Raw genomic sequence first — 114,751 nt, forward strand, 5'->3', positions numbered from 1 at the left:
AGCTATCTGGACGCTGACGGATAGCTAACAGGTAAGAAACTCAGCCTCTCCATCCGAAGCCGCTTGCCCAGCAACTATGACGGCGCCAATGAGGGACAACCTGCTCAGATGGACCGGATGTGTTTCTCAGCACGGCCCGGCTGTCCACTTCACGGTTGTAAGCCAACGCACCCGGGGCCTTAACCTCGGTAGCGCACCTCAGCGGATAACGCCTCGATCCGAGCGACGCTCACGACATAGTACTGGTCACCGACACGCAAGAAGAAGCTCTGTCCAGCGTAGCTGTTGACGGGCACATCGCTCAGCGCCTCATCGATATTCGCCAGTAACTCCTCGGGCAGCAGACCAGAACGGACAGTCTGTTAGCCATCGTCCATCCAAGCGAGGTCTTTTGCGAGCGGCCCACCCCAGATGACGACGAATTGGAAAGGTTCGCCGATATCTGCCGAGAGGCCGATGTTCTCGTAAAGCCACCGAAGGTCATGGCTTCTGAGAGCGTGAGCAGCCTCGTCCCACTTGGCATAATCGAGCATCATGGCCTGGATGTATTCGGTCTGATCAACCAGGGAGTGCTGAACCTGACGCGTCGAAACGATCAAGCCGTCTCGACCCAAGGTATGCACCGTCCAATAAGCGCAGATGCCCACGGCCACGATGAAAAGCAGGATCGTTCCACTCATCACAGTCGCGATGCGGCTTGGCAGTCCGATCCTTCTTGTCACTCTTGTCCCAACCTTGGACACCTATCACGCGTCAACGACCAGCATGACAGGCGTAGAACAACATTATCGGCCCATGTGCTTAGAAAGGCAGCTATTAGCCGACGTTCTGAGCGCGAGGAGCAACAAATCCAGCGCTGATGGCACTTGCGCTACTGTTGCCTCGTGGTGCCTGTTCATGCGCCATCTGGCCGCGATCAGGCTCGAGGTCTCCGCATGTTGCATTAGGCCGCTGGTCGTCCCAACACCGAGAGCGTTCTGGGTGCGTCCTCTGCGTCAGTGACTGGACATACCCGTGGTGCAGGACCACTGGCCGCCTTCCGGATAAACGCTGTCATCTCAGCGGCATCCATGCGCCCGCAAAGGTGCTTCCCCTGACGTGCAGTGACATGTTCCGACTGGGCGAGTTCGGCGAGAGCCGCGGTGTCGATGTCCTGCATCAGGACGTCCTTGCCCATGGCTCGGCACAACTCAAGCATGGCTGCGACGACAGCCTTGCCCTCCTTAGATGCTTCGGCCCTGACTAAAACCTCGCGGCCGAGCGCCACGAACCCGATGTTTATCCCCTCCAAGGCCAGTAGCGGCCGGCTTCCCGTGCCGAAACCCCCGATCCCGACAGCGATGCCCATGTCCTGGAGTCCGTGGATAGCGCGGGCGATGACGGGGTCGTCGATCAAGACCTCTGCGCCCAGCCTGATGACGAGAGCGGCCGAGTCGAGGCCGCTGGATACCAAGGCGTGCTGGAGGACGGAACAGGCGTCTCCGCGCCGCAGGAAGCCCTCACCCGCGTTCACGTGGATGGCGCCGAAAGGAAGGTGCAGTCTTTGCCACTCGGCGGCTTGCGCTAGGGCCGTAAATATTACGAAGTCAGTCAGGGCCGGAGTCTGCCCGACGGCGGCGACCTCGGCCAGGAGCTGATCCGTCGGTACAGAGCCACGGGCCGGATGGTGCCAGTGCGGCAGACCCTCGACTCCGATCAGGCCCAGCGACGTGTCGAACACAGCGTCGTACCGGACGTCGAACTGCCCGCCTTCGAAGGCTTCTCGGACGTCACGCTCCAGGCGGCGTGTCCGGTCGGCCTCGGCGCGCATTTGCTCGGAGAAGACGGACACGCGGCCTCGACCGGATCTCTTGGCGGTGTACATCGCCGAGTCGGCCGCAGACAAAAGTGTGGCGACGTCGCTCCCGGCAGCCGGGAAGACGGCATATCCGATACTGGCGCGAGGGTGGAGAAGCTGGCCCCGGTATTCGAACGGCTTACGAAGTTCATCTAGGAGTCTACTGGCAAGCGCTGCCACCTCCTTCTCGACCTGCGACCCTCTCACAAGCACGATGAACTCGTCTCCACCGAGCCGACCCGCAACACCGGTCGGGCCGACGAGTCCGCGGATCCGGTTGGCCACTGCCACCAGCACGGCATCTCCCGCCGCATGCCCGAACCTGTCGTTGATCGGCTTGAACTCATCGAGGTCGAGGAGAACAAGACCAAGTTGCCTGCTCTCAGAGGAAGCCTCGTGGACGGCTATGTCGAGGATGCGATCGATCTGGCCGCGGTTCAGTAAACCCGTAAGCGCGTCGTGCGACGCGAGGTACTCGAGCTCTGACAGGGCAACGTCCGCCCGCGCGGCCTCGCGGTCGGCTCGGCTCATCAGAGGGCGAAACACCACAAAGGCCTCGGCCAGCAGTATGACAAGGGTGGCGACCCCGAGAAGATCGTGCAACCGGGAGGTGCGCTTCTGCTCCGCCTGGCGATCGCCTCTGAGATGCTCGATCAAGGTATCTATTGAGGCCATCGCGGGAGAGTGGCCAGCGTGGCTGGTCGAACGATGGCTTGGCAAGGGTGATGTAGCGAGTGCCCGTGCCTCGGTCCCGTGCGGCTCCACGTGCCCGCCCTGGTCCATTGCTGAAATCGCAGGGCCCGTCATCGTGTCACCACGGGATTCCTTGCTCTCCAGCATATGCGGTATGCCGCCCGGCCCGACAGCTCCCCGCCGATCAGCAGCAGTCGCAGTCTGTACAAGCGCAAGAACGCTGGCCTGGAGACCCGTATCGGGATCCTGAATAAGCGCCCAGTCCTCTTGGTCAGCGCCGACTCGGACCATAGTCGTGATCAGACGATCGAGCCCGGAGTTCAAAGCCTCCGCCTCGCGGGCCGCCCGGCTCGCCGCTTCAGGGTTCCCCTGAGCTATGGCATCTAAGGCCAGCATCGTCTTGTGGATGGCGGATCGAAGGTCAGCCGCTTCAGTGATCAGGACCTCGCCCTGCTTCATGCCACCGATCAGGTGGCGCATGGTGACAAAGCTACCTGCCGTCAGGCCCGCAAGGACGAGAAGAGCGCAGATGTACCGGGCCAGTACGCGCCGGTTCTGCATAGACCGATAGAGCCTGGCCGTTGTCTGTCCCATGCAAATCCCCGACGCTTTGGGGCAGCCTGAGATAGGAAGCTGGAACAACCGTTAACGCGTCCGGGCCAGTTCCAGCGCATTTAACCTTGTGACCGGCGGAGCATTGCCCAAAGTGCTGCTGGCCAAGTCGTAGAGTCGGCGTAGGGCGGAACCCCAGCCAAGGAGTGAAGGGCTGATGCAAGAGGTTCCAGCTTTCTATATCGGAGTCCTCTTGGTCTAGCAACTTCGGACGTGCAATGTCGGCTGCAGAAGAGCTGCGGGACTGATCTAGTCATCTTGTTCCGCCGCGTTCTCGCCGTGCCTTTATTCGTGTTTACCCCAGGGGTCGTGCTTCAGTCCGTGGCTGAATAGGCTGTCTAGGCGGCACCTACGGAGTTCGCCGCGAAGTGGAGCAGATCGCTCCTCTCGCATGACCTAAGTTATATCGCTCGCCGGTCACCTCCGTCCCAGCCTCAGGCCGAGGGGGCAAGCCGGATCAAACTCGATGCGAGCTCGTCTTTCCGGAACGGCTTCGTCAGCCGAGGAATACCTGGTTCGATCCCCTCGATCTCGGCATAGCCGGACACCAGGAGCACCACGACGCCCGGCTTTGCTTTTCGGATCGTGCGGGCCAAGTCGGTGCCGCTCATTCCAGGCATCAGGTGGTCGGTCACGAGAAGATCAAAGCGCTCGCCCTTGGTCACCAAGCTCATGGCTTCTTCAGCGGACGCAGCCTCGATCACGGTGTAACCAAGGTCGCTCAGCATATCCGCCGTGCTCATGCGGACGAACTCCTCGTCATCGACAAGCAGCGCCGTTCCGCGCGTAGCCACCTCTGCCGGCGCCGGCGCCGACTCGACGGGCTCGGGCCTGGCGGCACTCTCGGGGAGCCACAGTTCGACGTTGGTGCCGAGACCCGGCCTGCTCTGGATGGTGAGTGCACCACCGAGCTGGGAGGCGAGACCGTGCACCATCGAGAGGCCCAGGCCGGTGCCTTTGCCCACGCCCTTGGTCGAGAAGAAAGGCTCGACGGCCCGCGCCAGCGTCGCCTCGTCCATCCCCGAGCCGGTGTCCGCCACCGAGAGACGAATGTAAGTTCTTGGCGGCAGCTTCGAGCGGTGGCCAGGGCCAACGGTCTCCGCGCTTGCAGAGATCCGGAGCGTACCTTTATCCGGCATCGCGTCGCGCGCGTTCACGCTCAGGTTCAGGAGCGCCATTTCGAGCTGGTTCGGATCTGCCATCGCCGGCGGCAGGTTGTCCGCTGCTTGGACCAGCACCTTGATCTGCGGCCCGGTTGTGCTCGAGACGAGGTCGCCCATCCCATGCACCAGCTTTGCGATGTCGACCGGCACTGGCTGGAGCGGCTGGCGGCGGGCGAAAGCAAGCAACCGCTGGACGAGAGTTTTGGCGCGCTCGGCCGACTGCGCCGCGCCGGCGATGAGACGCTGCTCGCGCTCGCCACCGATCCCCTTGCGTTGAAGCCTGTCGAGCGTGGCGACGATGGGGGTGAGCAGGTTGTTGAAGTCGTGCGCAACGCCGCCCGTGAGCTGACCCATCGCTTCCATCTTTTGTGACTGGCGCAACGCTTCCTCCGTCTCAGCAAGCCGGCACTGCTCGGCCACACGGTCGGTCACGTCGTAGACGAACTGGTAGGCCCCGATCTGCTCGCCGTTGGCCCCACGTAGGATGTTGTACTTCATTTCGTAGGAGCGTCGGTTAAGGCCGGGATCACCGAACTCACCGACTTGCGTGAACTGCTCGCCGGCGAGCGCCCGCGCCCAGACGGCCTCGATCGCCGTGCGGTGCTCGGGTCTGTCGGCGAGCAGATCGAGCATGGAGTCGCCCACCTTAGGCCGAACGCCGTAGATGTGCTCGAACTCATCGGCAGCCGCCCGGTTGATTGCGAGCCACCGGAAATCAGAGTCGGCGACTTGGACGAAGGCATCGGTGCCCTCCACGAGGTCGGCGAGGAGCTTCTTTTCGGCGAGCGCTTCAGCGACCCGACGCTCAAGCGTTTCGTTCAACTCGCGAAGCTCATCCTCGGCGCGAGCGCGCTCGATCGCCACTTTGACGCGCTCGCCGACTTGGCGGAACAAGCCCTCTTCGGAGGGGGTCCACGTCCGGGGCGTGGCGCTCTGAAGCGCCAGGAGGTTGACCCACTTCTCTTCCTCGAACAGCACGACGTCGAGGTAGGCGCCAACTTGCCTCGCCTGGAGTCCCGATCGAGCCTCTTCGCTGAAACGTGGATCCGTCCGGACATCATCGACCTTGACGATCGGGCATTCATGGTAGGGGCGCAGCAGGTCCGGTCCGAACGCCCTCAGATCGTGCTCGCCCACGATGGAGGCCACACCGTTCGTGTAGTCGCGCTGGACCTTCATCAGGGTGCCGAACAACTCCGCATAGAAGACGCGGCTTAGGCCGAACCGTTCGCCGAGTTGCTCTGCGGCCGCCGAAGCGATCTCCGCCGGCGTCCTCAGTGAGCGCAGCGCGTCCGCTAGAGAGAGCAGGAAAGCCTGCCGCGCTTCGCTCTCGCGCAGCTCGGCCTGCGCCGTCGTGCGTTCGATGGCGTCCGCCGCCTGGCGGGCGAGCACGTCGAAGAGCTTGAAGTCGCGCTCTGACGGGGTATGCGGACGCTTCCAGTGGGTGGACAGCATACCAAGCGGCTTGCCCGACCGCGACAGAAGCGGCGTCGTCTGAACGGCGCGCATACCCGTCCAGCGATAGGATTGGAGGTCGCCGCTGTCGGCAGCCAGGCCGCTGTTCTCGACATCGGGCACGATCACTCGTTGGCCCGTCGTGAGCGCGATGCCGCAGGTGCTCTCGGAGCTTGCGTCCACGGTCTGCCAATACTCCACTGAGCGGGGGTTGTAGCCTAGGTGGGCCAGCAGCTGCAGATCGCCGGTCGCGTCCATCATCTGAAGGCTGGCGCACTCCGAGCCCATCAGGCCGGCAGCGGCCGTCAGGATCGCGTCGTAGAGCGCCTGGGGAGCCTCGTCGACGACCAGCCGCGTGCTGATCTCCTGCAGACGGCTGAGCGCCTCGACTTCGGCCGAGAGCGCCGCCGCACTCTCCCGCAAAGCCTTCTCCGCCGCGCTCTGCTCGATGGCGGCCGAAGCTATGCGCGCCAGCTGCACGATGACAGCCTCATCGTTCTCGTCGAACTCTGAGCCGTCTTCCTTGTCCGACAGCTGAATTAGGCCAAGGTTACGTCCGTCGCGGCCGACGAGCGGCACGGCCAGCCAGCCGCGCATCGGCGGGTGATCCTTTGCGTGCGCGCCAAAGCCTTGCCAGCAGGGGTGAGCCTCAATTTCAGCCTGCGTCATCCGCATCGGACGGTTCGTCTCGCAGACCAGCGCATAGATGCCTGAGCCGTCAGCTGGCGTGCGGTAGTCACTCCAGTCGGCATACTCGTCGCTGAGATCCACGTAAGGAATGACCTGCGCCCAGTCCTCACCTGCGGTCAGGCTTACGACCGCCTGATGCGTGCCGACGAGCCTCCGCGCCGCGCGAGTGATCTCGTCGAGCGTCGCTTCAAGCGTCGGCGCGCGTGCCACTGCATAGGCCGTCTCCGCTAGTCCCTGAAGCTGCTCGGACCGGGTACGAAGTTGAGCCTCGGCCTCATGCTCGGCTGTGCGGTCGCGGAAGATCTTGAGGTAACCGCCACCGGGCTGATCGAGCCGCATCGTCAGGCCCGAGCCCCAGAAACGGCTGCCGTCCTGTCTCAGATGCCAACGCTCATTGACAGAGCGGCCGTCGCTCCTTGCCCGGTTCATCTCATGGTCGGGCGCGCCGGCCTCGCGGTCCTCGGGCGTGAAGATAATCTCGCCCGATCGCCCGATAGCATCCTCCTCTTGGAAGCCGGTGATGCGAGCGGCGCCCCTGTTCCAGCTTGCAATTATCCCATGCTCGTCAACCCTGACGATCGCGAAGTCCTCGGCACCCTCGACAATCTGCCGATAGCGCGCGTCGCTCTCTCCCAGCGCGGTCTCGGTGATCGCGCGCTGCATCGCTTCCCAGGTCCGCTCCGCTACCGTCTCGATCAGTTGCAGTTCCGCGGGTGTCCAGACATGCGGCTCCGCCCTGTGGACGTTCAGGTTGGCGACCAGAGCGCCGTCCTTCAGCAGTGGCACGCTGACCAAGGCAGCTACACCGATCTTGTCCAGGAAGCCCACACTCGCTTGCGTCACGGGGTGGGTGCGGACGTCGTTGACGCACAACGTTCGGCCCTGCCGCAGATGATCGACAATCGCCCCGCCGACATCAGCCAGACCCACCGACAGCGGCAGATGATCGACCCCAGGAGCGGTCCAGTCCGGCCGGACCGTGGCTCGTCCTTCGGCCTCGTGGATGTCGGCGTACAGCACGCGCGCGGCACCGAGCCGCTCACCGAGGAGGCGGGTCGTCGCGGCGACGATTGCCTCAGGGTCCCCCAAATCTCGCGTCCGGTCACTCAGCTCAAGCTGGAAGGTGCGATGCTGCTCTTCCTCCCTGCGGGCCGTAATGTCGGACGTGACCGCGAGCGCGGAACGCGGTCGCCCAGACTCGTCGAGAAGGCGAGTGACCGAACTATTTGCCCAAACAATCGTTCCATCGGGTCGCACGTAACGCTTGTCCAGGCTGAAGCTCGCGCCAGTCTCGGCCATGCGGTTGAACAGCGGCAGGTTGTTGGCCAGATCGTCGGGGTGCGTGACGTCGGCCATGCGGAGCGTCAGCAGCTCGTCGCGTGTCCGCCCCAGCATCTCGCATAGCCGGTCGTTGACGACCAGAAAGCGCCCGTCGAGGCCAAGTTCCGATATGCCGACCGTCGCCTGCGCGAACATGGCCGACAGCCGATCGCTCTCGTGCCGCGCCGCGGCATTCGACCGTCGCAGCTCGAGCTGCGTCATCGTCTGGGCCGCGAGCACCCGAAGTGCGCGCTCCTGCCGTGGGCTTATGCCCTCCGGCCGCACCTTCGTGTCGAGGACGCAGACGGTGCCCAGCGGCAGGCCGTCCGGCGTCTCCAGCAGCGCCCCGGCGTAGAAGCGCAGTCCGTCCGCCACGTCGACGAGCGGGTTGTTCTCGAAGCGGGCGTCCTTCGTCAGGTCGGGAACCACGAACACGCCCGGCTGAAGGATGGCATGTCGGCAGATCGAGACGTCTAGGGGCAAGCTGTCCTTGCCGATGCCCTTCTCCGCCTTGAACCACTGACGGTCGGCCGCGATGAAGTTCACCACCGCGATCGGGGCATCGAGAAGGTCGGCTGCGAGTTCGGCTACGTCGTCGAAGGCGCCCTCGCGACCAGTGTCAAGGATCGCATAGCGGTCGAGCGCGGCGAGGCGCTCGGCCTCCTCCCAAGCCGGCCCGGCGCACGTCGACACGCGGCATACGTCGATCTCGGCGGCATCGGTGCAATCGGTCATGCTGCCCTCACGACACGGGCGAGCGTACCCTTGCCGTACACGGCACCACAGCGTGTCCGGACCTGCATGCCGACTACCGACAGGTGACCATCATTGTTGAGCGAAATCAGTTCGGATCGCCGACCGACGGAGATCGGCCCCGCTGCGGTGCGGAGGGGGGCAGACGCCGCCGAACGGGCCTGGGGCAGATAGCCCGGCATCGCCGCCCAGGCACGCACGCGGACAGGCCCGACCACGTCACCATAGGCGAGAGAAGCGTAAATAAAAGCAGGTAATTGAACATCGACCACAGTTGGTCCTTTCCGAGAGCGGCTCCCAGCAAAGGAGAGGAGATTAACGCATAATGTAGTGTACCGAGGATACGTCGTCATGACCCAACCTGTCGGGGCAATCCGTCAGCACGCTCAAGAGGAAGAGTGTGGCGGCTGCCGAGACCGGTCGAGGGTCGAGAGGAAGGCTCCCGGCCGACCCGTCGCAGGAGGCCTGCGATAAGCGATGTGGAAGTTCTAGTCGCCGATCCCGACCGCCGGGGCAGAGCGGGAAGGGTGACTGTTCTACTTCGCTCAGATGAGACAGTTCTTCTGTGGTTGCCGCTCGTCGTGCAAGTCGCCTCCAGCCCCTTGGTCGTGTGATCGAGTGCGGTCTTCTGTCAGGCCTTGCTGCGCGGCGCTCCAGAAGCCGGTGGCCGGGACGGTGATCTGCGGGTCGGGTCCACATCTACTTTCCGGGCTGCGAGCCCATGAACTGTCGCTGGTTCTCCCGATCCGGATCGGCTCGATCATGCGCCCATTCGGGTCGTCGACTTCTCACACCTCCTTACCGGCGCTGGCCGCCTGTTCTCGGCGGCACCTCAGGCCGCCAAGGCCAGCACCGGATCCCGGTAGTCCTCCCCCTTCGTCAGCATGGCCCAGATCCGACGCGCCATCTTGTTGGCCATCGCGATCGCCACCAGCATTCGCGGCTTGCGCGCCAGCATTCGATCGAGCCAGGAGCCCGGCGCGGGCGGTCGCCGGCGTGCCCAACTTACGCGCGCCATGGCGCCGATGATCAGCAGCCGTCGGATATCGACTTGGCCGGCCTTCGACACCCGGCCGAGCCGCTCCTTGCCGCCCGACGAAAACTGCCGCGGCACAAGCCCCAGCCAGGCCGCGAAGTCGCGCCCGCAGCGGAACGTCGTCATGGCCGGCGCGAAGGCCTCAACGGCCAAGGCCGTCATCGGGCCGACGCCCGGCATGGTCTGGAGCCGCCGCGCGGTGTCGCTCTCCTCTGCCAGCGCCGCTCTCGTCTTTGTCTTGGCCTCGATCCGGGCCGACTTCTCGGCGACCTGCGCGAGCAGGTCGCGGCACTCGTCCCGCACGAGATCGGGCAGGGCGACATCCGGATCGTCTATGATGGACTCGATGCGCCTGAGCTGCGCGACCCCGGCCGGGACGGCCTGGCCATACTCATAGAGCACCGCGCGCAGCGCGTTCACCAGCTCCGTCCGTTGATGCACTAGGCGTTCGCGGGCCCGGAACAGGACGGCCCGGGCTTGCTGGTCCTGCGTCTTCGGTTTGACAAAGCGCATCTCGGGGCGCTGCGCGGCCACGACAATCGCTTCGGCATCGGCGGCGTCGTTCTTCTGACGCTTGACGAAGGGGCGCACGTACTGCGGCGCGATCAGCTTCACCTCATGACCCTGTGCTGCCAGTTCTCGCGCCCAATGGTGAGCACTGCCGCAGGCCTCCAGCACGACAACAGCCGGCGGCTGGCCACCCATGAACCGCAGGAACTGCCCGCGAGACAGTCGCCTGCGAAACAGGACTTCGCCGGTCATTGTGGCGCCGTGGACCTGGAACACGCTCTTGGCAAGGTCAACGCCGATCATCACATCCTTCATCTTCCGCATCCTCCGCCTAGTGGTCCAACCACATCGGCATCGTCGCACGTCGCGATGCCGTCAGGAGAGGGCGGCAACCACCCCATCTACTTTGCGTGTGGGTTCTAACCGAACTGCGACAGGTGCGGGTTGAAGCTAACTCGACGGCTCCTGGCTGGCGAAGAGCTTCTGGCGGAACACCTCGGCTGGCGTTCGCCAGCCCAGGCACTTGCGGGGCGTGCCGTTCAGACGGCCACAGATTGACCTCATCGAACCATCTGCGAGCGTCAGGAGCACGGGGTCGGCCGGCAGGTACCGGCGGACCCTCCGGTTCATGTTCTCGACGCTGCCTTTCTGCCAGGGCGCCTGCGGATCGCAGAACCAGGCCTTCGCGCCCATCCTGGCCTTGAGGCCGTGGCCCCGAGACAAACTCCAGGCCACGGTCAAAGGTTGGGCTCTGCCGAGCCACTTGGGGCAGGGGCGAGAGCAGATCGATGAGCTTCCCCATGAGCGGCTTGGAGCGCCGGTCCTTGTTGCGGAACAGAAGCGTAAAGCGGCTCTTGCGCTCGACAACGGTGGCCACGTTCGCGGGCCTGTGCTGCTTGCGGAGGATCATCAGGTCTGCTTCCCAGTGCCCGAACTCCTGGCGGGCGTTGACCGCCTCGGGGCGGTGATCGATGCGCGAGGTCTCTGGAAACACGGGGCTTCTTGGCTTGCGAGCCCGCTGCGGCTTGCGCATCCGTCGGCGCTCCGGGAAGTAGCACGCGAGTTCCTAGCTTTGGGTCTCGGCCGAGGGGACGAACCGCGTGATCGTCTCGTGACAAAGCCGATGGTGTGGCCGCTTACAGGTTCGACCTTGAGGCGTCCGGCGATCTGCTCGGGCGACCAGCCGTCCTTGAGCCGCTCGACAACCGCGGCCTGGAGCCCAGGACGCCGCAGGAGCTTGCAGGTGGACCTACGTTGACCATCGGCCAGCTGCTGGGCGGTCACCGGCCAAGTGCCGTCGGCCTGCGGCACCTCAGCGTCGTGCCACCAGTTGCGCCTGAGCTCGCGGTAGATGGTCGAGCGATGGCGCCCAAGCACACGGGCAATCTCATCGACAGCAATCTTCTGCTCTCGCAGCCGCGCCAGTTGCCAGCGCTCCTCCAGGCTCAAGTGAACGAACGGGCAGGGCATCGCATCCTCCAAGTAACCCCTTGGATCTACGCATCTGTCGCAGTTCGGAATAGAATGTACCCTGCATACAGGTGCGAGTCGCATAACAGTGATTATTATGTTGAATTACCGTTATGGCTCAGCGACCTAGTCAGCTCCAATTACACGCCTCGTTAATTGCTGCGGTTGCAATCGTGAGTAGATCTACTTCATCGCAAGCTAAACGTTTGACAGGTGGTCTGCTGAAAGCTGACCCAAGCGGTCCGTGCTCCTGCGGAACGACACCTTCGTTCCCAGATCCGTAACACGCTCAGGATTAGCCTGCCCCTGCATCACCGCAAGCGCTTCTTCAACCGCGCGGAAGCCGATTTCGTACCGAGGCGTGCGGAGACTTGTCAGGCTAGGATGGGCGCCCAAGATCATGTCACTGTCGTTAAAGCCGGCAACGCCCAGGTCCTCAGGAACACGTAGTCCCTGGGCAATGGCCTCAAACAGGACCCCCAGTGCCAGAGGGTCGTTGTTGCAGAAGACCGCATCGACCTTGGGCTTCGCTGTCAGAAGTTCCCGGAGCCCCGCGCGGGCATGAAGGGGAGTGATGACCTCACCCCGCTCCCGGGGCAACTGTCTGTCCAAATCCTCGCTCGTTCGAGTCACCAGCAGAGAAGGGTCGTAAAGGTCCGCCTCCTCAAGGGCCTGCTTCCAGCCTTGCAGGCGACCGGCGGACCGGGTGTTCATCCAGCCGACCAGGAAGAGGTAACCGATACGCCGATATCCCTGATCGATGAGGTGTCGGGTCATGATGTAGCCCGCTTCCACATGCGAGAAGCCGACGACCCGGTCGATGGGATCCGCCGTCAGGTCCATCATCTGGACCACCGTACAACCTGCATCGGCCAGCATGCTTCGTGCCAGAGGGCTTTGATCGACGCCCGAGACGATCATCGCGGCCGGCTTATGCCTCAGGAACTCGCCAATGAGGCGTTCCTCCTCCGCCGAGTCGTAATGGGTGTTGCCCAAGTGAACGCGCAGGGATGTGGGCTGCACGGCGTCGTACACTCCTCGGAGTACGTCGCTGAATATGTGCTGGGCGAGAGATGGCACAATAACACCCACCACATGAGTACGGGTCGAGGCCAAGGCGCGGGCATTTAGATTTGGTAGATAACCTAGCCGCTCCACGGCGGCCATGACCCGTTCGCGGAGATCGGCAGACACGACGCCGGGGGTGTTGATAGCTCGTGATGCGGTTATCGGACTGCAATGTGCCATGCGTGCGACGTCCGTCAGGGTAGGTCTTTTGTCTGCTCTCGTGCTGGCCAAGTCCTGACACCCTGTTCGCTGTGCCATGTTGGTAGCACGGACATTTACGGTTGACCAAGTCTATCTGACAGCGCTACCAAAACTGAATGACAGCGCTACCAAGAACGAATCAGGCCCTTCAAGACGGCCGATTGTGACGCGCCAAGCCGGCCCGGAGGAGGGGCGGCATCCAAGGGAGGAAAATCGATGACGCTTACTCGTCGGGCCTTCGTCAGAAGGTCAGGAGCAGCTCTTGCCGGGCTCGGACTATCTTCAACATTCGCTGCGAGAGCCATCGCTCAAAGCTCGGATACCCTGCGGATCGCTCTCTCGGCACGCGGCTTCCGGACACTGGACCCGGCCCGCTCCATTCAGGGGGCCGACGAGTGGGCGATCATCCACATGTTCGACACGTTGGTGGATATGCCGCTCGGCCGTTTCCCCAGCAGCGTGGACGAGGTCCAGCCGGGCTTGGCCCAAAGCTGGACGGCCAGCGAGGACAGCCGCACCTGGACGTTCAAGCTGAGGCCGGACGTCCAATTCCACAAGGGGTATGGGCTGCTGACGTCCGAGGACGTCAAGTTCACCTTCGACCGCCTGCTCAATCCCGAGGAGCTGGGCGTACGGTCGGCCCTTTACGAGAACTTGGAGAGCGTCACGGCCGATGCGCCTGACACGGTGACCTTGCAGCTCAAGCTGCCGGACCCGCTCTTCATTATGGGCACGCTGCTGCACCATTCAGCCTCGATCGTTTCGAAAAAGGCCTACGAGGAGAAGGGCTCTGAATCCTTCGAGCGGGACCCGATCGGCACCGGCCCCTATCAGATCGAAAGCGTCGCCGAGGACCCGAGCCAAGGCGTCCTCCTGACGGCGAACCCGGACTACTGGGGCGAGGCGCCGCTCATTCCCAATCTCCAGACGATGTACATCGCCGACACGACCGCGCGCACCCTGGCGCTCATGTCCGGCGACATTCACATGATGGAAGGCGTTCGCGCGCCCGGATGGGTCCCCTCGATCGAGGCGCAATCGCCAGGGCTGCACTTCGACGTCGCCTCGCCGGGTTCCTTCTTCACCATCTCGTTCAATCTCGCGACTCCGCCCTTCGACGACGTGCGGGTCCGTCAAGCCATCGCCTACCTGATCGACCGCGGCCAGATTGCCGAGGCCATGGCGCCGTTCGGTCAGCGGACCTGGGGCATCAACCCGCCCTCCTTCCCTGGAAGCTTCACGGCCGAGTCGATCCCCGAGGAGATCCGCTACGAGCGGAACGTCGAGAGGGCCAAGGAGCTGCTGGCCGAGGCAGGCCACCCGGACGGCTTCTCGTTCAAGGCCTACACTTCGCAGCGCGAGGACTATTCCTCGATCATGCTCATGATCCAGCAGCTCCTGCGCGAAGGCGGCGTGGAGATGGAGCTCGAGCTCAGGGACCACACGGCCTTCCACGCCGACCAGGCGACCGGCACGAACACCCTCTATCAGCGCTCGGCGGCCTATCCCCCGGTGCCGACGCAAGCCATTTCCGAGCAGCTCGCAGCCACATCCGAGGTCAAGCCCGACGGCTCCGGCGGCCCCAACTTCTCCCGCTACGGGGTCGTCATCCCCGGCATTGACGAGATGCTGGCTGCGACCATGGCGGAGCCGGACCTCGAGAAGCGGCTCGAGTTGGTCCGGGAGATGGAGGTCAAGATCCTGACCGACCTGCCGCTCCTGCCCATCGTCACGAACGGCTACATGATGGTCAGGGCCGCCGACCTCGATCTCGGCTACGAGGTCAAGTCCGGCTACGCCCACTGGCGGCTGACGAAGGCCAGCTTCGCCGGCTGACGCCCGGCTGCTTTCGGCGCGGGCGCGCCGAGACCCCTGTACTTCCCGCGCCCGCGCTCCCCTTGGAACCGTGATCAGGACCGCTCGCTCATGCCGCATCAACCGGATCTCCGGATCGAAGACCCCGCCGGACTGGTCGCCGCTGGCGCTCCAGCCTGGGCTTGCGAGAGCCTTCGCCGGGCCTTGCAGGACCGGGGGTCGAGCGCAGGCCTCCTGATCAGGCTGGTCGCCGATAGCGCCAGCGCCCCCGTCGATTGCCCAGACGCGGCCGAGGCCTTCGCGATCTGGCGGAGCGAGGAGGCGGTTTCGATATGGGGACGTGACGCGCGCGGGCTGGTCTATGCTCTGACCGAGCTCGCGGACCGCACGCGGCATGCCGAGGGAGACGACCCCTTCGCCGGTCCGTTCCCGCTCGTCGAGCGGCCCTCCGCCCGGATCCGGTCGATTGCCCGCCTCTTCTGCTCCGAATCCGAGGACCTGGACTGGTTCCACGACCGGGACGGCTGGCGCGACTACCTGACGATGCTGGCCACGAACCGGTTCAACCGTTTCAGCCTGACGCTGGGGATGGGGTACAACTACCCCTATCACAACGCCTGGATCCGGGACGTCTACTTCTACTTCCCCTATCCGTTCCTCCTGGCCGTCGATGGCCACGACGTCCGCGTGCCTGAGCTTCCCGACGAGGAGCGCGACCGCAACCTGAAGACCCTGAAGTTCATCGGGCAGGAGGCAGCACGGCGCGGGCTCGACTTCCAGCTGGCGCTCTGGACGCAGCGCTACGACTTCGACGACGTCCCGAACGCGAACTACACCGTCGAAGGCGTCACCCAGGACAATCTCGCGCCTTACTGCCGGGCCGCCATCACCCGGCTCTTGGCCGAGGTGCCCGAGATCACCGGCCTCACCTTTCGGGTCCACGTGGAGGGTGGCATCGCCGAGGGCGAGTACGGCTTCTGGGAGGAGGCCTTCGCGGGCGTCGCTGACGCCGGGCGGCCCATCGAGATCGACATGCACGGCAAGGGCTTGGATCATGCCACGTTGGAACTGGCCCGCCGCTCCGGCATGCCGTTCACGGCCTCGCCCAAGTACATGGCCGAGCACATGGGGCTGGCCTATCACCAGTCCTCAATCCGCGAGAAGGAATACCCGCCCGAACAGGCCCGCAGCGAACGGGAGCAGCTCTCCGAGGGATCGCGCAAGTTCCTGCGCTACAGCTACGGCGACCTCCTCCGGAAGGACAAGGACTACTCGGTCTTGTACCGCATCTGGGCGGGGACCCAGCGCATCCTCCTGTGGGGTGATCCCGCGCTCGCGGCCGGCTACGGACGCCTCTCGATGTTCGCCGGCAGCGACGGGGTCGAGTGGTGCGAGCCGCTCAGCTTCAAAGGCCGCATGGGCACCGGCGTGCCGGGCCAGCGCTTCAACTACCAGCGCGAGGGGCTGGCGCCCCGACGCGACTGGGAGAAGTACCTCTACCAGTATCGGGTCTGGGGCCGTGGCCTCTATGCCCCGGACGGGCCGGCCGACGGCTGGCAGCGGCATCTGCGCCGGCATTGCGGCGACGCCGCCGAGGCCTGCGAGAAGGGCCTCGCCAGCGCGAGCCGGGTCCTTCCCTTGGTGTCGCTGACCCATGGCCCCTCGGCCTCTAACAACCACTACTGGCCCGAGGTCTACTCCAACCTCGCCCTGATCGACGGGACAGGGCGGCTGAATTACACCTTCGACATGCCGGCGCCTGTCCGCTTCGGCAACGCCCCCACCTTCGACTCCGAGCTCTTTGCGACGGCCCGCGAGTGGGTCGAGAAACTGCTCGCCGGACGGACGGAGCATCGCTACACGCCTCTCGACGTGGCCGACTGGCTCATCGACTTGGCCCGAACCTGCGACCAGGCCCTCGTCTCCGCCAAGGAGGCCCGGGACTACCTTCGCCCCGAGGCGCAGCGCATCCTGATCGACGTGGAGATCTGCGCCGGGCTGGCCCGCTTCTTCGCCGAACGCTACCGCGCGGCGGTCTGGGCGGAACTCTTCATCGCGACCAAGGCTTCAACGCTCTTCGACCGGGTGCTCGACCATGCTCGGCGCTCCACCATGGCCTGGGACCGGATCGCCGACCTGTCGCGCGACATCTATCACGACGACCTCACCTATGGCCCCCAAGGATGGCTGCGCGGCTCCTGGCAGTCCCGTCAGGCCGAGATGCGCAACGAGCTCCTCGACCTCGAGTCGCTTCGCGGCGGGGGCCTGACGGAAAGCCTGGCCCTCTCGCCCGAGGCCGAACGGGCCGCCGCCGCGATCGAGGCGCGCCGCCCCGTGACGGCAGCCGGCGGCCTCGAGGTGCCGGAGACCTTCCTGAGAGGAGAGGACCTCACGGTCCGCTACTCCGGCCCGGCAGATGCGGCGCCCGTGCTCCGCTATCGTGTCGTGGACCAGTCCAAGCGATGGCGGGCCGACGCCATGCGGGCCGACGGCAACGGCTACATCGCGGTCATCCCGGGCGATTACCTCGATACGCCGTTCCATGTCCAGCTCTTCGCCAGCGCCACGGCCTTGGGCGCCCCGGTCCTGATGCCCGGGCTCGGGGGCGACCTGGCGAACCAGCCCTACCACGTAGTGATGCAGGCCTGACGGGGCCGGGTGCCACGCAACGGGAGACGCAGCCATGACCCGCTACATCGTCGTCAGGCTCTTGGACGCGATACCGACCGTCCTGCTCGTTCTGACCCTAGTGTTCGTCGCGATGCGGATCCTGCCCGGGGACCCCGCGGTCGCGGCCCTGGGTGACTTCGCCACGCCGGAGCAGCGCGAGGCCTTCCGCGAGCAGATGGGCCTCAACGCGCCGCTCTGGCAGCAGTACCTGACTTTTGTCGCCAGTTCGCTCACGCTCGACTTCGGAGAGTCGATGATGAACGGCCGCGACGTGCTCGGGCTCATTTCCTACAACCTGCCCTATACGATCGAGCTCACGATCGCCTCGGTCCTTCTGGGGGTCTTGATCGGCGTTCCGTTCGGGGTCTGGGCAGCGACGAACGCGAACAGTGCGCCGGACTCCGCGATGAGAGGCTTCTCACTCATCGGCTACGCGGTGCCCGACTTCTACCTGGGCGCGCTGCTTCTGATCGTCTTCTCGCTGAACCTCGGTTGGTTCCCGATCAACGGGGGAGGGGAGGGGATCCTCGACCGCATGCACCACGTCTTCCTGCCGGCCCTGACCCTGGCCTTCATCAAGGCCGCCTTCCTCGGTCGCCTCACACGGACCGCGCTGCTCGAGGTACTGGGGCGGGACTACATCCGCACCGCCCGCGCCAAGGGTGCGCGAGAGCCCCGGGTGATCTACCGGCACGGGCTCCGGAACGCGCTGCTGCCGCTGACGACGGGCCTGGGCCTCACCACGCTTACCGCCTTATCGGGATCGGTGGCGATCGAGCTCGTCTTCAACCGGCCCGGCTTAGGCAAGCTCCTGATCTCCGCCATTGCCGAGCGCGACTATGCGGTGATCCAGGGGGGCATCGTCGTCTTCGCCCTCTTCGTGGTCGCCATCAACCTCACCATGGACCTCGTCTACGTCCTGGTCGATCCCCGGATCCGCGTGTCATGAGCGCTTCTATCAACCCAGCCCTTCAGCCCCTAGCGTCCCAACCCTCGGTGTTTGCGACGCTCCGCCGCGTCATCTTCGACCGGCCCGCGACGATCTTCGCCTTGGTCGTCGTGATCCTGTTCGTCCTCGTGGCTGCACTGGCGCCTCTGATCGCTCCGTACGATCCGTTGGCCCAGAGCATCCTCGACGTCAATAAGCCGCCTTCGGCAGCCCATCCTGTCGGAACGGACCAGTTCGGGCGCGACGTCCTCTCGCGCCTCGTCTACGGCTCACGCAACTCGCTCATTCTCGGGTTCGTATCCCCAGTCCTCGCTGCGATCCTTGGGACTTTCTTGGGAGTTGTGGCCGGCTACTTCGGAGGCTTTGTCGACCGGATCGTCAGCCGGATCATCGACCTCCTCCTGGCCTTCCCCGAGCTGCTGCTGGCGATCCTGATCGCGGCGGTCTTAGGGGGCGGCTTCTGGAACGTTGTTGCGGTCCTGACTGTGGCTTTCACGCCCGGCTTCGCGCGCGTGGCCCGCGCTTCGACCCTCGCGGTCAAGCAGGAGCCCTACATCGAAGCAGCGGTGGCTGTCGGGCTTCGGACCCCCATGATCATTCTGCGTCACGTGGTGCCCAACATCGCCGCGCCGATCGTCGTCCTGACCACCCTCTGGATCGCCTCCGCCATCCGCCTCGAAGCTTCCTTGAGCTTCCTCGGGATCGGCACCCAGCCGCCCAACCCGTCTTGGGGCAACATCATTCGCGATGGCCTGAACAACCTGTTCGGCTCGCCCTGGCCGATCATCGGCGCGGGCGCCCTTATCACGCTGGTGGTGCTGGCCTTCAATCTCCTTGGGGACGCGGTCCGCGATGCCTTGGACCCGGAGGCGTCGCGATGACCCAGGACCTCCTCAGGCTGAGCGACGTCACGGTCGAGTTCGGGCCGCCGAAGAGGCCGGTACGCGTCGTCGAAGGCGTGAGCTTCTCCGTCGGCAAGGGGGAAAGCGTGGGCCTCGTGGGGGAGAGCGGGTCCGGCAAGTCCGTCACCTCGCTCGCGATCATGCGGCTGATCGGCGGGCGCGTGGCGAAGGGACGCATCGAGTTCGAAGGACGTAACCTCTTGGACCTTCCCGCATCCGCCATGCCGGCCATCCGCGGCCGCGACATTGCGATGATCTTCCAGGAGCCCATGTCCTCGCTGAACCCGCTGATGACCGTCGGCGATCAGGTCGCCGAGGCGCTGCTCCTTCATGGCTGGCACGACCGCACCGCCCGGCGGAAGCGCACCGTCGAGATGCTGGACCTAGTCGGGATCCCCAATGCCGAGGGTCGGCTCGGGGCCTATCCGCACCAGTTCTCGGGCGGAATGCGGCAGCGCGTGATGATCGCCATGGCCGTCGCCTGCGAGCCCAAGCTGCTGATCGCCGACGAGCCCACGACCGCCCTCGACGTCACTATCCAGGCGCAGGTCCTTGACCTGATGAAGAAGGTCCGCCGTGAGCTCGGCATGGCGATCCTTCTCATCTCGCACGATCTCGGCGTCATCGCTGACGTCTGCGAGCGGGTGGTCGTCATGTACGCCGGCCGCGTCGTCGAGGAAGCGGACATCCGCACCATCCTGACCCGGCCCCAGCATCCGTACACCCAAGGCCTCCTCCGCAGCGTGCCGCGCCGCAGCCACGAGGCGGAGCGTCTCTACCAGATCCCGGGCTCAGTGCCCCCCGCCGGTTCCATCCGCCAGGGCTGTCCGTTCCGCGACCGCTGCGAGCTTGCGGTACCCCGCTGCGCCGAGGAGATGCCTCCCATGTTCCGCTTCGGTCCTTCCCAATCCGCAGCGTGCTGGGTCACTGCCGCCGCCAAGGGCGCAAGCCAGGCCGGAGCCGCGGCATGACGCCACTGATCCGGGCCGAGAACCTCGGCAAGACCTTCGGCGCCAGCGGCGGCTGGTTCGGCGGCGCCTCCGACCAAGTGCGGGCCGTTGACGGGGTCACCTTCGACGTCGAGGCCGGCGAGACCTTGGCGCTCGTGGGCGAATCCGGCTGCGGCAAAAGCACGCTTGGACGCCTGCTCCTGCGGCTGATCGATCCCACGGACGGGACGGTCCGGTTCGAAGGGCAGGACGTGACCCGGCTGTCCTCCGCCGAGATGCGGCTGATGCGTCAACGTATGCAGATTATCTTCCAGGACCCATTCGGCTCGCTCTCCCCCCGGCGCACCATCGGGCAGATCATCGGAGAGCCGCTCGAGATCTTTGGTCTGGCCCGGGGACGGCAGGCCCGCCGCGACCGGGTGGCCCAGCTGCTCGATCAGGTGGGTCTGCCGCCGGCCTACATGGACCGGCTGCCCCGGCAGTTCTCGGGGGGGCAGCGCCAGCGGGTCGGCATCGCCCGTGCCATCGCCGTGAACCCGGCCTTCATCGTCGCGGACGAGCCCGTTTCGGCGCTCGACGTGTCGATCCAGGCGCAGATCATTAACCTCATGCAGGATCTCCAGCGCGACGCGGGCTTCTCCTACCTGTTCATCGCCCATGATCTGGCCGTCGTGCGCCACATCGCCGACCGCGTGGCGGTGATGTACCTGGGGCGGATCGTCGAGGTTGGCCCCAAGCGCCTGATCTACGACGCGCCCCAGCACCCCTACACCCAGGCTCTGCTGTCGGCGGCGCCCGAGCCCGAGGTAGACACCATCTCGCGACGCATCATCCTGAGGGGCGACGTCCCGAGCCCGTCGAACATCCCGCCCGGATGCTCCTTCCACACTCGGTGCCCCATCGCGCAGGAGATCTGCCGCCAGGACCGACCGCCCCTCGCCCAGGTCGCTCCCGGCCAGCTAGCCGCCTGTCACTTCGCGCGACCGAACCCGATCCCTGTTGCCGACGCGGCCTGAACGCCGCCGACGCCTGCCCGACCCCTACGACGAGGACTTCCCATGGACCACGCTCCCTGGTACCGCACGACGCTGCGCTGGGCTCAGACCAACCTGACCGAAATCGACCCGACCCGCTACGACGCCGCGTTCTGGCGGGAGCACTGGCACCGCACGCGCATCCAGGGCGTCATCGTCAATGCAGGCGGCATCATCGCCTACTACCCGAGCGAGATCCCGTTCCATCATCAGGCCGAGACCCTCGACGGGCGTGACCTCTATGGCGAGATCGTGGCCGCCGCGCGAGAGGAGAACTTGGCCGTCATCGCGCGAATGGACTCCAATCGCGTCGTCCGGGAGCTCTACGAAGCGCATCCCGACTGGATCTGCGTCGACGCTGAGGGGCAGCCCTACAGGCAGGCCGACAAGTTCGTGACCTGCATCAACTCGCCCTACTACTCCGACCACCTGCCCCAAGTGATGCGGGAGATTATCGCCCGCTCCAGCCCGGACGGGTTCGCCGACAACTCCTGGGCCGGGCTGCCCCGGACCAAGATCTGCCACTGCCTCAACTGCCGCCAGCGCTTCGCGGCCGAGGGCCATGACCTGCCCGAGCGGGAGGACTGGGACGACGAGGCCTATCGCGCCTGGGTGGCCTGGAACTACCGTCGTCGGACCGAGCTCTGGGACTTCAACAACGCCGTCACGATGGAGGCGGGTGGGCCGGACTGCCGCTGGATGGGGATGCTCTCGGGCGAGGTCCTCAACAACTGCAACCGCTTCATCGATCTGCGGGACATTTTGTCCCGTTCTGAGATCGTGATGCTGGACCACCAGCGGCGGACGCCCGAGGACGGCTTCGAGCAGAACACTGAGGCCGGCAAGCGGCTTCACGAGCTCCTCGGATGGGACAAGCTCATCCCTGAGAGCACGCCGCAGTACCAGCTCGGCTCCCCAGCGTTCCGGCTGTCCTCGATGCCGCCGGCCGAGGTACAGCTCTGGACCCAAGCCGCCTTTGCCGGCGGCATCCAGCCTTGGTGGCACCACATTGGTGCCGCGCACGAGGACCGCCGGCAGTACCGGACGGCTGAGCCCATCTTCCGCTGGCACGAGGCGAACCAGGACATCCTCGTCGGCCGGACGCCCCTGGCCCGGATCGGCGTCGTCTGGAGCCAGGCCAACCATGACCTCCATGGGCGAGATCGTCCGGAGCAGCGGACGCTCGATCCTTATCGGGGCATGGTACGGGCCCTGTCGCGCGCCGGCCTCGACTGGCTGCCGGTCGAGGTTAAGGACATCGCTCAGGCCAAGGGCCGGTTCGACGTCCTCGTTCTCCCCAATGTCGTGGTAATCGACCAGAAGACGGAAACCGCGCTCCGGGCCTATGTCGAGGCCGGAGGTTCGCTGGTCGCCACCGGCGAGACGGGCCGGAGGGACGGTCACGGCCAGTGGCGCGAGGTGCCCGCCCTGTCCGACCTCTTCGGCCTCGTTCCCGACGGCGAGGTCCTGGGCGCCGACACCACGCCGGACCCCAGCATCGAGATCCCGCTGCGCCACTCCTACCTACGCCTCTCCCCGGAGCGCCGCCATGACGTCTACGGCCCGCAGGACGAGGAAGCTCCGGCCGAGGTCTTGCCGCGCCACCCCGTTCTCGGGGGTCTGGACGACACCGACACGCTGCCCTTCGGCGGCCTCCTCCCCTCCATGCGCGCCGAGCCGGGCACAACGGTCCTCGCCACCTTCATCCCCGAGTTCCCGATCTATCCGCCCGAGACCTCGTGGATGAGGACTCGGCGCACCGAAGTTCCAGCCATCGCCGTCCGCAAGGGTCCGAACGGCTCGCGCCTTGCCTTTGTCCTCGCCGATCTGGACCGCTGCTACGCTCGCGAAGGCGCGTTCGAGCACGCCCAAATCCTGTCCAACGCCGTCCGCTGGGCGCTGCGCGCCCGCCCGCCGGTCGAGGTCAGCGCGCCCGGCGGCCTGGTCGCGGCCACGGCCTATGCCCAGGAGGGCCGCTGGATCGTGCACCTGACGAGCCGTGTCGTCACGGCCCCGGTCCCGGGCCGGCAGGAGCACGTGATCCCCATCGGACCCGTCGAGCTCAAGCTCCATGCCGACAGCCTGACCGGCTCCGACGTGGAGCTCCGTGTCTCTCAGACCCGACCGTCCATCGAGCCCGAGGGCTCAAGCCTTACTATCGCGATCGAACGGGTCGTCGGTCACGAGGTGGTCGTCATCAGCGCCCAGTAACAATTTCAGACCGGACCTTCGAAGTCCGGTCCCTCGACGGCAGGAGGAGGACTGAACGATGATGACAGTGACCCGGCTCGACGTGGCGGATGCTCGGCTCCTGATTGAGGGCGCCGCTGCACATGCCGCAGGGATCGGCGTACCCATGTGCATCGCCGTCACCGACGAGAGCGGCAATCTTGTCGCCTTCGAGCGTATGGACGGCGGCAAGGTGACCTCAATCACCATCGCCATCGACAAGGCCTTCACCGCCGCTGCCGCGCGCAAGGCCACCCACGAGTATGGCGAGGCGAGCCAGCCGGGCGCCTCCGCCTATGGCATTGCCAGCGCCATCGGCGGCCGACTGATGGTCGTGGCCGGAGGGTTGCCCGTAACGGTGGACGGGGCTTTGGTCGGCGGCATTGGAGTTTCCTCGGGCACTCCGGCGCAGGATCGCGAGGTGGCCCAAGCCGGAATCGACTTTCTCCTAGAATGTCGCTGACAGCACCTACGCTACTTGCTTAAGCAATACATGCGTGAACGGCAACTAACCTTCCTTGAGCCGCTCATGATCGCGGCACAGAGCTGGGGATGGCGCAGGAGCTTGCAGAGGGACCGACGTCGGCCGTCAGCTAGTTGCTGGACCATCACCGGCCATTAGCCCTCGGCCTGCGGCACCTCGACGTGGTATCACCAGTTGCGCTTCAGCTTGCGGTGGATGGTCAAGCGGTGTGGGTCGAGCCTATCGGCGATCACGGCCGGGCTGATCTTAGGCTTGCCGCCACTGCTCCACCTTGCGGCGTTCCTCATCATTCGTATGCGGATAGGGGCGCATTGATGGGCGTGTTCTCAAGGCTCAATAAATGGAAATAGTCAAAAGTCGCGCTTCAGGGTAGCTTTCGCCCAGTCCTCAAACAAGTTCGCATAATCCAAACTATGCCGTTGGCTCCGGATCAGCCCTTGGCCAAACTTCCAGAGCGGATGTCACACGGGAGTTGGGGCAGGCAGTTCGGCTCTTTCGGGAACCAGCGGAAGGCTCGGCCCTCATGCGATGATCCGCTCGAAGCTCGCCTCGTAGGCGCGCTCGAGTAGAAGTCCCGTAGTTCGTTCGGCTGTCTGCGCCAGGTCTTCCGCGTCGCTCCGCGTCAGCTCATGGGGCGCCGTGTCGAGAAGACACAAGGACCCGATCCTGGCGCCTCGCGCAAAGACCAGTGGGGCGCCCGCATAGAAGCGCAGGAACGGCCAGCCCGTCACGAGAGGGCTGCGCGCGAAGCGCGGATCCCGCGTCGCGTCCGGCACGACAAGGACCGCGTCCCTGCGAATGGTATGGTCGCAGAACGCCACCGAGCGGGGGGTCTGCCGCTCTCCGCCGCCGGACGAGGCCAGAACGACCTGCCGGTGTTCGCTGACCAGCGTCACCAAGGCTGTCCGCACGCCGAAGCGGTCCCGGGTCTGTCGGCACAACTCCTCAAGATCCCGCATCGGAGCTGCCGCAAGAAGACCCGATTTGCGCAGGACGTCGACGCGCAGCAGTTCGGACAGGTCTGAGTCGATCCTGGCTGTCCCCCCGGGCAGGTTCGGCCTGCCTTAAGCCGGGGGAAGTTGGGGCCGTCCTGATCTGGATCAATCCGGCGGACCTCGCGTCAAGGCTCATTGGCGCGATCCTCTGCCGGCTCTCCTGCGCGGTCTGGCAAGATTGACTGGCATTGAGACCCGGCTACTACATCGGGGACGTCCTGCTCGCCAACCGTCTTGAACATGATGCGACGGTGCCGGCCGCTTCGACCAGTTCTAAGCGGCGATGTTCGAATATCTCCTTCAGCCCGTCACGCTCCAGAACGCGCTCTTGCGCCCGTGCTGCTTCTTCAGCCGTGCCAAGTAGGCCTCGTGCGTCTCGACATCCCCCCAGTCCAGGACTGAGGACGCGAGGCTTTCGCACTCGAGCAGATGACGGGCGGCATGGCGGTAGCGGCTGGCCCGGCTGTGGATCAGAGTGAAGTCAATCATTGCCCGCAGCGCCAGCGTGGCCGCGAGCGGGTGCTTGGCCGCAAGCGCGTCCGCGGCCGGGGTCAGGACCTCGTAATGGTCGCCGTCGAGCTCTTGAACGCGCCGGAGTACGAGCGCCGCTGCCCGGCTGATGGCCGACCAGGACACCAAGAACCCGAGCGCATGGGGCAGGCTCTTGTACCGCTCAACGTGAACCAAGGCCCGGTCCTCGGCTTCCATGTCCTCAAAGTCGGGCAAGCGCTTCAGGTAAGCCCTCAAGTGCTCCGCCGAGAGCGCCCGCTCGAAGGCGGACCACCGGGCGGCCTGTGCTTCCTCGGCTCGTCCAAGCGCCTCCAGCACCTCGATGCGCGCGTCCGTCCAGTCGAGATCGGGGGCGTCCCGTCCGCCGCTCCTGGGTTCAGCCGCCTCAATCGTACGCCAAGCCTCCGCCTCCCGGCCGGCCGCCAGCAGGCGCCGCGCGATCTCAGCCGCGATCGTCGGCACCATGCGCGCCAGTGAGTCGTATTGGCCGATGAAGGCGTCCACGTCGCCCTGAGCATCGGCGATGTCCATGAGGGCCAGGCGCGCGCTGCTCCGACGCGGATGCTCGGTCATCTCGCCCGCATGGACAGGGCCAGAGAGCCCGTAGCCCACGACCTGCCGCTTGGCTCCAGAGGGGCGCTCGACCGGCTGTCCCGTCAGGGCGAGCATGCGGCTCTTCAGGTGCTCCAGGCCTTCGGGTCCGAGAGCCGGGGCCAGAACCCCGATCAGATCGTCGTACTGGCCGTAGCCGTTGTCCGTGAGGGCCTGGAACACCTCATCCGCGAGCCTTGTCGGATCGGGCTGCGCGGCCATCGCGATCGCGCCGAGGTCCGCGACAGCTTTCTCGAAGACGGCGCCTACCGTCCCGCTGCTGTCGTCGCAGCGCTCGAAAGTGGAACTCGCCAGCCCCAGGAAGCGCCACATCAGCTCGAGCGCCTCGGCGGAGTCGTTCTTCGCCACTTGCTCCACGATGGCACGGCGCTGCGTGTCGAGGTCCTTCACCAGCGCCTTGCGCTTCTGCCAGTCCACATACGAGCGCGCCTTGGCGATCGTGGTGAGCCGCTTGCGGATCTCGCGGACGACATCCCCGGTGCCTCCCGTGCCGGCAAGCTCCAGCCGCAGGCGCCGCTTAGCCGCGGCATCGCCCGTGCTCAGCTCGATCAGCAGTTCCGCCAGATGGGTTGCCCCAAGGGCTTCCAGGTTCCTGGCGTTCAGCGTTGTCTTGGACGCCATCAAGTCATCCCCTCACCTGCATCTCGACGTCGGGTCGTGTCCCGTCGCCTTGCAGCCACTCCCGAAGCTTTGACCACCTCTGCCGGCCAGAGGCGTTCCGGACAGCCATGCCCACCGCCTTCCTTTGCCCCACCAGCACCACGAGCCGCTTGCCCCGTGTCACGCCGGTGTAGAGGAGGTTCCTCTGCAGCATCGTGTAGTGCTGCGTTAGAACCGGGATGACCACGGCCGGGTACTCGGACCCCTGGCTCTTGTGGATGGTGACCGCGTAGGCGGGCTGCAGTGCATCGAGCTCGCCGAAGGGGTAGGTCACGGATCGGCCGTCGAAGCGCACCACAAGCTCGCCTTCCTCGGTGTCCACCCGTTCCACGAGGCCGAGGTCGCCGTTGTAGACCTCGCGCTCGTGGTCGTTCTCCACCTGCATGACCTTGTCGCCTGGCGCGAAGACGGAGCCGAAGCGCTCGACCCTGGGCTCGGCCCGGCCATTCAGCGCCGCCTGCAGAGCCACGTTGAGCGCCCGTGCGCCCACGCCCCCGCGGTTCATGGGGCAGAGCACCTGGATGTCGCGGACCGGGTCAAGCCCGAAGCTCCGAGGTATACGCGAGGTGACCAGCGCCAGCACCCGCTCGACGGCGGCTTCCGGCTCCTCGGCGGGGACGAAGTAGAAGTCCGAGCCCGGTTCGGGGCGGCCGAGGTCCGGCATCTCGCCTTGGTTGATGCGGTGGGCGCTGGCGATGATGCAGCTCTGGGCGGCTTGGCGGAACACCTCGGTCAGGCGCACCACCGGCACCGCGCCCGAGCCGATGAGGTCTGCAAGCACCTGACCGGGGCCTACCGAGGGCAGCTGGTCGATGTCGCCCACGACAAGGAGGCCGGCTCCGTCCGGGACCGCCTTCAGCAGAGACTGCATGAGCGGCACATCAATCATGGAACTCTCGTCCACGACAAGGAGGTCGCAGTCGAGTGGACTCTCCTCGCCTCGCTTGAAGCCGCCGGTCTTGGGATCGAACTCCAGCAGACGGTGAATGGTGCGGGCCTCCAGGCCCGTGGCCTCGCTCATGCGCTTGGCTGCGCGTCCCGTGGGGGCGCAAAGAAGGAGCTTCACGCCCTTGGCGCCGAGGATGCGCAGGATGGAGTTCACCAGCGTGGTTTTGCCCACCCCGGGCCCACCAGTGATGACCAGCACCTTGGAGCGGAGCGCCAGCCGAACGGCCTCGGCCTGGGAGGACGCGAGGCTCAGGCCCGTGCGTTCCTCGATCCAGGGCAGGGCCTTGTCCGCATCGATCGAGGGCCAAGGCAGGGGGCCTGAGGCGAGGGTCCGGACCCGCTCGGCGATGCTACGCTCGGCGTGGAAGAGCCCCGCGAGGAACAGGCAGGGCGTCTCGGCTACGGATGTGGCGATCACATTGCTCTCGCTCACCTCGAGGTCGATCGCTGAGGTGATCAGCTCCCGCGGCACCTCCAGGAGCTTCTCGGCCAGGACGGACAACTCCTGCACCGGCAGCCCGCAATGCCCCTGGCCCATGGCTTCGGTCAGCGCAAAAGAGATGCCCGCCCGCACCCGGATCAGGGCGTCGCGCGCGATGCCGAGCTTGGCCGCAATCACGTCGGCGGTCCTGAAGCCGATGCCCCGGATATCGCGGGCGAGCCGGTAGGGGTTCTCGCTCATAACCTGCACGGCGTCGGTGCCGTAGGCCTTGAAGATGCGCACCGCCCGCGCGGTGCCCACGCCATGACTGTGCATGAACACCATGATCTCGCGAATGACCTTCTGGTCCGCCCAGGCCGAGATGATCCGCGCCATGCGCTTGGGGCCGATGCCGCCCACTTCGCGCAGGCGCTGGGGCGCGGCCTCAATGATGTCGAAGACCTCCGTGCCGAAAAGCTGGACCAGCCGACGCGCGTAGACCGGGCCGATGCCGCGGATCATCCCCGAGCCCAGGTAGCGCTCGATGCCCTCCTCGGAGGTCGGCTCGGAGGTCTTCAGGAACCGCGCCCGGAACTGCAGGCCATGCATGCTGTCGTTGGTCCACTCGCCCGAAGCGGTGGCCCACTCGCCCGCCGAGACCATCGCGGCGTGCCCCACCACCGTCACAAAGTCCCGGTGCCCACGCGCCTTCACCCGCAGCACGCAGAAGCCGCTCTCGACGGAGTGGAAGGTCACGCGCTCGACAAGGCCGGACAGGACCTCGGTGGGGCGATCGGCGGGAGATGCAGTACTATGCAAAAGCGTTCCATCACCTCTCGCTTGATCTGCCAGGACCCTGCACCAGTCGGAGATGTAGCTCCTCAGCCTTTACGTTGCAGCACTCGCCAAGGGAGACGCGTGGTCCCGCAGTTGCTTGGGGCAGGGGCGAGAGCAGATCGATGAGCTTCCCCATGAGCGGCTTGGAGCGCCGGTCCTTGTTGCGGAACAGAAGCGTAAAGCGGCTCTTGCGCTCGACAACGGTGGCCACGTTCGCGGGCCTGTGCTGCTTGCGGAGGATCATCAGGTCTGCTTCCCAGTGCCCGAACTCCTGGCGGGCGTTGACCGCCTCGGGGCGGTGATCGATGCGCGAGGTCTCTGGAAACACGGGGCTTCTTGGCTTTCCGGCAAATCGGGGCCGGCGCTTGCGACGCCGTTCCGGCAGGTGGTGGGCCAGTTCCTGGCTTTGGCCCGCAGTGGAGTATACGAAGCGGTAATCGTCTCGTGGCAGAGCCGATGGACGCTGTCCGGCTCAAGCTTCAGCCGACCGGCGATCTGCTCGGGCGACCAGCCATTCTTGAGGTGGTCGATCACCGCCGCACGCAGGTCCGGGTGACGCGCCAGCTTCCCCGAGGACCAGCATCGTCCATTGGCCAGTTGCTGGGCCGTCACTGGCCAGGTGCCCTCGGCCTGCGGCACCTCGGCATCAGGCCACTAATTGCGCCTGAGCTCACGATAGATGGTCGAGCGGTGCCGGCCGAGCCGACGGGCGATCTCCGTGACAGGAAGCTTGCTCTCGTGCAGGCGCGCCAACTGGCGGCACTCTTGCGGACTCAGGTGAACGAACGAGCAGGGCATTGCATCCTTCAGGTAACCCCTCGGATCCACGCACCTGTCGCAACTCGAGATAAAGTGTGCCCCGTCTACACCCAGAAGTCGCATAACAAACATTGTGTTAGTAAACCGGCTTCTTTGCTCGCCTCGATCCCTCGGCATAATTATGGAGCTGCTTGTCTTACCCGATAAGGGCTCGTCCTGCCCAGCAATCCAAGGCTATGCGGACAGGCTCATCTCCTGCCCTAAAGTCTCGTCCCTCAATGGCAGCTGCGAAAGGTAGCGCTTCAGGGCGTCAGCCATGCGACCCCGCCTCACGTCCAGAACACCCCAGACTCCGGTTTCGCGGCGTGCCTCAAGGAGCACCTCGGTGGGGACGTGCAAGCCCAGATAGACGCAATCGGCAGGGTTCTCCCAAGTCGAGTCGACCACGCATCCGCTCTGCGGGTCCACGCACCAGGCATGGTCGAACGGAAGCGCGCCGAAGCTGGGGACCCAAGCCCAGCCTTCCCAGTACTCGAGATGGCGCGACCGCGTCAGCTGCGCGGCGTTGCGAAAGCACCTCCTAGGCATGCCGCGTTTGTACGTCGCGGGCAGGGCCGCGCCCATGAAGCGCGAGCCGTGTTCCCTCAGCATGCCCGCCATGGGAAGTTTGCCAAAGGGACCGGCAAGGGTCTCCTCGATCAGGGCCTCGGGATGATCTGCCGGCATGTTGTGCTCCTTGTGCTGTCTGGAGCGGAAGTGAGGCCGACAGGCAGGCGCCGGAAGCAAGCCGCGCCAAAAAGCTCAAAGAGTTGAGACCCGCTTCAGGAGCCTTCGTTGAGGTCCTTGGGGCGCCATGAGGTGGTCCGGTCCAAGTCAGCGCTGAGGTCTATGCGAGTTGACAAGTCTCCTGGGCTGAAGAGATGCACTTGTCTGATCTCCCCCTCGACCGGTGCGCATTCGCCCGCGCATTGGTTCGTAACGCTCGGCGTAGACGCTCCGCGCCGGTCCAGTGCGACAACACCGGACGGCGATCTGCCGCAAGCCGTCCTTGAAGGTACTTCCTCCCCGCTCCGAGCACCGACCCTGGCAGGACTAGCGCTCCGGGGCACCTTCGTTCATCAGCGCGGAAGGGGGGCGACCCTCCTGCCGAGAGCCGGGTCACCCGAGCCCTGCCGCGGCACGGCACAGGGGTGTTTCGTTTCGCGCCGCATCGGCCGATGTCGCAGCCATCCTCTGCTTGTCCCATCTCCGGACCGACGTTCTACCGTTCTGCCTGAGTCATGTCTGTGGGGCCGCTAGGTCGGTGCCGTATGAACCTTGTGGGCTGTCTGTCTTTCGCCGGGGGCCATCGTGCTGACTGGGGACTTTGCAAGCTGCGAACAGCTCGGCGAGTCGGTCGTGTTCTGCCTCGGACGGAGGCCCCGATGACCGGACTTCAAGACATCACCGAAGCACAGATTGTGGGGCAGTTTGTGGGGCAAATTCTACCCGCCTAGACAGCCCAGCGAGCGAAATCCTGAGATAATTTGAACATCTACCCACGAAAGGGGGTTGACAGTGGTGCCCAGGAGAGGACTCGAACCTCCACGTCCTTTCGGACACTGGTACCTGAAACCAGCGCGTCTACCAATTCCACCACCTGGGCACGGGGTGTGGCCGGGGTCTTACGAGGAGGCGCGGGGGGTGTCAACAGGGGCGGATACGCTTGCTCCCGGGTTTTGTCGGGGATAGATGCAATGCGACGCGGACAAAGGGGCGGCCCATGGCGAAGCTGGTCACGATCTTCGGGGGGGCGGGTTTCCTCGGCCGCTATGTGGCGCGCCGCTTGGCCAAGGAAGGCTGGCGCGTCCGCGTCGCCGTCCGCCGTCCCGACGAGGCGGGTTTTGTCCGGACCTACGGTCATACCGGACAAGTGGTTCCCTGGGCCTGCAACATCCGCGATGACGACTCGGTCCGCGCCGCTCTCCGGGGCGCAGAGGCTGCCGTCAATTGCGTGGGCACCTTCGACCGCAAGGGCCGAAACTCGTTCCAGTCGATCCATGTCGATGGTGCCGCCCGCATCGCGCGTATCTGCCTTGAGGAGGGCGTGCGCCGGATGGTCCACGTCTCGGCCCTGGGCGCTTCGACCGACGGGGCCAGCGAATACGCCCGCTCCAAGGCCGAGGGCGAGGCCGCGGTGCTCCGGTCCATGCCGCACGCGGTGATCCTGCGGCCGTCGATCCTGTTCGGCCAGGAGGACTCGTTCTTCAACCGCTTCGCCACGATGGCCTCACGCGGGCCGGTGCTGCCGCTGATCGGCGCTGGCACGCGCTTCCAGCCGGTCTGGGTGGATGACGTGGCCGCCGCCGCCGCCTTGGGTGCGACAGGCCGGGCCGCTCCGGGCCTTTACGAATTGGGCGGGCCCGAGGTCATGACCTTCCGCGAGCTGATGGACCGGATGCTCCACGTCGTCCGACGTCGGCGCCTCGTGGTGGGTCTCCCCTTCTGGCTGGGCGGCCTCATGGGGTCGGTCTTCGACGCCGGCCGGACGCTGAGCGGCGGCCTCATGCCGTCCCCCGTCACCCGCGACCAAGTTGAATCGCTGCGGACCGACAACGTCGTGTCGCTTGGTGCCCGCGGCTTCGAGGACCTGGGGATCAAGCCAACCGACATGGACGGAGTACTGCCCGACTATCTCTGGCGCTTCCGTCCCTCTGGGCAGTACTCGACCATCAAGGAATCCGCGCGCAACCTTCGCAGTTGACGCGCGCCAACTCACGGATCCGCCATGACCCTGCCGGAGGCTGTCACGGCCACCGCCCTCGGGCTTCTTGAGGGGGCGACCGAGTTCATCCCCGTCTCCTCGACGGGGCACCTGCTGCTTGCCAGCCATTTCCTGGGCTTCCACAGCAGCGGCCGAACTTTTGAGGTGGTGATCCAACTCGGCGCGGTGCTGGCCATCCTGACCGTGTATCTGGGCAAGCTGGCTTGGGTCTTTGGCGCGGCGCATCGGGACCCTGCGGCGCGGCGGTTCATCGGGGCCGTGCTTCTGGCCTTTCTTCCGGCGGCGCTGCTGGGCGTGGTGCTGCACGACGTGATCAAGGGCGTCTTCTTCGAGACCCCCCGCCTGATCGCAATCATGCTGATCCTGGGTGGGGTCGTGCTCCTCCTTGTGGACCGGCTCCCACTCCCGGCGCAGCATGATGCGGCGGACCGTCTTCCCCTTGGCACCGCCTTGGGGATCGGCCTGTTCCAGTGCCTTGCCCTGGTGCCTGGCGTTTCGCGATCGGGCTCCACGATCGTCGGCGCTCTCCTGCTGGGAGTGAGCCGGCGGGCGGCCGCCGAGTTTTCGTTTTTTCTGTCGCTGCCGACGATGGGCGGGGCAGTGGCCTACGACCTTTACAAGAGCCGCGACTTGTTGAGCTTTGACGATCTAGGCTTGATAGCCATAGGATTTGCGGCGGCGTTCCTGAGCGGGGTTCTCGTGGTCCGTTGGCTTCTGGAGTTCGTGAGCCGACGGGGGTTCGCACTATTCGGATGGTGGAGGATCATCGTCGGGAGTCTGGCCTTGGCGCTTCTGAGTTCGGGCTTCTGAGTGTTGAGGAACAAACCGGACCTAAAATCGCACATAGTTTTGAGCCCGGGCCTTTCTTAACGTAGAAATACTCTGCTTTAGGTCAGGATTACTGACTTGCCTCGCGGGGCAACCTGCCGTATGGCATTCCGACCCAGCGTCAGGAGGTTGCGCCGTGGCTGTCGAGAAGATGCTCAAGTTCGTGTCCGTCGGTCGCGACATGCCCCAAAAGCGGGATGCCGAAGCGCGTCGCCACGACTTCCTGGAAATCTACGGCGACTTCGCTAAGCCCAAGGCGGCTGAGCAAGCGTCGCGCTGCTCCCAGTGCGGCGTGCCTTACTGCCAGTCCCATTGCCCGGTGCATCACAACATCCCCGACTGGCTGCGCCTGACGGCCGAGGGCCGTCTGCAGGAAGCCTACGAGATCGCGCAGGCCGCCAACAACTTCCCCGAATTTACCGGCCGCATCTGCCCGCAGGACCGCTTGTGCGAGGGCAACTGCGTCATCGAGCAGTCCGGCCATGGCACGGTCACCATCGGATCGGTCGAGCGCTACATCACCGACAACGCTTGGGAGGAAGGCTGGGTCAAGCCGATCCGCCCGTCGCAGGAGCGGACGGAAAGTGTGGGCATCATCGGCGCGGGTCCGGCTGGCCTCGCCTGTGCTGACACGCTCCGGCGCGCGGGCGTGCAGGTCACGGTCTACGATCGCTACGACCGGGCGGGCGGGCTTCTGACCTACGGCATTCCCGGCTTCAAGCTCGAAAAGGACGTGGTCATGCGCCGCGTCGATCACCTGAGCGACGGCGGGGTGGAGTTCGTCCTGAACTGCGCCGTGGGCGAGACCCTTTCCTTTGATGCGATCAGGGGCCGCCATGACGCGGTTCTCATCGCCACGGGCGTGTACCGCTCCCGCGAGATCGAGGCCGAGGGGTCGGAGGCGCGCGGCATCGTCCGGGCCATCGACTACCTCACCGCCTCCAACAAGAAGCAGTTCGGCGACGAAGTGGCCGAGTTCGACTCGGGCGAGCTCGACGCGGCGGGCAAGCGGGTCGTCGTCATTGGCGGCGGCGACACTGCCATGGACTGTGTCCGCACCGCGATCCGTCAGGGCGCAGCCAGCGTGAAGTGCCTCTACCGCCGCGACCGGGCCAACATGCCCGGCTCTCAGCGCGAAGTTGCCAACGCCGAGGAGGAGGGAGTCGAGTTCGTCTGGCTCTCCGCCCCCGAAGGGTTCGTCGGCGACACCGTAGAGGGCGTTCAGGTCCAGCGCATGCGCCTGGGCGCTCCCGACTCGACAGGGCGCCGCTCGCCCGAGCCCATGGGCGAGGTCGTACTTGAAGGGGCCGACCTCGTGGTCAAGGCCCTAGGCTTCGAGCCGGAGGCGCTTCCCACTCTCTGGAACACGCCGGGCCTCGATGTTACGCGCTGGGGCACGATCCGGGCCGAGTTCGGAAGCGGCAAGACCTCGCTCGATGGCGTCTTCGCGGCGGGTGACATAGTGCGGGGCGCAAGCCTTGTGGTCTGGGCGATCCGCGACGGGCGTGAAGCCGCCGCCGCGATCCTCCAGTACCTGAGCCAGACCGTGTCGGCCTCCAGCGCCGTCGCGGCCGAGTGATCGGCGGATCTGGCCTGCCCGATACGACGGAAGCGGTCGAGCCTTTTCGACCAGCCACCCCACCCCGAGGATCCCTGATGCGCCGTCTCGCCCTCCTTCCCCTGCTCGCCGCCGCGCCGGTCATGGCGCAGGACGCCGCCCCGGACACCCGCACTTTTCAGCCGCCGGCTGGCTGCACCGCCTATCTGACCGTGCAGATGGCGTCCTGCACCGTGTCCCATCACTTCACCTGCGAGAGCGACCCCGAGGGGTGGCAGCGCCGCGTGGACATGGATGAGGGAGGGGTCACCTATTTCGGGGCCATCGACGCGCAGACGCAGTGGCTGGAATCCTACCATGTCATGTCGGACCACAGCGAACGGCTTTCCCCGGACCCGGCCGATCCGGCCGACTTCGATACGCTGACCTCGACGGGCCTCGACACCTTCGACTTCAGGACCGACTCGCCCGAGATCGGCGGCGCGCGCTATGTCGGGCAGGACCGCCTGACCGGCGATACCGTGACCATCGACGGCGTCACCCTCGAGCGGACCGAGTACGAGATGACGTCCTATGACGCGCAAGGCAACGAGGTGTGGCGCTCGGCTGGCAACGAGTTCATCAGCCGCGACTGGCGGATGTTCCTGTCGGGAACCGGCTCGACCGTGGTCGGCGAGGAGGTGGCTGAAAGCGACGATTCCCCGGTGGAGTTCATCTTCCCCGACGAGCGCGGATTCCTGTCCGTCAGCCCCAAGCACGGCTGCGGGGCGGTGATGTCGCGCTTCGATACGCCGCTGATGTCCGAGCCAGAGGACCGGGGCTGATGGAGGGGCACTGCCTCTGCGGCGCTGTCACCGTCACGGTTAAGGGCGAGCACGACCCCCGAATTGGGGCCTGCCATTGCCGGATGTGCCAGCGCTGGTCGGGCGGGCTCTTCCTGTGCTTCAATGCCGATGGCGTGGAGGTCGATGGGCCCGTCGCGCGCTTCCGCTCGTCCTCATTCAGCGAGCGGGCCTTCTGCGCGACCTGCGGCTCGCATCTGTGGTTCCACGACCTCGATAAGCCCGAGGGCACGCTGGAGTTGATGCCTGGCCTTTTCGACGAAACGCGGGACTGGCCGCTTCGCTCCGAGATCTACACCGATCGCAAGCTCGCCGCGGTCGAACTGGCCGGCGAGCACCCCCGCAAGACGCGGGCCGAATACGAACAGCAAAACCCCTTCGTGGAAGGAGACGAGCCATGACCATCTATGACGAAACCTGGGTCAAGGCCGAAGAAGCCAAGCGCGCCTGGATGGCCGAGAACTCCCTCTACAAGACCGATGACGAGCATGCCTCCTGCGGGGTGGGCCTTGTCGTGGCCATCGACGGCAAGCCGTCGCGAGGCGTCGTCGAAAAGGGCATCCAGGCTCTCCAGGCCGTGTGGCACCGGGGCGCAGTGGATGCCGATGGCAAGACCGGCGATGGCGCGGGCATCCATGTCCAGATCCCCGTCCGCTTCTTCTACGACCAGGTTCGCCGCACCGGCCACGAGCCCGCGATGGACAAGCTCATTGCCGTGGGCCAGGTCTTCCTGCCCCGCACCGACTTCGGCGCGCAGGAGCGCTGCCGGACCATCGTAGAGACCGAGGTCCTCCGCATGGGCCACTACATCTACGGCTGGCGCCACGTCCCCGTGGACATCTCCGTCCTTGGTGAAAAGGCCAACGCCACCCGCCCCGAGATCGAGCAGATCCTGATCCGTTGCGACAAGGACCTGAGCGAGGAAGACTTCGAGCGCGAACTCTACATCATCCGCCGCCGCATCGAGAAGGCGGCCGTGGCCGCCCAGATCGCCGGGCTCTATATCGCGTCGCTGTCCTGCCGCTCGATCATCTACAAGGGCATGATGCTGGCCGAGCAGGTCGCGGTCTTCTACCCGGACCTGTTGGACGAACGTTTCGAGAGCGCCTTCGCCATCTTCCACCAGCGCTACAGCACCAACACCTTCCCGCAATGGTCGCTGGCGCAGCCGTTCCGCATGCTGGCCCACAACGGTGAGATCAACACTCTCAAGGGCAACGTGAACTGGATGCGGAGCCACGAGATCCGCATGTCCTCGGACGCCTTCGGCGAGATGGCCGAGGACATCAAGCCGATCATCCCCTCGGGCACCTCCGACTCGGGCGCGCTCGACTCGGTCTTCGAGGTGCTGGTCCGTGCCGGGCGCTCCGCGCCCATGGCCAAGACCATCTTGGTGCCCGAGGCCTGGTCCAAGATGACCGGCGAGATGCCCAAGGCGTGGCAGGACATGTACGCCTACTGCAACGCAATCATGGAGCCCTGGGACGGCCCCGCCGCGCTGGCCATGACCGACGGCCGCTGGGTCTGCGGCGGCCTCGACCGCAACGGGTTGCGCCCGCTCCGTTATGTCGTCACCGCCGATGGCCTGCTGGTCGCGGGCTCCGAGGCGGGCATGGTCCCCGTGGAGGAGCGTAACGTCGTCGAGAAGGGCGCGCTTGGCCCCGGCCAGATGATCGCCGTCGACATGCAGGAAGGGCGCCTTTACCACGACACGCAGATCAAGGACCGGCTGGCCGGGTCGCAGCCCTTCGGCCAGTGGGTCGAAAAGGTGGTGGACCTGAACGCCATGCTCCGCGACGTCCCCGAACGGGCCATGTTCGAGGGCGAGGAGCTGCGCCGCCGCCAGATCGCCGCCGGCTACTCCGTGGAGGAGCTGGAGCAGGTCCTCGCGCCCATGGCCGAGGACGGTAAGGAGCTGGTCGCCTCCATGGGCGACGACACCCCCGCCGCGGTCCTGTCGGCCCAGTACCGGCCGCTGTCGCACTACTTCCGCCAGAACTTCTCCCAGGTGACGAACCCGCCCATCGACTCCCTGCGGGAGGGTCGGGTCATGTCGCTCAAGACCCGGTTCGGCAACCTCAAGAACGTTCTGGACGAGGACTCGTCGCAGACGGAGATCCTGGTCCTCGAGTCCCCCTTCATCGCGAACGCCGAGTTCGACGTGATGGTGAAGCAGTTCGACGGCCATGTGGCCTTCATCGACTGCACCTTCCAGGCCGGGCCCGATGCCTTGCGCCAAGGGCTGGAGCGCATCCGGAGCGAGGCCGAGGACGCCGTCCGCTCGGGCGCCGCGCACATCGTGCTGACCGACGAGCATCAGGACGAGGGCAAGATCCCCATGCCTATGATCCTCGCCACCAGCGCGGTTCATTCCTGGCTGACCCGCAAGGGCCTGCGGACCTTCACCTCCGTCAACGTCCGGTCGGCCGAATGCATCGACCCGCACTACTTCGCGGTGCTTATCTCCTCGGGCGCGACGACGGTGAACGCCTATCTCGCGCAGGACTCCATCGCCGACCGGATCAACCGGGGGCTGCTCGACGGCACGCTCCTCGATGCGATGCGCCGCTACCGCGCGGCGATCGACGCGGGCCTTCTCAAGATCATGTCCAAGATGGGCATCTCGGTCATCTCATCCTATCGCGGCGGCCTCAACTTCGAGGCGGTGGGCCTGTCCCGTGCGATGTGCAACGAGTACTTCCCCGGCATGCATTCCCGCATCTCGGGCATCGGCGTGATCGGCATCCAGAAGAAGCTCGAGGAGGTCCATGCCAAGGGCTGGCGCGGCCCGACCGGCATCCTGCCCATCGGCGGCTTCTACAAGGCCCGCCGCACCGGGGAGAAGCATGCCTGGGAAGCCACGACCATGCACATGCTGCAAAGCGCGTGCGACCGGGCGTCCTACGAGCTGTGGCAGCAATATGCCAAGGTCATGCAGTCCAACCCGCCGATCCATCTGCGGGACCTTCTGGCCATCAAGCCGCTAGGCCAGCCGATCCCCATCGAGCAGGTCGAGTCCATTACCGCCATCCGCAAGCGCTTCGTAACGCCCGGCATGTCGCTCGGTGCCCTGAGCCCCGAGGCGCATAAGACCCTCAACGTCGCCATGAACCGGATCGGCGCCAAGTCCGACTCCGGCGAGGGTGGCGAGGACCCGGCCCACTTCCTGCCCGAGGCCAACGGCGACAACCCGTCCGCCAAGATCAAGCAGGTGGCCTCGGGCCGCTTCGGCGTCACCGCAGAATATCTGAACGCGTGTGAAGAACTGGAGATCAAGGTCGCCCAAGGCGCCAAGCCCGGCGAGGGCGGCCAGCTTCCCGGCATGAAGGTCACGGCCCTCATCGCCCGGCTGCGCCACTCGACCCCCGGCGTGACGCTGATCTCGCCACCGCCGCACCACGACATCTACTCGATTGAGGACCTCGCCCAGCTCATCTACGACCTCAAGCAGATCAACCCCCGGGCCAAGGTCTGCGTGAAGCTGGTGTCGTCCTCGGGCGTCGGCACCATCGCAGCGGGCGTGGCCAAGGCCAAGGCCGATGTCATCCTGATCTCGGGCCACAACGGCGGTACCGGGGCCTCCCCCGCGACCTCCATCAAATACGCGGGCCTGCCGTGGGAGATGGGCCTCACCGAGGCGCACCAGGTCCTGTCGATGAACAACCTCCGCTCGCGGGTCACGCTCCGCACGGACGGGGGCCTGCGGACGGGGCGCGACATCGTCATGGCCGCGATGCTCGGCGCCGAGGAATACGGCATCGGCACCGCCGCCCTGATCGCGATGGGCTGCATCATGGTCCGCCAGTGCCAGTCCAACACCTGCCCCGTCGGCGTCTGCACCCAGAACGAGGCCCTGCGCGCCAAGTTCACCGGCACGGCGGACAAGGTGGTGAACCTCATCACCTTCTATGCCACCGAGGTGCGCGAGATCCTGGCCTCCATCGGCGCTCGCTCGCTCGATGAAGTCATCGGACGGGCGGACCTGCTCACGCAGGTCTCGCGCGGCTCCACCCACCTCGACGATCTCGACCTGAACCCGCTCCTCATCACTGTCGATGGGGCACGGACGACGGTCTACGACCGCAACAAGCCCCGGAATGTCGTCCCGGACACGCTGGATGCGGAGATCGTCAAGGACGCCGCCCGCTTCCTCGAGGATGGGGAGAAGATGCAGCTCGCCTACGCCGTGCGGAACACCGACCGCACCATCGGCACGCGCGTGAGCAGCCACATCGTCAAGCGATTCGGGATGCGCAACACGCTCCAGCCTGATCATCTGACGATCAAGCTCACGGGCTCGGCCGGCCAATCCCTCGGCGCCTTCGCCGCGCCCGGCCTCAAGATCGAGGTGCAGGGCGAGGCCAACGACTACGTGGGCAAGGGCCTGTCGGGCGGCACGGTCGTGGTCAAGCCCGCGATGGCTTCGTCCCTCGTGGCCGCCGAGAACACGATCATCGGCAACACGGTGCTGTACGGGGCGACGGGCGGATACCTGTTCGCATCCGGACGGGCGGGCGAACGCTTCGCCGTCCGCAACTCCGGGGCCAGCGTGGTGGTCGAAGGCTGCGGCTCGAACGGATGCGAATACATGACCGGCGGCGTGGCAGTCATCCTGGGGCGGATCGGGGCCAACTTCGGCGCGGGCATGACGGGGGGCATGGCCTATGTCTGGGACCCGCAGGGGAAGGCCCGTGGACTCATGAACATGGAGTCGCTGGTCATCGGCCCGGTCGCGGTCTCTTTCTGGGAGGAGCAGCTTCGCAGCCTGGTGGAGCGGCATGTGGCCGAGACCGGCAGCCGCCGCGGGACCGAGATCCTGTCCGACTGGGCCAGCGCGCTCGGGCAGTTCGTGCAGGTCTGCCCCAAGGAGATGCTGCCGCATCTCAAGCATCCGCTGGCGATCGAGGAGCGGGCCATTCCGGCTGAATGATCGGCCCAGGCCTGAAACGTGAAAAGGCCGCGCCCCGATCGGGCGCGGCCTTTGTCGTTCCCAGCGCCCGTGCTCCTTTCGTGGCCTTGCATTTCCGGCTTCGCCATCCTCACCCCGATCGGTCCGCGTCGTACCGCCTCCCCCGGTTCTACTAGGAAGGCATGGACACGAAGCCAATGGAACCAACGGGCGGGGCGCGGGTCCGGGACTCCTCCGTTCATACGGATCAGGAACCCCGGACCGTGCCGTCGGTCCTGCGTGGCGTTCACCACTACGGGGTCCCGAGATGCGGCCAGATCGGAACCACGCCGTCCTTCCCCGGTTTCCTGCCCGAACCCTCGAGACCGGAGACTCTCTATGTCCGACCTGATCGTGATCGCCTTTTCCGACGACGCCAGCGCGTTCCGCGCCCGTGCCGAGTTCGTGCAACTCCAGCGGGACTACCTCGTGGAGATGGAGGATGTGGTCGTCGTCACGCGCTCGGCCGAAGGTCAGGTCCAACTGCATCAGGCAGTCAACATGACGGCAGCGGGAGCCATGGGCGGCACGCTCTGGGGCACGATGATCGGCCTCCTATTCCTCAACCCGCTCCTCGGCGCGGCCGCCGGAGCGGCAGCGGGGGCGCTCTCGGGGTCCCTGACCGATCTCGGGATCGAGGACGACTTCCTGCGCGAGGTCGGCGGCTCCCTGGACAGCGGCGGTGCGGCTCTGGCGGTGCTCCTGCGCAAGTTCACGGCCGATCGGGTCATCGACCGGCTGGGTTCGATGGGCGGGCGCGTGCTACAGACGTCGCTGCCGCAGGATCTGGAGGAGCGGCTCCGGGCCCGCCTTGCCCTGGGGGCGGGCATGATCGCGCCCGTGCCGACCACCCCGGCCGCCGAAGACATCTCGGCCGCTCCGGCGCCCGGGTTGGGCGGGGCTCCGGGTCATGTGTCCTCGGCTGTGATTCCCACGGCTTCTGGCGGAGCCGTGAGCGAGGAGCCGTGAGCGCCTCTTGACCGCCCCCGTCCGGGCGGCGAGGGATGGCCCATGGCAAAGGCGGACAGAGCAAATGCGGAGCCGAAGACCCCGGTCGGGAGTCCCTTGGTGGACGCGGATCATGACATCCTCCGCTCCGAGCCGCGACGTCGCAAGCCCAAGCCAACCGCACTGGCGTCCGAGAAGGCCCCCTCGCCAGGGCTGCGCCGCCGCATGATGATGCTGCTGGTCCGGGGCGTCCTGGTCGCGGTCGCACTCGTGCTGGGCTTGATTGCCCTTTTTGGCGCGGTGAATCCGCCGACCACCCCCTACATGCTAAGCGAGGGCCGCCGCTTGGGCGGCGTGGATCAGGCCTGGGTGCCCCTGGACGAAATCGCGCCGATCATGGCCCGTGCCGCCGTGGCGGCAGAGGATGCCGAGTTCTGCGCCCACTGGGGTCTGGACCTGCATGCCATTCGACTCGCCGCGGCCGAGGGTGGCGGGCGCGGCGCGTCGACCATCAGCCAGCAGGTCGCCAAGAACGTCTTCCTTTGGCAGGGGCGGAGCTGGGCGCGCAAGGCGCTCGAAGCCGGGGTAACTCCAGTCATGGAGGCGCTCTGGTCCAAGCGGCGCATTCTTGAGGTGTACCTGAACGTGGCCGAGTTCGGGGAAGGCGTCTTCGGCGTGGAGGCCGCCGCACAGCGCCATTTCGGCGTCGGCGCGTCCGAGCTGTCCGAGGTGCAGGCCGCGCGGCTGGCCGCGATCCTGCCCGACCCCAAGCATCGCGATCCTGCCAACCCCAGCGACGATCTGCGGGCTCGGGCCCGGAGCATCCTGGACGGCGCGGCCACCATTGAGGCCGACGGGCGTGCCGCCTGCTTTGAGCCGCCGAGCCGCTGACGCGGGTCCACGCGTGCCCTTGAACGCGGGGGGCGCTTGCGGCATGGGACGGGACGCTTCTCCCGCAGATCGGACCGGCCGCGCATGAACCGTCTCTACCATTATCCGCTGTCCCCCTTCTCTCGAAAAGTTCGCCTTGCCCTGGGTGAGAAGCGCATCGAGGTGGAGCTGGTGGAAGAGCGATACTGGGAACAGGGGATCGATTTCCTGCGCCGCAACCCGGCGGGCCAGGTGCCGGTCCTGCGCCTGAATGGTCGGATGCTGTCGGACAGTCAGGCCATCTGCGAATACCTGGAGGACGTGATTCCCGCGCCGCCGCTCCTTCCCCGCGAGGCCGAGGGCCGCTACGAGGTACGTCGGATTTGCGCTTGGTTCGACGGCAAGTTCCATGCGGAGGTCACGGCCAAGCTGATGGGCGAGCGGGTGTTCAAGAAGCTGCGCGGCGGCGGCGTGCCGGACTCGGCCGCCGTCAAGGCCGGTGCGCGGGACATCAAGTACCATCTGGGCTACATGACGCACCTTCTGGAGACGCGGCGCTGGCTCGCGGGGAACGACATGACGCTCGCGGACTTTGCTGCGGCGGCGCAGCTGTCCTGCCTCGACTACGTGTCGGACGTGCCCTGGGACAAGTACGAGTCCGTCAAGGACTGGTACGCCAAGATCAAGTCGCGCCCGGCCTTCCGGTCATTGCTGGCTGATCAGGTGCCGGGGTTCCGCCCGGCCTCGCATTATGCGGACCTCGACTTCTGAGCGCCCCGATGGCGCGGCGCTGAAGGCGCGCCTGGCCGAAGAGGCCCGCGCCGCGGGCTTTGCGGCGATGGGGGTTTGCCGCCCCGACGCGATCCCCGAAGCCATGGGCCGCCTGCGGACGTTCCTCGACGAAGGCCGCCATGGACAGCTCGATTGGATGGCCGACCGGGCGCATTGGCGCGGCGACCCGTCCGCTCTCTGGCCCGAGGCTCGTTCGGTGGTCATGCTGGTTGACAGCTACGCGCCCGAGCATGATCCCTTGGAGGTGCTGGCTCATCCCGACCGGGGCGGTGTCAGCGTCTATGCCCAGGGCAAGGACTACCATGACACCGTCAAGCCGCGCCTGAAGCGCGTCCTGCGCTGGATGCTCGAACAGGCACCGGGTGAGCAGGGCAAGGTCTTCGTGGACACCGCTCCGGTGATGGAAAAGCCGCTCGCCCAGGCGGCGGGGCTGGGCTGGCAGGGCAAGCACACGAACCTCCTGGGCCGGGACTTCGGCAACTGGGTGTTCCTCGGCGCGATCTTCACCACGCTGGACCTGCCCCCCGACGCGCCCGAGGTTTCGCATTGCGGCTCCTGCCGCCGCTGCCTCGACGCCTGCCCGACGGCAGCGTTTCCGGCGCCCTACCAACTCGACGCCCGGCGCTGCATCTCCTACCTGACCATCGAGCACAAAGGCCCGGTGCCAGAGGAGTTCCGCGCCGCCCTGGGCAATCGTATCTATGGCTGCGACGATTGCCTCGCAGTATGCCCCTGGAACAAGTTCGCCGTCGCCGCGTCCGAGTTGCGTTATCTGCGCGACGAGGAGGCCCCGCGCCTCGCCGATCTCGCGGCCTTGGACGATCCGGCCTTTCGCGCCCGTTTCGCGGGAAGCCCGGTGAAGCGGATCGGGCTGGCGCGATTCCTGCGCAACGTCCTTTACGCCATCGGCAACTCCGGCGATCCCGCGCTCATACCCTCTGCACGGGCGCACCTCGGTGCCGAGGACCCGGCGGTTGCCGAGGCCGCCGCCTGGGCCTGCTCCCGGTTGGCTCGCGCGGATGTGGAGGGACGCGCCGCTACTGTGCGCTAGCTCCGCCCGGACACTTGAGCGGAGGATTTCAATGCGTCTTGCCCCACTTCTGGCCCTACTGCCCATCCCGGCCTTGGCTGCCGTGGAGCAGGGCCCCCCGAACGCCCCCTACGAGCCCGCCTTCGAGAACCAGACCCGCGCCCCGGAGCTGCCCGACACCCCGGTCCAGGCAACCCCCTTCGCGGGGCCGCTGGAAAGCCCCTGGGGCATCGCCTCGCTGCCGGATGGCAACTTCCTCGTCACCGAGCGGCCCGGGCGGATGCGCCTCGTCGGCTCCGACGGCACGATCTCCGAGCCTATCGCTGGCGTGCCGGAGGTGAACCCTGGCGGGCAAGGCGGCCTTCTCGATGTGGCGGTCACGCCCGACTTCGACCAGACTCGCACCGTGTTCTGGACCTATGCGAAGCCAATGGGCGACGGCCTCGTGGCCACCGCCGCGGCGCGGGGCACATTGTCGGCAGACGGCGCCCAATTCACCGATGTGCGCGACATCTTCGTGCAGAACCCGCCTTCGGACAGCACTAAGCACTACGGTTCGCGCGTGGTCCCCGCCGGGAACGGCCTCCTTTACATCACGACGGGCGAGCACTCGGACGCCCCCGAGCGCGAGCGCGCGCAGGACCCGAACGCCACCTGGGGCAAGGTCGTCCGCATCACCGAGAACGGCGAGGCGCTGTCGGACAACCCCTATGCGAGCGGTGGCGGCCGTCCCGAGGTTTGGACCCTCGGCCACCGCAATATCCAGGGTGCGACCCTCGACGACCAGGGGCGACTCTGGGTTACCGAGATGGGTCCCTTGGGCGGGGATGAGCTCAACCTCATCGAACCGGGGAGCAACTACGGCTGGCCGGTGGTGAGCTACGGCCTCAACTATGACGGAAGCCCCGTGGGATCGGGCCAGCCCCGGGCCGAGGGCTATGCCGAGCCCGTCTATTACTGGGACCCGGTCATCGCGGCGGACAACATCCTGTTCTACGACGGCAGTCTGTTCCCGGACTGGCAGGGCGACGCCATCATCACCTCGCTCAACCCTGGCGGCCTGGTACGGGTCCGCCTGGAGGGCGATCGTGTCACGGGCGAGGAGCGCATGCTGGGCGACCTGGGCCGCGTGCGCGACGTCGAAGAACTGGGTGACGGTTCCCTCCTGATCCTCACGGACGGGCCGGACGGCCAGATCATGCGAGTCACGCCCCGTTGATCCTGGGACCCCGGGGCAGGGGCACGGCGTTCCTGCCCTGGGATAAGAAAGGTCAGCGATGAAGAAGGGTGACACGGTCAGGTGGCACTGGGGGTCCGGCACAGCCACCGGCACTATCAGCGAGACATTCACCGACAAGATCACGCGCCGGATCAAGGGCGCGGAGATCACCCGTAACGGATCTGCCGAGGACCCGGCCCTCCTGATCACGCAAGGGGACGGAGACTCCGTGCTCAAGCTGGCCTCGGAGGTGGAACGCGCGTGAAGGACACCGGCGTCATCGAAGCCATCGAGCAGGGCCTTCTGGACGGCCCGGCCGAGCCTCTGCAAATCGCGGTTCCGGAAGGTCTGGTCTATGTCACGGACTCAATGCCCGGCATCCGGCGCCAAAAGCGCGGCAAGGGGTTCACCTATATCGGTCCCGACGGAACGACGATCGAGCGTGGCGCCGAGCGGGAGCGTCTAGAGAAGCTGGGCGTTCCTCCCGCCTATGAGCGGGTCTGGATGTGTGCCCTGCCCAACGGTCACCTGCAAGCCACGGGCTTCGACAGCCGGGAACGCAAGCAGTACCGCTATCACCCGGACTGGTCCTCGCACCGGGCCGGGAACAAGTTCGACCGCCTTGTGGACTTCGGCCATGCCCTGCCGACGATCCGCGCCCGCGTGCTCCGCGACCTGCAGGCGCCTCCGGGCGACGCGCGCTTCGCGCTCGCGGCTGCGGTCACGCTGATCGACCGGCTGTCGCTGCGGGTGGGCAATGAGGAGTACGCGCGGGAGAATGGCAGCTTTGGGGCTCTCACGCTTCGCAACAAGCATGTCCGGCTGAAGGACGGGCAGATCGCACTGGATTTCAAGGCCAAGAGTGGGCAGCGCGTCAGGCGCAGGCTCAAGGACCGGCGGCTGCTTCAGGTGCTCGAGAAGGCGTCGGACCTGCCAGGGGCGGAGCTGCTGACCTGGGTCGACGAGGACGGACAGCCCCACACCCTCAGTTCAACCCAGCTCAACGCCTATCTCGACGAGGCGGACGGCGATGAGACCCTCGCCTTTACCGCCAAGACGTTCCGGACCTGGGCCGGCACCCTTGCCGCCTTCGAGAGGCTGGAGCAGGGGGACGCCCCCAAGATAAAGGCGTTGGCCGAGGCCGCGTCGGACCGGCTTCACAACACCCCCACGGTGGCCAAGCAGGCCTACATCCATCCGGCGGTGCTGGATTTGGCCGGGCAGACGCCGGACCTCCCTGAAGGCGTTGCTGTCCGAGGGCTATCGACGGCCGAGTCCCGCCTGCTGGCATTCCTGGAGAAAGCTTCGGACAACTAGGTGTCTGGTGAGAAGCTAGTTCGGGGTTTCGGACCCCGCAGAACCCGTCAGGCTCCTCGACAGTCGCAACCCAATCGCTCTGGAGACCACAGCCCACTGGCTAACCTCTTCGCCCACACGCGATCGTGATCAGTATGGATGGAACCGGATCCGCATTGTGGCGAGATGTTGTCCTGGTTTAATGCGGAACTGTGCCGGGGAGTCGATAAAGGTCCTGACCCGGGGGATCTGGTGGGAACAGTGATGGTTGGTTCTGTAACGGGTAAAAGCACCTATCTCATCGTTCTGTCGCAAGGTTTCGTGGCCTTGGACATCGCGATGACGATCGAGGAGTTCGATCCCGCCGCCCCCGTGGTCGCCGCCGTATCCACCGACGATGCAGTTCCGGCCTTGGATGGCATCGACAGGGTGGCCGTGGCCTTCGTGGACGAACGCCCCCAGGCCTATGCGGGGTCTCTCTTCGCGCAGAAGGTTGCCGAACGGGGTGGGCGGGTCGTGCTCCTCGGCAGCGCCGCCGAGGAAGAAGGCGCAGCCCTGGGCTTCGCTGTGCTGGAACGGCCGTTCTCGACGGACCATGTGACCAGCCACCTCTCCGCACAGGCCGTCTGACGCTCTACACTGCCATTCAGGACACGAGGGTCAGGCAGCCAGCGTCTCGGTCGAGGCAAAGAACATGGCCTGACTGACCGCGGAGCGGACCTGCTCCTCGGAGTAGGGCTTCGTGATCAGGAAGGCAGGTTCGGGACGGGCGCCGGTCAGGAGACGTTCCGGGAACGCCGTGATGAAGATGACGGGCAGGTTCTCGAACTCGCGCAGGATGTCGTTCACCGCGTCGATTCCCGAGGAATTGTCGGCCAGCTGAATGTCGGCAAGCACGAGATCCGGCTTCGTCTCAAGCGCCAGCCGGACGGCCTCTGTCCGGGTCCGGGCCACACCGGTCACCCGATGACCCATCTCGCGGACGATGGCGGAAATATCCATGGCGATGATCGCCTCGTCCTCGATGATCATGACGCGGCCCGCGACCGACTCCTCCATCTCACGAATGGCCGTGTCGATCAGGTCGCTCGCCGTCTCCAAGGGCACGCCCATGATGGCGCCGATCTCGGTCGGTGAGAAACCTTCGATGGCATGCAGCAGCAGCGCCTCTCGCGTGAGCGGGGTGAGGCGCGCCATGTGCCCCTGCGCGCGGGCTTCGATCCGGCTGCCGGCCGGGTCCAGGGGCGCGCCCGCCTGAGTCCATACCTTGTGGAAGGCTTGGAAAAGGGCAATCTTGGGTTCGACGCCTTCGGTGGACAGGGGATCGCCGATCAGCACTTCAAGAGTTTGGGCCGCCAGACTGTCGCCAGCCTCTTGGGTCCCGGTCAGGGCTCGCGCGTAGCGGCGCAGGTGAGGAAGGCTCGACCCCACTGCGGACGCGAAGTGTGACGACATAAACCATCCCCTCAGACGTATCCCGGGAACCAAACGCAGGGATCGTGCGTTTGGTTCCGAACGGTTGTAGGGACGCGCCGAGGGGACAGACTTGGGCATGTACGTGGAAATGACTGAAACCAAGGGGAAGAGCAGGCTTCATCAGCAGATCGATGAAAACCTGAAGCGTGTCTACGAGGAGGCCCTGAGCGAGGAGATCCCCGACCGTTTCAAGGACCTGATAGCCCGGCTCCGGTCCAAGGAGGGCGGCCAATGACGGAGCCCCTGGTTCCGGGGAGCCCGGATAACCTGGCCCAGCACTCCGACTCCGAGCCCAGCGACACCCTAACCGACGACTCCGGCGTTGTCGTGGGCCGCCCTGAAGGCGCGCTTCCCATCAATGTCAGGGATCCACGCGACGAGTTGCCTGAGCATCTGGGCGCACTGCGCGCCTTTGCGATCTCATTGACGCGCAACGTGGCTGCGGCCGACGACCTCGTGCAGGATACCATCGTCAAGGCCTGGACCAACCTCGACAAGTTCCAGCCGGGGTCCAATCTGCGCGCCTGGCTTTTCACTATCCTGCGCAACACCTTCTACTCGGACAAGCGCAAGACCCGGCGCGAGGTGGCAGACCCGGAAGGCGTCTACGCCGCCGCGCTTTGCGAAAAGCCGAGCCATGACGGGCGCTTGGCGCTGGCCGACTTCCGTCGTGCCTTTGACCAGCTTTCGCCCGAGCATCGCGAGGTGCTGATCCTCGTCGGCGCATCCGGCTTTGCCTATGAGGAAGCGTCGGTAATGATGGGCGTCGCCGTTGGAACGGTGAAAAGCCGCGCCAACCGGGCGCGGGCGCGCTTGGCCGAGATGCTGGGGCTCGAGGAGGGCGAGGAGCTTCTGTCCGGCGTGGACGGCGCGACCTTGGCAGTTCTGGGCAGGTCGGGAGTCCGCGCGGCATGAGGCAGGCGCCCATAGGGTCCTGATCCAAGGCATGTCCACCAAACCTCCTTCGCACGTGACCGGGGCGATCGGCTCGCCGCCTGGAAAGCCCGAGCTCGACCCGGCCGCGGCGCAGGCTCGCCCGCCCCTCACCCAGCGGCTCGGGTTCCGGCAGTCGCTTCTTCTCGCGGTCGCACTGCTGCCGCTCGGCGTCATCTCCCTGGTTCAGGGCAACGCCTGGCTGGATGCCGCCCGGAAACAACGGGCGGCCGTCCTGGCCGGAGAAACCCTGCGGGTAAGCGCTCCGGTTGCCGGGTTCATCCGTGAAGCGCAGGGCGCCGCCGCCGCGTTGGCCCGTACCGTACGTCCCCTTCTTGACGACGAACTGGCTTGCGATGCGGCCATGTCGCATTTGGCGGCCGTCAGCCCGCAGTACTCTGTCGTTTCCTATATCCCGGTGAGCGGGCAGATGACCTGCGCGTCGGGAGGGGCGGCCTACGACTACTCGGATAACGCCTTCTTCCAATCCATCATCACCGACCTGCGTCCCAAGGTCGTGGTGAACTCGCATGGCCCTGTGTCCGGCACGTCCATTGTTCTGGTGGCCCACCCTGTCATCGGCGACGAGGGCGGGTACTCGGGATACATCACCCTTGCGCTGCCGCACTCGGCCCTGGGCGCTGTGGAGCCCATGGCAAGCAGCGGCCTCGAAGCCATCGATACGCCCGCCTTCGTGACCTTCAACCGGGATGGCACCCTGCTCACCGCCTCCACGGGCCTTGATCGCGCAGCCGAGATCCTGCCACAGGATGTAACCCTGACCGAGCAGGTCACTGCCGGGCAATCCAGCTTCACCGCTCGCACCGCCTCGGGACAGGAACGCTTCTATTCCACGGTGCCCGTCATCGAGGGGGAGCTCTTTGCGCTGGGTTCGGTTCCTGTCCGCGAAACGGCCGGCTTCGGGTCGTTGTCCGGCCTGAGCCCCTTCCTGACCGCCGCGCTCATGTGGGCGGCCAGTTTGATGGTGGCCTGGGTCGCGGCCGAGCTTCTGGTCTCCCGCTACATCCGGCGACTCGGACAGGCGATCGGCTCCTTCGCCTCAGGGAGCCGCGAGGTCGACGATCTTGACATGGAGCGGGCTCCTGCAGAGATCCGTGAGGTGGGGCGGGCCTTCCTGCGCATGACGGACACCATCCTTCACGACGAGGCCGAACTCGAGAACACGGTTCACCAGCGGGAGGTGCTGCTTCGGGAGGTGCACCACCGCGTCAAGAACAACCTGCAACTGATCGCCTCGATCATGAACATGCAAAGCCGTCGCGCACGATCGCCCGAGACCAAGGCCTTGATGAAGGGCCTTCAGGAACGGGTCATGAGCCTCGCTACCGTGCACAAGGAGCTTTACCAGACGACCGGGCTGGCCGATGTCCGCGCGGACGAGCTTCTGGGCGACATCACGCAGCAGATCGTCAGCATGGCGTCCGCCCCCGGTCGAACCTTCCGGATCGAAACGGACTTTGCGGCCATCCCGCTCACCCCGGACCAAGCGGTCCCGCTGTCGTTGCTGCTGACTGAGGGCCTCACCAACGCCATCAAGTACGCCGCGCCCGATCCCGGCGAGTCGCAGCCCCGAATCCGCCTTCGCTTCGCTGCGCTGGACGGCAGCAGGGCCGAGCTGTCGATCATCAACGGCACGCGACCCGAAGCCGAGCCGACCCCAGAGCCCGAGGGCACCGGCCTGGGCCGGCAGCTCGTGGCGGCCTTTGCCAGCCAACTGGGCGGCGAGGTGCGCACCAAGGTCGAAGATGGCTTCTTCAGCCTGAGCATGGAGTTCGCCCTGCGCCCTCTCGAAGGCGGTGAGCAGCGCAACGTCGTCTAGGCCGCCGACTGGGCCGGTCGAACCGTCCTGCCGCGCTCCCGACAAAGCGGATCAGTGGATGGCGAAGCAGGGCTGATCCGGCCAAATCGAGCCCGTCGCTCCCATCATCGAGAGAGCCGGGCGGGCTACCCTGGCTGGAGATCGAGCCTCGTGATCCAGTCTGGAACCGGGGCCGAGCGGATCGGGATGAACCGGAAACCTGCAACCAGCCAGTACCCGAGCAGCACGTGTCCTGCCCCCTCCCCCAAGCAGAAGGCCCGGGCATGCACCCGGGCCTTGTGTCGTTCTCGCCTAGGGGCTTGGGATCAGCCGATCACGGGATCGCCCGGACCAGCCAGCCCGCCTGACGTCGAGGTTTGGCTGCCGGAGGTGTTGCGGAACTCTTCCGAAGCCCGGTCCGTCACCCGGCTCGCGGCTTGGCTCGCCTTCTGGGTCACGGTGTCGGTAACGGCTTCCACGGTCTCCTGAGCGACCGCCTTGACCTCCTGACCCATCGACCCGGCGATCTGCATCGCGCGCGACCGCTCGTCGCGCAGAAGGCGCGATGCCTCGCTCATCAGCCGATCCCGCTCGCTGCCAAAGGCGCGATTCTCAGCATCTGTGCTGGGCAGGATGGCCGCGACGGCCGCTCCCAAGGCAAAGGCCACCGAACCGGCGACGAGCGGATGCTCCTCCATGGCACGACCGGGGTCGCGCACCACGTCACGGCCCACGCGTTCGGCTTGGATCATGGCGCTGTAGGCGCGCTCGCGGGCGGCAACGATTTGCTGACGCGAGCCTTCGGGCAGGCTGTCGAGCCCGGAGGAGAAGCGGGACTTGAGGTCACTGGCGAAGCTCGAAATGACGGACTGGCGCTCGGCGTCGAAGTCACGCGTCTGCCCGGACTGGGACGAGGACGACCCGGGAAGCGCGTTGCGCAGGCTGTCGTAGTAGGATTTGGCTTCCTGCTCGATCCTGTGCAGCGCCGCAGAGGCCTTAGCGCGAAGGCCGGTGGCCTCGCGCGACCAGGCGTGATCGTCGTCGTTGTCCGACGGCATGTAGCCTACGCGACCGTAATCCGACGATCCGGACGTCGCAGCCCAGCCGCGATCGTCGTGCTGGAGGTTGCCGCCATAGCCGGAGGACTGGCTGGACGATGACTTGGAGGCGCCGCCCGTGACCTTGTTGCCCAGGAACATCCAGGCAATGCCGGCCCCGATCAGGGCAATGGCCAGCGGGTTGGCGCGGACCGCATGATCGATGGAGGTGGTGGCGCTGCCGGCATGGGTCTTGAGCATGCCCAACGCTTCCTTGGCGAGGTTGTCCACCGACACCCGATCCGAGAGGGTGTCGAGAGTGCTGGCCAGGGCTGCCCTTTCACGGTCGAGGTCGGCCTCGATGTCGCGCGGGTCAGTGCTTGTGGTCGCCATTTGTCACGGTCTCCTTGATGGTTTGCGCGTCGGCCTGCACGCTGCGGACGGTGCGGGTTGGCGCGATGTTTTCGGGTTTCAGCGCGTTCAGGCCCCTGAGGGCCAGGATCACGGCCACCGCCAGGATGACCACGCCGACCGCCAGGGCAGCCCAACCGGGGCCGATCCAGTGGGCCAGCGCGGCGACCAGCGCCGCAGCCAGGACATGAAGCGCCACGAGCACCAGGATGGCAGCCCCCGCAAGGAGGGCGACGCCCATGCCGGCGCTCTTGATGTTCTGGGCCACTTCGGCCTTGGCGAGCGCGACCTCGCCTCGTACCAGGCGGGTGAGTTGGTTGATCGCGTCGCTCAGGAGCGAGCCCGTAGGGCGAGGATCGGGGTCGAAGCTCATTGCGGTCTACCTGTCATAGCCAGAGCCGGTGCCATCCGACGTGGAGTTCGGCGTGGCGCTGCCCGTGGTGCCCGACTGTGTTCCGCCACCCATGCCGTCATCGGCGATCGAACCCACGTCGTCGATATCGTCGTCATGGGTGCTCATGCCGCTGGTGCTGATCGTGCCACCGGTCCGGCCTGCGCCGTAGCCGCCGCCTGTGCCCACGCCCAGCGAACCGGCGCCGGCGTAAGTGCCGCTCGATCCAGTGCCAGAGCCCATGCCGGACCCCACTCCGCTCGACGATCCGCCGAAGTCACCCGAGCCGCCAAGGCCAGTGGAGCCCTGGGAGGAGCCACCCATGCCCACGGACCCCGAGCCGCCGCTGCCAAGGCCCGACGTCCCATAGGAGTTGCTGCCGTAGGAGTCCGAGCCGTAGCCCGACCCTGAATAGGACTGATCGGTCCCTTGGTCGCCGTAGGACGCCGAGGTGGTCGAGGACGCGCGGGCGAAGCGGGCCAGCGCGAAGCCCGCGAGGGCCGCGGCGGCCACGAAGGCCCCGGGGTTGCGGCGAGCGAAGGACTCGGTCTGCTGCAGGATGTCCTGGAAGCTGCGCCCACGCAGCTGGTTCGACCATTCGGAGACACTGTCCGCCGCCGCAGCCATCAGCCGGGCCTGCATCGAATCGTCACCGCCGTCGACGGCGCCGCGCAGCGATTGCGCCAAGCGGTCGCCGGTCGAGGCCAGGGCATCCTTGGCGGTTTCAGCCTGGTCCATAGCCTGGGATCGCGCGGCCTCGGTTGTGCGCGAGACGGCATCCATAGCCTTGGTCTTGGCGCCTTCGTAGGCGTCGCGTCCGGCTTCACCCAGTCCGCTCATCGTCGAAGAGGAGCCCTGGCGGGTCGTATCGCTGCTGTTGTAATCGGTCATCGTGGTCTCCTTCTGGGTGCCGACCCGGATCGCGTTGCTACCCGCTCCAGGAAGGGAGCGGCGTCAATTGCGCCTGGGGCAAGGATCGCGAGGTCGTGACAAGGTCGTGACGGGGGCCAAACGCGCACTTTGCCCTGTGGTTCCCCCGCGCTTCTGGGGGCCCCTTGACGCAGGCTGCTGGGGTCAAGATCAGTGTCGCCGGTCAGACCGGGAATAGACGCGGTCCCGGCGATCATCGCTGCGGGGACGGACTATGGCATAAGCCTTCGGCCGGTCCTGATGTTCATCCCAGGCCGGATCCTGACGCTTCATCTCGTGTTCGATGCGGCGGGCCAAGGCGGCTGCTCCGAACGCCCCGAGAAGAACGCCAAGCAGGATGGCCGGCCAGTTGTAGTGGCCGAGCACGAAGGCCGCCACGAGAAAGGGGCCGGTCACGGCCGTGGCCGTGAGCATGGATAGGACGACAGTGAGGGGGTTCATCGCTGGTTGCGTGCCGTGCTCACGACGTCAGCGGCGGCGCACGTCCTGATATGGTCCACGGCGGTCGTCGCGGCGGACTGGGATGGCGATCGTGTCGGGCCGCCCCGCGGAGGGGGCCAACAGATCCGTCAGTCGGGCAAGGAGGGACGCAACAAGATGAAGCACAGAAGCCTCCGGACGCTAGGGGGAAAGCCGTCAAGGACGGTCTGTGGAAAGAACGCTCGGTTCACCTGCGGAGTTCCCCTTGCCGGGCGGGGCTTGGCGGTGACGGGCCGGAGGGTCTTGGGCTTGGCACGAGGCCCCAAAGGCCTCATGGCCATGCTGACCCGGCTTCGCTGAGCCTTTCCTGTCGTGAAAGGCGGTTCCGCCTTCCTGGTGCCAAGGGCGGAACGTTGCGTCACGACGCGCCGACCTGTGCCTCCTGGACAGATCGGGCCTCCTGAGCCTGCTGGACCTCAAGGTTATGCTGGAGCCGCTCGGCGCCTCCGGCCTCGATGGCGGCGTTGAGGCAGCCGCCCAGCAGCACGACATAGGCCGACAGATAGAACCACATCAGGAGCGCGACAGCCGCTCCGAGGGAGCCATAGACTTCGTTGTAGTGGGCGAAATTGCGCAGGTAGACCCCGAAGGCCACGGACACCACCATCCACAGGATCGTCGCCACGATGGCGCCGGGGGTGATCCACTTGGGCCGATGCCCGCGCCGGTTCGGCCCGAAGCGATAAACGATCCCCAGCGTCACCATGATGACCCCGATTGCCACGATCCAGCGGGTCAGCTCGGCCGCCCCGGCGACCCAGGGGCCAAGCGGCAGGACGGCGATGAGGATGGGAGCGATGACCACTGCGGCGATTGCCACGAAGGTCAGCCCGCACAAGGCCAGCGTGACGCCGAAATCCGCCATGTAGCGGCGCCAGATGCTCTGCCGGTGACCGATGTCATAGGCGGCGTTCAGCCCCCGGATCAGGGCCGACACCCCCGCCCGCGCCGACCACAGCGCCACGAACAAGGAGATGACCGTGGCTGTCCCGATCTTGCCGCTGCTGCCCGCGTTGATGATGCCGGCGACCTGGTTGAGGATGGAACTGTGCACCTCGGGGGGCACGACTTCGGCCGCCATCTCGAGAAGGGCGTTGATCTGACCCGGATCGGCGACCCAACTCCAGAGCAGCACGATGGCGGCCAGCGTAGGAAAGAGTGCAAGCATCGCGAAGAAGCCCACCCCGGCCGCGATCAGGCTCAGGTTCAGGCGGTCCATCACATCCCAGATGTACCAGAATGCCGCGAGGGCGGGCCTGAGCACCGGGTCCGCCCGCTACACGCCGCGCGCGGCGCTCTTGGGGCCGAGCATCAGCCAGGCGAGGAAGCCAAGGACAGGCAGGATCAGGATGACGAGCACCCAGATGACCTTGGACCCGGTGGAAGCCGTGGAGTTCACGACCGACACGATGGCCCAGATGTCGAGAGCCAGGATGATGAGGCCAAGAATGCCCGAATAGCCGTTGAACCCCATGTCGCGTCCTTCTCTGCGCGGGTCAGGCCCGCCTGTCCCGGCAACGCCCCGGGCCCGGCGGAGTTCCAGACCGGTGCCGGGGCGGTCTATCAACGCAAAAGGGGCCCGCGCAAGGCGCGGACCCCCCTGTCGGCGCTGGGCCGAGTTACTGTTGCGCTTCGTAGGTCGGCAGAGCGTTCAATTCTTCTTCGGTCTGCGTGACATAGACGCGGATCTCTTCGCCACCTTCCTGACGCAGGAGCTCGATCGAATCCATCGCCATCGCCACCGGCTTCTCACCAATGCCCAGGAAGCCGCCCACATCGATCACGAGATCGGACACCTGCCCGTCCTCGGACAGGACGATCTCGCCCACTTCGCCGATGCGCTCGTCATTGGCGCCGTAAACCGCGGCGCCCTGCAGGCGGTCGGCGGTGAAGTCCTCGGCACCGGCAGCAACGAAGCCTTCACGGGCCGACGGGGCCTCGGCCGAGGTCTGCTCCGTACCGGTCACGGCCGTTCCGGTCGTGCCCTCGGCAGTGGCCGTGGCTGTGTCGTCGGTCGTGGTGGCCGTGGCCGCCGCTGCGTCGGTCGAGGCGGTGCCCGCTGCCGCATCGTCGGTCGCGGCCTGGGCGGTCTGGTCGGCCTCCATCTCGGTTTCGGTCGTGGCGCCTTCGACCGCGTTCTCCGCGGTCTGGGCTGCGCCGGCGGCGGTATCGGCTACCGCTTCGCCAGCGTTCCCGACAGCTTCGCCCGTCGCTTGGGCCGCATTACCGGCCGCGTCGGCTACGTTCTCGCCTGCATTGGCGACGGCCCCGGCCGCAGCGCCCACCGCCGCCCCGGCCGCAGCCCCGGCTGCCGCGCCCGTAGCGGCGAGACCAGTCGCACCGCCCTCGACAGCCTGTTCGGTCTGCTCGGCCACCTGCTCGGCGTTCATGTCACCGTTCGCGGCATTGTAGTCGGGCGCGCCCTCGAGCGCCTCGCGGGTCGTGTTGACGACCAGGAAGAAGTCGTCGGCGTCTTCGGCGGTGGCCGAGTCCGACACGAATTGCAGGGAATCCATCGTCAGGGCAACTTGACGCTCGCCAATGCCGAGGAAGCCTCCAATATCCACGAGGACGGCCTGCACCATGCCCTCGCGGTCAAGGACGATGTCGTTGATCTCGCCCAGGTCTTCCCAGCCTTCCTGGATTCCGGCCATTTCCTGGCCCTCCATGGCGGCTTCGGTGGCATACACGCGCATGCCAAGGAAGTCCGAGCCACGGATCTCCATGGATTCAGGGGCCTGACGGAAGATATCTTGGGTCGCCTGAGTCTGGGTCTGGTCTTGGGCAAGGGCCGGGATAGCCGTAGCCCCCAGAAGTGCGGTGGACAGCAGCAGCTTTTTCAAGAGCGTTCTCCCATATAGTAGAGTCGGTGGGCTCGATGAGCCCGGGCGCGCGAAGTCGCGCTCGGGCCTCCAACGCCGAACCAAGGGGGCAGTTCCGCGCCGGTCATGGAGCGCTCCCCCGGGGACGCCACGACAGGCCGCGCACCCGCCATGACAGCCCCTCGGTCAGGCGAGCGAGGTCCTGGGGATCGTCGGACTCCACGATGCCGGTGATGATGCGCCCGGTTTCGCGCAGGCACAGGCTTACGCCCATCCGCTGCGCGCGATCCATCAGCCGCTGCGCCTCATCGTCGATGCGGTCTTGGTGCAGGTCGCGCGGGGCACCGTCCACTAGTTCGGCGGTGGCCCTGCGGAACGCGCCGACCCCGTCCCAGAGGATGGAGAGGGAAATGAGCCCCGCAGCCGCGGCGTCGGCCCACCACAGCCCCCAGGCGATGCCCAGGATGCCGAGGATGCCTGCGACCCCGGTCTGCCAGTCCGCCTTGTTCATCTCCGAGTCGGTGACGAGCACCTTGTCGTTCAGGTCCTTGGCGGGCCGCTGCTTGAGGTGGCCCAGGACGACCGGCGGAACGATAGAATAGGTCAGCGCGCCGATCATCAGCCAGCCGAACCACACCTCCTGCCCAAGAAGACGGATCGATCCGATGACCGGATGCTCGCGGCGGATCAGGGTGGCCACGGCCTCGTAGAAAAGGATGGCCCCGAAGGCCAAGAGCACCGTCGCCGCCGCGAAGAAGGCAAGCGAGGCCGCCCGGTCGAAGCCGAACGGAAAGCGACGCGTGGGCGCGCGGCCCTCGAACCAGGTCGCCAGGAGAAAGAAGGTCGGCGGCAGCAGGCTCAGACAGTCCTCGATCCAGGCCGAGCGCATGGCTTGGCTCTGGCCGGTGACGAGCCCCACCACCGCGATGACCGTGCCAAGCCAGAACAGGGACCACCATTCGAGCCGGCGTCCCCGCACCATCGCTTGCTGGACCTGCGGCGGATAGTCGGGGCGGATGCGGCCGCTGGCGCCGTGGGCCTTCGGGGTCAGGCCGGCCAGCGCGGTCATTGGCGACGCTCCTCCTCGGCGTCTCCGACCGCGCGGTTGGCCGCGAGCAGCATGGCGTTCTCGCCGGGGCGCAGCAGGATCACGAACTCCTCGCGCCCGATGGAGTTCGTGGCGGCGACCTCGTCCAGATAAGGCGTGTCCTTGGGGATCGCGCCTGCAATCGCCTGCACCTCCCCATGCCGAAGAGCATCGATCGCGGAATGCAGGTCACCGGGCCCCAGCACGAGTTCGGCTTCCAGGCGTTCGGCCAGTCTGCGCAGCGTGCGGTCCTCGTCGGCAGTCAGCTCCGGGGCGACGACCAGGACCACCAGGGTCTCGCCCAAGGTCTGGTCCCGGGTCCGGTGGGGGTCTCGCGGCAGATCGCATGAGGCGGGAAGCGCCAGGAGCCCCGCCAGCAGGCCTGCCAGCGCGCCCTGGCCTGCCATCTCAGCTTCCCACCGGGGTGCCGCCGTTCACGTGGATGACCTGGCCCGAAACGTAGCTGGCATCTTCGGAGGCAAGATATAGATAGGCCGGAGCGAGCTCGTAGGCCTGACCGGCACGGCCCAGCGGCGTGTCCTGACCGAAGGTGGCGATCTTTTCGGGAGGCATCGTTTCCGTGATGAACGGCGTCCAGATCGGGCCGGGCGCCACGGCGTTCACCCGGATCTTCTTTTCGGCCAACTGGGCAGCCAGCGACCGGATCAATGCAAGCTCCGCCCCCTTGCCCATGGCATAGTCCACAAGCTGCTGGTTGCCCTTGTAGGCCACCACGGACACGGTCCCGATGATGTTGCTGCCTTCCCGCATGTGCGGGAGCGCCGCCTGCACGGTCCACAAGTAGCCCAAGGCATTGACGAACAGCGTGTTCTGCGCCTGCTCCGGGGAGACGTTCAGCACGTCCTCCTGCACGATCTGCATGGACGCGTTGCAGACCAGGACATCAAGGCTCCCGCCCAGCCATTCGATGGCTTCGCGAGTGGCGCGGGTGTTCTCCTGGTGGATGCCCGCGTCCATGCCGACCGCGTGGCCTTCGCCGCCCAGGTCGCGGATGCGCCGGATGGTTTCCTCGGCATCCTGCGGATCGGAATAGTAGGAGATGGCGACCTTGGCACCTTCCCGTGCAAAGAGCAGGGCCGTGGCCCGCCCGATGCCCGAGGATGCCCCGGTGATGAAGGCGGTCTTCCCCTTCAGCTTGTCGCTGCCTTTGCCGCGGGGGGACTCGTCGAACGGTTGGCTGGGATCGGGCATGGTGCGGCTCCTTTGGGTCCGGGGCAGGAAAAGGGCACCGGTGACGGGGCGGTAACGTGGCTCCTCCGCATCCGGGTTCCTGTGCTGCCGGAACTTCACGGGCCCGTGGTTGTTCCGCACAGGACGAGCGGACCGCTTGAATGGGGAACGCGCGCGAGGGGAACAACGGAGGATGCGGGATGCCCGACGGACGGCCAGGTGATCGGATGCCTGGAAGCAAGGTCCCGCCTTATGCGCTCCATCATCCCCGTGCTTGGGGAGCGGACCCGCTGGACCAGGGAACTTGGCGCTTCTCGCTCTGGGCGCCCCAGGCCAGCGATGTGGCGCTCGATCTTGGCGGCGACCGGCTGGTCATGGCCAAGGACGCCGGCGGCTTCTGGCGAACGACCTGCGAAGCCAAGGCGGATGGTCCCTACGCCTTTGTCGTGGACGGTCAGGCCACCCCCGACCCCTTGGCCCGCGCCCAGATGGGGCTGGACCTCATGGGGCCGTCGCGCCTCGTGGACCCCCGCCACCATGCCTGGACCTCCGAATGGGCCGGTCGCCCCTGGGAAGAGGCGGTCATCTACGAGCTCCACCTCGGCACCTTCACGCCCGAAGGCACCTTCGAGGGAGCGATGGGCAAGCTGCCCGAACTGGCGTCGCTGGGCATCACCGCTCTCGAGATCATGCCGGTGGCTCATGGCCCCGGCCGTCGCGGCTGGGGCTATGACGGTGCTCTCCTGGCCGCGCCGCATCCGGCCTACGGCACGCCCGAGGCGATGAAGCGCTTCGTGGAGGCCGCGCAGGCCCAGGGGATCATGGTGATCCTCGATATCGTCATGAACCACTTCTCGCCCGAAGGGTCGGACTTGGAGCGGATCGCGCCCGACTTCTTCGACCCCGCGATGAGCAGTCCCTGGGGCACCGGCATCGCCTTTGCCAAGCCCGCCGTGCGCAGCTTCTTCACCGACCTCGCCTTGGGCTGGATCACCGAGTACCGGCTCGATGGCCTGCGCTTCGATGCGATCCACGAGATGAAGGACCCGCATTCGGACACCGAATTCATCGTGGAACTGTCGCGCGCGATCCGGTCGCGGGACTTCGGCCGACCCATCCACCTGATCGCAGAGGATCCGCGAAACAACCCCGTCCTGATCCGCGATGGCCTGTTCACCGCGCAGTGGGACGATGACTTCCATCATGCCATCCACACGCTTCTGACCGACGAAGCCAGCGACTACCTGGAAGACTTTGCCGTCGATCCGATAGGCAGGCTCGAACACCTGCTGGCCCGCGGCTTTGCTTGGGAGGTCGACGAGGCCCCGGAGCCCGAAGCCGGGCTGCCCCTCTATGGCCTGCCTTGGACGGCCTTCATCATACACAAGCAGAACCATGACCAGATCGGCAACCGACCGGACGGTGGGCGGCTCCTGACCCTTGTAGAGAATGCCCGCGCGGTCGAGGCGCTGCATGCATTCCAGCTCGTCTCGCCCTTTGTGCCGATGCTCTGGATGGGCGAGGAAGAGGGCGAGCATGGTCCGTTCCACTATTTCTGCGACGTGTCGGAGGAGCTGGCCCGCAAGATCACGGAAGGACGCAAAGAGCAGTTCGGGAAGATGTTCGGCCGAACGGACTTCCCGGATGCCAACGACCCGGCCACCATGGATGCTTCGCGCCCTTTCACCGAGCCGGACAGCGAACATGCCCTATACTGGCGCGAGCTGACGCGGCGGTTGCTCGCGCTGCGGCACGAGCGGATCGTGCCGCTCTTGAAGTCGGGGCGTACCGGGCCCGCGACTGTCGTTCGGCGGGGCAAGTACGCGCTGTCCGCCGCTTGGCCGTTCCGGGACGGCACCATCACTGCCTATATCAACTTGGGCTCGCCGTCCGACGATCCCGCGCCCACAATGGCCCCCGAGCCCAATGACCTTGTGCTGGGCGACATCGCCAGCGACCCCTACGCCTTCGCCCTCACCGTGAGCCGCACATGACCGCTTCCCTTCCCCTCGCCACATATCGTCTGCAGCTCCGCGAGGGGATGACCTTCGACAGAGCCATCGACCGCCTGCCCGCGATCAAGAAGCTGGGGGCCAGCCACCTTTATCTGTCGCCCATCTTCACGGCCACGCGGGGATCGACCCACGGCTACGACGTCACCGATCCAGGCGAGGTCGAGCCCAGCCTTGGCGGGCGCGAAGGGTTCGAACGACTGGCACGGGCCGCACAGGATGCAGGTCTGGGCGTCATCATCGACATCGTGCCCAACCACACCGCCTTCAACCTCCAGAACCCCTGGCTCCTGGACGTGCTGCGGCATGGGGAGCGGAGCCGCTGGGCGCGCCACTTCGACATCGACTGGGGCGCGGGCCGCCTCGTTCTGCCTTTCCTGCCCGAACCGTTCGAGGCCATGCTGGACAGTGGCCGCGTGGAGGCCAAGGAAGGCGAGGACGGCCCGGTCCTTTGCGCGGGCGAACTTGAGATCCCGCTTACCCCCCATCCGCTGACCGAAGCGGAGCGCGCGGGCGAGCCCGAGGCGCTTCGCGAGCTCCACGCCCGCCAGGCCTGGAGGCTTGCGCACTGGGAACTGGAACGGGACGGGGTCACGCACCGGCGCTTCTTCAACGTGACGGGCCTGATCGGGATGCGCGTGGAGGACGGCCAAGTCTTCGACGACACTCATGCCCTGACGTTCGACCTTCTGCGCGCGGGGCTGGTGCAGGGCCTGCGCGTGGACCATGTGGACGGCCTCGCCGATCCCGGCGCTTATCTGCAACGTTTGCGCGAGGCGGTCGGAGACTGCCCGATCTGGATCGAGAAGATCCTTGTGGGCGACGAGCGGCTGCCTCCCTGGCCCGTGGAGGGGACCACGGGCTACGAGGCCTGCGCAGCTATCACCCGTGTCCTGACGGACCAGAAGGGGCTTCAGGACCTTGACGCGCTCTGGCGGCGCGAAACGGGGGAAGAGCGCGAGTGGCCGCAGGTCCTGGCCGAGGCCAAGGGTCAGGTCATCCTTCAGGATCTCGCCGCGGAGCTTGCGCAGCTCAAGAACCTTGCCATGACAGCGGCCTGTGCCTCGGGCGAGGTGGAGGCGGGCGAGGAGGCCCTGCGCGAGGCGGTGCTCGCACTGCTTGTGGAGGTGCCGCGCTACCGGACTTATCTCGAAGCCGAGGACCCGGAGCGCAGGGTCGAGGATCTGGCGATCATGCAGAGCTGCGCGGACCGGGCGGCCAAGGGGCTGGTCAGCGACGTGGCCCTGCGTTTCGTGGCCCGCGCGATCTGCGATGGCGACACCGAGGAGGCGCTGCGGCTGCGAGTCCGCTTCCAGCAGGTCACCGGCGCGTTGATGGCCAAGTCGCAAGAAGACACGGCCTTCTTCCGTTTCACCCGCTGCCTTGCCCATTGCGAGGTGGGGGGCGAGCCGGGCGATCCGGTCTGGACAGCCGAGCAATTCGGCGCTTGGCTGGGCGAGAGGTCCGGACGTGACCTGACGCTCACCTCCTCACATGACACCAAGCGGGCCGAGGACGCTCGGATGCGTCTGGTCGCCATGACCCACCGCCCCGACGCCTTTGCTCGTATCTGGGAAGCCAGCAAGCGTGTGAGCGGAGCGGACAGGGTGCCGGTCGCGACGCGCTGGTACATCGTGCAAAGCCTTCTCGCACTCTGGGAGGACGGGCGCAACGGCTTGGCCGACCGGCTGGCCAAGCACCTCGAGAAGGCCATGCGCGAGGCCCGCGAGGTCACCAACTGGACCCACCCGCGCGAGGACGCCGAGCAGCGGCCCGAGGACTTCGCCCGGGCCTTGGCCGAGGGCTGGGCCAAAGAGCTGCCCGACGGCGCCTCCGAACTGATCGCACGGGCCGACGAGCTGTCCCTGGCCCAACTGGCGATCAAGTGCGTCATGCCGGGCATCCCGGATTTCTACCAAGGCGCTGAAGGCCCCCTGCACCACCTGACAGACCCCGACAACCGGCTCGCCGTCGACTGGGACCGCCTGGGAGAGCCCGAGCCTGGACGTTTTGCAGAGCACAAGGACGCTCTCACCCGGCAGCTTCTGGCGCTCCGGGCCGAACATCCCGGCCTGAGCACAGCAACAACCCGGATCGACGAAGCCGGGCAGGGATGGCGGCTGGTGCGCGAAAGCGGCGACGGCCGTTTGGTATTGTCGCTGGCCTGGGGGCAAGGCAAGGACGTGGTTCAGGTCGAATGGTCGCCCCTGGAGTCGGTCCACGCCGCGGAATGATGCAGCCCTGTCCGTCGCGGACTAGCCTCGGGCGCCGATCCAGTGCGTTTCGCCACAGGCCGGGAACCCGATCCGACCCTTGCGGTTGAGCCCGGTCAATCATCCCGCCACTGACCGGAGGCCCTATTTGGCCCGCCTCGACGACCTAGATTTGTCCAAGACCCTGGCCGTTCTTCTTGCCGGGGGCTCCGGCTCGCGCCTTCACGAGCTGTCCGACCTAGAGGCCAAGCCGGCCCTTCCCTTGGCGGAGGGACGACTCGTCGACTTCGCCATCGGCGGAGCAGTTCGCGCCGGCGTGCCCCGCCTGTCCGCCCTGCTGGGGCACCGGCCCGAGACGCTGACCCGCCATATTCCGGCACGGTGGGGCGACCGCATCGCGGTCACGCTCCCCGACACTCCGGTCTTCGGGCCCCAAGGTACCATGGCGGCCCTGTTGCGGATGCCACAGGACGACGCCCAAGAGTTCCTGGTGCTGCCGGGCGATCAGGTCCACGACCTGGATCTCCGGGCCCTGGTCGGGGCGCATCGCCATGAAGGCTCGGTTGCGACCTTTGCCGCCTCGGGCGACCGTCGAGGGCCCTGCGTGTTCGACGCAGCCTGGCTCCGTGCCTCGGCCGCGACCGACCTCGGCCGGGACATCTGGGAGGATCTTCTGCCAGCGCTTGCCGCCGCAGGAAAGGCACGGGCCTGGACGGTGCCGGCCGATGCCTATTGGCGCGACATCGACACGCTGGACGACCTGCGCCTGGTCTCGCTCGACTTCCAGCGCGGCTGGCCTTGCATCACCCCCCCGGGCGAAAGCGCGACCCCGCTTGTCGATGATCCGCGCGAGCTTGCCTTCGAAGCGGGTGGCATCTCCTTGTCCGTTCCGCGCTTCGGCGCGCGGACGCCGGGACGCTGGACGGTGCTCGAGGACACCGTCGTCATGCCGGGTGCCCGCGTGGCGCCAGGGGCTCGCCTGACGCGGGCCTTGGTGGCGCCGGGGGCCATCGTGCCAGCCGGACTCGTGCTGGGCGACGACCCGGAGGAGGACGCTCGCTGGTTCCGCGTGACACCGCTGGGCACTAGCCTCGTCACTCCGCCCATGCTCGCGGCCCGCGCCGCCGACCGCATGCGCGCCCGTCTTCAGTCCCGGTCCGCCGGGCTTGCCACGTCAGGACGCCTTTGATGCTGAAACGACCCGCTCCGTCCCTCGGCTTCGATCCCGAATCCGCGCACTCCGACGCCTTGGGCGCGCTCTTTGATGGGCAGGGCACCAACTTTGCCCTCTTCTCGGAGAATGCCACCCGCGTGGAGCTTTGCCTCTTCGACGATGAAGGAAAGACCGAGACTCACCGTCTCGACCTGCCCGCGATGGAAGGGGGAATCTGGCACGGCTACCTGCCCGGCATCGGGCCGGGGCAGGTCTACGGCTACCGCGTCCACGGACCCTACGCCCCGGCCGAGGGCCATCGCTTCAACCCGCACAAACTGCTCCTTGATCCCTATGCGCGCGAGTTGCGGGGCGAGATCGTCTGGGACGACGCCCTCCACGGCTACGATCTCGAACAGGGCGATGCCACGCCCGACCTGCGCGACAGCGCCCCCTTCATGCCCAAGGCCGTGGTCGTGGACCCCGATTTCGACTGGGAGGCCGACCGCGCCCTGCGGACCCGCTGGCAGGATTCGTTCGTCTATGAGGCCCATGTGCGCGGCCTTACCATGCGCCATCCCGGCGTGCCGCAGGCGGACCGTGGCACCTTCCAGGGCCTTGCCGCCCCGCCGGTGATCGACCACCTCAAGGCGCTGGGCGTCACCGCCATCGAGCTCCTGCCCGTTCACGGCTTTGCCAATGACCGCTTCCTCGTGGAAAAAGGCCTGTCGAACTACTGGGGCTACAACACCCTGTCGTTCTTTGCCCCTCACGCCCGTTATCTCAAGTCGGGCACCATCCGCGAGGTCAAGGAAGCCGTGCGCCGCTTCCACGCGGCAGGCATCGAGGTGATCCTTGATGTCGTGTTCAACCACACCTGCGAGGGCAACGAGAAGGGGACCACGCTCAGCTTCCGCGGCATCGACAACGCGAGCTATTACCTGCTCTCGCCCGAGGACAAGACGCATAGCTTCGACACCACCGGGACCGGGAACACGCTCAACGTGGCGCATCCCATGGTCCTTCGGATGGTTCTCGACTCCCTGCGCTACTGGGTTCAGGTCATGCATGTGGACGGCTTCCGCTTCGACCTCGCCTCCACGCTGGGCCGGGAGCCCTCGGGGTTCGAACGCGAGGGTGCGTTCTTTGCCGCCCTGCGCCAGGACCCGATCCTCAGCACCGTGAAGCTCATCGCCGAGCCGTGGGATGTGGGCGAGGGGGGCTATCAGGTGGGCGGCTTCCCGTGGCCCTTCCGCGAATGGAACGACAAGTTCCGCGACGACACCCGAGGCTTCTGGCGCAAGGACCAGGGCCTCGTACCCGCCATGTCCGAGCGGCTGCTGGGCAGCCCCGTCCAGTTCCACCATTCGCACCGTCCGGCGACCTCCTCGGTCAACTTCGTGGCCGCGCATGACGGCTTCACGCTGTGGGACACGGTCAGCTTCAACGACAAGCACAACGAGGCCAACGGCGAGGACAACCGCGACGGCCATTCCAACAACCTCAGCGACAACATGGGCGTGGAGGGGCCGAGCGACGACCCTCGCATCCTTGGCAGCCGCGAGCGGCGCGCGCGCGCCATGCTGGCCACGCTGCTCCTCAGCCAGGGCGTTCCCATGATGCTGGCGGGCGACGAACTCGGCCAGACCCAGGGCGGCAACAACAACGCCTACGCCCAGGACAACGAGACCGCTTGGATCGACTGGTCCGCCCCGCGCGAGGGGCTGCTCAGCGCCGTGCATGACCTCGCCGCCTTCCGGCGGGAAGCGCGCCTGACCCGGCTGCGCTTCGCCGAGCCACCGGGGCAAGGGGTGGGCGACGGACCGGTGACGCGGTGGCTTCATCCCGAAGGCCGCGAGATGACCGATGACGACTGGCACGACGAGGGCCTCCGGTGCTTCGGCGCGGATCTTTCCCTCCCTGGCGGGCCACGGCTTCTGATCCTGCTCAATGCCGGCGACGCGGCGGTCTTCACCCTGCCCGAAGGGACATGGCACCTCCGGCTCGACACCGCCCGCAAGCGGGTCGCCTGCAAGGAACTTGCCGGCGCGGAGGTCCAGGTGGATTGGCAAAGCGTACAGGTGCTCTGGAACACGGAAACCTCGGGTCTGCCCAAGGGCGAAGGCGCGATCGTCGATTAAGACCGGCTGGCCAGGAGATCGGCCACATGGAGGAACGGGATGTCCGCCCGGCGCGCCGCCTCCCGGTCCACCTCCGCGTCGCCCACGAAGAGCGTGGCCTCGGGTCCGATCTCGTGGAACGCCATGGCCTCGTGCAGGAGACCGGGAGCGGGTTTGCGGCAGCCGCAGCCCGCATCCATGGCATGGGCGCAGAACCGGACCGCGCCATCGGGCGGACGATGGCCTGTCGCAGCCTCGGCGGCGTCCTGCAGCAGGCGGCGGGCCATTGCGGCGGTGAGGTGCCCGTAGAACACGTGATCCTGGTTCGAGGCCATGCCCAAGCGGAGACCGTCCGGGCCCCAGCGCAGGCTCGCCAAAGCTTCGCGAATGCCCGGCATCGGTTCCCACTCGCCGGGACCGTGGGGGCAGACCTTGCCGGGGATGGTGACGCGGCGCAGCGTGTTGTCCGCATCGAAGATGACCAGTCGGACATGGTCGGGAAAAGGCGATCCCATCACGCGCGGCCCTCCCGCTCCAGTTCCTGACGGAGGCGGGCGGCATAGCGGTCCCGGTCCTTCGCCATGCGAAGGCCGTCCATGCTGCCGCCTAGCGTCTCCGCCGCGAGACTGGCGTACCCCAGGCGATAGGCCAGGTAGGCCACGGTGTAGAAGGGGAGCACCGTCACGACGTCGCGGTCGCCGCTGCGCTCGGTGTAGTCCTCCAGAAGGCGATCCAGCGCTGCGTCACCCATCCCGAACTCGACCGCCGCGCCGGCCAGATCCCACGCGATGTCCTGCATGCCAGGCCAGAAGTGATCGTCGTGATGATCGATGCCATCGGTCTTCAGGATCCCCGTCGCGGTCCGCAGCCATTCCTGCGGCAACATGCGCCCGTCGCAAGCCAAGGCGGGTCGGGCCAGCACCGCCGCGCGCTGCCGATCCATCCAGCCGGTTCGTCCAGCGGCCTCCAGTCCAAGCCCCTCGGCCAGATTGGTCCGCGTCATGTGCAGGATATCCTCGAAACGCGGCACGTCCGCCCTGGCCTGTCCGGAACGGAGAAAGGCGAGGTACCCGCCCATGGCCGCCAGCAGGGCTCCGTCCAGATCCTCCGGCCTGAGCGGGGTACCCTGCACGGCGTCATAGGCTAGGAATCCGTCCGCCAAGCCCCGCACGGCGGGCGCCAGCCCGGCTTCTGCCTGCCATTCGGCGCGGTCGAGGGCGCGCCGGCCCCGCTCTACCAGCCCTGCGAACTTGAGAAAGAGGGGAGCGTTCCCGTCACGTGTGAGGAGATACTTTCGACGTTCGTGCTGCGGCTGCACGGCAGGCTCGTCATCCGGCGAAGCAAGAAGCGCTCGCCACAGACCGCCTGACAGGTCGCGCAACGTGCCACCCCCCCAGGGGCGGACCAGACGACCGGAGTCCAGCAACACGTCCTCGAAACCGGCGGTCCACCGCGCCAGCCGGGGCCAAAGATCACGGGCCCGCTCGGAGCGGAGGCCCGCACCATCCGAGTCCCAGCTCGGGAACAGCGCGATGCGATGCTCGGGGCATCCTGCCCTCAGGGCGGCCTCCGCGACGCAGGCAAAGGACGAGCCGCTGATTCCAGGGCCTTCGTCCACAATCAGCACATGCCCCGACGCGCCGGCCTCGAGCGCGGCTTTCAGGCGCGGCCCCAGGCGCAGCTCGCGGTCGAACGGGTGGCCGCGCGGACGGACCGTAAAGGTTCTCACCGCGACGCCGGCCGCCTCCAACTCGGCCGCGACGACGGCGGACAGGGTCGTGCCGATGCTGCGCAGCCCGATGACGGTCGCATAGCGGGGGGACGCGGCTTTCAGGAAACGGCGCGCGGCCTCGGCGTACATCTCGGGGTACAGAGCGTAGAACGAGAAGCCTTCGGGCTCGGAAACCTTCACCAGGGTCGGAAGCGGCCCTGCCTCGATCGCGGTCAGCGTCGCCGCGGCCGAGGCGAGCCGGTCGCTATCCGCATCGGACCGGACCGCATGGGCCAGATCCATGACAACGGAGCGACAAGTTCGAGCGAGAGGATGCTCCTCGTCCTTCTCGGGCGACAGCATATCCACCAGTCCCGCTTCCAGCACGCCCGCAGCTACGAGATGGGCAGACGGCTCGACATGCGGGGCCGCAATGGCTTGCCGCAACGAAGCCACGAGCGCGCGCGGATCTTCGGTGCGGCTCCGGTCCGAATAGACGATCATCGGGACAGCACGACCGCCGCCCCGACGGTGGAAGCACGGCCCCGGTTGCTGGCTCCGGGGCCTGCCCGCCTCATTGGCTCGCTGCCTCCCCTTCGGCGGGAGCGGCTGCCGCATCGCCACCGGCCGCGGCATCCGCCGGGGCAAAGGTGGCCAGGTAAGCCCAAAGATCATGAGCCTCCTGCTCGTCCCGGACCTGATATGCCATCTTGCTCCGACCAGAGGTCTCGCCAGTGGCTTCGCGAAGGTAGCCGGTCGGATCTTGAACATACGCCGTGAAGTTCGCCTCCTCCCAGACCGCCCCTGTCGCGCCATAGGTCGTCATGAGCTCGCTGTAGGCGTAGTCCGGATAGCTGCCCGCGACGCGGCCCGCGACGCCGTAAAGGTTGGGGCCGACCTTGGCATTGCGCCCGGCCAGCACTTCGCCCGCTTCGTTCTGGACGACGTGGCAGGCGATGCACTGACGGTTGAAGTGCTCCTCGCCCGCTGCCGCATCCCCCGTGCCTTCCTGCGCCCAAGCGGCACAAGGGCCCAGAAGGGCCATGACGGCGATCACCCGTGTCTTCATAGTGGAATGTCCTCTCTCCCTGGCCGTGCGATGGTCCGCTCCGGTCGGGAGGAGGTTAGCGTATCGGCCAGGAGGGTCCAGAGGAAGACCGGGGTGCCCGACCAAAGGCGCAGCGGGTGCGTGCGGCGTAGGAAAATTCCGAATACAACCGGAACCCTCTCCGGGACGTGACGTTTACCATGCATACCGGCGCTGATTCCCGATGCCTGTCCCAAGCGAGGCGCCGTGTTTCCCCCGACCGCGAGTTCCCTGTCGCGGTCAGTTCCCGCCGGAGAGTGCTCCCCTCGCTCTCCGGCGGACGCTTTTCTCCTTTGGACTTTCATCTGCAATAAGGGCGCGGGCTCCTCGCTATGATCTGCTCTGTGATGATCGATGGTCGGACCCGTCAGGGGCCAGTCTGCCGCGACCGTCCAGCAAAGGGATGATTTTCGACTCGAAACAGGTTAGGATGTGCATCCCGGACGTAGGAGGTTTTCCATGACCCGCCATATCGCCGATCATCCAGCCCCTGAGGACGCAACCCTTCGCCTCAGGCATTTCCTTCGCATCGAGCGGGAAGAGCAGCGCCATCCAGCGGTGCAGGCTCTCCATGTCCGCCGGCCGGCCAGCGCGGCCGAAACGCGGCTCGGCCCCATTCTCAAGGTGCTGCGCGAACACGACCACTGACGGGTTGAACCCCGGGCCAGCCCGGGCGAGGCTTGGGGCTCCCGACCCGGAGACCTCATGCCCTTCCATCCCGCTGCCCGGCAACCCCTGAGGGGGATCGTCTTCAAGCTGGCCGCCGTGGTGATCTTCACGGCCATGTCCGCCCTGATCAAGGCCGCCTCGGACCGCGTTCCGCCGGGCGAGGCGGTGTTCTTCCGGTCGCTCTTCGCGACACCCGTGATCCTGGCCTGGCTGCTGTGGCAGGGGAACCTGGTGCAGGGTCTGCGGACGGGCGATCCGCTCGGCCATCTTTGGCGCGGGCTGGTTGGGACGGTGGCCATGGGCCTGGGCTTCTGGGGCTTGGGTCTGCTGCCATTGCCCGAGGTAACAGCAATCGGCTACGCCACGCCGCTTCTCGTGGTCGTCTTCGGCGCGATGTTCCTGGGCGAGCCGGTGCGCAAGGTGCGGCTCCTTGCCGTGGCGCTGGGCCTGGCCGGCGTGCTCGTAGTGCTGAGCCCGCGTCTCAGCGTCGGGGCCCACGCATCAACCGCCGAGGCACTGGGGGCGGTGGTGACCCTCGGGGGTGCGATCTTTGCGGCCTTGGCGCAGGTCTTCGTCCGGCGGCTCACCATGACGGAGGGGACGGCGGCCATCGTGTTCTGGTTTTCGGTCACCGCGACGCTTCTGTCGCTGGTCACGCTGCCCTTCGGCTGGGTGGTCCCGACCATGCCCGAGGCCACGCTTCTGATCCTCGCCGGCCTGCTCGGGGGCATGGCGCAGATCTGCCTGACTTCGGCCTACCGCTTCGGCGAGGCGGGGCTGGTCGCGCCGTTCGACTATGCGTCGATGCTTCTGGCCATCGCGATCGGTTATGCGATCTTCGGCGAGGTGCCGGCCCGCACCACGCTGATCGGCGCGGCGATCATCATCGGGGCCGGCGTCCTCATCATCTGGCGCGAGCATCGGCTGGGCCTGCTGCGGACCCGCGGCGCTTCGGCCCCCGACAGCTAGGTCGGCCCGCCGCCTGGAAGCTGGCGGGCCATCGTTCATAGGCTGTGATCGTGCCTGCCTTCAGGCGCGGACGAGCTTTTCGTAGGACTGCGCGATGTCGCGGGTCAGTTCGCCCACTTCGAAGTTGTAGTCGCCGATCTGGCCCACGGGCGTGACCTCGGCGGCCGTCCCGGTCAGCCAGCACTGCTCGAAGCTTTCCAACTCACCCGGCAGGATATGGCGCTGGTGGACCTTGATCTGCTTGTCTTCCAGCATCCCGATCACGGTCTGCCGGGTCAGGCCATTCAGGAAGCAGTCCGCGAGCGGCGTGTGCACCTCCCCGTCCTTGACGAAGAAGATGTTGGCCCCGGTCGCCTCGGCCACATAGCCCCGGTAGTCCATCATCATCGCGTCCGAGCAGCCCTTGGCTTCGGCCTGGTGCTTGGACATGGTGCAGATCATATAAAGGCCGGCGGCCTTGGCCTCGGAAGGGATGGTCTCGGGCGAGGGGCGCTTCCACTTGGCGATGTCGAGCTTGGCGCCCTTCATCTTGGCGTCGCCGTAGTAGTTGCCCCACTCCCAGCCGGCGACCGCCAGCCGCACGGGGTTCCGGCGCGCCGACACGCCCATGTCCTCGCCCGAGCCGCGCCACGCGATCGCGCGGACATAGGCATCGGTCCAGCCGTTGGCCTTGAGCATCGCGTCCTTGGCGGCGTCGATCTCCTCGGCGGAGTAGGGAACCTCCATGTCGAGAAGCTCGCCCGACTTGATCAGGCGCAGCGAATGCTCGTGGCCCTTGAAGATCTTGCCGTTGTAGCAGCGTTCTCCCTCGAACACGGCCGAGGCGTAATGGAGCGCGTGGGTCAGGACGTGTACGGTCGCGTCGCGCCACGGCACGAGCGTGCCGTCCATCCAGATCCATCCGTCGCGATTGTCATAAGCGCCGGCCATGCTCCACTCTCCTTGCCATTCCTGTCGGGATTTGGTCCATATCGGACATAAAGTTGCGTGCGTCGGGGTTGGGCTACCAAGGGGTCCTTGGAATGTCAACGACGCTGACGTATCTTTTGGACCGACAAAGGAGGGCGAATGGCCGAGCGACCGGGACCGCAGGGGGGGCATGGGCTCCTCTACCTGACCGACGAGCAATTGCGGAAAGGGATCGAGGCGATGTTCTTCGCCTATCGCGGCTTCACCTCCGCCCCCGACCGCATCCTGGAGGAACAGGACTACGGCCGGGCGCATCACCGCGCGCTTCATTTCATCCAGCGCAGCCCCGGCACCACCGTGGGCAACCTCCTCGACATCCTGGGCGTCACCAAGCAGTCGCTGAACCGCGTGCTGCGGAAGCTGATGGAGGACGGCCTCGTGGAGGCCCGCGTCGGTCGCGAGGACCGGCGCGAACGCCACCTGCATCTGACCGACAAGGGTAAGGTCCTCGAAAAGCTCCTTGCCGATGCCCAGCGCGACCGCATGCGGGCCGCCTACCGCGCCGCTGGGCCGCAGGCCGTCGCAGGCTTCCGCCAAGTGCTGGAGGCCATGATGGACCCCGAGATGCGCCGCCACTTCGATGGCGACGACAAGGCTGGGAGCCGCTGAGATGGAGTTTCCCCATCTCTTGATCGTGGACGACGACGAGCGGATCCGCGGCCTTCTGACCCGGTTCCTGCGGAAGAACGGCTTCCTGGTCACCGCTGCCGCCAACGCGGCCCAAGCGCGGAGGCTGCTTGCGGGCCTGGCGTTCGACCTCCTCGTGCTCGATGTCATGATGCCGGGCGAAGACGGGCTGTCCTTCTGCCGCGACCTGCGCCGCAGACTCAACGTACCGGTCCTGCTGCTTACCGCGCGGGGCGAGACGATGGACCGGATCCTGGGGCTCGAGGCCGGGGCGGACGACTACCTGGCCAAGCCCTTCGACCCCAAGGAACTCCTGCTGAGGATCAACGCCATCCTGCGCCGCGCTGTGGCCGAGCCACCTGCTCCGGCCCCCGCGCAGAAGATCCTGCGCCTGGGTTCCATGACCTACGACGTCGAGCGCGGGGAACTGTCGGACGACGCGGGCGAGACCTTGCGCCTGACCGCCACCGAGGCCGGGCTCATGCGGATCCTCGCGGCCGATCCGGGTGCGACAGTGACGCGGACCCGCCTGATCGAGGAAGCAGGACCGCGCGGCGTGCCGTCGCCCGCGCAGGAAAGGGCGGTGGACGTGCAGATCACGCGCCTTCGCCGCAAGATCGAGCCCGACCCCCGCCAGCCGCGCTACCTGCAGACGGTCCGGGGCGCGGGTTACCGGCTTGCGTCGGACTGAAGGCTCTAGCCCAACTCGCCGCAGACCTCGGTGGCGTCGAAGTGCTCGTCGCGCCAATCCCACAGGCGTGGCGCAGGCCAGGGAGCCTCGACCTCCCGCCTGGTTCCGGCAACCTCCACCGTGCCGCGCCCGGTGAGCAGGTTGACGTCACAGGTCCCTGCCGCGTCCGGGTCGAGCGTATCCCACCAGTCGTAGGTGATGCCCGCCACGCGCCAGTCGCCGTCGCGATGCGCGATGGTGAGCGCAAGCCGCCAGCGGTCGCGTCCCACCGAGTCGTTCATGGAGGTGAGAAGGACGGAACCGGCGGGGCTTACCGACAGCTCCGGCCGCTGTCCCGGCATGCCGCCGCTCCAGGCCACCCTCTCGGCCGTCTGGAAGCCCTTGGCCGTCTCGACCGACAGGTCCACCCCTTCGAGGCCGTAGTCGAGCAGGGTGTAGATCTCGGCATCGCCGTCACGGTCGAGGTCGGCCTCGATCTCCGAGACGGTCTGCCGGTTGTCCTGGGCCAGCGCGGGGCCTGCGAAGAACAGGCAGGCGAGGACGATGAAACGCATCATGAAACTCCGGGCGACTTGTATCAGCCGACAAAAACCCGTTTCCTGTCCCTCATGTCCACGGTGGTTATCCTGACCCATCCCGACTGCGCGCGCCACGCGCCGCCTTCGGGTCACCCCGAGCGGCCAGACCGGCTGGCGGCAGCTCTCGCCGGGCTTCAAGGCTTGGATCACACGCCCGAGGCGGCGGCGGAGGCCCCGGACGAGGATCTCACCGTCCTGCATCCCCAGCGCTATCTCGACGCCCTGGCCCGCAAGGAACCTGCGCGGGACGCGGTTGCGCTCGACCCCGACACTTGGCTTTCGCCGGGGTCGCTTCGGGCGGCGCGGCTCGGGGCCGGCGCGGCGCTGCGGGCCGTGGACCTCGTGATGGGCGGAACGGCGCGAGCGGCCTTTGCGGCCACGCGGCCGCCTGGGCATCATGCGCTGGCCTCAACGCCGATGGGGTTCTGCCTGTTCGGCAACGTGGCGCTGGCAGCCCGACGCGCCATCGACCGGCATGGGGCCGAGCGGGTCGCGATCGTGGATTTCGACGTCCACCATGGCAACGGGACCCAGGCGCTTGTGGAGGAGGACCCCCGCATCCTTTTCGTGTCCACGCACCAGTCCCCCTTCTGGCCCGGCACCGGCCTGGCCTCGGACGCGGGGCCGCATGGCACCGTCCTGAACCTGCCGCTCCGGGCCGGGACGGGCAGCGCGGCCTTTCGGGAGGTCGTGACCGGCCAGATCCTGCCACGGCTCGAGACGCACCGGCCGGACGTCCTCCTGATCTCGGCGGGGTTCGACGCACACAAGGACGATCCCTTGGGCGGGTTGCGGCTGGAGACCGAGGATTTCGGCTGGGTCACCGCGCGCCTGTGCGAGGTCGCGGAACGTCACGCGAACGGGCGTGTGGCATCCGTCCTCGAAGGGGGATATGACCTCGATGCCCTGCGCGACGGCGTGGCGGCGCATGTGGCGGCCCTTGGAGGACAGGCGTGAGCGAGAAACCGGTCGAAGAGATGACCTTCGAGGAAGCCCTGGCCGAGCTGGAAGGCGTCGTGACGCGGCTTGAGCGCGGCGACGTGGCGCTGGACGACTCGATCAACCTTTATGAGCGTGGGGCGCGGCTCCGCGCGCGCTGCCAGCAGAAGCTGGCCGAGGCCGAGGAGAAGGTCTCCAAGATCACGCTGGGCGACGGTGGCCAACCGGCCGGGCTCCAGCCCTTCGACGCCGGCTGAGCACCGCATGAACGACGGCGCCTTGCGGCCTGCCCGGATCGACCCGGGAAATCCGTCCTTCGACGAGGCCCTGGCCGACGCCCGCGCCTTGGTCGACGCCGAACTCCGCCGAGCCCTGGCCGGCGAGGCCGGGCCGATTGCCCAGGCGATGCTGTATGCCTGCAAGGGCGGAAAGGGGCTTCGCGGGTTCCTGGTCCTGGAGGGCGCGCGGCTTCATGGCCTGACCAAGGTGCAGGCCGCGCCGGTCGTGGCCGCCATCGAGGCGTTGCACGCCTACTCGCTGATCCATGACGATCTGCCCTGCATGGACGACGACGACCTGCGCCGTGGCCGCCCAACGGTCCACCGGGCCTGGGACGAGGCGACGGCCGTGCTGGCGGGCGATGCGCTCCAGTCTCTGGCTTTCGAGCTGGTCTGCCGAGCCACGATCCCCGCCGAGGCGCGGGTGATGCTGGCACTGACGCTGGCGCAAGCTTCCGGGGTGGCGGGCATGGTGGGCGGGCAGGCGCTCGACATCGCGGCCGAAACGGCGCCCGAGCCGCTCGGGTTGGATGAGGTCACCCGGCTGCAGGCGCGCAAGACCGGCGCGCTCATCACCTGGGCCGCGGCTGCGGGCGCGCGGATGGCCGGAGCCGACCCCGCGCCGCTCATTCGCTATGGCGACGCCCTCGGCCTCGCCTTTCAGATCGCGGACGACATCCTCGATATCGAGGGTGACGCCGCCGAGGTCGGCAAGGCGACGGGCAAGGACGCCGGGGCCGGAAAGGCCACCTTTGTCGGGCTTCTCGGCCTTGAGGCTGCCAAGGCCCGCGCCAGATCGCTTGTCGAAGACGCCTGCGCGGCGCTCGACCCCTATGGAAAGGCGGCGGACACGCTGCGCGAGGCGGCTCGCTTCGTCACGTCCCGCCGAAAGTGAAGCCATGACCGATCCCCATCGTCCACGAACGCCCCTGCTGGACAGGGTTCGCGACCCCCGCGACCTCAAGCGGCTCACCGATGCGCAGCTTCGTCAACTGGCCGACGAGTTGCGGGCCGAGACGATCTCGGCCGTGTCCGTCACCGGCGGGCACCTGGGCGCCGGGCTGGGCGTGGTAGAGTTGACTGTGGCGCTTCATGCGGTTTTCGACGCACCGCGCGATCGGATCGTCTGGGACGTGGGCCATCAGGCCTATCCCCACAAAATCCTCACGGGGCGCCGCGACCGCATCCGCACGTTGCGCCAGAAGGACGGATTGTCGGGCTTTACCAAGCGGAGCGAATCGGTCTTCGACCCGTTCGGGGCGGCGCATTCCTCGACCTCGATCTCGGCGGCGCTGGGTTTTGCCGTGGCCCGCGACTTGGGGGCCGAGCCACCGGACCATGCCGGGCTTGGGGACTGCGTGGCGGTCATAGGCGACGGCTCGATCAGCGCCGGGCAGGCCTACGAGGCTCTGAACAACGCGGGCCATCTGGGCACGCGGATGTTCGTCATCCTCAACGACAACGAGATGTCGATTGCTCCGCCCGTAGGGGCGATGTCGGCTTATCTCATGCGCCTGTACGCGGGCGCCCCGTTCCAGGACCTGCGCGCCGCCGCCAAGGCCGCCGCCGACTTCCTGCCCGAGCCGCTGCGCGAGGGGGCGAAGCGGGCCAAGGACGCGCTCAAGCACCTCGCGGTGGGACACGGGACGCTTTTTGACGAGCTTGGATTTTCCTATGTCGGACCGGTGGATGGTCACGACATGGAAAGCCTCTTGGGCGTCCTGCGCACCGTCAAGGCGCGGGCCACCGGGCCTGTCCTGATCCATGCCATCACCAAGAAGGGCAAGGGCTACGCCCCGGCCGAGGCTGCCCGCGACCGCGGCCATGGGGTGAACAAGTTCGACGTGGTCACCGGCGCACAGGCCAAGGTGCCCTCGAACGCGCCCGCCTACACCAGCGTCTTCGCCGATGCGTTGATCCGCTCTGCTGCCAAGGACCGTTCGATCGTCGCCGTCACGGCCGCGATGCCGGACGGGACGGGCCTGTCCAAGTTCATGGACCGCTTTGCCGACCGCTGCTTCGACGTGGGCATCGCCGAGCAGCATGCCGTGACCTTTGCCGCCGGGATGGCCGCCGGGGGCCTTCGTCCCTTCTGTGCGATCTACTCGACCTTCCTTCAGCGGGGCTACGACCAAGTCGTCCATGACGTGGCCATCCAGCGCCTTCCCGTGCGCTTCGCCATCGATCGCGCGGGCCTTGTCGGGGCGGACGGGGCGACCCATGCGGGGGCCTTCGACGTGGCGTTCCTGGCCAACCTTCCGGGTTTCGTCGTGATGGCTGCCGCCGACGAGGCGGAACTGGCCCGCATGGTCGTCACCGCCGCCGCCCATGACGACGGCCCGATCGCCTTTCGCTTCCCGCGCGGGGAAGGGGTGGGCGTGGAGATCAACTGGGAGGCCCCGCCGCTCGAGATCGGCCGGGGCCGTGTGGTCCGGACGGGGTCCGGCGTGGCCCTGCTGTCTTTCGGCACGCGCCTTCAGGAGGCGTTGAAGGCCGCCGAGGCTCTGGAAGCGCGCGGCATCGGCCCCACCGTGGCCGACGCCCGCTTCGCCAAGCCGCTCGACCGGGACCTGATCCTTGATCTCGCGCAGCGGCACGAGGTCCTGATCACCATCGAGGAGGGTGCTGTGGGAGGCTTCGGCTCCCAGGTCGCGCAACTCCTAGCGGAGGAGGGCGTCTTCGACCGGGGCCTTCGGTTCCGCTCCATGACACTGCCCGACACCTTCATCGACCACGCCTCTCCCCGCGATATGTACGCAGCAGCGGGGCTGAACAGCGAGGACATCGAGCGCAAGGTGCTGGAGGTGCTGGGCGCGCAGGTGTTGGGGAAGCGGGCCTGAGGGAACTACCGTTCCAGCCGCCCTTCGATCGCCGCTAGCCGGCGCAGCACCTCCTCCTCGAAGCCGTTCTCCTTGCGCTCGGCTTCGGCGGCTTCCTGCATGGCATTCACGACCAGGCCCACGAGCAGGTTCAGCACCCCAAAGCCCGTCACCACCATGAACGGCACGAAAAAGGCCCAGGCGTAGGGGTGCGTTTCCATGGCCGGACCAAGGATCTCGCCCATCCAGCCGTCGAAGGTCATGAGCTGGAAAAGCGTGAGGGCCGAAGCTCCGAGATGACCGAACTGGTCGGGGTGCGCGGTTCCGAACAGCTTGGTCGCCATCACCGCGCCCACGTAGAACACGATGCCGAGGAGCAGCGCCACCGACCCCATGCCTGGAAGCGCCCGCACCAGCCCTTCGACCACCCGGCGCAAGGCCGGGGCCATGGAGATGACTCGCAGGACGCGCAGGACGCGCAGCGCCCGCAGGACCGACGAGCCCTCTCCGACCGGGGCGAACGAGAGGCTTACCACCATCAGGTCGAAGACGTTCCAAGCCGAACGGAAGAACCGCCCGCCGAGCGCATAAAGCTTGAGGCCGATTTCGGCCACGAAGACCGCGAGGCAGGCCGCATCCAGAAGCAGGACCAGCGGCCCCCAAGTCGCCATCACTTGGGCCGAGGTTTCGAGCCCAAGCAGGGCGGCATTGAACAGGATGACCCCGAGCAGAACGTTGCGAACGGCCGAGCTGTCGAGAAAGGCTGCAAGACGTTCGCGGTGCCAGGAAGGCAAGGGTCTGGCGAGATCGGTCATGACGGTCCTGCGAGCGACACCGTCCAGGCGAGAAGCGCCCGGACGGTGCCCGACCTATGTCACTCTGCTATCACAGCCTTGCCGTCGTGGCCGTCGTGATCCGTGCCCCGCGTCTTCCACAGCGAATAGGCGACGCCCGCGCCGAGGATGGCGAAGGTGATGCCCAGCGACCAGGCGGCGGGGAACTTTTCCCAACCCATGAGGTCCGCCACGAAGATCTTGGAGCCGATGAAGATCAGCAGCACCGACAGCGCATACTTGAGGTAGTGGAAGCGGTGAATAATCGCCGCCAGCGCAAAGTAGAGCGCCCGCAGGCCCAGGATCGCGAAGATGTTCGACGTGTAGACGATGAACGGGTCCGAGGTGATCGCGAACACCGCCGGCACCGAGTCCACGGCAAAGATGACGTCGGCGATCTCGATCAGCACCAGCGCCAGGAACAGCGGGGTGGCGAAGCGGACGATCCGGCCCGAGGCATCAGGCTTCTTCACGAAGAAGTCCGAGCCGTGGAGTTCCTCGGTCACGTTCATCCGCCGCTTGAGGAACTTCAGGACCGGGTTGTTCGCGATGTCCATCTCCTTGTCGCCCACCAGCATCATCTTGACACCGGTGAAGATCAGGAAGACCGCGAAGATGTAGAGGATCCAGGAGTACTGCGCGACCAGCGTGGCCCCCAAGCCGATCATGATGGCGCGCAGCAGGATCACGCCCAGGATGCCCCAGAACAGCACGCGATGCTGGTACTGCCGGGGGATGGCGAAATAGCTGAAGATCATGGCGATGACGAAGACGTTGTCCATCGCCAGGGTCTTCTCGACCACGAAGGCGGTCAGGTAGAGCCCCGACGCTTCCGAACCCAGCTGCCACCAGACGAAGACGGCGAACAGCAGTCCCAGGCTGATGTACATGGCCGAGAGCTTGAGAGACTCGGACACGCCGATCTCGTGATCGTCCTTGTGCAGAACGCCCAGGTCGAAGACCAGAAGCGTGATCACGATGGCAATGAAGGTCAGCCACATCCAGAGCGGCTTGCCCAACCAAAGAAGATAGAGGAATTCCATAGTGCGACCTCGCGTTTGCATCCACTGCGCACGGGGGGCAGGCGGAGAAAGGGCCAACACACCGAGCGCGCTCGATGCGGTCCGACATCACGACGCGAGGTCGTCAGAGGGGCCCGGTCCGCAGAGCCGAATATGGACAAGCTGACGCAGGGTTCAACCCCCGAAGTGCGGATAGGATCACTGAACTGTGAAAGGTGTCACTCTCCGGCCGCGAGCAGGGCCCGGAGGCCACTGCGGTAATCCGGATAGAACAGCCGCACGCCCAACTCGTTCTTGATACGATCGTTTCGGACGCGCTTGGACTCGGCATAGAAGCTGCGGGCCATGGGGGTCATCTCGGCGCTGGCGAAGTCCTGAGCCGGAGGAACCGGCCGCCCCAGCAACTCGGCCGCATGAGCGATCACGTCCTCCGGGGGCGCGGGGTCGTCGTCGCAGACGTTGTAGGCCGCGCCGGGGTCCGGTCGCGCGATGGAAGCCGCCAGGACTTGGGCGATGTCCTCCACATGGATGCGCGAGAACATCTGGTTGGGCTTGATGATCCGCCGCGCCGAGCCGTTGCGGACCTTCTCGAATGGCCCGCGGCCGGGGCCGTAGATGCCGGCCAGACGGAAGATGTGCAGCGGCAGTCCCGGGATGGCCTGCCATGCCGCCTCGGCCTCGACCCGCATCTGCCCGCGCCGGGTCGATGGGGTGAGCGCGCTGGATTCGTCCACCCAGTCCCCACCCCGATCGCCATAAACGCCCGTGGTAGAGAGATAGCCTGCCCAGTCGAAGCGATCGGCCCGTGCCGCAATGGCAGGTCCAACGGCGCGCAGCACCGGATCGCCCCCTTCATCCGGCGCCACGGAGGTGAGGACATGCGTCGCCCGATCCAAGAAGGGCTCCATGTCGGACCCGGGCCAGATCGCGCCCTCCACGCCTTCGGCCTCGATCTCGACCAGCTTGTCGGGGCTTCGCACCGTGCCGATCACCTGCCAGCCCTGCGGGAGCAGGAGGCGGGACAGGGCGCGAGCCGAATAGCCATGGCCGAAGGACAGGAGAGTAGGCATGCCGGTGAGGATGGGACCTCGGACGCCGGGCTGCAAGGGTCAGGTCTGGCCCAGCGAGCCCTGGGTCAGCGGATCCGGCTCTCCGTCGTAAAAGGCATCGAGGAGGGCGCTGAACTCGGGCGGGGCATCGGGCACGGCGGCAAAGAGCGTGGCGCAGGAGCGCAGCTTGGTCGCGTCGATGCCGCCCAGGACGGCCTCGGGTGGCTGCCCCTTGTGTCCGAGCATGGCGCGGGCGGCCTCCACCAGACGCGGGCCCAGGACCGGGTGGGCCAGATAGGCCCGAGCCTCCTCCAGGTCCGCAAGGCCATAGGCCTTGGCCGTGGAAGAGCGGCCCAGGGAGGCCAGTTGCGGAAAGATCCACCACATCCAGTGGCTGTCCTTGCGACCACGCCGAAGTTCGGCCAGCGCGGTGTCATAGGTCTGTTCCTGCGGGGCGAGAAAGCGGGACAGGTCGGGCATCGGGCATCCTCAGGCCGTGTGCGGGACAGGTAGGGTAGGGCGCCCCCGCTCCCAGGGGCTTGCGCCGGGGCGTTTGGCGGGGCCAAATGGGTCATGCAAGACCCCATCCTGAAGACCTGGGCCGACTGCGCCCCCCACCTTGTCGCCGTGGCCGCAGGCCGCGCGCCTGCCGATCTCGTCATCCGGGGCGGCACGCTGGTGAACGTCCAAAGCCGCGAGGTTCTTCCCGGCTGGCAGGTTGCCATCGCGGAGGGCCGCTTCGCCTATGTCGGCCCCGACGCGAGCCATTGCATCGGCAAGGGCACCGAGGTCGTGGAAGCGCAGGGCCGCTACCTGATCCCCGGCCTTTGCGACGGCCACATGCACATCGAGTCCGGGATGCTGACCCCGGCCGAGTTCGCCGCCGCCGTGATCCCCCACGGCACCACAACCATGTTCGCCGACCCACACGAGATCGCCAACGTCCTGGGCCTGCCCGGCGTCCGCATGATGCACGACGAGGCCCTGATGCAGCCCGTCAGCATCTTCACACAGATGCCCTCCTGCGCCCCCTCCGCGCCGGGCTTGGAGACCACCGGCTTCGAGATCACGGCCGAAGACGTGGAGGCGGCCATGGCCTGGCCTGGCATCATCGGCCTGGGCGAGATGATGAACTATCCGGGCGTCGTGAACGGCGACCCGCAGATGCTGGCCGAGATGGCGGCCACCATGCGCGCCGGCAAGACGGTAGGGGGGCACTACGCCTCGCCCGACCGGGGGATCCCGTTTCACGCCTATGTCGCGGGCGGCGCGGCGGACGACCATGAGGGGACGCACGAATCCGACGCCATCGCGCGCGTCCGGCAGGGAATGCGCTCCATGCTGCGCCTGGGCTCCGCGTGGTACGACGTCGAAAGCCAGATCACCGCGATCACCGAAAAGGGTCTCGACCCGCGCAACTTCGTCCTTTGCACCGATGACTGCCATTCCGGGACGCTCGTGAACGACGGCCACATGGACCGCGTCGTCCGCCATGCCATCGCCTGCGGCTGCGATCCGGTGATCGCCTTGCAGATGGCGACGATCAACACGGCGACCCATTTCGGGCTGGAGCGCGAGCTGGGCTCTGTTGCCCCGGGCCGTCGCGCCGACCTGATCCTCACCTCCGACCTCCGCGATTTGCCCATCGAAGTCGTGTTCGCCCGTGGCCGCCGCGTGGCCGAGGGTGGTCGCCTCCTTGTCACATGCCCGCATTACGACTGGCCCGAGGCGGCGCGGAAGACGGTGCGCCTGGGCAAGCGATTGGAGGCTGCGGACTTCGCCGTTCCCGCCCCCGACAGCCGGGAGGTGGTGCGGGTGAAGGTCATCGGAGTCGTCGAAAATCAGGCCCCCACCAAGGCGCTGTCCGCCGATCTCCCCGTCCGGGACGGGGTCGTGGAGCCCCAGGGCCCCGTTGCCCATATTGCGCTGGTGGAACGTCACCGGGCGACAGGCGGTGTGACCAACGCCTTTGTCCAGGGATTCGGTTACGGGCCGGGCATGGCGGTGGCCTCCACGGTCGCGCATGACAGCCATCACATGATCGTCGTGGGCACCGACCGCGCGATGATGGCGCGGGCCGCCAACCGGCTGGCCGAGGTCGGCGGCGGCGTCGCGGTCTGGAAGGACGGGGAGGAGATCGCCTTCGTGCCGCTGCCCATCGCGGGCCTGATGTCCGATGCCCCGGCGCACGAGGTCGCGGCCAAGGCGCAGCGGCTGGTGGAGGCGATGGTCGAATGTGGCTGCCGCCTTAACAACGCCTACATGCAGCATTCGCTCCTCGCGCTGGTGGTGATCCCCGAGCTTCGTCTGTCCGACAAGGGTCTCGTGGATGTCCGGCGCTTCGAGGTCGTCAGCTTGTTCGAGGGGAACGCATGAACGCCCAGAATCCCGACACCATCCCCTTCGACATGCCGGTCCTAGCCGCCCCGCAGGCCTTTGACGATGCGGCGGCGGCCGTGGCTCGGCTGATCGAAATCCATGACGCCTCCACGGCCTTCCTGTGCGACCGCTTCGCCCACGCCCTGCGCCACGGCCGTCCCGACCGGCCCGTGCGCGCCTTCTACCCAGAGGTCCGGCTCTCCACTTCGAGCTTCGCGCAGGCCGATTCGCGACTTTCGTTCGGGCATGTCGCCGCTCCGGGCACCTACTCCACGACCGTGACTCGCCCCCGGCTCTTTGCCGCCTACCTGGAACAGCAGATCGCACTTCTGATCCGCAACCACGGGGTGCGGGTCGTCGTAGGGCCGTCGCGGACGCCGATCCCCGTCCATTTCGCTGTGGCCGGCGACGCCCGCCTCGCCGTGCCGCAGGAAGGCGCTCTGGACTTTCCGCTGCGCGACGTCTTCGACGTTCCGGACCTTGCCACGATGAACGACGACATCGTCAACGGCGACGGGTTCCATTACCCGGACGGCTCCATCCCGCTCGCGCCCTTCACCGCGCAGCGGGTGGATTATTCCCTGGCGCGGCTGGCGCATTACACGGCGACGGACCCCGACCACTTCCAGAACCACGTCCTGTTCACGAACTACCAGTTCTACGTCGAGGAGTTCGAGGCCTACGCCCGCCAGCAACTCGCCCATCCCGAGAGCGGCTACACGGCCTTCGTGGGGCCCGGGAACGCCGTCATCACCGAAGCCGAGGCGCATCTTCCGGTGCCCGGCAAGATGCCGCAGATGCCGACCTACCACCTGAAGCGAGCGGACGCCCAGGGCATCACCTTGGTGAACATCGGCGTGGGGCCATCCAACGCCAAGACCGCGACCGACCACATCGCCGTGCTGCGCCCGCACGCCTGGCTGATGGTCGGGCACTGCGCGGGGCTGCGGAACAGCCAGCGGCTGGGCGACTTCGTCCTGGCCCACGCCTATCTGCGCGAAGACCACGTCCTTGACGACGACCTGCCCATCTGGGTGCCCATTCCCGCCCTGGCCGAAATCCAGATCGCGCTGGAGGAGGCCGTGGAGGAGGTCACCGGCCTCGATGGCTATGAGCTCAAGCGCATCATGCGGACCGGGACGGTCGCCACCATCGACAATCGCAACTGGGAACTGCGCGACCAGTCCGGGCCGGTGGCGCGGCTGTCGCAGTCCCGCGCCGTCGCGCTCGATATGGAATCGGCCACCATCGCGGCCAATGGCTTCCGATTCCGCGTGCCGTACGGGACGCTTCTGTGCGTGTCCGACAAGCCCTTGCACGGAGAGCTGAAACTGCCTGGCATGGCATCGGATTTCTACCGGACCCAGGTCGCGCGGCACCTCATGATCGGCATCCGAGCCATGGAGCGCCTGCGCGAGGAACCGCTTGAACGCATCCACAGCCGCAAATTGCGTAGCTTCATGGAGACGGCTTTTTTGTGAATCGCGCCATTTCCTGAGGAAAGCTCGCTTTTCGCTGGACAAGCGAAACGAATGATTGTGCAGCATGGGGGTTGAGAGGCCCTGCGGGGCGAGCAAACCAGGAGAGTTCACGATGGCCAACCAGATGACCAAGGCGCAACTCGTCGCCGCCCTCGCCGAAGCGACCGGAGGCGACAAGAAAGCCGCCGGCGCCATGCTCGACGCGCTGACCGGCATCATCACCCAGACCGTCTCCGAAGGCGGCGCGGTGACGCTGCCCGGCGTCGGCAAGATCTACTGCCGCGAACGGCCCGAGCGCATGGTCCGCAACCCCTCGACGGGCGAGCAGATCAAGAAGGAGTCGGACAAGGTGGTCAAGGTCACCGTAGCCAAGGCCCTCAAGGACAGCATCAACGCCTGAGTTCCGCTGGGGAACGATCACCCTCTCCGTCCGTTTCGCTTTGGACTTAACGCAAGCGGAGAGGGTCCATGTCCGAGCAGGACTATTCGGCCAGCAGCGTCATCTCGTCGGACCGCGTGAACGGGACCGCCGTCTATGGCGCCGACGGCCAGCATATCGGCATGATCGATCACCTCGTCATCGACAAGGTGTCGGGAAAGATCGTCTATGCCGTCATGTCCTTCGGCGGGTTCCTGGGAATAGGACAGGATCACCACCCGATTCCCTGGACCGCTCTCCGGTACGACACGTCCCTGGCCGGGTACGTGACCACCATCACCGAGGATCAGTTGCGCCAGGCCCCTGTTCGGGGCGACGACTGGTACCGCGACCGGCAGTGGGAAGAGCGGATCTACACCCATTACGGCCTGCCCTACTACTGGGTCTGAGGCATCGGGCCGCGGGGGCGATGACGCGGCCCGTGTCCGTCAGGCGGCTAGGGCCCGTCCGTCCATTTCCATCGCGGCGATGCGCCCCGGATGAACCGCGCAACGGGCCACCCAGTCGGCGACACGCGGACTGCCGGGCTCCAGGTCCTTGAACCACAGGAAGGGCGAGGAGACGAGCAGGTCCGCTGCCGTGAAGCGTCCGCCCACGAGCCAGTCCTCGGTGTTCAACGCTTCGGACAGCCGGGCCCTGATCGCATCCGGACCCCGGTACGTGGCTGACAGGAACGGATGCGCCAGGCCCGCCGCATCATGGATCAGCGCGGGCTCCATCACGCCAGCATACCAGGCGAGCCAGGACAGGTAGCGGCCTCGATCGGGGTCGCCGACGGGGATGCCAAGCCCGGCTTCCGGGAACAGGTCGGTCAGGTAGAGCAGGATCGCGGCGGTTTCCCAGATCGTCACCCCGTCATGGACAAGGACCGGCACCTTGCCATCGGGGTGCGGATTGCTCGGGTCAGGGTGTCCCGAGCCGTCGAAGCGGGTGATGTCGACTTCGCGGATCGTTACGCGGTCAAGTATGTCCATGGCCGCGAGCAGGGCCAGCACCCGGGTCGAGCGGGTCATGGGGGAGTGGTAGAAGGTGATCATCGGGCGGCTCCTTCGCTGGATTGCCATTCGGGATGCCGCTGTTATCGTCCCACCCTGCTGACAGTTCATGTCAGGAGGGATCATGGCTCGAAGCGACCGCCTGTTTCGTCTGCTCCATGCGTTGCGAAGTCTGCCAGTCCCGGTGACCGCCGCTCGGCTGGCCGAGGCGACCGAGGTGTCGGTCCGCTCCATCTACCGCGATATCGCGGCGCTGCGGGCCAGCGGCGCGCGAATCGACGGTGAGGCCGGCTATGGTTACGCCTTGGAGGAGGACCCGGCGCTGCCGCCCCAAAGCTTCACCCGGCTGGAGATCGAGGCGTTGCTGCTGGGCCTGGGCGAAGTGCGCCAGTCTGGCGATGCCGATCTGGCCGATGCCGCCGAATCGGTTGCCGCAAAGGTCATCGCACGACTGCCCGAACGCCAGGCGCGCGAGGCGGCCCATGCCGTGCTGCGCGTCTACCGCCATGCCCCGCGAAAGGTGCCGCAGGCCGCCTTGTCTGTCCTGCGCGAGGCGGCCTGGGAGGAGCGGGCCGTGGACATCGTCTACCGGGACGAGGCCGGACAACTGACCCAGCGCCGCGTGCTGCCTTTGGCCGTGGCCTTCCTGGACGAGGTGTTGCTGATGGTCGCGTGGTGCCGCCTGCGCGAGGGCTTTCGGCGGTTCCGGCTGGACCGGATCGAAGTGGCCGAGGCGACCGAGGAAAGCTTCCGCCCGCGTCGTGCCGGTCTTCTCCGCGACTATGTGGCGACTTTGGGCTAGCCGATCCGACCCCGGAGCCCGCCGGTCTGGCCGCGGTCCAGCAGCAGATGATCCGCCAGGACCAGAGCCATCATCGCCTCGCCTACCGGCACGGCCCGGATGCCTACGCAGGGGTCGTGGCGGCCCTTTGTGACGACCTCCGTCGGCGTGCCGTCCATGCGGATCGAGCGGCGGGGCGACAGGATCGAGGACGTGGGCTTCACTGCAAAGCGCACTACGACGTCCTGCCCCGTCGCGATGCCGCCCAGGACGCCCCCCGCCTTGTTGGAGCCATAGCGGATCTGGCCGTCCTCGTAGAACAGCTCGTCCGCGTTCTCGCGCCCGGTCAGCGCGGCGGCGGCCATGCCTTCGCCGATTTCGACCCCTTTGACCGCGTTGATCGACATCATCGCCGAGGCGAGGTCCGAGTCGAGCTTGCCATAGATGGGGGCGCCCAGCCCTGCCGGTACGCCCGAGGCCACCACCTCGATCATCGCGCCCACGGAGTTGTGGTCGTCCTTGCGCAGCCAAGCGAGATAGTCGTCCCATTCGGCCGCGGCGACCGCGTCGGGGCACCAGAAGTCGTTCCGTCCGACCTCGGTCAGGTCGAAGCGGTCTCGATCAATCCGCTTCTCGCCCATCTGGACCATGTAGCCGGTGATCCGGACCTCGGGCGCGAGCGTCGCCAACACCTGCCGCGCCACGCCCCCAGCCGCGACCCGGGCCGCCGTTTCCCGGGCGGAGCTGCGCCCGCCGCCCCGGTAGTCGCGGACGCCGTACTTTAGGTGATAGGTCAGGTCGGCGTGGCCGGGGCGAAAGGTTTGGGCGATGTCGCCGTAGTCCTTGGACCTCTGGTCTGTGTTCTCGATCAGCAGACTGATCGAGGTGCCGGTGGTCAGGCCGTCGAAGACGCCGGACAGGATACGTACCGCATCGGCCTCTTGCCGCTGGGTGGTGTTGCGGTTCTGCCCGGGGCGGCGTTTGTCGAGCCAAGGCTGGATCAGGGCTTCCGAGAGCGGCACGCCGGGCGGACAGCCATCGACCACCGCGCCGAGGGCAGGCCCATGGGACTCGCCCCAGGTCGTGAAGCGGAACAGGTGACCAAAGGTGTTGAGGCTCATGCGGGGCTCCGTGGTTGCCGGAGCCCTTAGCGCAAGGAGCCATGGCCCGGAAGCCCGCGCGCCCTTGTCCGGTCTGTCAGGCGCGGGCGGTCAGGACAGGGAGGTCATCCCCGATGGCCTCCGGTGAGAGACCGATCTCGCGCATCAGGGCGCAGGTGCCCCGCCGCATGTCTAGGTCGTGCTGCACCCGCGCGCGGGCCGCGCCGGATAGGGCCAGCGCACGCTCCGGAGTGCGCGCCAAGCCTTCAAGAGCGCTCGCAAGCGTCACCGGGTCGCGTGGTGGAACCAGCAGGCCGTCGACGCCGTGGGTCACGAGCTCGCGCGCACCCGCTGTTGCCGTACCCACGACGGGAAGGCCGCAGGCCATCGCTTCGGCCAACGCAAGGTTCGGTGATTCGTCGTGACCGGGATGGGCAAAGACATGGGCGGCCCGGAGTTCGGCCAGAACCCGATCCTCGCCCACTGCGCCCAGAAGCGTTAAGTGGTGGCCGACCTGTAGTTCGCGGCTGCGACGCTCCAGGGTCTTGCGGAACCCGTGTCCACCCAAGTCGTCCTCACCGGCGATTCGGAGGGTGGCCGTGATGCCTTGGTCCAAGAGGCGGCGCAACGCGACCAGGAGATCCTCGAACCCCCGTGCCTGCTCCAGCCGGCCGCAGGCGAAGATCCGGAATGGCTCCCCGGGCGCGGGAGGTGCGTAGGGCGACTCCCGGCGAAACTGGGCGCAATCGATGCCCAAGGGCTGCACGACCAACCGGGCGGGACGGTCCTGTGCAAGGACGGTCTTCACCTCGGCCAGCAGCCGATGCGTGACGACCGTGGCAAACCGGGCGCCCCGCCATTTGAAGCTTTGGCCTGGCCCATTCCTCGACAAGGGACCGTGCAGGGTCAGGCTATAGGATGGCCCGCCCAGCCGCTCGGCCAGAGCGGCGATCAGCGCCACGCGCCCACTGGACTGGACATGGACATGGTCGATCCCATGACGGGCGGCGCTTTCGACCAGCCGACGTGCCGGACCCAGCGATAGGACCAGCTCACGCGCAAGGCCGGGCTCGAATCGGTGAAGATCGCTCCAGGGAAGGGCAGGAAGCGCGAAGAGCCCCGACCAGGGACGGCAGACCAGATACTCCGTGCGGCGGCTGGCCAGGGCGGCCCAGGGATGCACCCGAAGCGCGGGCGCCGGCGGCTGGGTGGAGTAAAGCACCACCTTTGTCCCCAGCGCCTCAATCGCCTGCGCCTCGCGCCAGAAGGCGGAATGGCTCGGGCCGGGGAAGCGCGGCACGAGATAGCCTATCCGGGGTCGTCCAGCCATTCAGGCGTCCTCGTCCCGTCGCCCCGGGACGCGCCCAGCCTGCCGCACGTCCAGCAGGGCGTCAAAGGTAAACTCGCCGTGAAGTCGTGTTCAAAAGTAGTAGCTCGCTCTCGGCGCAGCCTCTCGAGTTCAGCAGTCTCAGGGTCCAGAGTTCCAGCCGGCATCCCTCCAACCGGAGCGCGGCTGGAGCGGCTCCATACGATCCGACCCAGCTTGCCGAAGGGGGTTGGCCCGGGCTCTCGGTCGCGTTACCACAGCGGCGCAACAGGCCCGAGGAGGGTTCATGGCGCCGATCCTGTCCATCCGCGACCTGCGAAAAAGCTACGACAACGGGTTCGAGGCGCTGAAAGGCGTTTCCCTCGACATCAAGGCGGGCGAGATTCTCGCGCTGCTCGGACCGAACGGGGCGGGCAAGACCACGCTCATCTCCGCCGTCTGCGGCATCGCGCGGATCACCGGCGGCAGCGCCACCGTCGCGGGCCACGACATCGAACGGGACTGGCGCGCGGCGCGGACCCTGATCGGCCTCGTCCCGCAGGAAATCAACCTCGAGCCCTTCGAAAAGGTCTGGAACACCGTCCGCTTCTCGCGCGGGCTCTTTGGGATGCCCCGCAACGACGCGCATATCGAGCGGGTGCTCCGTCAGCTGTCGCTCTGGGACAAGAAGGACAGCAAGGTCACCGAGCTGTCGGGCGGCATGAAGCGCCGGGTGCTCATCGCCAAGGCGCTGAGTCACGAGCCGCGCGTGCTGTTCCTCGACGAGCCCTCGGCGGGGGTGGACGTGGAGCTGCGCCGCGACATGTGGCGCGTCGTGGGCGAGCTGCGGCAGGCGGGCGTCACCATCATCCTGACCACCCATTACATCGAGGAGGCCGAGGCCATCGCCGACCGCGTCGCGGTGATCTCCAAGGGCCGCATCCTGCTGGTGGAGGACAAGGACAGCCTCATGCGGCGCATGGGGCAGAAGGTGCTGCATGTCGATCTCCAGCAGCCTCTGGCCGCCATCCCGCCGGGCCTCGATCATTTCGGCCTGACATTGGACGAAGGGGGCCGCCGCCTGACCTACAGCTACGACACCAAGGCCGAGCGGACGGGCATCGCCACCCTCCTGGCGGCGCTGGCCGAAGGGGGAATCGCCGTGGCCGACCTCGACACCGAGGCCTCCTCGCTCGAGGACATCTTCGTGGGCCTCGTGCATGGCGACGAACGGGAGGCAGCCCAATGAACGTCCATGCCGTCCGGTCCATCTACCTGCAGGAGATGGGACGCTTCTTCCGCACGGTGACGCAGTCTCTGATCGCACCGGTGCTGTCGACCTCGCTCTACTTCGTGGTCTTCGGCGCAGCCATCGGCGGCCGCATCCAAGAGGTCGAGGGCGTGTCCTACGGGGCCTTCATCGTGCCGGGGCTGATCATGCTGTCGGTCATCACGCAGGGCATCTCGAACGCGTCCTTCGGGATCTACTTCCCCAAGTTCATCGGCACGATCTTCGAGGTTCTGTCGGCCCCCGTCAGCTTCTTCGAGGCGGTGCTGGGCTATGTCGGCGCGGCGGCGTCCAAGTCCTTCATCATCGGGCTCATCATCCTGATCACGAGCTGGTTCTTCGTGGACATCCGTATCGCCCACCCCATGGCCATGCTGGCCTTTCTCGTGCTGACCTGCACCAGCTTCGCGCTCCTGGGGTTCATCATCGGCATCTGGGCGGGCAACTTCGAGCAGCTGCAACTCATCCCGCTCCTTGTCATCACGCCGCTCGTGTTCCTGGGGGGCAGCTTCTACTCGATATCCATGCTGCCGGGGATCTGGCAGACGGTCGCGCTGTTCAACCCGGTCGTGTATCTGATCTCGGGCTTCCGATGGTCGTTCTTCGGGATGGCGGACGTGCCCGTGGCGGTGTCGCTCCTCGCGGTGGCGGCTTTCACGGCAATTTGCCTCGGCGTCGTCTGGTGGATCTTTCACACGGGCTGGAAGCTGCGGCGCTGAGCCTTGCGGGAGGGGGGCGGCGGGCATAGGTGCGGACCATGACCAGTCTTCCCGACCTTTTCCGCTTCCGTTCGCGCCATCCCACCGTATCGGTGATCCGCCTTCAGGGGCCGATCGGCGTGGGCGGGGCGCGCTCCCTGACCGATCAGGCGCTCGCCCCCGTCATCGACGCGGCGTTCAGGGGCAAGCCGGCCGCCGTGGCGCTCCAGATCAACTCGCCGGGGGGCTCGCCGGTGCAGTCCTCCTTGATCGCCGCGCGCATCCGGCGGCTCGCGGTCGAAAAAAAGGTTCCTGTTGTCGCCTTCGTGGAGGACGTGGCAGCCTCGGGCGGCTACTGGCTTGCCACGGCCGCGGACGAGATCTTCTGCGATCCGGGCTCCCTCTTGGGCTCGATCGGCGTCATCAGCGCGGGCTTCGGCTTCCAGGACCTGATCGCCCGGCTGGGGGTGGAGCGGCGCGTTCACACGGCGGGGCGTTCCAAGTCCCTGCTGGACCCGTTCCGGCCCGAAAAGCCCGACGACGTGGAACGCCTGAATAGTTGGCTGTCGCAGCTCCATGACGTGTTCATCGCGCATGTACGGTCGCGCCGGGGCGCGAAGCTGGCCGACAACCCCGACCTGTTCACGGGCGAGGTCTGGATCGGCGACGCTGCCGTCAACCAGGGACTAGCGGACGGGATCGGTCATCTGGTCCCCACGCTCAAGGCGCGCTTCGGCGACAAGGTCCGCTTCCGCCGCTACGGCATGCGACGGCCCTTCCTGTCGCGCTTCGGCCTGGCGCTGGTCGAGGATGCGGTCGGCCTGATGGAGGAGCGGGCCGCCTTCGCCCGCTTCGGCCTGTGATCCTCATCAAGGCCGCCATTCTTTTCCTGGTCTTCATGGTCGGGATCGCGATCTGGGGCCGCTTCCGCAAGCCGCCCCGCCGGGCATCCCGGGGGGACAAGTTCTGTCCGTCCTGCGGTCGTCCCAAGATCGGGAAGGGGCCGTGCCCTTGCCGGCGGGCATGAGGGCGCTCGTCACCGGAGGGGCCGCCCGCCTCGGCCGGGCGATGGCACTCCGGCTGGCCGAGCGGGGCCACGACATCGCCGTCCACCACAACACCTCTGAGAAAGAGGCTCACGACACTGCCCGCGCCATCGAGGCCCTAGGTCGTCGTGCCGTGGCTTTGAAGGCCGACCTCCTCGACGAGGACGAAGTCACGTCGCTGCTGCCACGGGCTGCCGAAGCCCTGGGCGGTCCGATCACCGTTCTCGTCAACAACGCCTCGATCTTCGAATACGACAACCTCTCCAGCGCGACGCGCGACAGTTGGGACCGGCACTTCGGCAGTAACCTCCGGGCTCCGTTCCTGCTGATCCAGGCCCTTGCGGCCCAGGCGCCCGATCCCGTGCCCGACGAGGCCGGGGAGCCGGTCGCCCAGGCGCTGATAGTCAACATGGTGGATCAACGGGTGCGAAAGCTGACGCCCGAGTTCATGACCTACACGCTGGCCAAGGCGGGTCTTTGGACGCTGACGCAAACGGCGGCGCAAGCCTTGGCGCCCCGGATCCGTGTCAACGCGATCGGGCCAGGTCCCACGGTGCGCGGCCATCGCCAGAGCGAGGAGCATTTCGCCCGCCAGCGCGCCGGGACGGTTCTGACGCGCGGCTCGGACCCCGAGGATATCACGGCCGCGCTGGTCTATCTCCTTGATGCCAAGGCGGTCACGGGAGAACTGCTCTGCGTGGATGGCGGGCAGCACCTTGGGTGGAAGACGCCCGACATCATTGGCCGCGGCTAGGTTTATCCACGGTTATCCACAGATTCTCCACTGGGGGCTGTGCACGACTCGGGCACACCGTCGCAGGCGGCGGCCGGGCAGGAAAATTCGAATGATTTGAAACCAATAGTCTGCAGGCCGACCTTCATGCCGCGTTGCGGAGCGTTCGACGGCCCCCTTCACCTCCGCGCGATCCATCCCCCGAGTTGTCCACAGGCCCTGTTGTTCGCCCCCCCGACTCCACGCTAGATTGCCCTCTCAAAGCCGCGATACAGCCATGCCCGACGACCTGCACCCACAGACGCCCGACACGCCTGCCCTGACAGGGCAGGAGCGCATCGCGGCTTACCTGCGCCAGCTCGACAGCTCCCCGGGCGTGTACCGCATGCTCGATGCCGAGGCGCGCGTCCTTTATGTCGGCAAGGCCAAGAACCTGAAGGCGCGGGTGTCGAACTACGCGCGGAGTTCGGGACATTCGGCGCGGATCGCTCGGATGATCCGGGAAACCGCGTCCATGATGTTCCTGACCACGCGGACCGAGACCGAGGCGCTGCTCCTCGAGCAGAACCTCATCAAGCAGCTCAAGCCGCGCTACAACGTGCTCCTGCGCGACGACAAGTCGTTCCCGAACATCATCATCAGCGCCCACAAGTATCCCCAGATCCGCAAGCACCGGGGCGCGCGCACGGACAAGGGCGACTACTTCGGCCCCTTTGCGTCCGCAGGGGCGGTGAACCGAACGCTGAACCAGCTTCAAAAGGCGTTCCTGCTGCGAAGCTGCACCGACTCGGTCTTTACGTCCCGCACGCGGCCCTGCCTGCTCCATCAGATCAAGCGGTGCTCTGCCCCGTGCGTGGATCTGATCTCAGAGGATGACTACGCGGACTCGGTCTTCGACGCCGCGCGGTTCCTGTCCGGCAAGACCACCAAGGTCCAGGAAACGCTCGCCCGCCAAATGTCCGAGGCCGCCGAAGCCATGGAGTTCGAGCGCGCGGCCGCCCTGCGGGACCGGATCAAGGCGCTGACGCAGGTGCAGACCGCGCAAGGGATCAACCCGCGCACGGTGGCCGAGGCCGACATCGTCGCGCTCCACATGGAAGGCGGGCAGGCCTGCGTGCAAGTCTTCTTCATCCGAGCCAACCAGAACTGGGGCAACCACGATTTCTACCCGCGCCTTGCGGGCGACGACGACCCGGCCGAGGTCATGCAGGCCTTCCTCGGGCAGTTCTACTCGGACCGCGATCCGCCGCCGCTGGTCCTGACCTCCTGTGGCGTGGACGACCCGGAGGTGCTGATGGCCGCGTTGTCGGAAAAGGCGCGCCGCCGCATCGACATCGCCGTCCCCCAGCGCGGCGAAAAGGCCGAGCTGGTCGAGGGCGCCCTACGCAACGCCCGCGAGTCGCTGGCCCGCCGAATGAGCGAGTCCGCGACCCAGGCGCGGCTGCTGGACGGGCTGGCCGAGAAGTTCGAGCTGCCCGCGCCTCCGCGCCGGATCGAGGTCTACGACAACTCCCACATCATGGGGACCAATGCGATCGGGGCCTTCATCGTCTCGGGGCCGGACGGGTTCGAGAAAGGCCAATACCGCAAGTTCAACATCGAGACAGCCAAGCCTGGAGACGACTTCGGCATGATGAAAGAGGTGCTGACCCGCCGCTTTACCCGTCTGTTGAAGGAGGACCCGGACCGCGAGAGCCAAGCCTGGCCGGACCTCCTGCTGATCGACGGTGGGCAGGGGCAGGTCTCGGCGGTCTATGAGGTCATGGCCGAACTGGGCGTCCACGACATTCCGATGATCGGGGTGGCCAAGGGCATCGACCGCGACCTCGGCAAGGAGGAGTTCCATCGGACCGGCAAGCGCCCCATGGCACTGCCGCACAACGATCCGGTGCTGTACTTCGTCCAGCGCCTCCGGGACGAGGCGCACCGCTTCGCCATCGGCACCCACCGGGCCAAACGCGCGAAGACCCTGTTGGCCAATCCGCTCGATGAGATCCCGGGCGTGGGAGCGACACGCAAGCGGGCGCTCCTCCAGCATTTCGGCTCCGCCAAGGCGGTGAGCCGCGCGGCGCTCGTGGACCTCAAGGCGGTGCCGGGCGTGTCGGACCAACTGGCCGAAGCGATCTACGGCCACTTCCACGAGAAGGGGTGACCCCCGGCCCGTGCGGGGGCCTGCGGTGTTCAGCCCAGAGCCAGACCGCCAGCACGACCGGAACGACGACGATGCCCAGGACGCCTGGCCCGCCCTGACGGCCGGCGATCCGGGACCGTGGAACAGCCCTGTGCCATGAGGACCTCTGGTGGGCGTCGCGCCCCGACGACCGATGTTCACCGAAGCGTCCGGTTGGCCCAGGTGCCGCCTGGGCTCGGGCTCGAGCCAAGTCCGGGGGCAAGCCGGACGGATCTGCGAAGGAGGCCCATGACGATCCTTCGGGCCGGGCCTTCGGGCCGGGCCTTCGGGCCGGGGCGAAGTGGACCTAGGCAGGCTGGCAGGGCGCTGCGGGTCCACAAAGCTCATCCAGTCGGCATTGCCATGCCTGACGCCCCGATGCCTCAACCGGCCGACAATCCGCCATCGACGGTGCCGTGGCTTTCCCTGCTTCGTGCCAGACGCTACATCCTGCGGCATGATCGTCTGGACCCTCCCCAATACGCTGACCGTCCTGCGCCTTCTTGCTGCGCCCGGGGTGGCCGTGATGTTCCTCTACTTCACTCGGCCCTGGGCCGACTTCCTGGCGCTGACGCTCTTTGTCGGGGCCGCGATCACCGACTACTTCGACGGCTACCTTGCCCGCTTGTGGAAGCAGGAAAGCCGCTTTGGTGCCATGCTGGACCCCATCGCCGACAAGGCCATGGTGGTCATCGCCATCATGGTCCTGACCGGCTATTCGGGCATGAACCCCTGGCTCATCCTGCCCGCCACCGTGATCCTGTTCCGCGAGATCTTCGTGAGCGGGCTGCGTGAGTTCCTGGCCGATCGGGCGGGGCTTCTGAAGGTCACACGGCTCGCGAAATGGAAGACGACGGCGCAGATGGTCGCCATCGCCGTGCTGTTCCTGGGAACGGGACTCGCCGCCATGGACATGCCGCCGCCGCGCGTGGGACGGGTCGGCCTGCCGCCGGGAACGACCTGGGCGGGGCTAGCGACGTGGCTCGGCCTTCTCCTGATCTGGATTGCCGCCGCGCTGACCGCCATCACCGGCTGGGAATACTTCCGGAAATCCCTGCCGTTCCTGAGGGACGCCTGATGATCGACGTGCTTTATTTCGCCTGGCTGCGCGAGCGCACGGGCCACCCGCGCGAAAGCCTGGACACCCAGGCCCCCACCGTCGCGGCCCTGGTGGAGGAGTTGCGCGCGCGGAGCGAGGGTCATGCGCTGGCCTTTTCTGACCTGCGGGCGGTGCGCGTGGCCGTGGACCAGAAGCTCGCCTCCCTCGACGCCCCGCTAACCGGGGTGCGGGAGGTGGCCTTCTTTCCGCCGATGACCGGAGGCTGACCATGGATGTCCGCGTCGCGCCCGAGCCCTTCGATCCGGGGGCCGAGTTGTCGTCCTTCACCGCTGGGGCGGAAGGGGCCGGCGCGGTGGTCAGCTTCACGGGCGTCGTGCGCGGGGACGGCGGCCTGAGCGCCATGGAGATCGAGCATTACCCAGGCATGACCGAGGTCGCCATCAGGGCCATGACGGATCAGGCGCGTGAACGGTTCGGCCTTGTCGCGGTGCGGGTGATCCACCGGCATGGACGGCTCTCCGTCGGAGAGCCGATCATGATGGTGCTTGCGGCCGCCCCCCATCGGCGTGCCGCCTTCGATGCGGCGGACTTCCTCATGGACTGGCTCAAGTCCCGCGCACCCTTTTGGAAGAAGCAACTGGGCCCCGATGGCGGCGCCTGGGTCGGGGCCCGCGACGAAGACGAGGCGGCCTTGGGCCGGTGGATCTAAGGTCGTAGGCAACGCTGCCATGCGGCGCTTGCGCTTCTCGGGCGACTGCCCCAAGGTTATTACAGCCATGAGAGGCGGGCCTGTCCCCGCCCGGAAGCAGGGAGGGTTCTGCCCATGACCAACGTCGTCATCGCCTCGGCCGCACGCACCGCCGTCGGCTCGTTCTCCGGCTCCTTCGCCAACACGCCTGCCCATGACCTCGGGGCTGCCGTGCTCCGCGCCGTGGTGGAACGCGCAGGCGTCGAAGCCGGCGAGGTGAGTGAGACGATCCTGGGCCAGGTGCTGACCGCGGCCCAAGGCCAGAACCCGGCCCGGCAGGCGCATATCAACGCGGGCCTCCCGCAGGAAAGCGCCGCCTGGAGCCTCAACCAGGTCTGCGGCTCCGGCCTGCGGGCCGTGGCGCTGGGCGCGCAGCACATCATGCTGGGCGACGCGCAGATCATCTGCGCCGGCGGACAGGAGAACATGACCATGTCGCCCCATGCCGCGGCCCTGCGCGCCGGGCACAAGATGGGCGACATGTCCTTCATCGATACGATGATCAAGGACGGGCTTTGGGACGCCTTCAACGGCTACCACATGGGCCAGACGGCCGAGAACGTCGCCCAGCAGTGGCAGATCTCGCGCGAGCAGCAGGACCAGTTCGCGGTCGCCTCGCAGAACAAGGCCGAGGCTGCCCAAAAGGCTGGCAAGTTCAAGGACGAGATCGTTCCCTTCACGATCAAGGGCCGCAAGGGCGACACCATCGTCGACAGCGACGAATACATCCGGCACGGCGCCACCCTGGATTCGGTCGCGAAGCTGCGCCCCGCCTTCACCAAGGACGGCAGCGTAACGGCCGGCAACGCGTCGGGCCTGAACGACGGTGCGGCGGCGGTGCTTCTCATGTCCGAGGAGGAAGCCCAGCGTCGGGGGATCGAGCCGCTGGCGCGGATCGCGTCCTATGCGACCGTCGGCCTCGATCCATCGATCATGGGCGTGGGGCCGATCTACGCCTCGCGCAAGGCCCTGGAAAAGGCGGGCTGGAAGGTCGGGGACCTTGATCTCGTGGAGGCGAACGAGGCTTTCGCAGCGCAGGCCTGCGCGGTGAACAAGGACATGGGCTGGGATCCGTCCATCGTGAACGTCAACGGCGGCGCCATCGCGATCGGCCACCCGATCGGCGCATCGGGAGCAAGGGTGCTGAACACCCTTCTGCACGAGATGAAGCGGCGGGACGCGAAGAAAGGCCTCGCCACCCTTTGCATCGGCGGCGGCATGGGCGTGGCCCTCTGCGTCGAGCGGTAACGAGTTTCGCGGCCCTTCGGGGCGGCGAGGGGGTGGCCCGGCTAGGGAGGAGAGCCGGGCCACCCGTCCAATCCAGAACGGACGGGAGGAGTCTGACATGGCAAGAGTTGCCCTTGTGACCGGAGGGTCGCGCGGGATCGGTGCGGCGATCTCCAAGGCGCTGATGGCCGATGGCTACCAGGTCGCCGCGAGCTATGCGGGCAACGACGCCGCCGCGCAGGCCTTTACCGAAGGAACGGGAATCAGAACGTTCAAGTGGAACGTCGCCGACTACGAGGCCTGCAAGGCCGGCGTGGCCGAGGTCGAGGCGGCGCTGGGCCCGATCGAGGTGCTGGTGAACAACGCCGGGATCACGCGGGACGCGCCGTTCCACCGGATGACCCCCCAGCAATGGCACGAGGTCATCGACACGAACCTGACCGGCCTGTTCAATATGACTCATGTCGTCTGGGGCGGCATGCGCGACCGCAAGTTCGGGCGGGTCATCAACATATCGTCCATCAACGGCCAGAAAGGGCAGTTCGCCCAAGCCAATTATGCCGCCGCCAAGGCCGGGGACATCGGATTCACCAAGGCCTTGGCCCAGGAGGGTGCGCGGGCGGGGATCACCGTCAACGTCATAGCGCCGGGATACATCAACACGGAAATGATGGCGGGTATCAAGCCCGAGGTCATGGACACCGTTATCCTGCCGGCGATCCCGGTCGGCCGCCTGGGCGAACCCGAGGAGATCGCGCGCTGCGTGGCGTTCCTGGCCTCGGATGCGGCCGGGTTCATCACCGGCGCCACATTGTCGGCGAACGGCGGCCAGTACATGGCGTGACGAGGGCTGCCGGTGCCTTGGCCCGCTCTGTCGCGGATGGGGCGCTCAGGCTTGGGTCATCGGTGGCCAGGGACGGAGACTCTCGGCCTCGATCCACTCGCGCACCCAAGGAGGTAGGTCGGGTGGGGGAAGGTCCAAGCCCATGGCCTCCAGCACGTGGATGGGAGCCACGATGCCATTCCGGTCGGTGATGGCAGAGCGGATCAGGATATGGCTGGCGCAGGCGCCGTCGGGAAGCCACATGGACTGCTCCACGTAGAAGAAGCGGCCGTCCCAGCCCAGGGCACGGGTCCTCATGTCTATGCGGTCGAACAGACGGATGCGCTTGCGATAGCGGACCGAGGCGCCAGCGACGGCGACCTGCCAGCCTTGCCGCCGCAAGGTCTTGGTCAGGCCGATCTTCCGTGACCAGGGAATACGTCCCAGGTCATAGAGCGTGAGGGTGCGCCCGTTGTTGAGTTCGGCGAAGATGTCGAGATCCCAGGGCCAGCAGAGATGCCGACTCTGGTGGGTGCCGGTCAGCGGCAGGGCCGGGTCGGCGCGGTGCCGCCAGGACTGGAGCACAAGGCGGAAAACGGGATACATGGCTGGCCTCCGGCATGGTCCTCGCCCGAAGATCGCGGATGCGTCAACCCTGACGACGGGTCACGGGGCCGCAGGCCATCTGCCGGGGATTGCGCGGGCCGGGCGCGCCCCTTAGGTCAGGTCCGGAACGAAGCGGGCACACGAGGCGACGGGCGGTCATGCAATCCCTTTTCGAGATTCTTCTCCTGATCCTCGGGATCGCGCGGCTGTTCATCTTCGCGCATTTCATCATGAGCTGGCTTCTGGCCTTCAACGTGCTGAACCCGCGCCAGCAGTTCGTCCAGCAGGTCTGGCAGGGGCTGAGCCGGGTGCTGGAGCCCATCTACCGCCCGATCCGCAGCATCCTGCCCTCGATGGGCGGCCTCGACCTTGCGCCGCTGATCGCGCTGATCGCGATCTATGCGCTCGAGATCATCCTGCGGAACAACGCGGGCCTGTTCCTCTGAACGCCATGAGCGGGGATGCGGGCAGCACCCTCCTGAGGGAGGTCTGGGGCTTCGACTCCTTTCGACCCGGCCAGGAGGAAATCGTCCGCGCCGTGGCCGAAGGCCGTGACGTGCTGGCCGTGATGCCGACGGGCGGCGGCAAGTCGCTATGCTACCAGTTGCCCGCCCTGCTGCGGGACGGGCTGACGGTCGTCATCTCGCCGCTGATCGCATTGATGCGGGATCAGGTGCGCGCCCTGACGGCAGCCGGAGTGGAGGCCGGGGCCTATACCTCCGCCAACACCGACGAGGAGAACGAGGCGCTTCGCGAAGGCCTGCGCGAGGGACGCATCCGACTCCTTTACCTTGCGCCCGAACGCCTTGCGTCCTCGGGGACGGCGGCGGCGCTGAAGCGCTGGGGCGCCACGGCCATCGCCGTGGACGAGGCTCATTGCGTGGCCCAGTGGGGTCATGATTTCCGCCCCGACTACCTGCGGATCGGGCAGCTTCGAGCGGAGCTGGGCGTGCCGCTCGCGGCCTTTACCGCAACCGCGGACGAGGAGACGCGGGACGAGATCATCGAGAGGCTGTTCGGCGGACGCGAGCCGCTGGTCTTCCTGCGCGGCTTCGACCGGCCGAATATCCATCTGGGTTTCACCCTCAAGGACTCGCCCCGGAAGCAGGTGATCGATTACGCCAAGCGCCGGAAGGGGCGTGCCGGGATCGTCTATTGCGGCACCCGGTCCAAGACCGAGGTTCTGGCGCAGGCATTGCGCGAAGCGGGGCTGAGCGCGATCGCCTACCATGCGGGGCTTGAGCCTGACGCCCGGCGGCTGGCCGAAGAGCGGTTCCAGCGCGAGGACGGGCTGATCGTGGTGGCGACCGTCGCCTTTGGCATGGGCGTGGACAAGCCCGACATCCGCTGGGTCATGCACGCCGATCTGCCAAAGTCGGTAGAGTCTTATTATCAGGAGATAGGGCGCGCGGGACGCGACGGGCTCCCCGCCGAGGCGCTGACGCTTTATGGTCCCGAGGATATTCGTCTCAGGCGCAGCCAGATCGACGAAGGCGGCGCGCCAGAGGCACGAAAGCTCGCGGACCACGGACGGCTCAACGCGCTCCTGGGCATCGCCGAGGCCGTCGGGTGCCGCCGGGTGGCGCTGCTGGGCTATTTCGACGAACAGGCCGGGCCCTGCGGTGCCTGTGACAACTGCGACCAGCCGGCGGATGTCTTCGATGCGACCACGCCCGCGCGGATGGTGCTTTCAGCGGTCAGGCGGACCGAAGAATGGTTCGGCGCCCAGCACCTGATCGACATCGTCATGGGAATCGAAACCGAGAAGGTCATCGCGCGGAGCCACAACCAGCTTCCGACCTTTGGGGTCGGCCAGGAGTGGGACCGCAAGCAGTGGCAGGCCATCGTGCGGCAGATGCTGGGGCAGGATCTCCTGCGTCCCGATCCGTCGCGGCATGGGGCATTGCGCCTCACGCAACTCGCCGGGCCGGTGCTCCGGGGCGAACAGACGGTCACCATGCGCCGCGACGTGCTCCCGCCCAAGGGGCGGGGCACCACGCGGGACGAACCGCGCGCCATGGTGACCGAGGAGGACCAGGGCCTGCTGTCGGCGCTCAAGGCGCACAGGCGGGCGCTGGCGCAGGCCGCGAACGTGCCGGCCTATGTGGTCTTCACCGACAAGAGCCTGATCGAGATGGCCGAGAAGCGGCCCACCACACTGGATGCCATGGCCCGGATCGGCGGGGTAGGGGCCAAGAAGCTGGACACCTACGGGCGGACCTTTCTTGAGGTCATCCTGGGCGAGTCGCCGGAGCCGGTGCATCCGCGCCGTCAGAAGCTGGCGGGCCGCGAGGAGGCCAGCGTGTTCGACAGGCTCCAGACCGCGCAGGCCGAGCTGGTTCGGGGCCCGCACGGACGCGACAAGCCGCTGTCGCTGAACGCGAGCGCCTTGGCGCGGATCGCCGCGCAGCATCCGCGCGACATGGGCGGGCTGGAGCGGCTCATCGGCCCCCGTGCCCTGGAGCGCTTTGGCGAAGCGTTCCTGCAGATCCTTCGGGACGGCTGAGCGGGCCGTCCCGCCTTTCAGGCCGCGAAAACCCGGGTCGGGCGCAGGGTGCCGCTTTCGTACACGCCGACCGCGATGGCGCGGCCTTCACGGCTGGCCCAAGCCTCATCGCCCCATTGCAGGCCATCCGCCGGGAAGACCATTGCGGCCCCGCCATTGCGCAGGAGCGCCACGCTTGCCTCGGGACAGCGGCATTCGGGCAGGCCGACAAGGGCCGTCTCCAAAGGCAGAAGGCGGGCGTCAAGCGCTTCGCCTTGGCCCACAGCCTCGATCTCGGGCCAGGCGACGGCGCCGTGGAGCGAGAAGGGACCAGACCAGATCCGGCGCAACTGGGTGACATGGCCGAGGCAGCCGAGCGAGCGCCCCAAGTCGCGGGCGATGGAACGAACATAGCCGCCCTTCCCGCACACCATCTCGAACACGGCGTGGTCGGGATCGGCGCGGCCCGTCAGCTCCAACTTCTGAACAAAGAGCGGGCGCGCGGCCAAGTCCAGCACTTCGCCGTCGCGGGCGAGGTCATAGGCGCGCTCGCCCTCGACCTTGACCGCCGAGAAGGCGGGCGGAACCTGCATGATGTCGCCACGGAATGCGGGAAGCGCGGCTTCGATCTGGGCGTCGCTCGGACGCAGGTCGCTGCTCCTCGTGGCAGCGCCCTCGGCGTCGTCAGTCGTGGTCTCCTGGCCCCAGCGCACCGTGAACTCATAGGCCTTTAGCGCATCGGTGACATAGGGCAGGACCTTGGTCGCCTCGCCCAGCGCGACGGCAAGGAGGCCGGTCGCGGCGGGGTCGAGCGTGCCCGCATGGCCCGCCTTCTGCGCCTGCATGGTCCAGCGGATCTTGTTCACCACCGACGTCGAGGTGATGCCCGCAGGCTTGTCCACGATCACGAAGCCCGAGATGGCCCGGCCCTTGCGCGTGCGTCCCATGTGGCCCTCCTTGGCTGGAAAGGCCCGCGCCCTAGACGGGACGGGGGCGGGGGTCAAGCCTCAGCCCGGATTGGCGTCCTCGGCCAGGAGACCCACGATCGGTCCCATGGGAAAGCCCCAGTCATCGCGGCCAATCGTCGGGGCATGAAGGCGCGAGATGTTGCCGTCGAAATAGAGCGCGTCCGGCAGCCCCAGCCCGTCGCGGAAGAACCGCGCGAACTGGTGGAAGGTCACGGGCCCACCGGAGATGGCGAACACCGTGCGGCTGCCATCCTCGGAGGCGCCGACCCCATTGCGGACGTACCGCGAGTCGGAGTCGGGCAGGAAGCGGGAATGCAGCTCCCCATCGATGACCAGCATGGGGCCGGACTGGGTGGCCGCGTCGCAGGTCCGCGCCCCGTCAGCATAGGCAAGGGTTTCGACCACAAAGGCACCCTCGTCCGAAAGGCACAGCAGGCCGTTGGGCAGGAGGCCGAAATTGCCGGGACCGGCCTGGGTGACCAGGGGCGCAAGGTCCTGCCCGTCCTGGCGGAAAAGGCCTACCGGACGGCGGTCCGGATGATACATGCCGGCATTCATGGCGAAGGCGAGCGGACCCTGCGCAGCCTCCACGGCCTGGAACGTGCCGAAGGGCCGGCCGGATTCGTCGTTCAGGAACAGCGACAGCCGCTCCTCGCGCGGGGCCACCTCGCAGGTCGTGTAGGGCACGCCCTCGAACTCGACGTCCTGACAGGTCAGCGAAGTGGCCGGCGCGGCCAGGGCCACCCACGCGACGCAGGCGGCGCGGATCACTCGGGCGCGTCCTCCAGGTCACGCCGCACCCGTTCATCCGAGAACATCCGACGCGTAGCCTCGATGCGGTCGAAGGTTTCGTCGATCTCGAACTTCAGGTCGGGGACGTGCTTGAGAGTCATCTCGCGGCCGATCTGGTGCCGGATCTCGGGCTTGTTGCGGCGCAGCGCGGCAAGGATGGACTCGCGGTTGTTGCCGCCCAGCGGGAGGACATACGCCGTCGCCCGCTTCAAGTCGGGCGTCACCCGGACCTCGCCCACTGTGATGGACACGCCGTCGAGCTCGGGATCGTGGAGGCCGCCTTGGGCCAGGATCTCGCTCAGGGTGCGACGGATGAGTTCACCCACGCGCAGCATGCGCTGGGAGGGACCGGCGGGAAGGGAAGGGCTGCGGCTCATGGGCGCCATGTAGGGGTCTGCGGGCCGAATGCCAAGCGCGCTGGCCTTGGTCGGGGCCGGAAGCTAGAGGAGGGGCGCCAAGGGAGGGATCGCGATGCAGGATGTGCCGGGGCTGGTGGTGACGGGTGTCTCGGGGCGCATGGGGCAGACGCTAGTGCGGCTGATCGCCGGGGCACCGGACCGGGCGCGGCTCGTGGGGGCGGTCGGTCGGGCCGGCCATTCCTGGATCGGGCAGGACGTGGGTGAGGCCATGGGAGGGCCCGCCTTGGGCGTCGTCGTGACGGACGACCCGCTGGAGGTCTTCGCCCAAGCGCAGGGGGTGATCGACTTCACCACCCCCGCAGCCACCGTGGAGTTCGCGGGCCTCGCGGCTCAGGCCCGGGCGGTTCACGTGATCGGCACGACGGGGCTGGAGCCCGAGCATCTGGCCAGGATCGCCGCCGCTGCGCGTCATGCGCCCATCATCCGGGCGGGCAACATGAGCCTGGGCCTGAACCTTCTCACGGCCCTGACCCGCAAGGTCGCCGAGGCGCTGGGAGACGACTGGGACGTCGAGATCGTGGAGTCGCATCACCGTATGAAGGTGGATGCGCCGTCGGGAACGGCCCTGATGCTGGGCGAGGCAGCGGCGGCGGGACGCGGCGTGTCGCTGGATGCGGTGTCGGACCGGGGCCGGGACGGGATCACAGGCGCCCGGACCAAGGGGCATATCGGCTTTGCCAGCCTTCGGGGCGGCGATATCGTTGGAGAGCACGACGTCCTGTTCGCCGGTGAGGGCGAGCGAGTGGTCCTGCGCCACGTGGCGACCGACCGAGCCATCTTTGCCCGGGGAGCACTGCGGGCCGCGCTCTGGGGACAGGACAAAGCCCCCGGCGAATACACGATGATGGATGTGCTGGGCCTCTGAATGGCTGGCCCATGCCGATCGCTCAGAAGTCGATCGCGCGTCCCTTGAGTTCGTAGTCGCCGTAGCGCACGGCCTCGAGACCCTCTCGACCGCCCTTCTCGGGCGGCAAGGGAAGGGGGCGGGCGGCCTTGCGGCGTGCCTCGGCTTCGGCCAGCGCGCGCTGGGCTTCGGGTGGGAGCGGGCGGTCTTGGGACATCTCAGACACCTCGGGCGGAACGCCCGTGCCTTGCGGGGGACGGGCCTGGGACATATAGGGCGGCCGGTCGCGACGGGGCAAGGACAGCCATGGCACGAGAGCGGACGGGCCCGTCGAAGGACGAAGGCGAAGACCGGGCGGGCCTTGGGCCCCGCCGGGCCGCCTGGCGGCTTCTGAATGCGGTGACGACCGAAGGCATGCTCCTGTCGGACGCCCGGGCGGCGGCGATGGTAGCGAACCTTCCCCCGGAGGGACGGGCCCGCGCCCAGCGGCTCGCGACCGAGACGCTGCGAAACCTGTCGCGGGTCGATGGCTGGCTGGCGCCACGGCTCCGCAAAGGCCCTCCCCCGACGATCCGAAACGTGCTGCGGCTGGGAGCCCTGGAGATCGGGCAGGGTGAGGCCGGGCACGGTGTCGTGAACGCGGTGGTGGCCCTGGTGTCCGAAGGCAAGCGGACCGAGGGGTTCCGCAGTCTGGCAAACGCGGTCCTGCGGAGCCTTGCGACAGAGGGGCCAGAGGGATGGGCACGGCAGGAGCCCCCGCATCTGCCCGACTGGCTGCGCAGCCCGCTCATCGAGGCCTGGGGCGGGGCGGCGGTCCGGGGCATGGAAGCCGCCCATCTGGCCGGCGCGCCCCTGGACCTGTCCGCGAAGGAAGATCCGGCTGCCTTGGCGCAGGCCTTGGGCGGGCGGCTCCTGCCCACGGGCAGCGTGCGGGTCAATGCGGGCGTCCAGGTGACGGCGCTGCCCGGCTACCAGGAAGGGGCCTTCTGGGTGCAGGATGCGGCGGCAGCCATTCCCGCCCAAGTGCTCGCGCCCCGGCCGGGCGAACGAGTGCTGGACCTGTGCGCAGCGCCCGGGGGCAAGACCCTCCAGATGGCGGCGATGGGGGCAGAGGTCACGTCGCTCGACCTGTCCGCCCCTCGGCTCGACCGGCTGCGCGACAACCTTGCGCGGACCGGCCTTCGGGCGCGGGTCCTGCAAGGGGACGTGCTGGACTTCGCCGAAGGGGGCTGGGACGCGATCCTGCTCGATGCGCCCTGCTCGGCCACGGGCACCATCCGGCGGCATCCAGACCTCCCCGTCGCGCGGGACGGGGCCGAGATCTCGGGCCTCATCGAGCTTCAGGCGCGCATGATCGACCATGCGGTCCCGCTCCTTCGACCGGGGGGACGGCTCGTCTTTGCGACCTGCTCGCTCCTGCCTGACGAAGGGGAGGTGCAGGCCGAGACCGCGCTTGAGCGGCATCCCGGGTTGGTGATCGAAAGGCCGGACCTGCCCGGGCTCGATCCGGCCTTGCACACGGAACTAGGGCTTCGGATGCGCCCGGATCATTGGGCCGATCTGGGCGGGCTGGACGGCTTCTTCGTCACGCGGCTCCGCAAGCCAGACGCGTGACAAGGGCGCGACGCCCAACAGATTTCGCGCCATGGGGCGGGTGACAATCGGCTTTCGCCCGGCCTAGTGTCCGACGTCATTCATGGGAGACAGGCGTGAGCCGAGCGATGGGATGGGGCGCACGGAGGGCCGCGCTGGGCCACCGCATCCAGGCCCGTCTGGCATCCCGCGCCCGTCCTGGTGGCCCCATTGCCTGGCCCGAGCCGCGCATCGCCGGCGATCCTGCCCGAGGGCGTCAGCTTCTTCGCGGGCGGCTGCGCCTCGGAGAGGAACTCCTGGAGCGCACGGACCTTTCGCCTTGGGATCTGGCTTTTGGAGAGCCAGAGGCGGTGCGCCTTCATGGAATGGCATGGCTTGACGACCTCTCGGCAGTGGGAAGCGTGCAGGCGCGCCGCCATGCTCAGGTCTGGGTCGCGGAGTGGATCGCGCGTCATGGACGCGGGACGGGTCCGGGCTGGACGCCCGAGCTTGCCGCGGACCGGCTGATCCACTGGATGGGTCATGCGCAGTTCCTCCTGCATCCGCCGGGAATCGGGGAGGAGAGCCTGGGCTGGGCCACGGCGGTCCACGCGCGCTTCCTCGAACGTCGATGGCATCAGGCTCCGCCGGGCCGGCCCCGCGTCGCCGCGCTGGTCGCCCTGGTCTTTGCTGGACTGGCCCTGCCGGACCGGCGAGCCCTGGCCACCAAAGCTACGGAGGCGCTGGCCCAGGAAACGGGTCGCGTGATCGACTCGCAAGGGGCCATCGCCACCCGCAATCCGCAAGAACTTCTGGAGATCGTGGCCCTTCTGGTAGCTACGAACCAAGCCCTGACGCGGGCCGATCTGCTGCCAGACCCGGTGATCGGAGCGACCATCGCCCGCGCCGCGCCAACTTTGCGCGCCCTGCGCCACGCCGATGGCGGACTGGCCAGGTTCCACGGAGGCTGCCGGGGGGCCGAGGGGCAGTTGGACCAAGTGCTCGCGGCCGCAGGGCGCCCGTCGATGGCGGTGCTGCGGGCCGGGGTCCCCCTGCATATGGGCTTTCTTCGCCTTGCCGCTGGACGCACGACGGTGATCGCTGATGCCGCGCCACCTCCCAGGGGAGCCGTCTCGACCCTGGCTCATGCCTCGACCTTGGCCTTCGAGCTCACCTCAGGGCGGCGGCCCCTGGTGGTAGCGATCGGTCCGGGGCGCAGCTTCGGCCCGCGCTGGCGCCGGGCGGCGCGCGCCACGGCGGGCCATTCGACCCTGGCTCTCGACATGGTGTCCAGTTCACGACTCGGCCTTCCTTTGCCCGGCGAGGATGGGGCGCGATTCGTGGAGGTGCCGGCCCGGGTTCTGGCCGAGGCGGGGCCGCAGACGGATGGGCTTCGGGTGGAACTTGCGCATGACGGCTGGCGCCCGAGCCATGGGCTGACGCATGCGCGGCTCCTTCATCTATCGCCCGAGGGGCGCAAGCTTCAGGGGGAGGATCTGCTCACCACCCTGACCGCGGCCGATGCGATCGCCTTCGACGCCGCGCTGAACGCTTCCAACCATCTGGGACTGGCCTTCGCAGTGCGATTCCACCTTCACCCGGATGTCGAGGCGGAGCTGCTGGCGGATGGATCGGTCGGCATGACCCTTCCGAGCGGCGAGGACTGGGTCTTCTCCCACGAGAGTGACGCGGCGTTGATCCTGGAGCCTTCCGTGTATCTGGAGGAAGGACGGCTGAGGCCGCGGCCCACGACGCAGATCGTGCTGGAGGGCCGGGCCCTGCGGCCCGCGACGCGCCTGCGCTGGACACTGGCCAAGGCCTACGGCACACCCGAGGGCCTGCGCGACCTGAAGCCCCGGATGGACTGGGACGAGGAGGACGAGGAATGACCGACGATCTGCGACCCATCCGCCGCGCGCTCCTGTCGGTGTCCGACAAGGCGGGGCTCCTCCAACTGGCACAAGGGCTTGCTGCAAGGGGCGTGGCGCTGGTGTCCACCGGCAACTCGGCCGGGATGCTCCGCGACGCTGGCCTTGAGGTCACCGAGGTGGCTCAGGTTACCGGCAGCCCGGAGATGCTGGGAGGGCGCGTGAAGACGCTGCACCCGCGCATCCACGGCGGCATTCTGGGCAAGCGGAGCGACCCGGAGCATCTGGCCCAGATGGAGGAGCACGGCATCCTCCCCGTCGACTTGGTGGTGGTGAACCTTTACCCGTTCGAAGCGACAGTGGAGCGCGGCGCGTCCTTCGAGGAAACGGTCGAGCAGATCGACGTAGGCGGGCCCGCAATGATCCGTGCAGCGGCCAAGAATCACGCCGACGTGGCGGTGCTGACCGATCCGGCTGATTACATAGGGCTCTTGGACGAGGTCGCGCAGCATGGTGGCACGACCGGCGCGGTCCGGCGCCAGCTCGCGCGCAAGGCCTTTGCACGGACGGCGGAGTACGATGCCGCCATCGCTGCCTGGATGGTGAGGGACGAGGCCGCGCCGCCGTTCCGCGCAGTGACCGGGCGGCTCGTGCAGACGCTGCGCTACGGCGAGAACCCGCACCAGAAGGCCGCTTTCTACAAAGGTGGCGAGGCGCGGCCCGGCGTGGCGACCGCCCGGCAGTTGCAAGGCAAGGAACTGAGCTACAACAATATCGCCGACACGGACGCGGCTTATGAACTGGCGGCCGAGTTCCCGGCCGACGAAGGCGCGGCCTGCGTCATCGTCAAGCACGCGAACCCTTGCGGCGTGGGCACAGGAGCGAGCCTGACCGAGGCCTATGCCAAGGCGCTGGCCTGCGATCCGACCAGCGCCTTTGGAGGCATCGTGGCGCTGAATCGCCCTCTCGACGCCGAGGCGGCCGAGGCCATCGCCAAGGTTTTCACCGAAGTGGTCATCGCCCCCGAGGCCGATGAAGGCGCGCAGGCCGTGCTGGCGCGCAAGGGGAACCTGAGGCTGCTGCTGGCCGGCGGGCTGCCCGAGGCGGCGGCATCGGGTCTGCTGTGGAAGCAGGTCGCGGGCGGGTTCCTGGTGCAGGATCGCGACGCGGGCGTGTTGGACTTGTCCCGCTTGCGGGTCGTGACCCGGCGCGCACCCACCGAAGACGAGATGCGCGACCTGCTCTTTGCCTGGCGCGTGGCCAAGCACGTGAAGTCCAATGCCATCGTCCTGGCGCAGGACGGGGCGACCGTAGGGGTCGGCGCGGGGCAGATGAGCCGGGTGGACTCGGTCCGGATCGCCACCCGCAAGATGAGCGAGATGGCCGCGCCCCCTTCGGCCCCGGTATTGGCCTCGGATGCCTTCTTCCCCTTTGCGGACGGGCTGCTCGTCGCAGCGCAGGCAGGGGTGAAGGCCGCGATTCAGCCCGGCGGGTCGATGCGCGACGCGGAGGTCATCGCGGCGGCTGACGAAGCGGGGCTTGCCATGGTATTCACCGACATGCGCCACTTCCGGCACTGACATGCCCCGACTTCGCCAACCCCCGCCGACACGGCTCATGGTCTGGACGGCCTTTTGGGTGTTCCTTCTGGATCAGGCCACCAAATGGCTCGTGGTCCATTGGCTGGACCTCCGCACGCGACTCGAGATCGACGTGCTGCCGCCGCTCGTGAACTTCCGCATGGCCTGGAACCGGGGCGTGAACTTCGGGCTCTTTGCCGATGTCGACATGCGCTGGGTGCTGATCGCCTTGGCGCTGGCCATCTCTGGCTTTGTGGTCGTCTGGGTGACGCGCGAAGGAGGGAGCCGCCTCGTCCATGTCTCGGCAGGGCTCCTGGTGGGGGGCGCGCTGGGGAACGTCATCGACCGGGCGCTCTATGGCGCTGTGGCCGACTTCCTGAACATGAGTTGCTGCGGCATCGAGAATCCCTATGCCTTCAACGTGGCCGACATCGCGGTCTTCGCTGGCGCTGTGGGACTCGTGCTGTTTGCGGGCCGCGGCAAGGGCAAGGCGCAGCCCGTCAAGCCAGTCAAGCCCGCCAGGCCTGCAAAGACGGGGTGACGCCCTGATCGCGCTGCGCTATGACGGGCGCCATGACCGGGTCGACTTGCATCAGATACGCGGCTTTGGCCGCCTTTATGCTCCTCACCGCCTGCGGAGGACCGCGGGGCGACTGGCGCGCCGACTTGCGGCGGACGACGCCCAACCCTGTGGTGCTCGTCCCGGGGCAGCCGCTCGTGATCCCTTCGACCCTGGACCTGCCCCCACCGGCGACTCGTCCCCAAGGCTGAGTCCGCCATCCTCGCGGCGCTTCACGTCAGCGTAGCCCCGGCTTGCGGGCCACCCCCCTTCCGTGGACTGTGCGGGCAACCGTTCGCTGTCCGGAGGAGTTCACCGTGATCCGCCTGCCCGCCCTGATGCTGGGCCTTCTTGCCGCGTCCCCCACGCTCGCGCAGGAGGTGACGACCGCCACCCTCGACAACGGCATGGAGGTGGTGGTGATCGAGGATCATCGGGCCCCCGTTGCCGTCCAGATGGTCTGGTACAAAACCGGCTCCGCCGACGAGCCCCCTGGCGTGTCCGGCGTGGCCCACTTCTTGGAACACCTGCTGTTCAAGGCCACCGACGATCTCGAATCCGGTGAGTTCAGCCGTGTCGTGGCCGAGAACGGGGGTACCGACAACGCCTTCACGAGCTATGACTACACCGCCTATCACCAGCGCGTGGCGGCGGACCGGCTCGAACTCATGATGACCATGGAAGCGGACCGGATGAACGATCTCCGCCTGACGGAGCAGGACATCGAGACCGAGCGGCAGGTCATTCTTGAGGAGCGCAACCAGCGCGTCGACTCGGACCCGTCCGCCATCGCGCGCGAGCAGATGCGCGCGGCCCAGTTCCTCAACCACCGCTACGGCCAGCCGGTCATCGGATGGCGGCACGAGATGGAACAGCTCGACCTTCAGGACGTGCTTGGAACCTACGACCTCTGGTATTCGCCCAACAACGCGATCCTGGTGGTCGCAGGCGACGTGGAACCCGAAGCGGTCGTGGCCCTGGCCCAGAAGCACTATGGCGCGATTCCGGCCGAGCCGGGCCTCCCCCCGCGCGAGCGGCAGCAGGAGCCTCCGCAGATGGCTGCGCGGACCGTCCATTACGAGGATCCCCGCGTGTCGCAGCCCTATGTGGCCCGCAGCTACATCGCTCCGGCCCGCAACGCCGGCGACCAAAAGGACGCCGCGGCGCTTGTATATCTGGCCGAGATCCTGGGCGGATCCTCCTTCACTTCTGTGTTCGCAGAGAAGCTGACCTTCGAGACCCCCGTCGCGCTGTTCTCCGGCGCAGGCTACGACGGGACGGCGCTCGATGACGGCAGCTTCAGCGTCACCGTGGCCCCCCGCCCCGGCGTGTCCCTGGAGGAGGCCGAAGCTGCCATGGACCAGGCCTTGCGGGAATTCCTCGACGAAGGCGTCGATCCTGCGCAACTCGAACGAGTCCGGACCCAACTCAAGGCCTCGGAGGTCTATGCGCTGGACAACGTGGAAGGGCTCGCCAACCGGTACGGCGCGGGGCTCGCCACGGGTCTCACGGTCGAGGACATCAAAGCTTGGCCCGGCATCCTCCAGGAAGTGACGGCCGACGATATCATGGCGGCCGCGCGCGACGTTCTCGATCCCAAGTCCTCGGTCACGCTGTATATGACCGCTCCCCCAGAGCCGGAGCCGGTCCCGGCGGCGGCTGTCGCTCCCGCTGAAGCCGGTACCCCTGAAATTCCTGCCGAAGAGGCGTCCCAATGATCCGCGTCATCCTCGCCTCCGCCCTGTCGCTCTGGGCCGTGGCCGCCCAGGCCGCCATCGACATCCAGCAGGTGACCTCGCCCGGCGGCATCAAGGCTTGGCTGGTGGAGGAGCATTCCATTCCGTTCACCTCGCTGGAAATCCGCGTCCGGGGCGGCGCCAACCTCGACCGCGACGGCAAGCGCGGCTCGGTCAACCTGATGACGGCGCTTCTCGAGGAAGGGTCGGGTGACATGGACGCCCGTCAGTTCCAGGAGGCGCGGGAGGGGCTTGCGGCCTCGTTCGGCTTCGACGTCTATGACGACGCTCTGGCCGTTTCGGCCACGATGCTGACCGAGAACCGCGACGAGGCCGTCGGACTGCTGCGGCAGGCGCTGATCGAGCCGCGCTTCGATGAGGACGCGATCGAAAGAGTCCGTGGACAGGTGGAGTCCATCATCGCCTCGAACGCGCAGGACCCGAGCACCATCGCCAGCAACACCCTGATGACCGAGGCCTTCCCGGGCCACCCCTATGGCGCGGACCTCAACGGCACCGCCGAGTCGGTGGCCGGGCTCACGCGCGAGGATCTGCTGCAGGCGCATCGCGACACCCTGGTCAAGGGCCGCGTCTATGTAGGCGCGGTGGGCGACATCACGCCCGAGGAACTGGGCACCCTGCTCGACTCCTTGCTGGGCGACCTGCCGGACGATGGCCCCGCCCTCCCGGCCGAGCAGACCATGACCGTCCGAGGCGGAACCACCGTGGTGGATTATCCCACGCCCCAGGCCGTCGCCGTGTTCGGCCAGCCCGGGCTCGATCGCGACGACCCCGACTACTTCGCGGCCTATGTTCTGAACCACGTCCTGGGCGGCGGCGGCTTCGAGTCGCGCCTGATGAACGAGGTGCGGGAAAAGCGCGGCCTGACCTATGGCATCGGGACCTCCCTGGTGGACAAGGACTATGCCGACCTTTGGCTGGGCTCAGTGGCCTCGTCCAACGCGACGATCGGACAGGCCATCGACTTGGTGCGGCAGATCTGGGCGGACGTGGCGCAGAACGGCGTGAGCGAGCAGGAACTGACGGCGGCCAAGACCTTCATCACCGGGGAATACCCGCTCCGGTTCGATGGCAACGCCCAGATCGCGGGCATCCTGGTCGGCATGCAGATGATTGGCCTGCCGCCCGACTATGTCGTCAATCGCAACTCCTACATCGAGGCGGTCACGATGGAGGACATCAAGCGCGTCGCGGGCGAGCTGATGGATCCGGCCAATCTCCACTTCGTGGTGGTGGGCCAGCCGGAGGGCTTGGAAGCGGAAGCCGAGCCGGCAGTCGGGACGATTCCGGCCAAGGACGCGGCGACGCCGTGACAGGCAAAGGCGTCCGAAGCCATCGTCCGCGCGCGCCCCTTGGCTTGGCCCAGGGGGCGCGCGTAGTCTGTCCGGCATGACGCGTCCCCTCCTTCCCCCGACCATCCGGCCGCTCGATCCCCACGCCGTCAACCGCATCGCGGCGGGCGAAGTGGTGGAGCGGCCAGCCTCGGCCGTGAAGGAACTGGTCGAGAACGCGCTGGACGCGGGCGCGACCCGGATTGACGTGGCCATCCGGGAGGGCGGGCGGGCGCTCATCCGCGTGGAGGACGACGGCTGCGGCATCCGTGCCGAGGAACTGGGGCTGGCGCTCGCGCGGCATGCGACCTCCAAGACCGATGGCGCGGATCTCCTCGACATCCACAGCTTCGGCTTTCGTGGCGAGGCGCTGGCCTCGCTCGCCGCCGTGGCCCGGATTGCCTTGACCAGCCGGGTCGCCGGGGCCGAAGCCGCCTGCATCGCGGCCGAGGGTGGGCGCGTCGGTGCGGTCCGGCCCGCAGCACTATCCCGAGGCACCGTGATCGAGGTGCGGGATCTGTTCTTCGCCACGCCGGCGCGGCTCAAGTTCCTGAGGGGCGAGCAGGCCGAGGCGCAAGCTGTGGCAGAGGTGATCCGCAGGCTCGCCATGGCCGAGCCGTTCGTGGCCTTCACCCTGCGCGACTTGACGGACGGCGAGCGTCTGGTGATCCGGCTGGATGCCGAAACCCCCGACCTGGGCGA

The 114,751-nt window shown here is 67.1% G+C and carries 101 protein-coding genes, 1 tRNA gene and 1 pseudogene (1 of these 103 cut by a window edge); 62 read left to right on the forward strand and 41 right to left on the reverse strand.

Annotated features, from left to right (window positions below; translation table 11 throughout):
• Positions 1-362: 362 nt before the first annotated feature.
• The 6 genes and pseudogenes from FHG66_RS12820 to FHG66_RS12845 all read right to left on the reverse strand — a co-directional run bounded on the left by FHG66_RS12820 (position 363) and on the right by FHG66_RS12845 (position 12,865).
• A complete protein-coding gene (locus FHG66_RS12820) occupies positions 363-722 on the reverse strand; it encodes a hypothetical protein (protein ID WP_139077387.1) in 360 nt (119 codons plus the stop codon).
• Positions 723-943: 221 nt separating this feature from the next.
• On the reverse strand, positions 944-3,124 hold the full coding sequence (locus FHG66_RS12825; RefSeq protein ID WP_139077389.1) for a putative bifunctional diguanylate cyclase/phosphodiesterase: 2,181 nt from the start codon (positions 3,122-3,124) through the stop codon (positions 944-946).
• 452 nt (positions 3,125-3,576) lie between these two features.
• Positions 3,577-8,505 (reverse strand): GAF domain-containing protein, encoded by a 4,929-nt coding sequence (locus FHG66_RS12830; RefSeq protein ID WP_139077391.1) that lies wholly within the window; start codon positions 8,503-8,505, stop codon positions 3,577-3,579.
• A gap of 850 nt (positions 8,506-9,355) precedes the next feature.
• Positions 9,356-10,384 carry an IS110 family RNA-guided transposase gene (locus FHG66_RS12835; RefSeq protein ID WP_139077393.1) on the reverse strand — a complete coding sequence of 343 codons (1,029 nt, stop codon included), beginning with the start codon at positions 10,382-10,384 and terminating at the stop codon, positions 9,356-9,358.
• A gap of 135 nt (positions 10,385-10,519) precedes the next feature.
• Positions 10,520-11,539, reverse strand: a pseudogene (locus FHG66_RS22920) (IS30 family transposase).
• Between the two features lie 198 nt (positions 11,540-11,737).
• A complete protein-coding gene (locus tag FHG66_RS12845; protein ID WP_139077395.1) occupies positions 11,738-12,865 on the reverse strand; it encodes a LacI family DNA-binding transcriptional regulator in 1,128 nt (375 codons plus the stop codon).
• 159 nt (positions 12,866-13,024) lie between these two features.
• On the opposite strand from FHG66_RS12845, the gene FHG66_RS12850 reads away from it, so the two are divergent.
• The 8 genes from FHG66_RS12850 to FHG66_RS12885 all read left to right on the forward strand — a co-directional run bounded on the left by FHG66_RS12850 (position 13,025) and on the right by FHG66_RS12885 (position 23,820).
• Positions 13,025-14,644 (forward strand): ABC transporter substrate-binding protein, encoded by a 1,620-nt coding sequence (locus FHG66_RS12850; RefSeq protein ID WP_139077397.1) that lies wholly within the window; start codon positions 13,025-13,027, stop codon positions 14,642-14,644.
• Positions 14,645-14,734: 90 nt separating this feature from the next.
• Complete coding sequence (locus FHG66_RS12855) at positions 14,735-17,272, forward strand: hypothetical protein (RefSeq protein WP_139077399.1); 2,538 nt, start codon at positions 14,735-14,737, stop codon at positions 17,270-17,272.
• Between the two features lie 34 nt (positions 17,273-17,306).
• A complete protein-coding gene (locus FHG66_RS12860) occupies positions 17,307-18,242 on the forward strand; it encodes an ABC transporter permease (RefSeq protein WP_139077401.1) in 936 nt (311 codons plus the stop codon).
• Positions 18,239-19,123 (forward strand): ABC transporter permease, encoded by an 885-nt coding sequence (locus FHG66_RS12865; RefSeq protein ID WP_139077403.1) that lies wholly within the window; start codon positions 18,239-18,241, stop codon positions 19,121-19,123. Before FHG66_RS12860 ends, FHG66_RS12865 begins: the two co-directional genes overlap by 4 nt.
• On the forward strand, positions 19,120-20,115 hold the full coding sequence (locus tag FHG66_RS12870) for an ABC transporter ATP-binding protein (protein WP_139077405.1): 996 nt from the start codon (positions 19,120-19,122) through the stop codon (positions 20,113-20,115). The genes FHG66_RS12865 and FHG66_RS12870 overlap by 4 nt, the downstream gene beginning before the upstream one ends.
• Complete coding sequence (locus tag FHG66_RS12875) at positions 20,112-21,110, forward strand: ABC transporter ATP-binding protein (protein ID WP_139077407.1); 999 nt, start codon at positions 20,112-20,114, stop codon at positions 21,108-21,110. Before FHG66_RS12870 ends, FHG66_RS12875 begins: the two co-directional genes overlap by 4 nt.
• Positions 21,111-21,152: 42 nt before the next feature.
• On the forward strand, positions 21,153-23,339 hold the full coding sequence (locus tag FHG66_RS12880; RefSeq protein ID WP_139077410.1) for an alpha-amylase family protein: 2,187 nt from the start codon (positions 21,153-21,155) through the stop codon (positions 23,337-23,339).
• A 58-nt stretch (positions 23,340-23,397) separates the two neighbouring features.
• Entirely contained in the window at positions 23,398-23,820 is a 423-nt protein-coding gene (locus FHG66_RS12885) for a GlcG/HbpS family heme-binding protein (protein WP_139077412.1), read from the forward strand.
• Between the two features lie 542 nt (positions 23,821-24,362).
• Here FHG66_RS12885 and FHG66_RS12890 read toward each other — a convergent pair.
• From FHG66_RS12890 to FHG66_RS12920, 7 genes are all read right to left on the reverse strand, one after another.
• On the reverse strand, positions 24,363-24,800 hold the full coding sequence (locus FHG66_RS12890; protein WP_139077414.1) for a GAF domain-containing protein: 438 nt from the start codon (positions 24,798-24,800) through the stop codon (positions 24,363-24,365).
• A 336-nt stretch (positions 24,801-25,136) separates the two neighbouring features.
• A complete protein-coding gene (locus tag FHG66_RS12895) occupies positions 25,137-26,579 on the reverse strand; it encodes a DUF6880 family protein (protein WP_139077416.1) in 1,443 nt (480 codons plus the stop codon).
• A gap of 4 nt (positions 26,580-26,583) precedes the next feature.
• A complete protein-coding gene (recD2, locus tag FHG66_RS12900; RefSeq protein WP_139077418.1) occupies positions 26,584-28,806 on the reverse strand; it encodes an SF1B family DNA helicase RecD2 in 2,223 nt (740 codons plus the stop codon).
• 10 nt (positions 28,807-28,816) lie between these two features.
• Positions 28,817-29,275, reverse strand: coding sequence for an IS30 family transposase (locus FHG66_RS12905; protein ID WP_139077419.1), 459 nt, complete (start codon positions 29,273-29,275; stop codon positions 28,817-28,819).
• A 203-nt stretch (positions 29,276-29,478) separates the two neighbouring features.
• Positions 29,479-29,760 (reverse strand): helix-turn-helix domain-containing protein, encoded by a 282-nt coding sequence (locus FHG66_RS22925; RefSeq protein ID WP_139077421.1) that lies wholly within the window; start codon positions 29,758-29,760, stop codon positions 29,479-29,481.
• A gap of 57 nt (positions 29,761-29,817) precedes the next feature.
• Entirely contained in the window at positions 29,818-30,309 is a 492-nt protein-coding gene (locus tag FHG66_RS12915) for a hypothetical protein (RefSeq protein ID WP_139077423.1), read from the reverse strand.
• 832 nt (positions 30,310-31,141) lie between these two features.
• Positions 31,142-31,228 (reverse strand) — tRNA-Leu (locus FHG66_RS12920).
• A 117-nt stretch (positions 31,229-31,345) separates the two neighbouring features.
• On the opposite strand from FHG66_RS12920, the gene FHG66_RS12925 reads away from it, so the two are divergent.
• From FHG66_RS12925 to FHG66_RS12990, 14 genes are all read left to right on the forward strand, one after another.
• On the forward strand, positions 31,346-32,326 hold the full coding sequence (locus tag FHG66_RS12925) for a complex I NDUFA9 subunit family protein (protein ID WP_139077425.1): 981 nt from the start codon (positions 31,346-31,348) through the stop codon (positions 32,324-32,326).
• Between the two features lie 24 nt (positions 32,327-32,350).
• Positions 32,351-33,157: an undecaprenyl-diphosphate phosphatase gene (locus tag FHG66_RS12930; protein WP_139077426.1), complete on the forward strand. Its 807-nt coding sequence runs from the start codon at positions 32,351-32,353 to the stop codon at positions 33,155-33,157.
• A 154-nt stretch (positions 33,158-33,311) separates the two neighbouring features.
• Entirely contained in the window at positions 33,312-34,754 is a 1,443-nt protein-coding gene (locus FHG66_RS12935) for an NAD(P)-dependent oxidoreductase (protein ID WP_139077428.1), read from the forward strand.
• A 77-nt stretch (positions 34,755-34,831) separates the two neighbouring features.
• Complete coding sequence (locus FHG66_RS12940; protein ID WP_246082589.1) at positions 34,832-35,557, forward strand: hypothetical protein; 726 nt, start codon at positions 34,832-34,834, stop codon at positions 35,555-35,557.
• Positions 35,557-35,976 carry a GFA family protein gene (locus FHG66_RS12945; protein WP_139077430.1) on the forward strand — a complete coding sequence of 140 codons (420 nt, stop codon included), beginning with the start codon at positions 35,557-35,559 and terminating at the stop codon, positions 35,974-35,976. Before FHG66_RS12940 ends, FHG66_RS12945 begins: the two co-directional genes overlap by 1 nt.
• The gene (gltB, locus tag FHG66_RS12950) at positions 35,973-40,505 is read left to right on the forward strand and encodes a glutamate synthase large subunit (RefSeq protein WP_139077432.1); all 4,533 of its coding nucleotides are present in this window, start codon (positions 35,973-35,975) and stop codon (positions 40,503-40,505) included. Before FHG66_RS12945 ends, gltB begins: the two co-directional genes overlap by 4 nt.
• A 357-nt stretch (positions 40,506-40,862) precedes the next feature.
• Positions 40,863-41,492, forward strand: a complete 630-nt coding sequence (locus FHG66_RS12955; protein WP_139077434.1) for a DUF1269 domain-containing protein — start codon at positions 40,863-40,865, stop codon at positions 41,490-41,492.
• A 117-nt stretch (positions 41,493-41,609) separates the two neighbouring features.
• Positions 41,610-42,362 (forward strand): monofunctional biosynthetic peptidoglycan transglycosylase, encoded by a 753-nt coding sequence (gene mtgA / locus FHG66_RS12960; protein WP_425471741.1) that lies wholly within the window; start codon positions 41,610-41,612, stop codon positions 42,360-42,362.
• Between the two features lie 84 nt (positions 42,363-42,446).
• Positions 42,447-43,112, forward strand: a complete 666-nt coding sequence (fzlA, locus tag FHG66_RS12965; protein WP_139077436.1) for an FtsZ-binding protein FzlA — start codon at positions 42,447-42,449, stop codon at positions 43,110-43,112.
• Positions 43,093-44,184, forward strand: a complete 1,092-nt coding sequence (gene queG / locus FHG66_RS12970) for a tRNA epoxyqueuosine(34) reductase QueG (RefSeq protein WP_139077438.1) — start codon at positions 43,093-43,095, stop codon at positions 44,182-44,184. Before fzlA ends, queG begins: the two co-directional genes overlap by 20 nt.
• Positions 44,185-44,215: 31 nt before the next feature.
• Positions 44,216-45,382, forward strand: a complete 1,167-nt coding sequence (locus tag FHG66_RS12975; RefSeq protein WP_139077440.1) for a PQQ-dependent sugar dehydrogenase — start codon at positions 44,216-44,218, stop codon at positions 45,380-45,382.
• A 58-nt stretch (positions 45,383-45,440) separates the two neighbouring features.
• Positions 45,441-45,647 carry a hypervirulence associated TUDOR domain-containing protein gene (locus FHG66_RS12980; RefSeq protein ID WP_139077442.1) on the forward strand — a complete coding sequence of 69 codons (207 nt, stop codon included), beginning with the start codon at positions 45,441-45,443 and terminating at the stop codon, positions 45,645-45,647.
• Positions 45,644-46,699, forward strand: a complete 1,056-nt coding sequence (locus FHG66_RS12985; RefSeq protein WP_246082590.1) for a DNA topoisomerase IB — start codon at positions 45,644-45,646, stop codon at positions 46,697-46,699. The genes FHG66_RS12980 and FHG66_RS12985 overlap by 4 nt, the downstream gene beginning before the upstream one ends.
• Before the next feature lie 243 nt (positions 46,700-46,942).
• Positions 46,943-47,308 (forward strand): hypothetical protein, encoded by a 366-nt coding sequence (locus FHG66_RS12990; protein ID WP_139077444.1) that lies wholly within the window; start codon positions 46,943-46,945, stop codon positions 47,306-47,308.
• Positions 47,309-47,338: 30 nt separating this feature from the next.
• Here FHG66_RS12990 and FHG66_RS12995 read toward each other — a convergent pair whose 3' ends face one another.
• Positions 47,339-48,133, reverse strand: coding sequence for a response regulator (locus tag FHG66_RS12995; RefSeq protein WP_139077446.1), 795 nt, complete (start codon positions 48,131-48,133; stop codon positions 47,339-47,341).
• 109 nt (positions 48,134-48,242) lie between these two features.
• On the opposite strand from FHG66_RS12995, the gene FHG66_RS13000 reads away from it, so the two are divergent.
• Genes FHG66_RS13000 through FHG66_RS13010 form a run of 3 tightly spaced genes read left to right on the forward strand, consistent with a single transcriptional unit; the run spans position 48,243 to position 50,927 of the window.
• Positions 48,243-48,389, forward strand: a complete 147-nt coding sequence (locus tag FHG66_RS13000; RefSeq protein ID WP_139077448.1) for a NepR family anti-sigma factor — start codon at positions 48,243-48,245, stop codon at positions 48,387-48,389.
• A complete protein-coding gene (locus FHG66_RS13005; RefSeq protein ID WP_139077450.1) occupies positions 48,386-49,069 on the forward strand; it encodes an RNA polymerase sigma factor in 684 nt (227 codons plus the stop codon). The genes FHG66_RS13000 and FHG66_RS13005 overlap by 4 nt, the downstream gene beginning before the upstream one ends.
• Before the next feature lie 31 nt (positions 49,070-49,100).
• Positions 49,101-50,927: a sensor histidine kinase gene (locus FHG66_RS13010; RefSeq protein ID WP_139077452.1), complete on the forward strand. Its 1,827-nt coding sequence runs from the start codon at positions 49,101-49,103 to the stop codon at positions 50,925-50,927.
• 305 nt (positions 50,928-51,232) lie between these two features.
• On the opposite strand, the gene FHG66_RS13015 is transcribed toward FHG66_RS13010, so the two are convergent.
• From FHG66_RS13015 to FHG66_RS13060, 10 genes are all read right to left on the reverse strand, one after another.
• Positions 51,233-52,336 carry a DUF3618 domain-containing protein gene (locus tag FHG66_RS13015; RefSeq protein ID WP_139077454.1) on the reverse strand — a complete coding sequence of 368 codons (1,104 nt, stop codon included), beginning with the start codon at positions 52,334-52,336 and terminating at the stop codon, positions 51,233-51,235.
• On the reverse strand, positions 52,317-52,727 hold the full coding sequence (locus tag FHG66_RS13020) for a phage holin family protein (RefSeq protein WP_139077456.1): 411 nt from the start codon (positions 52,725-52,727) through the stop codon (positions 52,317-52,319). The genes FHG66_RS13015 and FHG66_RS13020 overlap by 20 nt, the downstream gene beginning before the upstream one ends.
• 6 nt (positions 52,728-52,733) lie before the next feature.
• Positions 52,734-53,636 (reverse strand): hypothetical protein, encoded by a 903-nt coding sequence (locus FHG66_RS13025; RefSeq protein WP_139077458.1) that lies wholly within the window; start codon positions 53,634-53,636, stop codon positions 52,734-52,736.
• A gap of 189 nt (positions 53,637-53,825) precedes the next feature.
• Positions 53,826-54,116: a hypothetical protein gene (locus FHG66_RS13030; RefSeq protein ID WP_139077460.1), complete on the reverse strand. Its 291-nt coding sequence runs from the start codon at positions 54,114-54,116 to the stop codon at positions 53,826-53,828.
• A 397-nt stretch (positions 54,117-54,513) separates the two neighbouring features.
• Positions 54,514-55,419, reverse strand: coding sequence for a YihY/virulence factor BrkB family protein (locus tag FHG66_RS13035; protein WP_246082591.1), 906 nt, complete (start codon positions 55,417-55,419; stop codon positions 54,514-54,516).
• A 12-nt stretch (positions 55,420-55,431) separates the two neighbouring features.
• A complete protein-coding gene (locus tag FHG66_RS13040; protein WP_139077462.1) occupies positions 55,432-55,629 on the reverse strand; it encodes a PLD nuclease N-terminal domain-containing protein in 198 nt (65 codons plus the stop codon).
• Between the two features lie 145 nt (positions 55,630-55,774).
• Positions 55,775-56,998 carry a PRC-barrel domain-containing protein gene (locus FHG66_RS13045; protein ID WP_139077464.1) on the reverse strand — a complete coding sequence of 408 codons (1,224 nt, stop codon included), beginning with the start codon at positions 56,996-56,998 and terminating at the stop codon, positions 55,775-55,777.
• A gap of 103 nt (positions 56,999-57,101) precedes the next feature.
• Positions 57,102-58,046 carry a cation efflux transmembrane domain-containing protein gene (locus FHG66_RS13050; RefSeq protein ID WP_218013845.1) on the reverse strand — a complete coding sequence of 315 codons (945 nt, stop codon included), beginning with the start codon at positions 58,044-58,046 and terminating at the stop codon, positions 57,102-57,104.
• Complete coding sequence (locus FHG66_RS13055) at positions 58,043-58,471, reverse strand: type 2 periplasmic-binding domain-containing protein (protein WP_139077465.1); 429 nt, start codon at positions 58,469-58,471, stop codon at positions 58,043-58,045. Before FHG66_RS13055 ends, FHG66_RS13050 begins: the two co-directional genes overlap by 4 nt.
• A 1-nt stretch (position 58,472) precedes the next feature.
• Positions 58,473-59,276, reverse strand: coding sequence for an SDR family oxidoreductase (locus FHG66_RS13060; protein WP_139077467.1), 804 nt, complete (start codon positions 59,274-59,276; stop codon positions 58,473-58,475).
• Between the two features lie 206 nt (positions 59,277-59,482).
• Between FHG66_RS13060 and FHG66_RS13065 the strand changes: the two genes are divergently transcribed.
• The 4 genes from FHG66_RS13065 to glgX all read left to right on the forward strand — a co-directional run bounded on the left by FHG66_RS13065 (position 59,483) and on the right by glgX (position 66,774).
• Positions 59,483-61,249 carry an alpha-amylase family glycosyl hydrolase gene (locus tag FHG66_RS13065; RefSeq protein WP_139077469.1) on the forward strand — a complete coding sequence of 589 codons (1,767 nt, stop codon included), beginning with the start codon at positions 59,483-59,485 and terminating at the stop codon, positions 61,247-61,249.
• Positions 61,246-63,501, forward strand: a complete 2,256-nt coding sequence (gene treY / locus FHG66_RS13070) for a malto-oligosyltrehalose synthase (protein WP_139077471.1) — start codon at positions 61,246-61,248, stop codon at positions 63,499-63,501. Before FHG66_RS13065 ends, treY begins: the two co-directional genes overlap by 4 nt.
• 127 nt (positions 63,502-63,628) lie before the next feature.
• Positions 63,629-64,669: a sugar phosphate nucleotidyltransferase gene (locus FHG66_RS13075; protein WP_139077474.1), complete on the forward strand. Its 1,041-nt coding sequence runs from the start codon at positions 63,629-63,631 to the stop codon at positions 64,667-64,669.
• Positions 64,669-66,774 carry a glycogen debranching protein GlgX gene (gene glgX / locus FHG66_RS13080; protein WP_139077476.1) on the forward strand — a complete coding sequence of 702 codons (2,106 nt, stop codon included), beginning with the start codon at positions 64,669-64,671 and terminating at the stop codon, positions 66,772-66,774. Before FHG66_RS13075 ends, glgX begins: the two co-directional genes overlap by 1 nt.
• Here glgX and FHG66_RS13085 read toward each other — a convergent pair.
• The 3 genes from FHG66_RS13085 to FHG66_RS13095 all read right to left on the reverse strand — a co-directional run bounded on the left by FHG66_RS13085 (position 66,771) and on the right by FHG66_RS13095 (position 69,533).
• A complete protein-coding gene (locus FHG66_RS13085) occupies positions 66,771-67,268 on the reverse strand; it encodes an HAD-IIIA family hydrolase (protein WP_246082596.1) in 498 nt (165 codons plus the stop codon). The two genes, glgX and FHG66_RS13085, sit on opposite strands and share 4 nt — an antisense overlap.
• Entirely contained in the window at positions 67,268-68,968 is a 1,701-nt protein-coding gene (locus FHG66_RS13090; RefSeq protein ID WP_139077480.1) for a hypothetical protein, read from the reverse strand. Before FHG66_RS13090 ends, FHG66_RS13085 begins: the two co-directional genes overlap by 1 nt.
• Before the next feature lie 70 nt (positions 68,969-69,038).
• Positions 69,039-69,533: a c-type cytochrome gene (locus tag FHG66_RS13095; protein ID WP_246082592.1), complete on the reverse strand. Its 495-nt coding sequence runs from the start codon at positions 69,531-69,533 to the stop codon at positions 69,039-69,041.
• A gap of 477 nt (positions 69,534-70,010) precedes the next feature.
• Between FHG66_RS13095 and FHG66_RS13100 the strand changes: the two genes are divergently transcribed.
• On the forward strand, positions 70,011-70,199 hold the full coding sequence (locus FHG66_RS13100) for a hypothetical protein (RefSeq protein ID WP_139077481.1): 189 nt from the start codon (positions 70,011-70,013) through the stop codon (positions 70,197-70,199).
• Between the two features lie 57 nt (positions 70,200-70,256).
• Positions 70,257-71,189 (forward strand): DMT family transporter, encoded by a 933-nt coding sequence (locus FHG66_RS13105; RefSeq protein ID WP_139077483.1) that lies wholly within the window; start codon positions 70,257-70,259, stop codon positions 71,187-71,189.
• A gap of 60 nt (positions 71,190-71,249) precedes the next feature.
• Here FHG66_RS13105 and FHG66_RS13110 read toward each other — a convergent pair whose 3' ends face one another.
• Positions 71,250-72,119, reverse strand: a complete 870-nt coding sequence (locus tag FHG66_RS13110) for a branched-chain amino acid aminotransferase (RefSeq protein ID WP_139077485.1) — start codon at positions 72,117-72,119, stop codon at positions 71,250-71,252.
• A 138-nt stretch (positions 72,120-72,257) separates the two neighbouring features.
• Here FHG66_RS13110 and FHG66_RS13115 point away from each other — a divergent pair, with 138 nt between their 5' ends.
• Both FHG66_RS13115 and FHG66_RS13120 read left to right on the forward strand, forming a co-directional pair.
• Positions 72,258-72,767 carry a MarR family winged helix-turn-helix transcriptional regulator gene (locus tag FHG66_RS13115; RefSeq protein ID WP_139077487.1) on the forward strand — a complete coding sequence of 170 codons (510 nt, stop codon included), beginning with the start codon at positions 72,258-72,260 and terminating at the stop codon, positions 72,765-72,767.
• A 1-nt stretch (position 72,768) separates the two neighbouring features.
• A complete protein-coding gene (locus FHG66_RS13120; protein WP_139077489.1) occupies positions 72,769-73,476 on the forward strand; it encodes a response regulator in 708 nt (235 codons plus the stop codon).
• Between the two features lie 5 nt (positions 73,477-73,481).
• Here FHG66_RS13120 and FHG66_RS13125 read toward each other — a convergent pair whose 3' ends face one another.
• Entirely contained in the window at positions 73,482-74,030 is a 549-nt protein-coding gene (locus FHG66_RS13125; protein WP_176556245.1) for a hypothetical protein, read from the reverse strand.
• Between the two features lie 18 nt (positions 74,031-74,048).
• On the opposite strand from FHG66_RS13125, the gene FHG66_RS13130 reads away from it, so the two are divergent.
• Genes FHG66_RS13130 through dxs form a run of 4 tightly spaced genes read left to right on the forward strand, consistent with a single transcriptional unit; the run spans position 74,049 to position 78,111 of the window.
• Entirely contained in the window at positions 74,049-75,011 is a 963-nt protein-coding gene (locus FHG66_RS13130) for a histone deacetylase family protein (protein WP_425471738.1), read from the forward strand.
• On the forward strand, positions 75,008-75,250 hold the full coding sequence (locus FHG66_RS13135) for an exodeoxyribonuclease VII small subunit (RefSeq protein WP_139077494.1): 243 nt from the start codon (positions 75,008-75,010) through the stop codon (positions 75,248-75,250). Before FHG66_RS13130 ends, FHG66_RS13135 begins: the two co-directional genes overlap by 4 nt.
• A 7-nt stretch (positions 75,251-75,257) precedes the next feature.
• Positions 75,258-76,166: a polyprenyl synthetase family protein gene (locus FHG66_RS13140; protein WP_139077496.1), complete on the forward strand. Its 909-nt coding sequence runs from the start codon at positions 75,258-75,260 to the stop codon at positions 76,164-76,166.
• Between the two features lie 4 nt (positions 76,167-76,170).
• Positions 76,171-78,111, forward strand: coding sequence for a 1-deoxy-D-xylulose-5-phosphate synthase (gene dxs, locus FHG66_RS13145; RefSeq protein ID WP_139077498.1), 1,941 nt, complete (start codon positions 76,171-76,173; stop codon positions 78,109-78,111).
• 5 nt (positions 78,112-78,116) lie between these two features.
• Here the strand turns inward: dxs and FHG66_RS13150 are convergent, their stop codons facing one another.
• The 4 genes from FHG66_RS13150 to FHG66_RS13165 all read right to left on the reverse strand — a co-directional run bounded on the left by FHG66_RS13150 (position 78,117) and on the right by FHG66_RS13165 (position 81,474).
• Positions 78,117-78,905 (reverse strand): ion transporter, encoded by a 789-nt coding sequence (locus tag FHG66_RS13150; RefSeq protein WP_139077500.1) that lies wholly within the window; start codon positions 78,903-78,905, stop codon positions 78,117-78,119.
• Between the two features lie 59 nt (positions 78,906-78,964).
• Positions 78,965-79,966 carry a TerC family protein gene (locus FHG66_RS13155; RefSeq protein ID WP_139077502.1) on the reverse strand — a complete coding sequence of 334 codons (1,002 nt, stop codon included), beginning with the start codon at positions 79,964-79,966 and terminating at the stop codon, positions 78,965-78,967.
• A 197-nt stretch (positions 79,967-80,163) separates the two neighbouring features.
• On the reverse strand, positions 80,164-81,015 hold the full coding sequence (locus tag FHG66_RS13160) for an SDR family oxidoreductase (protein ID WP_139077504.1): 852 nt from the start codon (positions 81,013-81,015) through the stop codon (positions 80,164-80,166).
• A 39-nt stretch (positions 81,016-81,054) separates the two neighbouring features.
• Complete coding sequence (locus tag FHG66_RS13165; protein ID WP_139077506.1) at positions 81,055-81,474, reverse strand: DUF1810 domain-containing protein; 420 nt, start codon at positions 81,472-81,474, stop codon at positions 81,055-81,057.
• A gap of 93 nt (positions 81,475-81,567) precedes the next feature.
• On the opposite strand from FHG66_RS13165, the gene ade reads away from it, so the two are divergent.
• From ade to FHG66_RS13185, 4 genes are all read left to right on the forward strand, one after another.
• Complete coding sequence (gene ade / locus FHG66_RS13170) at positions 81,568-83,370, forward strand: adenine deaminase (RefSeq protein ID WP_139077508.1); 1,803 nt, start codon at positions 81,568-81,570, stop codon at positions 83,368-83,370.
• A 32-nt stretch (positions 83,371-83,402) separates the two neighbouring features.
• Positions 83,403-84,854 (forward strand): AMP nucleosidase, encoded by a 1,452-nt coding sequence (locus tag FHG66_RS13175; protein ID WP_139077560.1) that lies wholly within the window; start codon positions 83,403-83,405, stop codon positions 84,852-84,854.
• Positions 84,855-84,966: 112 nt separating this feature from the next.
• Entirely contained in the window at positions 84,967-85,254 is a 288-nt protein-coding gene (locus tag FHG66_RS13180; RefSeq protein ID WP_139077510.1) for an HU family DNA-binding protein, read from the forward strand.
• A gap of 68 nt (positions 85,255-85,322) precedes the next feature.
• Complete coding sequence (locus FHG66_RS13185; protein WP_139077512.1) at positions 85,323-85,682, forward strand: PRC-barrel domain-containing protein; 360 nt, start codon at positions 85,323-85,325, stop codon at positions 85,680-85,682.
• A 39-nt stretch (positions 85,683-85,721) separates the two neighbouring features.
• Here the strand turns inward: FHG66_RS13185 and FHG66_RS13190 are convergent, their stop codons facing one another.
• Positions 85,722-86,330: a glutathione S-transferase family protein gene (locus tag FHG66_RS13190; RefSeq protein WP_139077514.1), complete on the reverse strand. Its 609-nt coding sequence runs from the start codon at positions 86,328-86,330 to the stop codon at positions 85,722-85,724.
• Between the two features lie 82 nt (positions 86,331-86,412).
• Here FHG66_RS13190 and FHG66_RS13195 point away from each other — a divergent pair, with 82 nt between their 5' ends.
• Positions 86,413-87,090, forward strand: a complete 678-nt coding sequence (locus FHG66_RS13195) for a helix-turn-helix transcriptional regulator (RefSeq protein ID WP_139077517.1) — start codon at positions 86,413-86,415, stop codon at positions 87,088-87,090.
• Here FHG66_RS13195 and aroC read toward each other — a convergent pair.
• Together aroC and epsE are read right to left on the reverse strand one after the other, a co-directional pair.
• Entirely contained in the window at positions 87,087-88,190 is a 1,104-nt protein-coding gene (aroC, locus tag FHG66_RS13200; RefSeq protein WP_139077519.1) for a chorismate synthase, read from the reverse strand. The genes FHG66_RS13195 and aroC overlap by 4 nt on opposite strands.
• 76 nt (positions 88,191-88,266) lie before the next feature.
• Complete coding sequence (gene epsE / locus FHG66_RS13205) at positions 88,267-89,499, reverse strand: exopolysaccharide biosynthesis GT4 family glycosyltransferase EpsE (protein ID WP_139077521.1); 1,233 nt, start codon at positions 89,497-89,499, stop codon at positions 88,267-88,269.
• A 283-nt stretch (positions 89,500-89,782) separates the two neighbouring features.
• Between epsE and FHG66_RS13210 the strand changes: the two genes are divergently transcribed.
• From FHG66_RS13210 to phbB, 10 genes are all read left to right on the forward strand, one after another.
• Entirely contained in the window at positions 89,783-90,724 is a 942-nt protein-coding gene (locus FHG66_RS13210) for an ABC transporter ATP-binding protein (protein WP_139077523.1), read from the forward strand.
• Positions 90,721-91,482 (forward strand): ABC transporter permease, encoded by a 762-nt coding sequence (locus FHG66_RS13215; protein ID WP_139077526.1) that lies wholly within the window; start codon positions 90,721-90,723, stop codon positions 91,480-91,482. The genes FHG66_RS13210 and FHG66_RS13215 overlap by 4 nt, the downstream gene beginning before the upstream one ends.
• Positions 91,483-91,520: 38 nt before the next feature.
• The gene (locus FHG66_RS13220) at positions 91,521-92,324 is read left to right on the forward strand and encodes a S49 family peptidase (protein ID WP_139077528.1); all 804 of its coding nucleotides are present in this window, start codon (positions 91,521-91,523) and stop codon (positions 92,322-92,324) included.
• 160 nt (positions 92,325-92,484) lie between these two features.
• Entirely contained in the window at positions 92,485-93,261 is a 777-nt protein-coding gene (locus FHG66_RS13225) for an SDR family oxidoreductase (protein WP_139077561.1), read from the forward strand.
• Positions 93,262-93,517: 256 nt separating this feature from the next.
• Complete coding sequence (gene uvrC / locus FHG66_RS13230) at positions 93,518-95,392, forward strand: excinuclease ABC subunit UvrC (protein ID WP_139077530.1); 1,875 nt, start codon at positions 93,518-93,520, stop codon at positions 95,390-95,392.
• 478 nt (positions 95,393-95,870) lie between these two features.
• Positions 95,871-96,488 carry a CDP-diacylglycerol--glycerol-3-phosphate 3-phosphatidyltransferase gene (gene pgsA / locus FHG66_RS13235; RefSeq protein WP_139077562.1) on the forward strand — a complete coding sequence of 206 codons (618 nt, stop codon included), beginning with the start codon at positions 95,871-95,873 and terminating at the stop codon, positions 96,486-96,488.
• Complete coding sequence (moaD, locus tag FHG66_RS13240) at positions 96,488-96,736, forward strand: molybdopterin converting factor subunit 1 (protein WP_139077532.1); 249 nt, start codon at positions 96,488-96,490, stop codon at positions 96,734-96,736. Before pgsA ends, moaD begins: the two co-directional genes overlap by 1 nt.
• Before the next feature lie 2 nt (positions 96,737-96,738).
• Entirely contained in the window at positions 96,739-97,179 is a 441-nt protein-coding gene (locus FHG66_RS13245) for a molybdenum cofactor biosynthesis protein MoaE (RefSeq protein ID WP_139077533.1), read from the forward strand.
• 114 nt (positions 97,180-97,293) lie between these two features.
• Complete coding sequence (locus FHG66_RS13250) at positions 97,294-98,466, forward strand: acetyl-CoA C-acetyltransferase (protein WP_139077534.1); 1,173 nt, start codon at positions 97,294-97,296, stop codon at positions 98,464-98,466.
• 97 nt (positions 98,467-98,563) lie between these two features.
• Positions 98,564-99,289, forward strand: a complete 726-nt coding sequence (phbB, locus tag FHG66_RS13255; RefSeq protein WP_139077535.1) for an acetoacetyl-CoA reductase — start codon at positions 98,564-98,566, stop codon at positions 99,287-99,289.
• A 45-nt stretch (positions 99,290-99,334) separates the two neighbouring features.
• On the opposite strand, the gene FHG66_RS13260 is transcribed toward phbB, so the two are convergent.
• Positions 99,335-99,874, reverse strand: coding sequence for an acyl-CoA thioesterase (locus FHG66_RS13260; RefSeq protein ID WP_139077536.1), 540 nt, complete (start codon positions 99,872-99,874; stop codon positions 99,335-99,337).
• 158 nt (positions 99,875-100,032) lie between these two features.
• Between FHG66_RS13260 and FHG66_RS13265 the strand changes: the two genes are divergently transcribed.
• Together FHG66_RS13265 and recQ are read left to right on the forward strand one after the other, a co-directional pair.
• On the forward strand, positions 100,033-100,320 hold the full coding sequence (locus FHG66_RS13265; RefSeq protein WP_139077537.1) for a YggT family protein: 288 nt from the start codon (positions 100,033-100,035) through the stop codon (positions 100,318-100,320).
• 5 nt (positions 100,321-100,325) lie between these two features.
• Complete coding sequence (recQ, locus tag FHG66_RS13270; RefSeq protein WP_139077538.1) at positions 100,326-102,380, forward strand: DNA helicase RecQ; 2,055 nt, start codon at positions 100,326-100,328, stop codon at positions 102,378-102,380.
• A gap of 17 nt (positions 102,381-102,397) precedes the next feature.
• Here the strand turns inward: recQ and truB are convergent, their stop codons facing one another.
• The 3 genes from truB to rbfA are packed head-to-tail and all read right to left on the reverse strand — an operon-like array spanning position 102,398 to position 104,496.
• A complete protein-coding gene (truB, locus tag FHG66_RS13275; protein WP_139077539.1) occupies positions 102,398-103,306 on the reverse strand; it encodes a tRNA pseudouridine(55) synthase TruB in 909 nt (302 codons plus the stop codon).
• 60 nt (positions 103,307-103,366) lie between these two features.
• Positions 103,367-104,098, reverse strand: a complete 732-nt coding sequence (locus FHG66_RS13280) for a phosphodiester glycosidase family protein (RefSeq protein ID WP_425471739.1) — start codon at positions 104,096-104,098, stop codon at positions 103,367-103,369.
• The gene (gene rbfA, locus FHG66_RS13285) at positions 104,095-104,496 is read right to left on the reverse strand and encodes a 30S ribosome-binding factor RbfA (protein WP_176556246.1); all 402 of its coding nucleotides are present in this window, start codon (positions 104,494-104,496) and stop codon (positions 104,095-104,097) included. Before rbfA ends, FHG66_RS13280 begins: the two co-directional genes overlap by 4 nt.
• A gap of 94 nt (positions 104,497-104,590) precedes the next feature.
• Between rbfA and dapB the strand changes: the two genes are divergently transcribed.
• The gene (gene dapB / locus FHG66_RS13290) at positions 104,591-105,403 is read left to right on the forward strand and encodes a 4-hydroxy-tetrahydrodipicolinate reductase (protein ID WP_139077541.1); all 813 of its coding nucleotides are present in this window, start codon (positions 104,591-104,593) and stop codon (positions 105,401-105,403) included.
• A gap of 22 nt (positions 105,404-105,425) precedes the next feature.
• On the opposite strand, the gene FHG66_RS13295 is transcribed toward dapB, so the two are convergent.
• Entirely contained in the window at positions 105,426-105,599 is a 174-nt protein-coding gene (locus tag FHG66_RS13295) for a DUF1674 domain-containing protein (protein ID WP_139077542.1), read from the reverse strand.
• An 89-nt stretch (positions 105,600-105,688) separates the two neighbouring features.
• Here FHG66_RS13295 and FHG66_RS13300 point away from each other — a divergent pair, with 89 nt between their 5' ends.
• The 7 genes from FHG66_RS13300 to mutL form a co-directional block, all read left to right on the forward strand.
• A complete protein-coding gene (locus FHG66_RS13300) occupies positions 105,689-106,996 on the forward strand; it encodes an RsmB/NOP family class I SAM-dependent RNA methyltransferase (RefSeq protein ID WP_139077543.1) in 1,308 nt (435 codons plus the stop codon).
• A gap of 95 nt (positions 106,997-107,091) precedes the next feature.
• Positions 107,092-108,843, forward strand: coding sequence for a heparinase II/III family protein (locus tag FHG66_RS13305; protein ID WP_342777490.1), 1,752 nt, complete (start codon positions 107,092-107,094; stop codon positions 108,841-108,843).
• Positions 108,840-110,402, forward strand: a complete 1,563-nt coding sequence (purH, locus tag FHG66_RS13310; RefSeq protein WP_139077544.1) for a bifunctional phosphoribosylaminoimidazolecarboxamide formyltransferase/IMP cyclohydrolase — start codon at positions 108,840-108,842, stop codon at positions 110,400-110,402. Before FHG66_RS13305 ends, purH begins: the two co-directional genes overlap by 4 nt.
• Position 110,403: 1 nt before the next feature.
• Positions 110,404-110,943 (forward strand): signal peptidase II, encoded by a 540-nt coding sequence (lspA, locus tag FHG66_RS13315; RefSeq protein WP_139077545.1) that lies wholly within the window; start codon positions 110,404-110,406, stop codon positions 110,941-110,943.
• A 335-nt stretch (positions 110,944-111,278) separates the two neighbouring features.
• Positions 111,279-112,679, forward strand: coding sequence for a M16 family metallopeptidase (locus tag FHG66_RS13320; protein ID WP_246082594.1), 1,401 nt, complete (start codon positions 111,279-111,281; stop codon positions 112,677-112,679).
• Positions 112,676-114,031, forward strand: a complete 1,356-nt coding sequence (locus tag FHG66_RS13325; protein WP_139077546.1) for a M16 family metallopeptidase — start codon at positions 112,676-112,678, stop codon at positions 114,029-114,031. The genes FHG66_RS13320 and FHG66_RS13325 overlap by 4 nt, the downstream gene beginning before the upstream one ends.
• A gap of 76 nt (positions 114,032-114,107) precedes the next feature.
• Positions 114,108-114,751, forward strand: the 5' end (the start) of a protein-coding gene (gene mutL, locus FHG66_RS13330; protein ID WP_139077547.1) for a DNA mismatch repair endonuclease MutL. The gene runs 1,168 nt beyond the window's last position; 644 of the gene's 1,812 nt are visible here — the first part of the coding sequence; its start codon is at positions 114,108-114,110; the stop codon falls past the right edge of the window.

This window comes from Rubellimicrobium rubrum (assembly GCF_006152115.1).
GTDB classification, from domain to species: Bacteria; Pseudomonadota; Alphaproteobacteria; order Rhodobacterales; family Rhodobacteraceae; genus Rubellimicrobium; species Rubellimicrobium rubrum.

Bases quoted from the DNA above. Each gene is read 5' to 3' on its own strand.
- FHG66_RS12825 (WP_139077389.1), bottom strand. From the start codon at position 3,124: ATGGGACAGACAACGGCCAGGCTCTATCGGTCTATGCAGAACCGGCGC.
- FHG66_RS12830 (WP_139077391.1), bottom strand. From the start codon at position 8,505: ATGACCGATTGCACCGATGCCGCCGAGATCGACGTATGCCGCGTGTCG.
- FHG66_RS12835 (WP_139077393.1), bottom strand. From the start codon at position 10,384: ATGAAGGATGTGATGATCGGCGTTGACCTTGCCAAGAGCGTGTTCCAG.
- FHG66_RS12845 (WP_139077395.1), bottom strand. From the start codon at position 12,865: ATGGCACAGCGAACAGGGTGTCAGGACTTGGCCAGCACGAGAGCAGAC.
- FHG66_RS12850 (WP_139077397.1), top strand. From the start codon at position 13,025: ATGACGCTTACTCGTCGGGCCTTCGTCAGAAGGTCAGGAGCAGCTCTT.
- FHG66_RS12855 (WP_139077399.1), top strand. From the start codon at position 14,735: ATGCCGCATCAACCGGATCTCCGGATCGAAGACCCCGCCGGACTGGTC.
- FHG66_RS12860 (WP_139077401.1), top strand. From the start codon at position 17,307: ATGACCCGCTACATCGTCGTCAGGCTCTTGGACGCGATACCGACCGTC.
- FHG66_RS12865 (WP_139077403.1), top strand. From the start codon at position 18,239: ATGAGCGCTTCTATCAACCCAGCCCTTCAGCCCCTAGCGTCCCAACCC.
- FHG66_RS12870 (WP_139077405.1), top strand. From the start codon at position 19,120: ATGACCCAGGACCTCCTCAGGCTGAGCGACGTCACGGTCGAGTTCGGG.
- FHG66_RS12875 (WP_139077407.1), top strand. From the start codon at position 20,112: ATGACGCCACTGATCCGGGCCGAGAACCTCGGCAAGACCTTCGGCGCC.
- FHG66_RS12880 (WP_139077410.1), top strand. From the start codon at position 21,153: ATGGACCACGCTCCCTGGTACCGCACGACGCTGCGCTGGGCTCAGACC.
- FHG66_RS12885 (WP_139077412.1), top strand. From the start codon at position 23,398: ATGATGACAGTGACCCGGCTCGACGTGGCGGATGCTCGGCTCCTGATT.
- FHG66_RS12890 (WP_139077414.1), bottom strand. From the start codon at position 24,800: ATGCGGGATCTTGAGGAGTTGTGCCGACAGACCCGGGACCGCTTCGGC.
- FHG66_RS12895 (WP_139077416.1), bottom strand. From the start codon at position 26,579: ATGGCGTCCAAGACAACGCTGAACGCCAGGAACCTGGAAGCCCTTGGG.
- FHG66_RS22925 (WP_139077421.1), bottom strand. From the start codon at position 29,760: ATGCCGAGGGATCGAGGCGAGCAAAGAAGCCGGTTTACTAACACAATG.
- FHG66_RS12915 (WP_139077423.1), bottom strand. From the start codon at position 30,309: ATGCCGGCAGATCATCCCGAGGCCCTGATCGAGGAGACCCTTGCCGGT.
- FHG66_RS12925 (WP_139077425.1), top strand. From the start codon at position 31,346: ATGGCGAAGCTGGTCACGATCTTCGGGGGGGCGGGTTTCCTCGGCCGC.
- FHG66_RS12930 (WP_139077426.1), top strand. From the start codon at position 32,351: ATGACCCTGCCGGAGGCTGTCACGGCCACCGCCCTCGGGCTTCTTGAG.
- FHG66_RS12940 (WP_246082589.1), top strand. From the start codon at position 34,832: ATGCGCCGTCTCGCCCTCCTTCCCCTGCTCGCCGCCGCGCCGGTCATG.
- FHG66_RS12945 (WP_139077430.1), top strand. From the start codon at position 35,557: ATGGAGGGGCACTGCCTCTGCGGCGCTGTCACCGTCACGGTTAAGGGC.
- gltB (WP_139077432.1), top strand. From the start codon at position 35,973: ATGACCATCTATGACGAAACCTGGGTCAAGGCCGAAGAAGCCAAGCGC.
- FHG66_RS12955 (WP_139077434.1), top strand. From the start codon at position 40,863: ATGTCCGACCTGATCGTGATCGCCTTTTCCGACGACGCCAGCGCGTTC.
- fzlA (WP_139077436.1), top strand. From the start codon at position 42,447: ATGAACCGTCTCTACCATTATCCGCTGTCCCCCTTCTCTCGAAAAGTT.
- queG (WP_139077438.1), top strand. From the start codon at position 43,093: ATGCGGACCTCGACTTCTGAGCGCCCCGATGGCGCGGCGCTGAAGGCG.
- FHG66_RS12975 (WP_139077440.1), top strand. From the start codon at position 44,216: ATGCGTCTTGCCCCACTTCTGGCCCTACTGCCCATCCCGGCCTTGGCT.
- FHG66_RS12980 (WP_139077442.1), top strand. From the start codon at position 45,441: ATGAAGAAGGGTGACACGGTCAGGTGGCACTGGGGGTCCGGCACAGCC.
- FHG66_RS12990 (WP_139077444.1), top strand. From the start codon at position 46,943: ATGGTTGGTTCTGTAACGGGTAAAAGCACCTATCTCATCGTTCTGTCG.
- FHG66_RS12995 (WP_139077446.1), bottom strand. From the start codon at position 48,133: ATGTCGTCACACTTCGCGTCCGCAGTGGGGTCGAGCCTTCCTCACCTG.
- FHG66_RS13000 (WP_139077448.1), top strand. From the start codon at position 48,243: ATGACTGAAACCAAGGGGAAGAGCAGGCTTCATCAGCAGATCGATGAA.
- FHG66_RS13005 (WP_139077450.1), top strand. From the start codon at position 48,386: ATGACGGAGCCCCTGGTTCCGGGGAGCCCGGATAACCTGGCCCAGCAC.
- FHG66_RS13010 (WP_139077452.1), top strand. From the start codon at position 49,101: ATGTCCACCAAACCTCCTTCGCACGTGACCGGGGCGATCGGCTCGCCG.
- FHG66_RS13015 (WP_139077454.1), bottom strand. From the start codon at position 52,336: ATGGCGACCACAAGCACTGACCCGCGCGACATCGAGGCCGACCTCGAC.
- FHG66_RS13020 (WP_139077456.1), bottom strand. From the start codon at position 52,727: ATGAGCTTCGACCCCGATCCTCGCCCTACGGGCTCGCTCCTGAGCGAC.
- FHG66_RS13025 (WP_139077458.1), bottom strand. From the start codon at position 53,636: ATGACCGATTACAACAGCAGCGATACGACCCGCCAGGGCTCCTCTTCG.
- FHG66_RS13030 (WP_139077460.1), bottom strand. From the start codon at position 54,116: ATGAACCCCCTCACTGTCGTCCTATCCATGCTCACGGCCACGGCCGTG.
- FHG66_RS13040 (WP_139077462.1), bottom strand. From the start codon at position 55,629: ATGGGGTTCAACGGCTATTCGGGCATTCTTGGCCTCATCATCCTGGCT.
- FHG66_RS13050 (WP_218013845.1), bottom strand. From the start codon at position 58,046: ATGACCGCGCTGGCCGGCCTGACCCCGAAGGCCCACGGCGCCAGCGGC.
- FHG66_RS13055 (WP_139077465.1), bottom strand. From the start codon at position 58,471: ATGGCAGGCCAGGGCGCGCTGGCAGGCCTGCTGGCGGGGCTCCTGGCG.
- FHG66_RS13060 (WP_139077467.1), bottom strand. From the start codon at position 59,276: ATGCCCGATCCCAGCCAACCGTTCGACGAGTCCCCCCGCGGCAAAGGC.
- FHG66_RS13065 (WP_139077469.1), top strand. From the start codon at position 59,483: ATGCCTGGAAGCAAGGTCCCGCCTTATGCGCTCCATCATCCCCGTGCT.
- treY (WP_139077471.1), top strand. From the start codon at position 61,246: ATGACCGCTTCCCTTCCCCTCGCCACATATCGTCTGCAGCTCCGCGAG.
- glgX (WP_139077476.1), top strand. From the start codon at position 64,669: ATGCTGAAACGACCCGCTCCGTCCCTCGGCTTCGATCCCGAATCCGCG.
- FHG66_RS13085 (WP_246082596.1), bottom strand. From the start codon at position 67,268: ATGGGATCGCCTTTTCCCGACCATGTCCGACTGGTCATCTTCGATGCG.
- FHG66_RS13090 (WP_139077480.1), bottom strand. From the start codon at position 68,968: ATGATCGTCTATTCGGACCGGAGCCGCACCGAAGATCCGCGCGCGCTC.
- FHG66_RS13095 (WP_246082592.1), bottom strand. From the start codon at position 69,533: ATGAAGACACGGGTGATCGCCGTCATGGCCCTTCTGGGCCCTTGTGCC.
- FHG66_RS13100 (WP_139077481.1), top strand. From the start codon at position 70,011: ATGACCCGCCATATCGCCGATCATCCAGCCCCTGAGGACGCAACCCTT.
- FHG66_RS13105 (WP_139077483.1), top strand. From the start codon at position 70,257: ATGCCCTTCCATCCCGCTGCCCGGCAACCCCTGAGGGGGATCGTCTTC.
- FHG66_RS13110 (WP_139077485.1), bottom strand. From the start codon at position 72,119: ATGGCCGGCGCTTATGACAATCGCGACGGATGGATCTGGATGGACGGC.
- FHG66_RS13115 (WP_139077487.1), top strand. From the start codon at position 72,258: ATGGCCGAGCGACCGGGACCGCAGGGGGGGCATGGGCTCCTCTACCTG.
- FHG66_RS13120 (WP_139077489.1), top strand. From the start codon at position 72,769: ATGGAGTTTCCCCATCTCTTGATCGTGGACGACGACGAGCGGATCCGC.
- FHG66_RS13125 (WP_176556245.1), bottom strand. From the start codon at position 74,030: ATGCGTTTCATCGTCCTCGCCTGCCTGTTCTTCGCAGGCCCCGCGCTG.
- FHG66_RS13140 (WP_139077496.1), top strand. From the start codon at position 75,258: ATGAACGACGGCGCCTTGCGGCCTGCCCGGATCGACCCGGGAAATCCG.
- dxs (WP_139077498.1), top strand. From the start codon at position 76,171: ATGACCGATCCCCATCGTCCACGAACGCCCCTGCTGGACAGGGTTCGC.
- FHG66_RS13150 (WP_139077500.1), bottom strand. From the start codon at position 78,905: ATGACCGATCTCGCCAGACCCTTGCCTTCCTGGCACCGCGAACGTCTT.
- FHG66_RS13155 (WP_139077502.1), bottom strand. From the start codon at position 79,966: ATGGAATTCCTCTATCTTCTTTGGTTGGGCAAGCCGCTCTGGATGTGG.
- FHG66_RS13160 (WP_139077504.1), bottom strand. From the start codon at position 81,015: ATGCCTACTCTCCTGTCCTTCGGCCATGGCTATTCGGCTCGCGCCCTG.
- FHG66_RS13165 (WP_139077506.1), bottom strand. From the start codon at position 81,474: ATGCCCGACCTGTCCCGCTTTCTCGCCCCGCAGGAACAGACCTATGAC.
- ade (WP_139077508.1), top strand. From the start codon at position 81,568: ATGCAAGACCCCATCCTGAAGACCTGGGCCGACTGCGCCCCCCACCTT.
- FHG66_RS13175 (WP_139077560.1), top strand. From the start codon at position 83,403: ATGCCGGTCCTAGCCGCCCCGCAGGCCTTTGACGATGCGGCGGCGGCC.
- FHG66_RS13180 (WP_139077510.1), top strand. From the start codon at position 84,967: ATGGCCAACCAGATGACCAAGGCGCAACTCGTCGCCGCCCTCGCCGAA.
- FHG66_RS13185 (WP_139077512.1), top strand. From the start codon at position 85,323: ATGTCCGAGCAGGACTATTCGGCCAGCAGCGTCATCTCGTCGGACCGC.
- FHG66_RS13190 (WP_139077514.1), bottom strand. From the start codon at position 86,330: ATGATCACCTTCTACCACTCCCCCATGACCCGCTCGACCCGGGTGCTG.
- FHG66_RS13195 (WP_139077517.1), top strand. From the start codon at position 86,413: ATGGCTCGAAGCGACCGCCTGTTTCGTCTGCTCCATGCGTTGCGAAGT.
- aroC (WP_139077519.1), bottom strand. From the start codon at position 88,190: ATGAGCCTCAACACCTTTGGTCACCTGTTCCGCTTCACGACCTGGGGC.
- epsE (WP_139077521.1), bottom strand. From the start codon at position 89,499: ATGGCTGGACGACCCCGGATAGGCTATCTCGTGCCGCGCTTCCCCGGC.
- FHG66_RS13210 (WP_139077523.1), top strand. From the start codon at position 89,783: ATGGCGCCGATCCTGTCCATCCGCGACCTGCGAAAAAGCTACGACAAC.
- FHG66_RS13215 (WP_139077526.1), top strand. From the start codon at position 90,721: ATGAACGTCCATGCCGTCCGGTCCATCTACCTGCAGGAGATGGGACGC.
- FHG66_RS13220 (WP_139077528.1), top strand. From the start codon at position 91,521: ATGACCAGTCTTCCCGACCTTTTCCGCTTCCGTTCGCGCCATCCCACC.
- FHG66_RS13225 (WP_139077561.1), top strand. From the start codon at position 92,485: ATGAGGGCGCTCGTCACCGGAGGGGCCGCCCGCCTCGGCCGGGCGATG.
- uvrC (WP_139077530.1), top strand. From the start codon at position 93,518: ATGCCCGACGACCTGCACCCACAGACGCCCGACACGCCTGCCCTGACA.
- moaD (WP_139077532.1), top strand. From the start codon at position 96,488: ATGATCGACGTGCTTTATTTCGCCTGGCTGCGCGAGCGCACGGGCCAC.
- FHG66_RS13245 (WP_139077533.1), top strand. From the start codon at position 96,739: ATGGATGTCCGCGTCGCGCCCGAGCCCTTCGATCCGGGGGCCGAGTTG.
- FHG66_RS13250 (WP_139077534.1), top strand. From the start codon at position 97,294: ATGACCAACGTCGTCATCGCCTCGGCCGCACGCACCGCCGTCGGCTCG.
- phbB (WP_139077535.1), top strand. From the start codon at position 98,564: ATGGCAAGAGTTGCCCTTGTGACCGGAGGGTCGCGCGGGATCGGTGCG.
- FHG66_RS13260 (WP_139077536.1), bottom strand. From the start codon at position 99,874: ATGTATCCCGTTTTCCGCCTTGTGCTCCAGTCCTGGCGGCACCGCGCC.
- FHG66_RS13265 (WP_139077537.1), top strand. From the start codon at position 100,033: ATGCAATCCCTTTTCGAGATTCTTCTCCTGATCCTCGGGATCGCGCGG.
- recQ (WP_139077538.1), top strand. From the start codon at position 100,326: ATGAGCGGGGATGCGGGCAGCACCCTCCTGAGGGAGGTCTGGGGCTTC.
- truB (WP_139077539.1), bottom strand. From the start codon at position 103,306: ATGGGACGCACGCGCAAGGGCCGGGCCATCTCGGGCTTCGTGATCGTG.
- rbfA (WP_176556246.1), bottom strand. From the start codon at position 104,496: ATGAGCCGCAGCCCTTCCCTTCCCGCCGGTCCCTCCCAGCGCATGCTG.
- dapB (WP_139077541.1), top strand. From the start codon at position 104,591: ATGCAGGATGTGCCGGGGCTGGTGGTGACGGGTGTCTCGGGGCGCATG.
- FHG66_RS13295 (WP_139077542.1), bottom strand. From the start codon at position 105,599: ATGTCCCAAGACCGCCCGCTCCCACCCGAAGCCCAGCGCGCGCTGGCC.
- FHG66_RS13300 (WP_139077543.1), top strand. From the start codon at position 105,689: ATGGCACGAGAGCGGACGGGCCCGTCGAAGGACGAAGGCGAAGACCGG.
- purH (WP_139077544.1), top strand. From the start codon at position 108,840: ATGACCGACGATCTGCGACCCATCCGCCGCGCGCTCCTGTCGGTGTCC.
- lspA (WP_139077545.1), top strand. From the start codon at position 110,404: ATGCCCCGACTTCGCCAACCCCCGCCGACACGGCTCATGGTCTGGACG.
- FHG66_RS13325 (WP_139077546.1), top strand. From the start codon at position 112,676: ATGATCCGCGTCATCCTCGCCTCCGCCCTGTCGCTCTGGGCCGTGGCC.